We start from the raw sequence: 101339 nt of genomic DNA, 5'->3' as shown, positions 1-101339 counted from the left end.
AGGCCTCGCTCGGGCGCGGGAGGGCAGCTTGAGGATGGGCGGTGCTTGTGCTCGTGGTGCGAGGCCTCGCTCGGGCGCGGGAGGGCAGCTTGAGGATGGGCGGTGCTTGTGCTCGTGGTGCGAGGCCTCGCTCGGGCGCGGGAGGGCAGCGCCGCTGACCGCCCACATCCTCAGGTCTAGGACAAGCCATCCTCGGGCGCAGGAAGGTAGCGCTAGAGCGCGGGAGAGGTCGTCCTCGGACCGGCCAGAACACACCACCAGCCACACCCCCAAACACGAAGAGCCCGTTAAGGGCACGGAATTCATGTCGGTGCCCCGCGATACCGTGGACACATGTACGAAGGCAACGGTGCTGAGCGGCGATCCGGCGGGGCGTCCCCGACGGATCGGGCGGGGCTGCCCGGCGTCGGGAGGGGATCGACGGCGACCGTTGCCTGGGCCGCTACATACGGGGAGGCAGCGGCCGGGCCCGGGGTCGAGCAGGATTCCACGGTCGTGCCCGGAGCCGTGCGGGAGCCCACGGCGCTGATCGAGCACCTGGCGGAAGTACCTGCAGGCGCAGGTCTGGCGAGCCTGGTTGAGGGTCTGTTGGCCGGCATACTGGTACCCGCCAACCCCAACGGTGAGGCGGCCGGCTCCGCCGGGGAGAACGCAGCAAACGCAAGCGCGGTGGCTACTGCAAGCACCGCGGACGCTGCGAACATCACGGACGCTGCGAACACCACGGACGCTGCAAACACCACGGACGCTGCAAACACCGCGGATGCCGTGGGCATCGCCGAGCTGGCAGAAATACTGGGGACTCCCGACACCGGCGCACTGTTCAACACCATCACGAGCCCGGCCGACCGCGCCCTGGCGCAGGCCTCCGCACAGCAGGGCGTGGACTGGGGCGAGGGCACCGGCATCGACCGCCTGGCCGCGCTGGGCGGGCAAGTGCTCAGCGAACTGGTGGCGGCGTGCCACCGGCTGGTCTCCTGGGCGTCGTGGTGCGAAAGCGCGGCGGCTGCGTGCCTTGCCCGCACACCGGAAATGAACCGCGGCGCAGCTCCCTGGGGTCCGGACGGGCGACTCGAATGCCTGGTGACGGAGGAGGAGCGACGTTTCACCACCAGCGGGGAGATCGCCTGCCGACTCGGCACCACCCGCCAGAGCGCCTGTCAGATGTTGGATCGGGGCGAGGCTCTGCTACAACTCGAGTTCGCGGCCACCGAGACCCTGCACCGGGGCGGCCTGCTGGATGCGAGCAAAACCGCCCTGATTGTTCGGCGCCTGGAGGGTGCCGACGCGAGGGTGGCCAGGGCCGTACAGGAGCAGGTCCTGCCTCGCGCATCCCGCAGGACGACGTCGCAGCTGGCCAAGGACATCGACCGCGCCCTGGCCGCTTTAGACCCCGACGGCGCCGGCAGCCGCCGTAAGCGCAACCTGGCGCGCAGGCACGTTACGCGGCCCCGCCAGGCGGGCGAGGGCGTTCATGAAATGCGGCTCCTGCTGCCGAGCCTGGACGCGTTCCTATTGGATGCGACCCTGGACGCCATAGCCGCCTCCGCCCGGGCTGCCGGGGATGAGCGTTCCCCGGCGCAGCTACGGGCCGACGCCATCACCGGCATGACGCTGCGCACCCTGCAAGCCAGCCAGTACGCCGCCTGTCGGCCGTCTTTCACCGCACCTGCAAACGTCGACGACGCCGCCCCAGCAACTGTACCGACCAGCGTCGACGCCGGTGCCCCGCCGCCTGCACCGGCCAGCGCACAGCTGCTGCCCGACGGGGTCCCGTTGGAGGGGTTGCTGGCCGGGTTGAGCAGCCTGGTTGTGCCCTCGCTCCCCTGGTGGACGCCCTCCGGGGTAGAGGCGGTCTTCCCACCGCCGGGGATCACCATCAATGTCGACGTCGCCGTCCCCTTGGAGCACCTGCTCCCCGACGGCGCCGGCGCCATCGGGGATGACCCGCCAACCGGATACGGCCCGCCCATCGGGGATGACCCGCCAACCGGGTACGGCCCTCCCACCGCCGGCGATACGCCGGGGCGGCCCACGGACGCCGTAGTCGGGCGATCCTTCGCATCCGACGGGCGAAGTGTGCCCGAAACGCTCCCGGCCGACGGGAGCAGTGCGCCCGCCGCAGGTCACTCAGACTCACCTACGCGAGGCGGAAGCAGTGCGCCCACCACAGGTCACTCAGACTCACCTACGCGAGGCGGAAGCAGTGCGCCCACCACAGGTCACTCAGACTCACCTACGCGAGGCGGGAGCAGTGCGCACACCGCGGTTTTGGACGGTCAGCGCCCCCTCCCCTACACCGGGACAGCCGCAGGCGCGGCTCCTGCGGCCGAGGTCACCATTGGGGTCGGCACGGCGCCGGTGCCCGCCGCCACTGCCCGCGCCCTCGCAGCCGGCGGGGTCTGGCGCAGGCTGGTCACCGACCCGGTCTCGGGGACGGTAGTCGACGTGGGCCGCACCCACTACCGGCCCCCGGTCGCCCTGCGCGAACTCGTACAGGCCAGGGACGGCTCCTGCACTTTCCCGGGCTGCACCATCCCCGCCACCCGTTGCGACACGGACCACATTCAACCCTGGGCCGAGGGCGGGGCGACCAGCCTGAGTAATCTCACCAGCCTGTGCCAGGCCCACCACCGGCTCAAGCACACGCCCGGTTGGAGCCTCAGCCGCACCGACTCCGGTGATCTGACCTGGTGTACTCCCAGCGGTGCTCGCTACCAGCGCAGCCTGGACGGGAGCATCACCCTTCTGGCCCACAAGATCGGCCCTCGCCAACTGCTTGTCCCCGCCCAGAAGGTGCCCGCGCACCTCACGGAGGCCGTCGACGACGCCGTCCTGAGTCGTCTCCAGCACGGCCTTGAGCTCAGTGCTCGAGACGCCGCTCGTGCGGGCGGGCGCCCGCGAGTCACCAGCCGCGGTCCCCGCCCCGGCCAGCCCGTCGGCGCTTTCGAGACCACTCCCTACTCGGAGGCCCTGCACGACCTCGGCCTGGCCCCACTGCTAGACGAGATTCCGCCCTTCTGACATTCCGCCCTTTTGACCGCCTAGTCAGGCCCCGAGCTCCTCGGCAACCAGCGCCATCTCCTGGTCCGCACGACGCCGCAACTCCCGGTGTCGGGTCCAGGAGGCGAGGGAGGCCTCGGCGACCGCGTCGACCAGCAGCACCACACCCGTGGCCAGCAGGCCGCGGTGTGCCACCCCGGTGCGGTCGCGGCGGTGCACCGCCGTCCCGATCAGCGCCCCGCCGATGCCGGCCTCCAGGGCAACGCCGGCCCGCATGAGCCAGGGCCGCTCGGTGACGACGCGAATGTAGGTCTGCCAGAAGGCCGAACCGGGCGCCTCCGGGTCCTGCAGCATGAGCCCGACCGAACGCCCCACGGCGTTGGACAGGCCGCGCGGCTCGTGCACCACGGCGCCGGGCGCCTCCGCGGGCGCCAGCCGACCGGTCAGCACCGACGCCACCCAGTCGGGCAGGCCGAGCGCATCGATCAGGGCCACCAGGCCGTCGATACCGGGGGTGGAGAAGGCCTCCGCCACCGCCTCCGCATCCGCCCCGGGCACGGCCGCGGCCACGAGCGAGACGTCGGTGGAGTCGGTGAGCATTTCATCCACCAGGGCGCGCAGGGCCGGCCCCGGCTCGGCCACGCCGCCCCACACGTACTGCGAGGTCATGCCCCAGGAGAAGACGGCGTCGTCCTCACTCTCGCCGGTGGTGACGGCGCGTACCGCGATGTCACGGGCGTCCACGGTCAACACCAGGGCCGGCAGAGACTCCTTGTCCCAGCCGAAGGAACCCAGCTGGTTGCCCTCACCGGAGTACATGACGATGCGCCGGTCGAGCGCGGGCAAGGAGGTGACGGCCAGCGGACGCTCCAGCAGGGTGGCCTGCAACGGCACCATGTAGGCACTGAGCGGAGAGACGACCACGGTGCGGGAACCCTCCGGCGTCTCCGAGGCCACGGTCGGCAGGGCGACATCGACGGGCAGGGCGTTGAAGGAGGCCGGGCCGATGGTGACATCCCCGGAGAACTCGCGCGCAAGGGACTCAACCAGCTCGCTGATGCGAGTTCCGGCCATCACGCCGCCACGCGACGGCGGGGTGACGGCCACGCGCCCGTCGGCGTCGGCCAGCAGTGTGAGGGAGAGCAGGTGGGGGGTCGCCGGGTACCACTCGAGGCGGGCGACTACCCGCTCCGCCTCGAGGCGCGCGGCAACCGCGTCCGGCTGGGTTCCGGGCACGACGAGTACGCCCTCGGTGCGGTTCCAGCGCTGTGCGGGGTCTTGAGCCATGAAGGCCTCCTAGTCGGATGGTGACGACCGTTGTCCGGCCCGTCCACGCGACGGGCGGGGACACCACCATTGTGTCAGCATAGAGCCTCCCGGTCAGCCCGGGGAGCCCCGACCGGGGTCGCCGGGTTGCCTGGCCGGGGGAAGCCGGACCACCCGGCCGGGTCGTCAGGCGGCCGGAAAGCCTCGGCGGTTACTTGCCGGCCCCGGCCCGACGGCGCAGCCGGTCGACCTCGTACAGGGCGATGCCGGTGGCCACCGCGGCATTGAGCGACTCCACCGTCCCGGCGATCGGGATGGAGATCAGCAGGTCGCAGGTCTCGCGCACGAGCCGCGACAGTCCGCTGCCCTCCGCGCCGGTAACCACCACCAGCGGGGAGTCGGCCAGATTCAACTCCTCCACCGGCGTATCCGCCCGCCCGTCCAGGCCGACGACGAAGCAGCCCTCCCGCTTGAGCGCCTCGAGGGCGCGCACCAGGTTCGTCTCCCGGGCGACCGGCACCCGCGCGGCGGCGCCGGCGGACACCTTCCAGGCGGCGGCGTTCACGCCCGCGGAGCGGCGCTCGGGCACGATCACGCCGTCGACGCCGAAGGCCCCGGCCGAGCGCAGCACCGCCCCCAGGTTGTGGGGGTCGGTGACCTGGTCGAGCGCCACCAGCAAGGGGGTGTGCCCGGCGGCGCGGGCACGTTCCAGCAGGTCGCGGGCGAGCACGTACTCGTAGGCGGGCACCTCAATGGCGACCCCCTGGTGGGCGGCGCCCTCGGTGAGGGCCTCCAGGTCGAACTTGGTGGCCTCCACCACCGGCGCCCCGACCAGGGCGGCCCGCCGCACCACGGCGCCCAGGCGGTCATCGGATTGGGCGGAGGCCGCCATGAACACCCGGGTGATGGGCACGCGTGCGCGGGCCGCCTCCGCCACCGCGTTGCGGCCGCAGACGATCTCGTGGTCCCGCGGCACGTTGAAGCGCTGCCGGGCGGCCTCCAACTGCCCGGAGCGGGTCGGCTGAGCGGCGCGGGCCTCGGCCCGGGCCTTGGCGCGCGCCTTCGGGTGGCCGACGCGGTCCTCGGCCTTGGGGGTGGGTCCGCGCCCCTCCAGGCCGCGGCGGCGCACACCGCCGGAGCCCTTGAGCGGGCCCGTCTTCTTGCCCTGCTTGCGTATGGCGCCGTGGCGCCGATCATTTCCCGGCATCGCGGGCCTCCTGTTCTGCGGTTGGCGGCCGGTGGCCGCGGTGACGTTGGTGTTGCGCCGGGGTCGACGCGGCGGGTCAGGCCAGGTGCCAGCGGGCCCCGGTGGCACTGTCCTCGACGACGACGCCGGCCGCGGACAGCTCGTCGCGCAGCGTGTCCGCCCGCGCCCAGTCCTTGGCGGCGCGGGCCTGCGCCCGCTGCTCCAGCAGCCCGGTGACCAGCTGGTTCAGGGCACGCATGGCGGCGTCGTCCGTGCTGCCGCCCGCGCCGAGCACGCGATCGCGCCAGGGCTCGGCGAGCGGGTCGAGGCCGAGCACGTCCAACTGGGCGCGCAGGTCCAGGGCCGCCTGGGCGACGGCGTCGAGGTCGGGGTTGGGCGCGGCCAGGGCCGTGTTGAGAGCCTTGAGACTGGCGTGGACGACGGCCATGGCGCCGGCGAGGTTGAGGTCGTCGTCCATGGCTGCGGCGTACTGCGCGGGCAGGTCCCGGGCGCGCACGGCCGCGGCGGGGGCGTCGACCGGGTTCGGGCCGCCGTCAGCGGGCGCGGTGATCTCCAGGGCGCGCATGATCGCCCCGGACAGCCGCTCCCATAGGGAGGCGGCGTCGGCGAGAGTCTCCTCGGAGAACTCCACCGTGGAGCGGTGGTGGACGGTGCCCAGCGCCAGGCGCAGCACCGCCGGGTCGTAGCGGTTGAGCAGTTCGGAGACCACCAGCGAGTTGCCCAGGGACTTGCTCATCTTCTCGCCCTTGATGGTGACCCAGGCGTTGTGCACCCAGTGGCGGGCGAAGCCCCAGCCGGCCCCGTGGGACTGGGCCTGCTCATTCTCGTGGTGCGGGAAGCGCAGGTCGATGCCGCCGCCGTGGATGTCGAAGGACTCCCCCAGGTAGCGGCGGGACATGGCCGAGCACTCCAGGTGCCAGCCGGGCCGACCCCTGCCCCAGGGGGCGTCCCAGGCGGCGTCCGCGGGCTCGGTGGGCTTGGCGGCCTTCCACAGGGCGAAGTCGCGCGGGTCGCGCTTGTCCGCCTCCACCTCCGCGTCGATCTGGGAATCCTCCTCGGTGGTGGCCAGGTCGTCGACGCTCTGGTTGGTCAACGACCCGTAGTCGGGCAGGGAGCGCACATCGAAGTAGACATTGCCGGGCTGCCCGGTGTAGGCGTGTCCGGCGTCGAGCAGCCGCTGCACCAGGTCGATCATCTCGGGGATGTGGCCGGTGGCGCGCGGCTCGTAGGTGGGGGGCTGCACGCCGAGGGCCCGGTAGGCGGCGTCGAACTCGCGCTCGTGACGCTGCGCCCACGCCCACCAGGGCACGGGCGGGTCGGCGGCCGCGGACTTGGCGAGGATCTTGTCGTCGATATCCGTCACGTTGCGGATCAGCACGACGTTCTGCCCGCAGTGGGTCAACCAGCGGCGCAGCACGTCGAAGGCGATGGCGCTGCGCATGTGGCCGATGTGCGGGGAGCCCTGAACCGTGGCACCACACAGGTAGATCGCCACCGTACCGGGCGTGACGGTGGGCGCCAGGGGCACGACGCCCTGAGCGGCCGTGTCATACAGGCGCAGGTTCAGCGCGGGACGCGCTTCATTGGATGAGGTGCTCACGGCCGCAGCCTAGCGGGTGCGGCAAGTCCGGCTACACCTGCGGCACCGGCCAGACCAGGGCGGAGGCGACGGCCGCCAAACCCTCCTCACGCCCGAGGAAGCCAAGGTGGTCGGTGGTCGTGGCCGAGAAGGCCACCGGGGCGCCGACGGCGTCACTCAAGGCGGTTGTGGCCTCCTGCATGCGCCCGGCGACACGCGGGCGTGCGCCGACCAGTTGCACGGCGACGTTACCGATTTCGAAGCCGGCCGCGCGCACCCGCCCCGCGGCCTCGGCCAGTAGCGCGGCACCGGCGGCGTTCTCCCACTCCGGCGCATCCGTGCCGAAGTTACTGCCCAGGTCCCCCAGGCCGGCGGCGGACAGCAGGGCGTCGCAGCAGGCGTGGGCGACGACGTCGCCGTCGGAATGCCCCTCCAGTCCGACCTCGTCGGGCCAGTCCAGGCAGGCCAACCGCAGCGGGGTGTCGGAGTCGGTGGCGGCGAAGGCGTGCACGTCGGTGCCGATGCCGGTGCGGGGCGTCCACTGGGCGATCTGCGCGCGGTAGGCGGCGGCGTCGGCCTCGGTGAACGTGGCGGTGCCGGCCGAGTGGCGGGGCGTGCGTCGCGCAGGGGTATCACTGTCGGGTTGATCGGTCATGCCCCACAGTCTGCCGTATATCTACTCGTGACCCGTGTATCCGTTTGTTGCCCCGCGCGTCGCCGGGAGCACCGGCCGCCTTGACGCGGTGGCAGGATCCGGCCGGACAATGCGCCCCGTGGCTCCCGCACGCACGTCCAGCAACACTCCCCCGGCCGCACCGGCCGGGTCGACGTCGCTGTGCGCGCTGCACGAGGACGGCACCTGTCACTCCTGCCCGCACATGTCGACGCCGCTGCCCGTGCAGCTGGCCCGCAAGCAGGCCCGGACCGTCGCACTGCTGGCCGACGGCGCGAACCCCGTCCCGGCCGCGGCCTGGGAGCGGCCGGCGGCGAGCGCGCCGAAGCGCTTTCGCAACAAGGCCAAGATGGTGGTCTCGGGGACGGCGGCCAAGCCGCTGCTGGGCATTCTCGGGCCGGGCGGGCACGGTGTCGATCTGCGCACCTGTCCCCTGCACGTGCCCGAGATCGAGGCGGCGCTACCGGTACTCGCACGCGCGATCACGACGCTCGGGCTGACGCCCTACGACGTGTCCGCGCGGCGTGGCGAGCTCAAGCACCTGCTGGTGACGGCCTCCCCGGACGGGGACCTGATGGTGCGCTTCGTGTTGCGCAGCCGCCGACACGTCGACGACCTGCGCGCCGCCCTGCCCAGCCTGCGGCGGGCGCTGCCGACGCTGGCGGTGCTCAGCGCCAACATTCAGCCGGTGCACCAGGCGATTATCGAGGGGCCCGAGGAGATCCTGCTCACCGAGGACGACCGTCTGCTCATGCGGCTGCACCTGCCGGCGTGGGGCGTGGCGGAGGAGGACGCGACGGGTGCGGGTCCGACGGAGCTGCCGTTGTACCTGCCCACGCGTTCCTTCTTCCAAACCAACACCGGCATCGCGCAGGCGCTTTACGCCACGGCGCGGCGGTGGGCGGATGATGCGCTCACGGTTCCCGGTGCGGCGCCCACGGCTCCCGCCGCGACGCCCACCGCCCCGCGGGCCCCGCGGCGGGTGTGGGACCTGTTCTGCGGCGTCGGCGGCTTCGCCCTGGCCCTGGCCGGACCGGATCGGCGCGTGCTGGGAGTGGAGGTGTCGGCGGCGGCGATCGACGGCGCCCGGGCCGCCGCCCGACTCATGAGGCTGCCCGACGATCGGGTCCGGTTCGAGGCGGGCGACGCCTCCGTGCTCGACCCGGGAGCCGGGCCGGTGCCGGACCTGCTGGTGGTCAACCCGCCGCGGCGCGGCATCGGGGCGGAACTGGCCGAGCGCATCGAGGCCGCGGGGGTGGAGCGGGTGCTGTACTCCTCCTGCAACCCCGCGAGCCTGGCGAAGGACCTGGCGCGGATGCCCTCGCTGCGGCCGCGGCGGGCGCGCCTGTTCGACATGTTCCCCCACACCGACCACGCCGAGGTCCTCGTAGACCTCCGCCGACGTCGGTAGACGTTACGTGCCAAGACCGGTTGTTAGGGCGGGTCTGGGCACGACGGCCCATGGATCGGTGCCGCCTTGTCACGTAGCCTCGTGACATGGCGAGCAACGACGCTGCACCCGGTCCCTTTCCATCCGCCCCCTCAGCATCGACCACCCCCTCGGCCCCTGCACCCCCGGGCCGCACTGCGCCCGGCCGCGGGACTCGCGGCCTGTCCCGCCGCCGGGCGCTGGCGCTCCCGCCCGCCATCGCCGCGCTGGTGGCCCTGGGCGGGTGCGGAGTATTCGGAGGCTCCGCGCGGGCACAGGCCTACGACACCGACGCCGTCCACCGCGAGATCCCGCTGGAGGACGCTCCCGGCGCGCCGGATGCCGCGGCCGCCTGCGCCGCTCTGAGTGAGTCGCTGCTGCGCTTCCGCCTGGGAGAGGAGCCCGCGGCTAACGCCTTGACCTGCCCGGTCGGAACGGCCCTGACCATAGCCCTGCTGTACGCGGGCTCCGACGCCCCCGCCGACGGCGTGGACTCACTGCTCGGCGTATCGGCCGCCAAGGCCGCCGACGCCGATTCGGGCACCACCCGCGACCTGACCTGGTCGGCGCTGCAGAACGCCCTGCTGGCCTACGACCCCAGCGATGAGGAACTGAACGACTTCGACCCCGAGCAGATCCCGGAGGCCCCGCTGCTGCACATCGCCAACCGGGTGCTGCTGGTCGGCGATGACCCGGCAGTGGAGCAGTCCTACCTGGATGCCGCCCGCGAGTGGTATGCCGCCACCACCGAGCACGCGGACCGCGACGACGCCAAGGCCGCCCTGGACGCCTGGGCCGAGCGCCACACCGGCGGGCTGATCAAGTCCTCGGGCATTGAGATCACCAAGGACACGCGGCTGGTGCTGCAAAACGCCCTGCTGTTCGCCGCCCGGTGGAGCACTACCTTCGACGCGAACCACACTTACGACCAGGACTTCACCCTGGCCGACGGCTCCACGGTCACCGCCCGGCTCATGCACGAAGACTTCTTCCGGCCCTGCGTGCAGGGCGAGGGCTGGCAGGCCGTGCGCCTGCCCTACTGGGACGGGGACGACGACGCCCAACTCGTCATGGACGTGATCCTCCCCGACGCCGGCGTCGCTCCGACGGATCTGCCCGAAGGCGCCTGGGAGCAGGCCTCGGCGGCGCTGGACGCCGTCACGGAGGACCGGAGGAGCGAGGTCGTGCTGGCCCTGCCCACCTTCGACCTGAAACCCGGGCCCGTGGACCTGCTCGCCTTTCTGGACGCCCAGGGCACCACGCTGGACTCCCTGGAGCACATCGGCGAGGACCTGGTCGTCGACCAGGCGGTCCAGCAGGTCCGCCTCATGGTCAAGGAGGAGGGCACGGTGGCCGGGGCGCTCACGGAGCTATCCGGAGCCGGCGCGGCGGCGCCCCCGGAGGCGCCGGTGCAGTTCATCGTGGACCACCCCTTCGCACTGCGCATCGTCGACCAGTTGACCGGCCTGGTGCTGATCGAGGGCGTCATCATGGACCCGACCGCGGCCGCCGAGTAATTCCGGCCACGCCGCGGCCCCGCCTCCCGAAGGCCGGCCGAACGGTTACGCTCTTACTCGGCAGTCCCTCCCATGACCGTAAGGAGTACCCGTGAGCGTCGACGTCATCACCCAGTCCACCCCCGAGCTCGTCGAGGCGATGGAGCGCCTCATCCCCCAGCTCTCCCGCAGCGCCCCGGCTCTGACCGCCGCGCAGTGCGAGGCCCTGGTCGCCCAGCCGGGCGTGTACCTGTTCGCCTTCCGCCCCGACGCGCCGCTCGCCGACGGCACCACCCCCATCCTGGGCATGCTGACCCTGGCGACCTTCACCATCCCCACCGGACTGCGCGCCTGGGTGGAGGACGTCGTCGTCGACGGCGACGCCCGTGGCCACGGTGCCGGCCAGGCACTGGTCGAGGCCGCCGTCGAGTACGCCCAGTCGCTGGGCGCCCGCACCGTCGACCTCACCTCGCGCCCCTCCCGGGAGGCGGCCAACCGCCTGTACCGCCGGGCCGGCTTCAAGCTGCGCGAGACGAACGTTTACCGCTTCTCCGGCGAGTGATCCCGCGGCCGGTCCGGGGCGCGGCGTCGTGCATGCCCCGGCCCACGCTCAGGGCTCTGCCCACAGCAGCAGGTGCGGCGTGACGGCCTTCAGGTCCGGGACGACGACGAGCCCCGGGTCCGCCGGGAAGTGCTTGTGCCCGCCGATTTGGATCACCCGCAGGTCGTTGGAACGGGCGGAGGCCGCCCCGGTGGCGGAGTCCTCGACGACGACGCACTGGTCCTCGCTCAGTCCCAGCAGGCGCATTCCGGCGGCGTAGGGGGCCCGATCGGGCTTGCCCGGCAGGCCGTCGTCGCCGGTTATCAGGCCGGCGAAGACGTCGCCGAGCGCGTGCGCAACCGCCTCGACGATCGGGCGCGGGGACTGGGTGACGATCACCTGCGCCAGCCCGACCTCCAGCAGGGTCTGCGTGATCTCCCGCGCCCCCGGCACCAGCGGCGGGTTGGCCTTGACGGCGGCCTCGACGTCGGCGGCCATGCCGGTGAAGATCGCCTCGGCCGCCGGGTCGTCGGGGCCGGGGGCCGCCCCGGTGGCCGCGATGAGTTCGTGGGTGCGGCGGATGGAGGCGCCTTCCAGGGCGGTGACCTGTGCTGCGGTGACGGTGCCGCCGGCGGCCTCGCAGCGACGGCGGAAGGACTCATCCCAAAAGGGTTGGGAGTTGATGAGCGTGCCGTCCATGTCCCACAGGACGCCGCGTACATAGCGGCCGGAGTCACTCATCGCTTGCTCCCGGAGTTGCGCCCGCCGTTGCCCGACCGGCCGCGGCCCTTGTTGCCCTTGGCGCGTCGGCGTTCGGCCCGCTCCGCACGCCGAGCAAGCTTCTCCTTCTCGCCCTGCGCCCACTCGACGCGCCCGGTCAGCCAGTCGCGGGTTTCACGGGTGAGCATCTTGTTGTCCTCCAGCAGGCCGCCTGCGCGCAGCTCGGTGAAGTCCAGGTACTCGGAATTGCGGGTGCGCGCGTACTGTCGCTCGGCCTCGTGCAGGTCCGCGGCATCCCGTGCGACCTGCCGCTCGATCATCTGCCGCCCCAGCAGCAGGAAGATCGCCAGCACCAGGGCCACGATGCTGCCGTAGCCCTTCGTGGGCGCATACAGCAGGGCCGCCAGGACGGACAGCCCGACGGCGGGCCCCATCATGCCGTAGGTGTACCCCTCGGAGCGTCCGTCGTGGCCGCGGGCCCAGGCACGGAGCTTGGCGCGCCCGTCCGGGTCGCCACCATTGAACCAGTCGCGCACCCGCCCGCCGATGCTGCTCATCGTTCTGCCTCCTCAAGTAGCCCGTCGATCAGTTCGGCCATGGATCCCACCGACCGCTCGCAGGCGGCGACGACGTCGGGCGGGGACCAGGGCAGGCAGATGGCGTGGTCGGCGACGACGTGCATGGAGATGTCGTTCCAGGAGTCGCCCACGCTCCAGGTCTCGATCCGCTCCCCCGGCAGGGGACCGTCGGTGCCGGTGAGCACGTCCACCAGGTCACTCAATCCGGCGCCCTTGGTGGCCCCGGCGGGAATGACGTCGAGGAACTCCTGGTTGCGCACCACCTCGATCTGATCCGGCCAGCGGGCGGTGAGGTCGGTGGCGATGCGCTCGCGCACGTCGTCGTCGCGCACCCGCATGGGCACCCCGATGAAGCGGTGGCAGGGCATCTCCTCCAGGGTCATGGGCAGGAAGATCTCCAGGATTGGGGAGGTCTCGTGGTAGGTGTCGGACAGGATGTGGTCCGCCTCCATGGTGGTGGCGAAGACGGTGAGCCCGTCGATGCCCTGCAGAAAGTCGGCGATCTCGTGCGCGACGCCGTCGGGCAGGTAGCGGGCGGAGAGGACCCGGTAGTCGCCGTCGATCAGGACGGCGCCGGTGAAGGTGACGGCGTAGTCGAAACTCATGCCGGCGGCCGTGAGGGTGTTGCGCGTGGCGAAGACGGACTTGCCGGTGTCGACGACGAGCAAGTTGCCGGCGTCCCGCCAGCGCTGCATGGCTTCCAGGTCGGCGGAGCTGACGCGCCGGTCGAACAGGACCGTGCCGTCCAGGTCGGTGGCGATGAGTTGACGCACTGCTTCTCCTGCCAGGCCGAGTTATGTGCTGGGTAACAGATTACTGACTGGGCGCCGGGAGCACACCAGTGATGCGGGTGGAATTCGGTCGGAACGGGCGTCGAGGTCGGTCGAAGTCTCGCAACTTCGACCGACCTCGACGGTAACAACGACCGACCTCGGTGGTCGGGCTATAGGCCGAGCCAGCCGGTCCAGGCGCCGAGGATGCCGATGACGAACATGCCGAGAATGATCCACAGGGCGTTGATCTTCTTATTCAGCAGCCACATGCACAGGAAGGTCAGCCCCAGCGCGGCCACGCCCGGCAGCAGCTGGTCGAGAATATTCTGCAGGGTGGTCTCGGTGACGGTGCCGTCGTCCGCCTCCACCGAGGAGATCACCCCGGGGAAGTTGATCGTCGTCCATTTGGCCACCAGGGCACCCATGACGAACAGACCGGTGATGGCGGCGATCTGCGTGATGCGCTTGAGCTGGCCGCCGCCGACCTCACTGACCATGGCGGTGCCGCGCTCGTAGCCCCACTTCAGGCCGTACCAACGCACCAGGATGCGAATGACATTGATGCCCAGGAAGTAGATGAGCGGGCCGAGCCACGCACTGCTCGAGCCGGTCAGGGCCAGGGAGGCACCCAGAGCGCCAAGCACGGGCCGGATGGTCCCCCAGAAGATGGGGTCGCCGACGCCGGCGAGCGGGCCCATGAGGCCGACCTTGACGTTGGTGATGGTGTCATCACCGATTTCCTCGCCCTTGGCACGCTGCTCCTCCATGGCGGCGGTGACGCCGAAGACCACCGAGGAGATCCAGGGGTGGGTGTTGTAGAACTCCAGGTGGCGCTTGAGGGCGGCCGCCTGTTCGGTCTTGTTGGACGGGTAGAACCTCCGGATCGCCGGCATGAGGGTGATGCAGAAGCCCATGGCCTGCATGCGCTCGAAGTTGAAGGATCCGAGCAGGAATGTGGAGCGCCAGTACATGCTCCGCAGGTCGCGGTCGGTGAGCATGCGCCCGGTGTCGGGAGCGGCGTCGATTTCAGTGGACTCAGTGGACATGGTCGTGTTTCCTTCCCTGTTCCTTGCCGCGGTCAATCGAGCTCGTCATCGAGTTCGTCGTCCAAGTCGTCGTCCAGGCCGCCGGAGCCGCCGCCCACTGCTGCGGGGGCGGGACGCGGCAGCTGAACCGACTCGTGGAAGTCGGGGTTGAGCTGGACGTAGATGAAGGCCAGGCAGACGCCCATGATGCCCAGGGCGACCAGGGTGATACCGGTGTCCAGGGTGGTCATGGACTGCGCCACGATGAAGCCGATGAAGAAGAAGGGCATGAGTTTGCGCGCCCGCATCATGTTGATGACCATGGCGTAACCGACGACGACGATGAAGCCACCGGCGATCTGCAGGCCCTCGGTGACGACCTCGGGAATCAACCCCAGGGCGCGCGCCACGGAGTCACCGGAGGCGACCACCGCGACCGCGGCGGTGGGAATCGCCACGCGCAGGCCCTGCAGGGACAGCGCGATGAAGTGCATGATCTGAATGCCCCGCATATTGCCGTCCTCCGCGAAGCGGTCGGCCTGGTGGGCGAAGAACACGTTGATGGTACGTACGAAGATGGTCAGGGCCTGGCCGGCGACGGCCAGCGGGACGGCGACGGCGATCGCCTCATCGTGGGTCTGTCCGCCGGCGATGGCGATGACGGTGGAGATGGTGGATGCCAGTGCGGCGTCGGGGGCCATGGCGGCGCCGACGTTCATCCAGCCGAGGCTGAGCAGCTCGAGGCTGCCGCCAACCATGATGCCGGTGGTCGGATCGCCCATGGCGAGCCCGGTCAGGGTGCAGGCGATGATGGGTCGATAGAACATGCGTTCGTCCAGAACGGAGTCGCAACCGGCGAGGAAGGCCACGAGGGTCACGAGGATGATCTGGACAGCACCGATGTCATGCATGAGAGTGCTTCCTGGTGGGGACGGATAGGGGAGGGGGTCAGTTGATGAAGCCCTTGGACTTCAGCGTTTCCATCAGGCCGGTGCGCCCGGAGGAGGGGACCTGCTGGATGTATTGGCTGATGCCGCGGGAGTCGATCTCCTGGAAGTTCTTGACGTCCTCGTCGGAGACGTAGACGGCCTGCGACAGGGCCTTGGTGCCCTGCTTGAAGGTCATGCCGCCGACGTTGACCTCATCGGCCTGGATGCCCAGGTCGAGCAGGCGCACGATGTCTGCCGGGGTCTCGACGACGATGACGGCCTTGAGGTTCTCGTACTTGGGGTTCTTGTACACGCGGGCGGCCTTGGCGACGGTCAGCACATGGACCTTGACCTTGCCGCCGCCGGTCTGGAGCATGAGCGTCTTGCGCAGCTCGTCGTTGGCGGCGCCGTCGGAGACGGCGAGGATGGCCTCGGCGCCCAGGGAACCGGCCCAGTTGTTGGCGACCTGGCCGTGGACCAGGCGGGAATCGATGCGCAGGAGCTTGATGTCCATCAGAGCTCGTCTCCTTCGTCGTCGTCGGAATCGGTGGTGGTGGGTGGGGTGAAGATCTCGGAGAGGACCTTGACGCCGCCGGCGCCGGAGGTCTTGGCGACCTCGACCAGCTCGGTCAGGTCGCCGCCGGCCAGGCGGCGGCCGAGGACCTCGATGAGCATGGGCAGGTTCACCCCGGTGACGACGTCGGCGTCCTCACGGGCGGCGGCGAAGCGGGCGGCGGCGTTGTAGGGGCTGCCGCCGAGCAGATCCACGAGGATGAGGTACTGCCCCGAGGCGGAGGACTCGACGGCGTCGGCGTACTTCGCCAAGAGGTCGTCCGGTCCTTCGCCGGGGTCGAAGCTGATGGGGACGACGTCGTCCTGCGGGCCGGCGATCATGGCGGCGGAGTTGAGCAACCCCTCCGCCAAATGACCGTGGGCCGCGACGATCACTGCAACTGATGACTGCAACGGCGGGCTCCTGCCAGTTACGCACCGCGGAGGCGGTGACTATCGGTGAGTGGGGACATAGCGGCGACGCCGTGCCCCGATTGGCTGAAGCATATGCCAAATCGTTTGAACTGGCGCCGTTCTATGACGCGGCCCACAGTAGCACGCGGCTGGTCTCAGATCTCGGGAACGTTGCGCTCAATTTCAGCGAGCCATGGCCCGGCGTCGGCGTCGGAGGGCATGCGCCAGTCGCCGCGTGGGGACAGCGTGCCGCCGCCGACCACCTTGGGGCCGTTGGGCAGCGTCGAGCGCTTGAACTGACTGGAGAAGAAGCGCCGGAAGAAGACCAGTTCCCACTTGCGGATGTCGGCGAGCGTGTAGGCGACCTTCTCCTCCTCGGGCAGGCCGGCCGGCCACTGCCCCACGCTCGGGTCGGCCCAGGCCTTCTCCGCCAGGAAGGCGATACGGGAGGGGCGCTCGCCACGCCGCAGCACGTGCCACAGTGTGAAGTCCTGCAGCGCGTAGGGGCCGATCCGCGCCTGAGTGGACTGGATGGGTTCGCCGTCGTCGGCCGGAACCAGCTCGGGGCTGATCTCGGTGCTCAGCACGGCCAACAGCACCTCGCAGGCCTGCTCGGAGAAGAGCTTCTCGGCCACCACCCAGCGGATCAGGTGCTGAATCAGGGTCTTGGGTACGCCCGCATTGACGCCGTAGTGGGCCATCTGGTCGCCCACCCCGAAGGTGCACCAGCCCAGGGCCAGTTCGGACAGGTCGCCGGTGCCCAGCACGATGCCGCCGCGGGCGCCGGCGATGCGGAACAGGAAGTCGGTGCGCAGCCCGGCCTGCACGTTCTCGAAGGTGACGTCGTAGACCTCGCGGCCGCGCTCACCGCGCCCGTAGGGGTGGTCCATGGCGGTGAGCATCTGCTCGGCGACGGGCCGGATGTCCAGCTCCTCCACATGGCAGCCGAGCGCGGTGGCCAGGGCGAGGGCGTTGTGCTTGGTGGCGGCGGAGGTGGCGAAGCCGGGCATGGTGATGGCGTGGATGTCCGTGCGCGGGCGACCGAGGCGGTCCATGGCACGGGCGGCGACGATCAACGCGTGGGTGGAGTCCAGGCCACCGGAGACGCCGATGATGAGCTTGGGGTTGCCGATGGCGCGCAGCCGCTGCTCCAGGGCGGACACCTGAATGTTGTAGGCCTCGTAGCAGTCCTGGGCGAGGCGGTCGGGATCGTTGGGGACGAAGGGGAAGCGGGACACCTCCCGGCGCAGTCCGATGTCGGTGCGGGGCGCGGCCAGGGCGTCCCGCGGGATGCGTACGGTGCGGAAGACGTCGGGATTGGTGGGGGCGGCGCTGCCGCGGGCGAAGGTGCGGCGGTTGTCGTCGAAGGTGCCCTGGCGCAGGCGCTCGGCGCGCAGGCCCTCGAGGTCGACGTCGACGACGGTGGCGCGCGGGGAGTCGGGGAAGCGCTCGGTCTTGCCCAGCAGGGTGCCGTTCTCGTAGATGAAGGTCTGCCCGTCCCAGGCCAGGTCGGTGGAGGACTCGCCCTGCCCGGCGGCCGCATATACGTAGGCGGCCAGATCGCGGGCGCTGGAGGCGCGGGCCATCAGTCGGCGCTGCTCGGCGCGGCCGACGGTGACCGGGGAGCCGGAGAGGTTGACCAGCACGGTGGCGCCGGCCAGGGCCGCGATGGAGGACGGCGGGACCGGCACCCACATGTCCTCGCAGATCTCCACGTGGAAGACCAGCCCGGGCACGTCCTCGACGGCGAAGAGCAGGTCCGGCCCTAGCGGCACGCTCACGCCGTCGGCGTCGGGGCCGACGCCGGGCAGGGGGACGGTGGCGGGCAGGTCGCCGGCTCCGGCGGCGAAGTGCCGGGACTCGTAGAACTCGCGGTAGGTGGGCAGGTACGACTTGGGGGCGACGCCGCGCACCGCCCCGCCCTGGATGACGACGGCGCAGTTGAGCAGCCGGTCGCCCACGCGCAGGGGGGCGCCGACGACGAGTGCCGGCAGCAGGTCGGCGCTGGCGACGCGGATGGTTTCGAGTGCGGCCAGCACGTTGGCGGCCAGCAGGTCGTCCAGGAGCAGGTCGTCGACGGAGTAGCCGGTCAGAGTCAGCTCGGGGAAGGCGGCCAGTACCACGCCGTCGGCGGCCAGGGCGCGGGCCTGCTCCACAACGGCGGCGGCATTGGCGGCGGGGTCGCCCATGGACACCGGCAGGGTGACCGCGGCGACGCGCGCGAAGCCCTGGTCGTAGGCGGAGTGGAAGGCGATGTCGGTGCGCTCCGGGTTGCTCATGGGCCGATCCTGGCACAGCAAACCCGACAACGACTCTTGTCAAATCGTTTTCTTCACCGTAGTGTCTTCATGCGTCCCGGGAACACGCGGCCCCGGACGCCTTGACCCTTACCCCTGAATCGCATCGAAGGAGATGCACATGCACGTCGCTTCGCGATTACCACGCCTGCTCCGGCCCCTGGCCGTCACGGCGGCACTCGCCCTGGCCGCCGTCGGCGCTGCCGCGCCCCTGCCCGCAGCCCCGGCCGCCGCCGACCCCGCGGATACCACGGCCGCCGACCCCTGGCGGCCGCTGGCCCACTACTCGCCCCAGAACAACTGGATGAACGACCCCAACGGCCTGGTGTATGTGGACGGCGAGTACCACATGTTCTACCAGTACAACCCGGAGGGCAGCGAATGGGGCAACATGTCCTGGGGGCACGCGGTCTCCACCGACCTGGTGCACTGGGAGGAGCTCGGCGTCGCCATCCCCTACACCGCGGACTACGGAGTGTTCTCCGGCTCGGCCGTCTACGACGTCAACAACACCTCCGGCCTGGGCACCGCCGACGCCCCGCCCCTGGTGGCGGTGTGGACGCGCGCCGACAACCACAACGGCAACCAGTCCCAGTCCCTGGCCTACTCCACGGATAAGGGCCGCACCTGGACCACCTACAAGGGCGGCGACCCGGTGCTGGACATCGGCTCCACCGAGTTCCGCGACCCCAAGGTCTTCTGGGATGAGGCCGCCGGCCACTGGACCATGGTGGTGGCCCTTTCCGCCGAGCACCAGGTGGCCTTCTACTCCTCCGACAACCTGATCGACTGGACGCGGCAGTCCACCTTCGGCCCCATGGGTGACACGAGCGCCGTATGGGAGTGTCCCGACCTGTTCCCCATGGCGCTGGACGGCGACCCGAACAACGTCAAGTGGGTGCTGTCGCTGAGCGTGGCCGGCAGGGGCCGCTACTTCACCGGCGACTGGGACGGCACCACCTTCACCGCCGACGCGCTGCCCGTTTACACCGGCACCGAGGGCACCGTAGTGGAGGACTGGGAGTCCGGCGCCTACGGCGACTGGACCACCTCCGGCACCGCCTTCGGCGACGCCCCGGCCTCCGGTGACGTCACCGGTCACGAGGGCTCCTACTACGCGGACTCCTGGGGCACGGGGGACGCCGACACCGGCTCGCTCACCTCCGCCCCCTTCACCATTGAACAGGACTACCTGAACCTGCTCATCGGCGGCGGCAACCACCCCTATGACGCCGCCGCCACCGGCGACGACGGCGACGGCACCCTGCTGGCCGGCTTCGACGACGGCACCTGGGAGGGCTGGACCGTCACCGGGAACGCCTTCGGCGACGCTCCGCTGACGGGTGCCGCGCCCGGGCAGCAGGACCTGATCAACATGAGCAGCGCCGGCGTGCTGAACTCCTTCTATGACGCCGACACCGGTCAGGGCACCGACGCGTCCACCGGCACGGCCACCTCTCCGGAGTTCACCATCGACGCCGACTACCTGAACCTGCTCATCGGCGGCGGCAACCACCCGGAGGCGGATGGCGGCGGCGCCACCGTCGTCCAGCTGCTGGCCGACGGCAAGGTAGTGCGCACCGCCACCGGCCGCAACCTGGAGGAGCTCAACTGGCAGAGCTGGGACGTGAGCGACCTGCGCGGGACCACCGTCACGCTGCGCGTCGTCGACGAGAACACCTCCGGCTGGGGACACATCCTCCTCGACGAGGTGCGGTTGTCGGACCGCGCCGCCACCGCCATTCCCAACAACACCTCTGCCAACGTGGTGGTCGACGGCCAGGTGGTCGCCTCCGCGACCGGCCGCCAGTCGGGCGGCCTGGACTGGGCGAGCCTCGATCTGCGCCAGTGGCGGGGACGGGAGGCCCGGTTGGTGCTCGAGGACAACAACCAGACCTCCGAGTGGGGCCACTTCATGGTCGACACCATCGTCCAGTCTGCCACGGCCGGGTTCAGCCAGACGGAAGTGATGCCGTACCTGGACTACGGGCGCGACTACTACGCGGCCGTCACCTGGAACGGCGTGCCCAACGGCGAGCGGTACACGGTGGCCTGGATGTCCAACTGGGACTACGTGAACGCGGTACCCACCACCTCCTGGCGCACCGCCATGACCACGCCGCGCCGACTGGAGCTGCGCACGCTGAACGGCGAGCCGCGACTGACCGCCGCACCCGTGGCCGGGATCGAGTCGCTGTACACCGGTGACGCTGTGGTGCTGGACGGAACCGAGATCCCCGAGGGCACCAACACCCTCGATGATCCGGCCGCGGGCACGGCCCTCGACATCTCCCTCGCTCTGGATCCGGGCTCGGCCACCGACAGCGGGATCGTCGTGCATGCCGCCGACGGGCAGGGCACCGTCGTCGGCTATGACGCCGAGGCGGGTGAGGTCTACCTGGACCGCACCAACTCCGGTGCCACCGACTTCTCGGCGGCCTTCCCGAGCGTGGAGCGCGCGGAGGTCACTCCCGACGCGGATGGCCTGGTACGGCTGCGGGTACTGGTGGACGCCTCGTCGGTTGAGGTGTTCGCCGCCGACGGCGCAACAACCATCACCGATGCGGTCTACCCGGAGGAGACGGCGACGGGAGTGTCCCTGTTCGCCGACGGGGGTGCGGCCACGGCGGTGCAGCTGCGCATCAACCAGTTGTCGGACTACCGCAACCCCTCCATCACCCCGCTGCCCTCGCCGTCGGCGAGCCCCTCGGCGGAGCCCACAACCGCGCCCTCGTCTGCGCCCTCGACGGCCCCGTCGACCGGACCGTCGAGGCCGGCCGCGACGCCGACCGCCGCAGCGACTGCGCCCAGCGGATCTAACGGACCGCTGGCACACACCGGTGCCACCACGCCGCTTCTCCTGGTCGTGGCGGCGGCGCTGGTCGTCGCAGGGGTCACCCTGAGGGCTTCGCGGCTCCGCCACTGATTCGCGAATCTGGGGCATCCCGCGTAACCGCAACCCATCCGTTACCAGACTCCCGCGGAATTCTGGGCTTTCCTGGATGGATTAACCACGCGGGACGGCCTATGATTACCCATGTCGGAACGCTCGCGGCATCGAGGAGGTTCAGGGACTCTGATGACGTGCCGGTGCGTTTGGGGTTGACGCGTTTCAGGGACCGCGCCCCCAAAGTCCGACCGGGGCCCCGCGCCAATGGCGCGGGGCCTCTTTTTGCCCTGACGGGGGTTATCGGCGCGAACGTGGTGGGTTATCGGCGCGAATGTGGTGCTGTAGACCGGCGTGTCGCGGGGAGGCCTGGCCCTTGTGTGGGTGGTGGTGTCCCGGCGTCGGGGGCCGGGGTGGCTTTGCACGACCCTGGGCGACACTGCACGACCCTGGTGCACATTCCACGACCCCGGGGTGGTCGTGCAACACACACCAAGGTCGTGGAACGCGGCCCGAGGTCGTGCAAAACACGAGGCGGGTCAGTGGTTCGGACCCCGGATGCGTATGGCCGCGCCCTGTCCCGCGCTCGCTGCCACATCCTCAGACGGAAGGAGCCCCAATCGCCGCCGACCGGGTCCACCCGGCTGAACTTGCGGTTTATCGGCGCGAATGCGTGTGGTTCGGGCGCGTCGTGGGGGCCTTAGTTGGTTCGTCCGGCGCAGCCCTTACGGGTTCCGGTGGCCTTCCTCGGGTGTGGGAGTGGTGTCCCACCCTGCGGCGGCGTTTCCCGCGGGACCCACACACGTGGTGGCCTGCGCGTCGACGACTCGTCAGGTGTGGTGACAGTTCGCTAGGTGCGCCGACGCCGAACACACGCGTTCGCGTCAGGAACACGAGTTTTAGAGCTTTGCACGTGCCCCGCACCCGCAAACCTCCAAAACTCGTGTCTTTGCGGGAAACTCGTGTACGAGACGAGGCCCAGCCGTACAGCACCCCAGCCCCCGAGGCCCAACCCGCGCCACAGAAGAGCCGCCCCCGCCGCGGCAGAACTCGGAATAACTCAGCCGATCCGCCAGCGCCGCTTGAGGTCGTCCACGTACAGGCGCATCTCTTCGACCATCCCGGTGCCGACGTTCACCTCCGCCGCCGTGCCGGGCGTGGTCGCACACAGCCACTGGATCTGCAACCCATCACTGAGGGCCACCACCGAACGCGCGATCAGCCGCGAAGGCGCCTCGGGACGCACCGTCCCGGCGGCCTTGCCCCGCTCCAGGCTTGTCTCAATCTGCGCGATGGACTCTGCCAGGTGTTGGGCCAGCCAGGCATGCGCCGGATGGTCGGCAGCCAGAACCGCCGGCGTCGTCGCCGTGTAGATCGCCACCAGTTCGCGGTGGCGGGTGTTGTGCTCCACCAGGGTCGCGAAGGCGTCGAGCAGGCGCCAGGGGTCGTCCTTGAACTGCTCGTCCCCCAGCAGGCTCGCACGGTCCTCGCGGTCGCGGCGCTCGAGCACCTGTGCGAACAACGCCTCCTTGGAGGAGAAGTGGTGCAGTAGACCGGCCTTGGAGATCTCGGCGGCAGCAGCGATATCCGCGAGTGAGGTGCCCGCGTAGCCATGGGCGCCGAACAGGGCGACGGCCTCATTGAGGATGCGTTCGCGCTTGTCCTCGCTGCCGGCCGGCGGGCGGCCAGGGCCGCGCCAACGCCCACCCGAAGCGGTAGAAGTGGTCGCGAGCGAGGCGGCATGTGGGTGGGCCGGGGTAGAAGACATGCCCTCATTCTCGCACTGGTGCGCGTCGGCCCCGGGTGCCGTGTTGCAGCACCCGGGGCCGACGCTCCTGGATCCGGTCGGATCAGGCCACCGGCGTCGCCGCCGACGGCGCCCAGGCCTCCCCGCGGGCGGTCAGCGCCAGGCCGGCCAACACGCCCTCGGGGCTGACGTCGACGACGACTTCCTGGCCGTCGAGCACCTCCCCGGCCAGCAGCATCTTGGCCAGCCGGTCGCCGATCTCGCGCTGCACCAGCCGGCGCAGCGGCCGAGCGCCGAAGGAGGGGTCGTAACCCTCGTCGGCGAGCCACTCGCGAGCGGCGTCGGTCACCGTCAGCGTGAGTCGTCGACCCTGCAGCCGCTCGGCCATGCGGGCCAGTTGGATGTCGACGATCCGGCCGAGCTCCTCCTTGGTGAGCGCGTCGAAGATCAGCGTGTCGTCCAGCCGGTTGAGGAACTCCGGCTTGAAGGCGCCGCGCACCGCGGTCATCACCGACTCGCGCTTCTCATCCGGGGACAGCAGCGGGTCGATGAGGAACTGGCTGCCCAGGTTGGAGGTGAGCACGAGGATGGTGTTGCGGAAGTCTACGGTGCGGCCCTGGCCGTCGGTGAGGCGGCCGTCGTCGAGCACCTGCAGCAGGATGTCGAAGACCTCGGGGTGGGCCTTCTCCACCTCGTCCAGCAGCACCACCGAGTAGGGGCGGCGCCGCACGGCCTCGGTGAGCTGGCCGCCCTCCTCGTAGCCGACGTACCCCGGAGGGGCACCGACCAGTCGGGCCACCGAGTGCTTCTCGGAGTACTCGGACATGTCGATGCGCACGATGGCGCGCTCGTCGTCGAACAGGAAGTCCGCCAGGGCCTTGGCCAGCTCGGTCTTACCCACACCGGTGGGGCCAAGGAACAGGAAGGAGCCGGTGGGCCGGTCGGGGTCGGACACGCCCGCACGGGAACGGCGTACGGCGTCGGACACGGCGGTCACCGCGGCCTTCTGGCCGATCAGCCGCTTGCCGATGGCGTCCTCCATGTGCAGCAGTTTGGCCTGCTCGCCCTGCATGAGCTTGCCGACCGGGATGCCGGTCCAGGCGGAGATGACCTCGGCGATCTCGGTGGGGCCGACCTTCTCCGCAATCATCGGCTCCGGGGCGGCCCCCTCGCGCTCGACCCCGTCCGGGCCGACGACGGTGGTGTCGGTCGCCTCGGCGTCACGGATCTGCTTCTCCAGGGCGGGCATCTCGCCGTAGCGCAGGCGGCCGGCCTCCTCGAAGCGGCCCTCGCGCTCGGCCAGGTCCGCCTTGGTGCGCAGTTCGTCCAGCTGCGCGCGCAGCTCACCAACCTTGTTGTGGCCGGCCTTCTCGGCCTCCCAGCGGGCATTGAGCGCAGTCAGTTTCTCCGAGGCGTCGGCCAGTTCGGCGCGCAGCCGCTCCAGCCGGTCCACGGCGGCGGGGTCGGCGCGGTCGCTCCCCTCCTCCAGCGAGTCGGCCAGGTAGGACTCCTCCATGCGCATGCGGTCCACGCGGCGGCGCAGCTCGTCGATCTCCACCGGCGAGGAGTCCAGCTCCATGCGCAGACGGGAGGCGGCCTCGTCGATCAGGTCGATGGCCTTGTCGGGCAGCTGCCGGCCGGAGATATAGCGGTCGGACAGGGTGGCGGCGGCCACGAGCGCGCCGTCGGAAATGGTGACCTGGTGGTGGGCCTCGTACTTGGGGGCGATGCCGCGCAGGATAGCGACCGTGTCATCCACGGAGGGCTCCCCCACGTACACCTGCTGGAAGCGGCGCTCCAGGGCGGGGTCCTTCTCCACGTGCTCGCGGTACTCGTCCAGCGTGGTGGCGCCGACCAGGCGCAGCTCGCCGCGGGCCAGCATGGGCTTGAGCATGTTGCCGGCGTCCATGGCTCCCTCCGAGCCGGCGCCCGCACCGACGACGGTGTGCAGCTCGTCGATGAAGGTGATGATCTCGCCGTCGGAGTCCTTGATCTCCTTCAGCACGGCCTTCAGCCGCTCCTCGAATTCGCCGCGGTACTTGGCGCCCGCGACCATGCCGGACAGGTCCAGGGCCACGAGCCGCTTGCCGCGCAGGGAGTCGGGGACGTCGCCGGCGACGATGCGCTGGGCGAGCCCCTCGACGACGGCGGTCTTGCCGACGCCGGGCTCACCAATCAGCACGGGGTTGTTCTTCGTGCGGCGGGACAGTACCTGCACCACCCGGCGGATCTCGGCGTCGCGGCCGATCACCGGGTCGAGCTTGCCCTCGCGAGCCGCCTCCGTCAGGTCGGTGCCGTACTTCTCCAGGGACTTGTAGGTGCCCTCGGGGTTCGGGGAGGTGACGCGGGCGGTGCCGCGCACCTGCGGCAGGGCCTCGCGCAGCCTCGGGGCGGTGGCACCGGCGTCGCTCAGCAGCTTGGCGACGGGGTCGGCCGACGGGTTGCCGGCGGCAAGGCCGATGAGCAGGTGCTCGGTGGAGACGTACTCGTCTGCAAGCTGCTTGGCCTCGTTCCCGGCGGCCTCCAGCGCGGCCAGGAAGGCGCGCGAGGGCTGCGGCTGGGCGACGGAGGAGCCGGAGCTTGCCGGCAGCGACGTCAGGACGCGGCGGGTGGCCGCGCCCACGGCCTGGCGGGCCGCGGCGTCGGGGACGACGGCGGCGAGCAGGCCCGCGGCTACGCCGTCGGTCTGGGTCAGCAGTTCGGAGAGCAGGTGGGCGGTGTCGACCTGCGGGTTGCCCGCGGCGGCGGCCGCCTGCATGGCTCCGGAGATCGCCTCCTGCGAGCGGGTGGTGAAGTTAGTGTCCATATGGACCTCCTTGACGTGGGTGTCCGGACACAGGCGGTCCGGAGTTCTGCACGCCTCAACCGACGCAGCCTTGAGTCTATTCCACTCAACTTTGCGCAGGGATGCTCGTCGCATGAGTCCCGAATCACTACTTACGCAGGTGGGTAGTTCTCCCCGGGGGGGGAGCTCTACCCATTTCGTTATCTGCGACGCTTCCCTAGCGTGTTCAGCACGCACAGTCCGACGCAAAGAAAGATTGGAATCTCCCATGTCCCGCCTGTCCCGCCTGACCACCCTCGTAGCAACCAGCGTGACCGCCGTCGCCCTGACCGCGTCCATGTCCGCCTGCTCCTCCAACTCCGACGACGCCGCCGACCAGGGCTCCGACCAGCAGGTCACCACCACGGCCGACACGGACACCGGCTCCGACGACGCCGACGAAACCGAAGCAGCCGCCGAGCCGACCGTGCCCGACGGCTACACCCTCACCGAGGTGCCCGGCGCCGAGCTGTCCGTTCCGGTCCCCGACGGTTGGGAGGCGATCACCGGCGACGACCTGGCCGACAGCGAGCGGGTTGAGGCAGTCGCCTCGGCGCTCGGCTACACCACAGACCAGATCACGGCCATGATGGCGAGCATCGGGCTGTACGCCGCCGATACCAGCGGCACCTCGACACTCGCCGAGAACTACAACATTCAGGTGGTCGCAACATCTGTCATGCCCGGTGAGGCCGATTTCAACGACATGCTCACCGGTAGCGAGCAGCTGCCGGGCGTAAGCAGCCTCACTCCCGGCACCTTCAGCGAGCCGAAGACCGCGAGTGGCGAGGACGCCGCCATGCACACCTTCACGATGAACATGGATTACGCGACCGAGCCGATCGAAGGGGCCTATCTGGCGATCCCCACCCAGGACGGCCAGACCGCTCTCATCACGATGGGCACCGCCTCTGCCGAGCGGACCCAGGAGCTGGCCGACGTGATCCTCGGCTCCATCTGATCCGTAACACATTGACGACTAATTCGTTACCGTTGGGGTGGGAACGCAGCCGGCGTTCCCACCCCAACGGCTCGCCGCCGCTGGTCAAGGCAATACCCGCCGCAATCAACCGCGAAGGACTCCCATGACTCGCCTGTCCCGTAGAACCGCTCTGACCACCGCATTCGCCGGCGTGTTGGCGGCCTCGCTCGCCGCCTGCTCCGACTCCGAGGACACGCAGAACACCGGCGCCGCCAGCCAGGAGGCCGGCGAGACCACAGCCGCGGCGGAGACGGACGGCGGTTCGGACTCGACCGCCACCGTCCCCGACGGGTACACCGCCGTGGAGATCCCGGACACCACCGTCGCCTTCGCGGTTCCCTCCGACTGGAACGTGCTCACCAGCGACGACGCCGACGACGACGAGCGCATCAATGCCTTCATTCAGTCCACGGGTCTGGATGAAGACACCGTGCGGCTGAAGCTCGAGGCGTACAGCGTATTTGCCGCCAGCGGCGCGGACTCCGACGCAACCGAAGAGCTCGACGTCCAGACCGACAGCCGCACGACCGAGTTGCGCTCGGAGGAGGAGATCTCCGCGGACATGGAGGAATACGGTCTCACGCCCGATGACCTCAGCGTTAGCACCGCGACTACGGGCAGCGGCGCCGAGGCCAGGCTCATGTCCTACTCCCTGGAGGTGGTCGAGCCGCAGTACACGAGCATGGTCAACGCACTCAACCCCGATGGCTCCGGGATCATCGTTTTCACCGTCACCAGCACCGACTCCGCCGAGCGCGCCCAGGAACTGGTTGACGCGATCCTCGGCTCCATCTGACCCGAAGCGTATTGAAGCGTATTAAGGACCCCTATGACTCGCCTGTCCCGAAGAACCGCCCTGACCACCGCATTCACCGCCGTGCTGGCGGCCTCACTCGCCGCCTGCTCCGGCTCCGACAATGCGCAGAGCGCCAGCACGGCAACCACGCAGGAGACGCTACCGCCCAGCCCGGAGCCGAGCCCGACTCCCACCAGCGCGTACACCATGGTCGAGTTCCCCGATGGCAGCTACGCGATCATGATCCCGTCCAACTGGGCGTCCCTCACCAGCGACGACGCCGACGACGACGAGCTCGTGAACGCCTACGTCCAGGCCACGGGCCAGGATGCTGACACGGTGCGACAGAAACTCGCGACCTACCAGGTCATCTGCGCCGGCCCCGTGGACTCCGGCGAAACCGCGGAGATCACCGGCCAGGTCAACTATGACAGCGCCGAGTTGCCGATGGAGCCGGAGGTCATTCAGGAGCTGGAGGAAAGCGGCATCGAATACACCGACCTGCAAACCTCCACCATCGGGTCATACTTCGGGTTGCGCACCACCATGAGCTACACCGTCGACCAGGGTGGAACCCCGCAGTACGTTTCCAACGTCTACGTGCTCACTCCGGAGGAGAACGGCACGGTCACCGTGACGGCCTCCACTGATGTCTCCGCCGAGCGGGCGCAAGAACTGGTAGAGGACGCGGTCCCGCTGTTCTAGCCGTCGAGCACCGCCCACCACGCACTCGATAACCGAATCATCCGCCTATATCCGATCATGAAAAGGAATCACCCATGACCCGTTCCATCCGTCTACCCCGCCCGGCCACCCTGGCCACCACCGGACTGGCCGCTGTCGCCCTGACGCTGTCCATGTCCGCCTGCTCCTCCAACTCCGACGACGCCGCCGACTCCGCGAGCGCCGCCTCCGACCAGGCGGTCACCGCCACCGCGGATGCCAGCGCCCACACGACGGCCGACACCGATGACAACGCCGCCGTCCCGGACGGCTTCACCCTGGTTGAAGTGCCGGACTACGACATCTCCGTGGCCGTCCCCTCCGACTGGGACACCCTCACCTCCGCCGACACCTCCGACACGGAGCTGGTTGGACGCATCGCGCAGGCACTGGATGACTCCGAGGAGGAGGTCATCGCCGATCTGGAGGACACGCCGCTTACCAGCGTCGACACCGCCTCCGACTCCGACGTCGCGCCGTACCTCGTCCTGGGCCGGATCGATGGGGAGGGCGCCCTGCCGTCCGAGGACCAGATGCGGTCACTGGCGGAGGATGACGAAGACGCCGACATCACCGGCTATGAGGAGACGACCTCCGGCAGCGGCGCCGACGCCGCCATCCTCACCGTAACCGCCTCCGAGGACGGCACGCAGTACTACGTGTCCGCCCTCGCCGTGTCGGACGGTGACGATGCCTACTACGCGTCGGTGATCGTTGCCGATTCCGAGGAGCAGCTCAAGGAAATCTCCGACGCCATGCTCGCCTCCCTCTGACCCGCGCGTGTCATACTGCACGGATGGGACGCCGCTCGGCTTCCCGTTGGTCGACGAAAGGAAGCGCTTATGGGACTCGATGATCTGAAGAAGAAGGCCGAGGGCGTCGTCAGTTCTGACAAGGTCGAGGAGGTCTCCGACAAGGTCCTGGACAAGGCCGCGGAGGCCGCCAAGAAGGTCACCGGCGGGAAGTTCGACTCCCAGGTCGACTCCGCTCGCGACGCCGCCGACAAGGCCATCGGCGACAAGTGAAGTCCGCTTCGGCGGCAGTGCATCCCGGCCGGCCGTAGAGTCGGACGGGTGAACACGACGCCCGCCTCCCCTCCATCCGAACTCGAGCCCGTCCCCGACTGGCTTGACGAGATCGAGGGGGAGCGGGCGCTCGCATGGGTGGCGCGGCGCAACGCCGCCACCCGCGCCGCCTACGACAACACCCCTGGATTCGCGGAACTGCGCGCCGACATCCAGGCGATTCTCGACGCGCCCGACCGCATCCCTCGCGCCGGCCAGGCGGTCGGTGCCCTGTACAACTTCTGGACCGACGCCGCCCACCCGCGCGGCCTGTGGCGGCGCACCACCTGGGAGGCCTACCGCGCCGGCGCAACCGCTGGTTCTGAGCAGACCGACTGGGAGGAACTGCTCGACCTCGACGCGCTCGGAGCGGCGGAGGACACCGCCTGGGTGTGGCACGGCGCCGCAGTGCTGCGTACCGGCCCGCGCGCCGGTCGGCGCGCCCTGATCACCCTGTCCGCGGGCGGCGCGGACACCGACGTCACCCGCGAGTTCGACCTGGAATCGCGTCACTTCGTCCCCACCGACCCCGACGGCGGGGCCGGCTTCCATCGTGAGTCCTCCAAGGGCTTCCTGGCCTGGGCCGACGACGCCGGTGAGGCGGTGCTGCTGGCCGACGACTTCGGCCCCGGCTCCCTCTCCCCCGCCGGCTACCCGCGGCAGGTGCGCCGCCTGCGTCGTGGTCAGAGCCCGCAGGAGGGCGAGGTGCTGCTCACCGCCGCGGCCGACGACGACGGGGCCTGGGCCTACCGGGATCCCTGGGGGCGCACCTGGCTGCTGACCCACCCCGACTTCTACACCGAGGAGCTGTGGCTGCTGCCCGACGGTGCCCCAACCCTCCCCGCCGCCGACGCCGAACGCTGCCTGGCCGGCGCACAAGCAGTGGTGGCGCCGGGCACCCTGCATGTGGATGTCCCCGCCTCGGCCGCGGTCACCCCCGCCTGGGATCTGTTGCTGATCGAGCTGCGCGAGGACTGGGAGACCACCGCGGGCTGCATCTATCCGGCCGGTTCGCTCCTGGCCGCCCCCATCGACGCCTTCCTCGACGGCTCCCGGGAGCTGACGGTGCTGTTCACTCCTACGCCGACGACTTCGCTCAGCGGCTTCACCATCACCGCCCATCACCTGGTGCTGACGCTCCTGGACGACTGTGTGACCACCTTGGAGGTGCTCACTCCGGGCGGCCCGGACGGCACCGGCCCCTGGCGGCGCCACCGCCCCGACCTGGGTGCCCTCCTCGGCGCCACCACCGCCACCGGCGGGGAGCCCGCGGCGGCCCCGGAGGACCCGACACTGCTGCGCCCCGGACGGGCCCTGGTCGACGTGTCCGCGAGCGCCGTCGATCCACGGGAGGGCGACCGGCTGTGGCTGACCGTCTCCTCCTTCACCCGCCCCACCGTGCTCGCCGTCGGGGAGCTGGACGCGGCCGGGGAGCTCGGCGCCGTCGAGGTGCTGCGGGAGGCGCCCGCGCGCTTCGACGCGAGCGGCATCGTCGTCACCCAGCACGTGGCCGTCTCCGACGACGGCACCCGCGTGCCCTACTTCCAGATCGGCCGACCCGCGCGGGACGACGCGGGCGCATCCCGCCCGGCCCCGACCCTGCTGTACGGCTACGGCGGCTTCGAGATTCCGCTCGGGATCGGCTATCTGCCGGTCACCGGCCGGGCCTGGCTGGAGCGCGGCGGTACCTACGTGGTGGCGAACATTCGGGGCGGCGGCGAGTACGGCCCGGCCTGGCACCGGGCGGGGCTGAAGCGGCACCGGCACCGGGTCTACGAGGACTTCGCCGCCGTGGCCCGGGCCCTGGTGGAACGGGGCGTGACCACGCCGGCGCAGTTGGCCGTACGCGGCGGCTCTAACGGGGGACTGCTGGTGGGCGTCATGCTCACCCGCTACCCGCAGCTGGTGGGGGCGGTGGTGTGCGAGGTGCCGCTACTGGACATGCGCCGCTACCACCGCCTGCTGGCGGGCGCCTCCTGGGAGGCGGAGTACGGCAACCCGGACGATCCGGAGCAGTGGGAGTTCATCCGCGAGTTCTCCCCCTTCCACCTGCTGCAGCCGGGGCGCAGCTACCCGCCGGCGCTCCTGGTCACCTCCACGCGCGACGACCGGGTGCACCCGGCACACGCCCGCACCATGGCCTACCGCATGCTGGAACTGGGCCAGGATGTGACCTACTTCGAGAACAGCGAGGGTGGGCACGGCCGCGCCGCCACCAACGCACAGCGGGCCTACATGCAGGCCCTGGAGTACGAGTTCGCCTGGCGGAGGCTGGCCCGCTAGTCAGCGGCGGGCGCGGGCGAGGCCGATGACGGTGACGATCAGCCCGGAAAGCCCGACCGCGCCAGCACCCAGTATCAACGCCGCCGCCAGTGGCACACGGTCGAGGTTCATGGGTGGGCCCACCACCAGGCCGGCGGTGCCCGCGGGGCAGGTGACGGTGTAGGCGCCGCTGCGGGCGGGCGTGAAGGTGGCGTAGGGGACGCCCGCTTCGGGAGCATCCAGGTTGACCGCGGCGCCGTCGGGGTCGGTGACCGTACAGCCGGTGACCGCCGTCGCGGAGGTGGCGTACAGGCCTGCCGGGGTGCCGGATTCCAGGTAGACCACGCCGTCCTCACCGAGCGTCGCGCTCCGGGTCAGGGAGCCTCCCAGGGCGGTCAGCGCGCCGGTCAGCAGCAGCAATGGCGCAATCACCAGCATCAGAACCAGGCCTACGCCGAAGGTGCGCCACCGGTGCGCCGGGCGGCCGGTCCCGGTCGCGGAAGTGCCGACGCCCCAACGGGTGGGCACCGGCCCGCCCGCCTCGATGGGGCTCCGCCGATAGGGATCGTTCGCAGGGGCGGGGATCTGGCCCGCCGCGGCCCGACCGCCGCCGGTCCCGGCCGGCGGCTCCATGCCCTGCTCACGCAGGTAGGCGGCCAGTTCTTCCGGGCTCAGGCGCTTGCCGTAGCGGGGCTCGCCGTCGTCGGTCTCGTAGGCGGCCACCGGTCCTCCGTGGTGCGCTGACGCCGTCAGGCGGCCGGCGTGTCGGTCTTGGACGCACCGACCTTCGCCGCGATCTCAATGATGAGCCGCAGGATCAAGATGTTGGTCAGGACTCCGGGCGCCGTCTTCAGCAGGGTCAGTAGGAACTCGCCGAAGTCGAAGTAGGTGAAGTTGATGGCGCTGAGAATCCAGGCCGCCACGTACAGCACGAAGCCGACGATGAAGATCGTCTTGCCGTACTTGGAGGCGAAGTCGCGGGCGCCGTCGAACAGGTTGGTCATGAACGAGTCGGCCTTGGGCGCGGCGGGCTGCGCGTAGGAGCCGGCCTGGTAGGCGGCCTGCTGGTACTGGGCCTGGGCGGGCTGACCGGGCTGGGCCGCCTGGGCCTGCGGATACGAGGCCGGCTGCTGCGCCTGCGGGGGGTATTGCTGCGGGTTGTAGCTGCCGGAGGCCGAGCCTGCCGACGGCGGGATGTACGGCTGTCCGGGGTTGGGGGGCTGGGTCATTGCACGCATTCCTTCACTTCGTGTTGCAGTATCGTGGTCAGCCTACCGCGGGGAGCCGGGCCGACGCCGCGAGCGCGGTCTCACAGCTGGTCCGTCCAGCCGCGGCGCACCACGATGGCGGTGCCGGGCCGGGTCGAGCCGGCGGCCGCCCCGTTTGCGGCACTCTGGGTGTCCGTACGCGGCCGAGCCCGCCGACCGGGAGGCACCGGGACGACCTGCACCTCGCCGTCGGCGGCCGCGGCGAAGACCCGTTCGACGGCGGCCTGGCGGGCGCGCAGGGAGCGGTTCTCCTCCTCCAACCGCTCCACGCGCCGCTCCAGGTCGAGGATGCGGCGGATGCCCTCCAGGTTGATGCCCTCCTGGCTGAGCGCCTGCACGCGCCGCAGCCGCTGAACGTCGCGGTGCGAGTAGCGCCGCCCCCGCCCGGAGGCGCGGGCGGGGGTGACCAGACCGAGCCGGTCGTACTGCCGCAGAGTCTGCGGGTGCATGCCGGCCAGCTCCGCAGCCACGGAGATGACGTAGACGGCCCGCTCGTCGGCATCCTCGGCGAGGAAGTCGACGCCCTGTCCGGTCAGCCGCCGCGCACTCACCGGGCCGCCTCCTGGGCGAGGCCCGCGCGCGGATCCGCCTCCATCGCCGCGTCAAATGCCTCCAGGGCGGCCTTGGCCTCCTTGGACAGCTTCTTGGGCACGGCCACCTGCACGGTCACCAGCAGATCGCCGGTCCGCTTGGAGGTGACGATTCCCTTGCCGCGCAGGCGCAGCACGGTGCCGGAGGAGGTGCCGGGCTTGATGCGCACGCGGCTGGTCTTGCCGTCCAGCAGCGGCACCTGCACGGTGGCGCCCAGCGCCGCCTCCTTGAGGGTGACGGGCAGGTCCATGCGCAGGTTGGCGGTGTTGACCGGATCGATCGAGTACACCGGGTGCTTGGCCACCGAAATGGTCACCACCATGTCCCCGTTCTCGCCGCCGTTCGTACCCGGGCGCCCCTTGCCGCGCAGGCGGATCTTCTGCCCGTCGTGCACGCCGGCGGGAATGCGCACCGTGATGGTGCGCCCGTCGGCGGTGAGCTCGGCCAGGGTGCCGGAGACGGCATCGCGCAGGGACAGCGTGGCGTTGGTGAGCACGTCGGGCCCCTTGACCGGCTGCGGCTGGGAGGAGAACCCGCCGAAGCCGAAGGGACCGCGTCCGCGCCGTCCACCCCCGGCACCCGCCGCACCGCCGAACATGCGCAGCAGGTCGTCGATGTCCTCCTGGGAGGCGCCGCCGGAGGTGGAGTAGCGCACGTTGGGTCCGCCACCACCGAACATGGAGGAGAAGATGTCCTCGAAGCCGGCGCCGCCACCACCGGAGCCGGAGGTGAAGCGCGCGCCGCCACCGGCCATGGAGCGGATGGCGTCGTACTGCTGACGCTCCTTGGGGTCTGACAGCACGGAGTAGGCCTCGCCGATCTCCTTGAACTTCTCCGCCGCGGCGGCGTCACCCGGGTTGCGGTCGGGGTGGTACTTCTTGGCGAGCGCGCGGTAGGCCTTCTTAATGGCGGCGGAGTCGGCGTCCTTGGCGACGCCGAGAACCGCATAGAAGTCCTTGGTCATCCAGTCCTGACTGGCCATGGCTCACCGCCTCCTTTCTGTTCCTGTTGAACTGTCCATTTGAACCGCCTAGTACGCAGCCTTCGTACTCAGGCCGGGTTGGCGACCTGAACGCGAGCCGCCCGCACCACGCGCTCACCGAGCTTGTAGCCGGGCTGCAGTACCAGCGCCACGCTCGGCTCGGTGACCTCCGTGGACTCGGTGGCCATGAGCGCCTCGTGCAGCTTCGGGTCGAAGACCTCTCCGACCTCGCCGAAGCGCACCAGGCCGAACTTGTCGGCCAGGATCTGCTCCAGCTTGTGGGCGGTCGTCGCGAAGGTGCCGGTCAGGTCGCCGTGCTGGCGGGCCAGCTCGATCTCGTCCAGGACCGGAATGAGGGTCTCGACGACGCTCGCCTGCCCCGCCTCGCGGTGCCCGGCCGCGCTCTCGCGCGAACGGCGTACGAAGCCCTGGTACTCCTGCTGCAGGTTGTACAGGTCGGCGCGGGCACGGGCCAGGTCGTCGGCCGCCTGCGCGGCCTGGGCCCGGGCCTGCTCCAGCTCCGAGGGCGCCTCGACGTCGGTGCCCGCGTCCTCCGCTCCGTTGCCGCCCGCCGGGGCGGCGCCGCCCTGGGCCGCGGAGCCCAGGTCGACGCCGTCGAAGGCGGCCTCGATCTCGTCGGCCAGCGCGGGGTCGACCCCGCCGGCGCCGGGGTTGGCGCCGGCGGGCCGGTCCTGGCCGGCGTCCTGCCCCGGTTCGGGCTCGGAGCCCTCCTCCGGGCGCTTGTCCGGGTCGGTGCTCACTTGGTGTCCTCGTCGTCGACGATCTCGGCGTCCACGACGTCGTCGTCCTCGGCGGAGGACTGCGCCTGGGCGGAGGCGGCGTCACCGGCGGCCTGGGCGGCCTGCTCGGAGGCGTACAGGGCCTGACCGATCTTCTGGGAGACCTCGTTCAGCTTCTCCTGCGCGGCCTTGACGGGCTCGATGTCGGTGCCCTCGAGGGCCTTCTTGAGCTCGTCTACGGCGGCGGAGACCTCGGAGTTGACGTCCTGCGGCAGCTTGTCCTTGTTCTCCTTCAGCAGCTTCTCGATGGAGTAGGCCTGCTGCTCCGCCATGTTGCGGGTCTCGGCCTCCTCGCGGCGCTTCTTGTCCTCCTCAGCGTGGGCCTCGGCCTCCTTGACCATGCGGTCGATGTCCTCCTTGGGCAGGGCGGAGCCGCCGGAGATGGTCATCGACTGCTCCTTGCCGGTGCCGCGGTCCTTGGCGGAGACGTGCACGATGCCGTTGGCGTCGATGTCGAAGGAGACCTCGATCTGCGGGATGCCACGGGGGGCCGGGGCGATGCCGGTCAGCTCGAAGGTGCCCAGCGGCTTGTTGTCGCGGGCGAACTCGCGCTCGCCCTGGTAGACCTGGATGAGGACGGAGGGCTGGTTGTCCTCGGCGGTGGAGAAGACCTCGGAGCGCTGGGTCGGGATGGCCGTGTTGCGCTCGATCAGCTTGGTCATCACGCCGCCCTTGGTCTCGATGCCGAGGCTCAGGGGGGTAACGTCGATGAGCAGCACGTCCTTGCGGTCGCCCTGGATGACGCCGGCCTGCAGGGAGGCGCCGATGGCGACGACCTCGTCGGGGTTGACGCCCTTGTTGGGCTCCTTGCCGCCGGTCAGCTCGCGCACCACCTCGGTGACGGCGGGCATGCGGGTGGAGCCGCCGACCAGGACCACGTGGTCGATCTCGGACAGGGAGACGCCGGCGTCCTTGATGACGTTGTGGAACGGCACCTTGGTGCGCTCGAGCAGGTCCGCGGTCATCTCCTCGAAGTGGGAGCGGGTCAGGCGCTCATCGAGGTGGATGGGGCCGGCCTCGCTCATGGACAGGTACTGCAGGTTGATGTCGGTGCTCATCGCGCTGGAGAGCTCCTTCTTGGCCTGCTCGGAGGCGTCACGCAGACGCTGCATGGCGATCTTGTCCTTGGACAGGTCCACGCCGGACTTGTCCTTGACCTGCTTGACCAGCCAGTTGACGATGCGGGCGTCCCAGTCGTCGCCGCCCAGGCGGTTGTCGCCGTTGGTGGCGCGCACCTGGATGGTGGAGAAGCCGTCCTCGTCCTTGCCGACCTCCAGCAGGGAGACGTCGAAGGTGCCGCCGCCCAGGTCGAAGACCAGGATGAGTTCGTCCTCCTTGCCCTTGTCCAGGCCGTAGGCGAGGGCCGCGGCGGTGGGCTCGTTGACGATGCGGTCCACGGTCAGGCCCGCGATGGTGCCGGCCTCCTTGGTGGCCTGGCGCTCGGCGTCGTTGAAGTAGGCGGGGACGGTGATGACGGCGTTGGTGACGCTCTCACCCAGGTAGGCCTCGGCGTCGGCCTTCAGCTTGGCCAGGATGCGGGCGCTGATCTCCTGGGCGGTGTACTTCTTGCCGTCGATGTCGACGGTCCAGTCGGTGCCCATGTGACGCTTGACGGAGGAGATGGTGCGCTCGACGTTGGTGACCGCCTGGCGCTTGGCGACCTCGCCGACCAGCACCTCGCCGGACTTGGAGAAGGCGACGACGGACGGCGTGGTGCGCCCGCCCTCCGCGTTCGGGATGATGGTGGGCTCGCCGCCCTCGAGGACGGCGATGGCGGAGTTGGTGGTTCCGAGGTCGATGCCGACGGCACGTGCCATGGGTGCTCCTTGATGTCTCGTAGTGTTGAAGTTGAGTGGTATGCACTCAGGATCATGGTTGAGCGTGGCCTTGTCAACTCCACGCGCCGCGACCTTGAGTCTGATGGGCTCAACCCTGCATGGGGCGGTTCTATTCCAGAGCCCCCCTCCGTGACTCGGGTTACTCCGGGCACCTGAATACGACCCATACGCCGCCCGACCACCACCCGGACGTGGCCCGAGCACCCGCCGCGCCGCGATCGGTAGAGGTTACGTGCCCAGATCCGTAGATATGGCGCTTATGGGGCTCTTCCGGTTTGAGGGTGTGGCTGGTGGTGTGTTCTGGTCGGCGGTCGGCTGCTTGTTGTGACGGTAGGTGGGGTGGGGCATGCGCCGTAGGCACTTCCCGTGGAAAGCGAGGCGGACGGTTCGTATGTTTAGTTGACGGTTCGGCACTTGGCACTGACGCTTCGGCATGAACGGCGACGGTACGTACCTCTGGGTGCCGAACCGTCGCAAGACAGTACGAATCATCGGAGCAAAGGTACGAACCGTCAGGCCCCGCATCGGCCTGCGCACGCACCCCGAACACTGCCGGCCCAGGCATCAATGACAAGGCCCGACCCCTGCACCCCAGCCGACAGCGCCAACCCCCACCGACCACACCCACAAACGCGAAGAGCCGGTTAAGGGGCTGTCCAGCGAGGTGCCGGTGGGTCCCGCGCAGGGGCTCGACCACCCCGGCGCCATCTCGCTGGACAACGTACTGACCATTCCGACGGCGTCGCTCGGCCGCATTGTCGGCTACCTGGGCGAGGAGCAGGAGCACATGCGTGCCCGGGCGATGGTGCTCGCCTTCAACCTGGAGCTGCCACTGCCCGGTAATCGGTGAGCGGCTCCCCCAGCTAGATCCGACGCGCAGGCTCAACAGTGGGAAGACCGGAGGCGCCGGCGGTACGCCGACGGTCGGCACGAGGACCCTCCCGCGATCAGGGACGCACCCCCAGACCGAGCGGTACAAAACTCTGTCAAACGATTGCGTGACGTCGAGGTCCCAACGGGCTTAGGCTGACATATGTAGTGCAGCTCACTTTCCCTTCCATCTCGACGAGGAGATCCCTATGGCAGAGCCACCAACTTCAGAAACCTTCTCGATCAGGGGGCGCGCCACCCAGGAGGAGATCGACGCCTTCTTCGCACCGCCTACCAAACCGGTCAAGCCGTTCTTCATCGCGGCTTACGTCCTGGCCCAGCTCTTCTTCTTCATCGCCCTCATGGGGCCGGCGGTCGTGGCCATTCAGACCAAGGCCATGGCCATGTTCCCCCACGACTCGGCGGCGCAGGCCAACGCCGTATCCCAGATCGCCGGCCTGGGGGCACTGGGCGCGGTCTTCGCCAACGTCATCTTCGGGCAGGTGTCCGACCGCACCATGTGGCGCTGGGGACGGCGCCGCCCCTGGCTGGTGATTGGCATCTTCGGAATGGCCCTCGGCCTGACGATCATGGGCCTGACCAACACCGTACCGGCGGTCGCCGCCGGCTGGCTCATCGCCCAAATCGGAGCCAACGCCGCCCTGGCACCCTTCGTGGCAGTGCTATCCGACCAGGTACCCGAGTTACAGCGGGCTCGCGTCAGCTCCATGATCTCCATCGCCCAGAACCTGGCCCAGCTCATCGCCACCTGGTGGGCCGGCGCCATGGCGACCAGACTCCCGATGCTGTTTATCGGCCCGGCCATTCCGGCCATCCTGGTCATGACCTGGTTCGCCTTCGTCCTGCCGGACAAGCAGCTGACTATTAAGCCGCCGCGGCTCGATTTCATCGGCCTGCTCAAGACCTTCTGGGTCAACCCCGTCAAGCACCCCGACTACGCCCTGGCCTGGGCCGGGCGCTTCCTTATCACTTTCTGCGCCTTCTCCTTCACCACCTACCGCCTCATGTACCTGGTGCACCGGGTCAGCCTAACCGAGGCCGAAGCGCGGAACACGGTGACAATCTCCGTGTTCATCTACACCTGCTTCCTCATGGCCGCGAGCTTCGTCGGCGGGCAGCTCTCCGACCGGCTCCACCGTCGCAAGATCTTCGTGTTCCTGGCCTCCGCGCTATTCGGCGTCGGCACGCTCATGCTGGCGCACACCACCACAGTGTCCGGCTTCTACATGGTGGAGGCCGTCATGGGCCTGGCCTACGGCGTCTACGTCTCCGTCGACCTCGCCCTGGTGGTGGACGTCCTGCCCAACCCGGACAACGCCGGCAAGGACCTGGGCGTGTTCAACATCGCCAACGCCCTGCCCCAGTCGCTCGCCCCGTACATGGCGCCGCTCTTCCTGGGCATCGGCTCGCCGGAGAAGATGAACTACCCGGCACTGTGCTACTTCGCCGGCATCTGCGCCATCGTCGGCGGTGTGCTGGCCATCTTCATCAAGAAGGTGAAGTAGCCGGGCACAACCGACGCCGCATCCCCACCCACCTCGTCGGGACGGGCGGGCACACAGCTCCACCGCACGCGCCCCTGGTAATTTGGCGCCGCACCGCCGGCGGCCCGCGCGCCGCCCAGCGACATCAGCGTGAAGGAGCCCCGTGTCCGCCCGTCTCGGCACTTTCAACGACCGGCTTGCCGGCGTCGCCGACCGCCTGCGCCGCCGCTGGGAGCTCGGCTACGGCGCCTGGATCCTGGGCGCGCTGGCATTCGCCGCCTGGACCGTCCTGGTTCGCACCGGACTCACCGACCGCCTCGACGCCGCCCTGACGGTGCCCATGCTGCCACCGCGCTCGGGACGGGGGCAGGTGCTCGAGGCGATCTCCCTGCTCACCCACCCGGTGCTGATCTACACGGCCATCGCCGCGGCCGCCGTCGTCACCTACCAGCAGCGCATGCGGCGCCTGTCGACCGCCCTGACCACCTCCCTGCTCGGCCTGCCACTCCAGATCGCCATCGCCACCTGGATCGACCACGCACGCCCCTCCTCCGCCTTCGCCGACTCCCTGTCCTACCGCGGCTTCGCCTACCCCGCCGGGCACGCCGTCGCCATGACCGTGGCCGCCTGGGTGCTGGTCACGCTCACGCGGGCCCACCGCCGTCCCACCTCCCAGGTGCGCCTGTGGCGGCTGGCGGGCGTGGTCGCCGTCGCCGTCACCTGCGCGGGCCAGTGGGCCATGGGCCTGCAGTCCGTCTCCGATCTGATCGGCGGCGTGCTACTCGGCGCGACGGTGGCGACCTTCTCGCTCAGCGTGGGCGGAACCGAGGAGATCCTCGCGTCCTGGGCGCATATCGGCCTGCCGTCTACCACCGTGGACAAGCGCGCCGCCATCGTCTACAACCCCACCAAGTTCGACGACCTGTCTCTGCTGCGTCGGCGCGTGGAGTCCGAAGTGCTGGCGGCCGGCTGGCAGCCCACCCTCTGGTTGGAGACCGCCCCCGACGACGTCGGCCACGAGCAGACCCGCCGCGCCCTGGCCGCCGGCGTCGACCTGGTGCTGGCCGCCGGCGGGGACGGCACCGTGCGCGCCGTCTCCAGCGAACTGGCGGGAAGCGGCGTGCCCATGGCGTTGCTGCCCACCGGCACCGGCAACCTGCTGGCCCGCAACCTACAGGTGCCGCTCGACACCGACGCCGCCCTGCGCCTGGCCCTGTCCGGCCCCACCCGCGCCATCGACGTCGTGCGCTGCACCTGGGACGGCGGCACCGAACGCTTCGTGGTCATGGCCGGCCTCGGCCTGGATGCCCGCATCATGGCGGACACCAGCGAGGATCTGAAGAAGGTGATCCGCTCCGGCGCCTACGTGGTGGCCGCGGTGCAGAACGCGGTGCCGGACCCGTTCACGGTGCGGGTGGAGCTCGACGGCGACGAAGACAGCGGCACCGGCGCGGGCACTCCCGCCGCCTCCGCCGAGCACCGAGTGGTCATGGCACTGCTGGGCAACGTCGGCACCATCACCGGCGGCATGACGATCTTCCCCCACGCCGCCCCCGACGACGGCCGCGTGGACCTGCTTCTCACCGGCCCCAACCGGATCACCGACTGGGCCAAGGTCGGCGCCGGCCTGCTGATCGGCCAGGACGTCGACGGCCTCAGCCACCACCAGGCCCGTCGGCTGACCCTGACCACGCCCGAGCCGGTCCCCTTCGAGCTCGACGGCGACCCCGTGGGCCGCACCCGGAAGCTGGTCGCCGAGGCCGAGCCCGCCGCACTGCGCGTCGTCGTCCCGCCCGCCTCCACGTCACACCGCCAACGCGGAGGCACTCATCTAGACTGAGGCGGTCCGCCGTCGACCACAAGCAGGAGCCCCATGCGTTCACGCCTCACCGTCGCACTCGGCCGTACGGCCCGCACCCTGGCTCGCCTGCGCGGCGGCGGCTCCGGTGGCACCGCCTTCCCCGGCCTGGTCATGGAGCGCACGGACCCCGGCTTCCTCGCCCGCACCCTGGACCGGCTGCCGCACGGGGTGGTGCTCGTCTCCGGCACGAACGGCAAGACCACCACCACCAAGATGGTCGTCCAGCTGCTGCGCGACCAGGGCTTGAAGGTCTTCACCAACCGCACCGGCTCCAACTTCGTGCGCGGAGTGCTCGCCGCCCTACTCACCGAGGTCAACGCCGCCGGCCACCTGGACGCCGACGTCGCCGTGCTGGAGCTCGACGAGGCCCACGCCGTCCACTTCGTCCGCTCCGTCAGGCCGCGGGCGGCGCTCATGCTCAACGTCATGCGCGACCAGCTCGACCGCTTCGGCGAGATCGACTACACCGCCTCCCTGCTGCGCCAGGCCGCCCTGGCCACGCGCGACGTGGTGGTGGTCAACGCCGACGACCCGCGCCTGAACGGGGAGCGCTTCCTGGGGGGCCTGGCCTCCCGCACCGCCGCCTTCGGGGTCGGCCCCGCCCTGCGTTCGGTTTTCCTGTCCGACGACGATCTGCGTACCGAGCAGGCGGACGCGGGCGGCGCACCCGGGGCGCTCGCCGACGACGCCGTCGAGTCCACCGCCGGCGCCGACTCCCCCTGCCCGGCTCCGCGCGTGCGCCTGGTGGCGCTGGCCGGCAACGAGGCCACCATTGAGGTGGACGGCACCGAACACCGGGTCGCCTTCGCCATTCCGGGCATCCACAATGTGCTCAACGCCTGTGCCGCCCTGACCCTGGTGCTGGAGGTGCTTGGCGACCGGGCCGACCTGCCACGCCTGCTGGCGACCCTGTCCGAGATCCGCCCGGCCTTCGGCCGCGGTGAGGTCATCACCCTGGACGGTCGTCCGGTGCAGCTGTCCCTGGTGAAGAATCCGGCGGGCTTCCGCATGAGCCTCATGTCCGCGCCCACCGCCCAGGCCGACGCCACCAGTCGGACCGACACCGTGGATGCCGGCAGCGCGCCCAGCACCACTGCAGCACCCGCCGCGGGCCGGGGTCGGCCCGACGAGCTCATCATGATCGCCATCAACGACGAGTACGCCGACGGCCGTGACATGTCCTGGCTGTGGGACGTGGACTTCACCTCCCTCAAGCGGGCCGGGGTCGCCGTCGTCACCGGGGTGCGCGCCTGGGACATGGCGCTGCGGCTGCGCTACGACGAGGTACCCGTCGGCGTCGTCGAACCGGACCTGGAGGCCGGCCTGGACACCCTGCGCGCGCGTGCCGCCGCTGAAGACCGCCCCATGCGCGTGTACACCACCTACACCGCCATGTTGGCCCTGCGTGCTCGCCTCGGGCGGCTCACCGAGGTCGAGGAGGTCATGAAATGAGCACCGACCCCACCGTCTACAACCACACCGGCTCCGGCCCCGCCCGCGGCCGCATCCGCGTGCTGCAGCTGTATCCGCGGGACATGAACATCTACGGCGACTGGGGGAACCTGCTCACCCTGGCCCGCCGCGGCCAGTGGCACGGCTACGACGTCGAGCTGCACTCCTACAACCCCGGCGACGAGATGCCGCAGGAGGTGGACCTGGTGCTGGGCGGCGGCGGCCAGGACTCCGGGCAGGAGCGCATCAAGGACGACCTGGTCCAAATCGGCCCGCGCCTGCGGCAGTGGGCGGCCGACGGCGTGCCGATGCTGGTCATCTGCGGCCTGTACCAGTTGTTCGGGCACCGCTTCGTGACCGGCGAGCGCTCCGAGATTCCCGGAATCGGGCTGCTGGACGCCGAGACGGTGGCCGGATCGGGGCGGCTGATCGGCAACATCGTGCTGGACTCACCCGAATTCGGCCGGGTGGTCGGCTATGAGAACCACTCCGGACTGACCACGCTCGGCCCCGGCGCCGAGCCCCTGGGAACGGTGCGCTCCGGGGCCGGCAACAACGGCAAGGACGGTGCGGAGGGGGCCCGGTTCAAACACGTGATCGGCACCTACCTGCACGGCCCGATCCTGCCGAAGAACCCCGCGGTGGCCGACTGGCTGTTGCAGCGCGCGGTCGAGTTGCGCAGTGGGGCCTGGGATCCGCTACCGATCGACGACGCCGACGCCCGCCGCGCCAGCAACGTCGCCGCCTCCCGGCCGAGGTGACGCGCCGTGGCGACCCCCGAGTTCATCATCGAGCTACGCAGGAAGATCGGGCACGAGCAGTTGTGGCTGCCCGGCGTCAGCGTGGTAGTGGTGTCCCCGGACGGGCGGCTGCTGCTGGGACGACGCTCCGATAACGGCGCCTGGGCGGTGGTCTCCGGCATCCCTGAGCCCGGGGAACAGCCTGCCGCCGCGGCCCGACGCGAGTGCCTGGAGGAGACCGGCGTCGACGCGGAGATCCTCGGGGTGGCCGGGGTGAGCGCCGGGGAACCGCATGTGTTCCCCAACGGCGACCGCTGCGTGTTCATGGACATCACCTTCGCCGCCCGGGCAGATGCGGCCGCGGTGGCGCGGGCGCATGTGGCCGACGAGGAGTCGACGGCGGTGGACTGGTTCGCACCGGATGCGCTGCCGACCCCGCTGGTGGGCTCCACCCCGGGCCGCATCGACGCCGCCCTGGCGTGGCTCGCCGACCCGTCCGCAGGCGCGCGCTTCCAGTGACGGGCTCCTTGACGCGGCTCCGGTGACGGACGACGTCGCAGCGTCGCTGTTGCGAGCCTTTGTCCTCTACTACGAGCCTTTGCACCCTGGTGTGCGGCAAATTCCTGCACACCAGGGTGCAAAAGCTCGTAACAGACGGAGCCACGCCCTCCAGTCAGGTGCTCACACAGCCGTCACTCCGGTCAGACATCGATGGGGCGCAGGAGCTGGGGGTCGGGGAGTTGGCCGTTGATGATGTAGTCGCGGAAGACGGGCACGGCCTGCTGGCCGGTGAAGATCTCCTCGGGGTGCAGGTGGATGGTGTAGAGCTCGGGCGAGCCGTTGTCCCAGGACAGTGGCACCCACCGGTCCGGATCGGCGACGGGTTCACGCGCCAACACGTAATGAACATACGAGCCATCCGGGTCGGGTACGCGGGCCTCGATCGTCAACGCCCGATTCGACCCAGCCGCCTGAATATACCGCATCCGCTCAGGATCATCGTCGGGAAGGTCGTCGGGGACATCGATACCCTCTGGAATAGGTTGAACTCCTAAGGCGAAGATCGGTCCTCCGGTGAAAAAACTCGGATAAGTCAGGTCGTGTGCAACATCATCTGCGATTCTCTCGGGAGTCTGAGGCCGCGTAAAAACCTCAAGCCTCCCGGAGTGGTTATCAACGGTCCACGTAACAAAGTTACTCATACCCCGGGCCTCCTTGGGTTGTTTAGCGGTTGCGGGCTACTGCTTCGGTGCCCGTAGTGTCATTGTCTCGGTGATTTCGATGGTGCGTCCGTCCGGTAGCGTCACCCGGGCGGGGTTGTCCGGCGAGACCAGGCTGTCGAACGGCTTCTGCTGTACTCCCCGGCGTGCGCTGCCCGACTTGAGTCAGGCAAGACAGGGCGGCCCGCCCCAGGAGCGTGTCAGCGCCCGGGGCGGGCCCTGGAACCACAGTCGGTGGGGGTGGAGCGGGTGCTCAGGCGCTCCTGGGCCAGGTGTTCAGGATGGTGGGGTAGGTGTCGGGGCTGCCGTAGGTGAACACCGCACCGTTGGCGGTGGGGTAGGAGGCCGTGGCCAGGGCACCGGCCTGCGCCCAGTGGGGTGAGGTGGCCGGGAAGAACATCTTCCACCCCTGCACATAGTCATACGGCTCAGGCTCATCCCTGACCGGAAAGTCCTCACGAGAAAGGCACCCGATCTCCGGCTCCAGGATGTCCGCACCCATGGCGACCAGACGATCAGCCAGGGACTCATCACCGACGAGCAGATCAGCGAACTCACTACTATGGAACCTGAGGGTTACGTGACCCTTATCGGGTTGCCAGCCACCGATCGCAATGCTGATGGAGGCGCCGTCGGCCCGGTCCACATCCCCGGAGAACAAAGAGAACCTGACACCGGACAGGTCGGGTTTGATGTTGGCGTGCATAACGGCGAGGAACTCCTCCAGGGTCGTGATCTCCGGGTTCGCCGCAGCCTTCGCCTTAGACGTGTTGCTCTCGCGCCACGGGTCCAGGGTGGGGTGCAGGCCCCGCAACTGCTGGATCAGCTCCCAGGACCGCGCAGCCTCCTCCTCCATGCGATCCTCCTGCCCCGGACGGTCAGTCCTAAACGAAAGCTCCCACTTCACAGTCATGCCCAGCACCATACCGTCGGCGGTGAGGCCTTGAGCAGGGCGCTGGCCCGGTCAGATGTCGATTACGCGCAGTAGTTGGGGGTCGGGGAGACGGGCGTTGATGATGTAGTCGCGGAAGACGGGCACGGCCTGCTGGCCGGTGAAGATCTCCTCGGGGTGCAGGTGGATGGTGTAGAGCTCGGGCGAGCCGTTGTCCCAGGACAGTGGCACCCACCGGTCAGGGTCCGCGACGGGTTCGCGGGCCAGCACATAGTGGATGTAACCCCCGTCCGGGTCGGGTACGCGGGCCTCGATCGTCAACGCCCGATTCGACCCAGCCGCCTGCATGTAGTAACCCCGGGAGGGATCGTCATCAGGCACCTGACGGATGTCCTTTCCATCAGGTAACTCCCAAACACCCAAAGCGAAGCGGGGTCCCCCGGTAAGAAATGTCGGGTAAGTCAGATCATGCGCGATGTCGTCGGCGATCATCTCCGGAGTCTGACGAACCTTAAACTCTTCTTGTTTCCCGTAACGGGCGTCTACGTCCCATGTGGCGAAACGTCTCACGGTTACTTCCTATTGTCGTTGGGGTGGGTGATCAGTATTGTCTGGGTGCTTGAAGGAGTTCGACCTCGGTGATTTCGATGATGCGTCCGTCCGGCAGCGTCACCCGGGCGGGGTTGTCCGGCGAGACCATGCTGTCGAATGCTTCTTGTTGTCCTCCGTAGCGTGCGCTGCCGGGCTTGACCTCGACGGGAGCCGGACAGGGCAGGGTGGCCCGCCCCAGGGGCGCGTGTCAGCGCCCGGGGCGGGCTTTGGAACCACAGTCGGTGGGTGTGGAGCGGGTGCTCAGGCGCTCCTGGGCCAGGTGTCCAGGATCGTGGGGTAGGTGTCGGGGCTGCCGTAGGTGAACACCGCACCGTTGGCGGTGGGGTAGGAGGCCGTGGCCAGGGCACCGGCCTGCGCCCAGTGCGGCGAGGAGGCCGGGAAGAACAACTTCCACCCCTGCACATAGTCATACGGCTCAGGATGATCCTTAACCGGATGCCCCCGACGCCGAAGGGCGCCGATCTCCGGCTCCAGGATGTCCGCACCCATGGCGACCAGGCGATCAGCCAGGGACTCATCACCGACGAGCAGATCAGCGAACTCACTACTATGGAAATCAAGTTCCACGTGACCCTTATCGGGCTGCCAGCCACCAATCATTACCATGATGGAGGCGCCGTCAGCCCGGTCCACATCCCCAGAAAACAGCGCGAACATCACACCAGACAGGTCAGGTTCGATGTTGGCGTGCATGACAGCGAGGAACTCCTCCAAGGTCGTGATCTCCGGGTTCGCCGCAGCCTTCGCCTTAGACGTATCGCTCTCACGCCACGGGTCCAGGGTGGGGTGCAGGCCCCGCAGCTGCTGGATCAGCTCCCAGGACCGCGCAGCCTCCTCCTCCATGCGATCCTCCTGACCCGGACGATGCATCCTGAACGAAAGCTCCCACTTCACGGCCATCAGTAGGTGTCCCTTCCCCCGTGTTCCTTGTCTCGGCTAATAATATCAAAGCTGAGTGCGCCTGGCGTGGTTTAGAAGTTCGGTGGAGTGTGCACCAACTCAATCCCAGCAGGGAAATCCCCAGCGCTTTGCATGTCTTTGAGCAGGTCGAGCATTTCGGGTTCGGCCACATGCCAGCGTATAGGCGTACTGGCGCCAACCGCCCGCACCGCGTCAAGTTAATCATTTGCTGAATCAACCATCTCGGTAATGACGTTGTCGCCGAATGGGGTTTTGGTGAGGTTGTAGTAGAAGCCCTTGGCGTCGTGGAGGGCACCGTCGTAGAAACCGTCGAACTCCACGCCGTCGACGTAATAGGAGTCCTTCACGGTAACCCCGGTGACCTGCTCCTCATACGCCTGGGAACGAATAGAGAGATTGTTCTCCCCCTCACCCCAGACACCTCACCGCGGGCTGGCCTGCTCCAAACCGCTTTCGAAGACGGTTGCCTCTGTCTGGCGTCATTCTGCAAGGACCTGGGGGATAGCCTCATCCAAGTACCAGGTCCAAAACTCTCGACGCGCCTCCACATCAGTCTCCTCAATCGGCTGCCAATTCAAAGCACCCGCAGCTGCACTAGCGCAGCTATAACTCGGCTCAAGCGAGTCTGGCAGCAGCTCATCGTCGTCCGTTTCCGGATCCGCGGTATCGTAATCAGGGTTACGATAACAGGCAGATATCACTGTACGTGAAGCGGCGTCAGCCACAAAGGTGGCAGGCTGAACGATGGCATCAAATGACGAGACACTGTCAAGAACGTTGTCCAAAAAGGTTTCCGCGCGCCACTCCGCCTGCTCTGGGTCGGCTTGCTCGTTGACGAGTTCTTGTGCGAGCGTAAGCATCTCGCTAACCCCTGCGTCACCAGGGAACCCCCGGTCCCAGATGTGCTGGACTCGCTTGACGCACAGAATCGCCAACTCTACACGACGCCGATAAGTGGCGTCATCGTCGTCAGGGTCCTGCATTGCGGCCCAAATACGTCTGCGCACACCAAGCGGTAGGATTGCCTCGTCGCTTGAAGAAAGCGCGGTTCTACCAGCAGATATTTCCCGATTGAGGACAGTCGTGTCGATCATGTGAGTTCACCTTCCTTGAGTGAGGCATGTTATGCGCAAGGACGTATTACGGCACCTCTGTTTCGTTAAGGTTTGACGACGCTGCCATCCGGACGAAACAGCCAAGTGCCCCTCGGGTCCGTGACGCGCCATTCGCGCCCTTCGTATGCTGCAAGCTTTCGGAAGTATCCCATGCAGTCAGGGCAGATGTTTTTGGAGACGCCAATGTCCGGTTCCTTGGCGATGAGAGACTGTTGGCGCTCGGCGTGCGAAGCCTTGCACTGACCTAAAACGCCATGATCTCTGCCGCCCATGTCCACCGGCGGATGCCCGATTTCTCTTTGCTTGGCAAGCACTTCGTCGACATTCGGCTTATGGAATTCGGAAGGGCGATTGCCGCCCCATCCGCTTAATGTTTTGTTGTGGTCGGATGAAACAGCCTTTGTCCTGTTCCTTTCGGTCTTCGGCAGTTGGCGTTTTGCGTCTTGCGCTCTCCGGTAAGCAGCTTGGGACTTTGCGTTAGGGCTATTCCGCGATGGCCCGCTCTTGCTCTTACCGCCGATCACGGGCTTCGGGTCGACGGTTTTGGGCTGGGGTTTGGGCTGCGGGCTACGTGGCGACTGGCCGCCTTTACCGGCGCCCTTGCCGCTGCCGCCTTTACCACCGCCTCCGGCTCGGGGTGGGGTTCGGCCGGCCCGGGGCGTGCTGGGCGTGCGGGGAGTGTGCGGGACCGGGCCCATGTTCGCCATGGCGGGGTGGGGGCCCAGGCCCTTCAGCCCGTCGGACAGGTTGTCCATTAACGTGGTGGCGCGTTTGAACACGTCCCCCAGGCTGGAGGCGGACCTGACCACCGCGGTGACCTCACGCTCCAACCGGGTAGCCCACTTGAACACGTCCGACGCCAGGGAGGGGACCGCCCAGATAGCCGCCACCCCCGCAGTCAGGGCGGTGGCGGCCAGCTTGGTGGCAAGCTTCGCCAGCACATCAGCGATCGCATCACGCACCATCTCATGCACGACCTGCACGATCACCGACGCCACCGTCAACCCCTTGGAGATACCCCCAGCCAGGGAAGCCGCCAACGACAACCGGGCCGCGTTATCCGTCTGAAAAGACTTATACGCATTGACCGCTTCGGAGGACTGCCCGCCCAGGCGCACCTGGATCGAGTCGGTCAAATCCACGCTGCACGCATCCAGCTTGGTGGCGATGTTCGCCCACGTGTCCGCACCCGCAGTCACCTGACCCGGATCACCAGTGAGCTCATACAACCAGGTCTTGAGCGGATCCAGGTGCTCAATCGCCCACCCAATCGCACTGCCCAGCACCTCACCGATCGGATCAGCAACCAAAGCGACCGTGTCCGCGACCGTGCCGAAACCCGCCAGCGCATCATCCACCCACGAATCCGTCTTCAACGCATCAACAACGTCCTGGCCATCCTCAACCAGACGCAGACCCGACAACCCCGTCGACGAATCCTCCGCCTGCGCCACCAACGGATTACCACCACCGGCAGACGACCCGCCACCGGCGTAACCACCGGTACCGCCCCCGTACTCCCCAGCAGGCAAACCACCAGTACCCACACCGCTACCGTCACCGCCGCCGAAACCACCACCGCCACCGGCGCCGAAGCTGCTGCTACTACCAGCAGCCGCAGTGGCGGTCGCGGTCGCAGTGGTGCTGGCGGTGCTGGTGGTGATGGGCTGGCCGGTGGCCGGATCACCCATCAACTCAAAGTACTTATTCACAGGGACCCTCCAATAAAGCTACGAATTCAGGAACAGCAGCGACGCCCCAGTGCCGGGGCCGCCGGCTACCAGCCGCTCAGCGCCCGGGCCCCGGCAGCAGCATCGGCGTCGGTCTCATCCAACTCCTGCGCCACAGTGCGCAGATCCATGCCCGCCTCCTCCACACTCTCACCCGTACCAGCAACCGCACCATTGACCGCCGTAGACAACAACGCATAAGCCGGCACAAACAAGGGCGAACACATCACCCCAAACGCATCACCCGCCAGCGCCACACCCGCGGCATCCAACGCCACGTCCACACCGTCAGCCACCCCCAGGGCATCACCACCACCCGAACGCAGCACACCGGTATCAACCTCAACACCAACACTCACAGCCATCAACTCCCATCACAAACACACTCCTCCAGAAACATTCAGCCAACCCCAGCCAAGTCCAGCCCCAGCGCACCAGGGGCGTCACCGGCCCTGCTCACGCTCCCACGGCATACGAATAACATTCGGCCCCACCAGCCCCGACCCACCACCAGAGCCACCATCGGACGCGCCCCCGGCAGGCCGGGAGGCGCCCCCACCGGCACCACCGCCGGTGGTGTCCTGCTGGTAGGACTCCAGCACCCGGCGGCCCAGAGCCGAGTCCGCCCCCAGGGTCTCATCCACCACCAACCGCACCTGCTCGGTCGCCCGCCGGCGCGCATCCGCCAAAGCCGCCATCACCGCCTCCGACAGGCCCCGCAAAGACAAGCCCTCACTAGCGGGCAGGAACGTGATCCCCACCAGCCGGCCCGCAACATCAACCTCCACACGCACCTCACGCCCCCGCGAAACACCCCGAGCCCGGATACCCTCAGCCCGCTCCTGCATCCGCGCAGCCGCCCGCGCATCCCGCCGAGACCGCTCCACATCCGCACGAATCCGCGCCAAACGCGCCTCCAGGGAAACATCCTCCACACCTGTCACGATAACAACCCCATAACACCCACGCCAGGTCCATACCCGTGACGCTCGCCACATTTCACCGCGAGACCACCAAAGCAGCCACCACAACGAAATCCCCGGCGCTACCTACAGGCACACATCCAGGCATGGCCCCGGTCACAGGATTTCCGCTGCTGTTTACCACAGCCTATCTTTGACTCGGCAGGCGGGCGCCAGCGCCCGCTCGACACCGCGACCCGCCCGGTCAGCACGGCCGATCGGCACCTACTGACCCGCACCGTGAGCGTCACCAAGACCAAGGAGCCAGACATGGCCGCACCGACCACGGCCAGCACAACATCATCTGGGCCCGCAGCCTCGATCGTCTCCCTGCCCACCCTGCCTCGTGGCACGCGCGCCCGCATCACCGCCGTCTCCGCCGATCGCGGCGAGGCCCTCGCCCGGCGGCTGGCCGACCTCGGCTTCGAGCCCGGCCGCGAGGTCGCAGTGGGCCGCCGCGCCCCCCTGGGCGACCCGACCGTCTACCACGTCGCCGACTATGAGCTCAGCCTGCGCCGGCGCGACGCCGCGCTGGTGTCCGTGGAGGTCCTGGCGCCCGCCTCCGCGCCCGCTTCTCCATCGGAGCCCGCCTCACAAGCACCCGCCGCACCGGAGACCGCCGTATGAGCACCGCCGTCGAAACCACAACGGCCCCGGGCCAGACAGGTACGCCCATCGACATGCCCTCCTGCCACGAACCCTCCTGCCACGGTTCCGCGTCCTCCGCCCCGGTCGACGCCGCCGCCCGCATCGCCCTGGCGGGCGCCCCCAACGCGGGCAAGACCTCCATCTACAACACGCTCACCGGCCTGCGCGCCAAGACCGGCAACTATCCGGGCGTCACGGTCTCCCGCTCCCTGGGTGCCTTGGAGCTCTCCGCCGCCGAGACCGGCTCCGACCCGCTCACCCTCGCCCTGGAGGACCTGCCGGGCGCCTACTCGCTGGAGCCCATCAGCCCCGACGAGCGGGTCGTGCACGACGTCCTGACCGGCCACTGCCACGACGTCGCCCCGCCCGACGCGCTGCTGGTCGTCGTCGACGCCACCACCCTGTCCCGCTCCCTGGGCTTCGTCGCGCAGGCCCTCGCCCTGGGCCTGCCCACCGCGCTCGCAGTCACCATGACCGACGAGCTGACTCGCCGCGGCGGCCGGCTCGACGTCGAGGCCCTGGGCGCGGCGCTCGGCGTGCCCGCGGTGCGGGTGATCGGCAACCGCACCACCGGCATCCCGCAGCTGCGCCGCACCCTCTCCGCCTGGCGCGACTGGTCGCGCGCCCCCATCGCGCCACCGACCAGCGGCCCGGAGCGCACCTCCTGGGTGACCTCGATCCTCGCCGCCGCCGACTACACCGCCCCCGTGCCCGACTCGCGCACCGCCGCCGTCGACCGAGTACTGCTGCACCCGCTGTGGGGCACGCTGGTGTTCTTCGCGGTCATGTTCACCTTCTTCCAGGCGATCTTCACCTGGGCCGCCCCCTTCCAGGACGCCATCGAGGCCGGCTTCGGACTCCTGGGCGACGCCGTCCACACCTGGCTGGACGGCCCCGCGCCGCTGCTGGCGGGGCTGCTGGCCGACGGCGTGATCGGCGGCGTCGGCGGGGTGCTGGTGTTCCTGCCGCAGATCGCCATCATGTTCCTGCTGATCGCCCTGATGGAGGGCGTGGGGTACATGTCGCGCGCCGCCTTCCTCATGGACCGGGTGATGAGCCGGGCGGGGTTGGAGGGGCGCGCCTTCGTGGCACTGCTGTCGTCGCTGGCGTGCGCCATCCCCGGCATCATGGCCACCCGCACGCTGCCCAGCGCCAAGGACCGTCTGGCCACCATGCTGGCGGCGCCGCTGATGACCTGCTCGGCGCGCCTGCCCGTCTACATCATCATGATCTCCCTGCTGGTCGACCCCGGCCAGCGCATCGGCCCGTTCGGGGCGGCGGGCACGATCATGTTCGGCCTGTACCTGGCCGGGGCGGTCGCGGCCATGCTGGCCGCACGGGTGGTCAAGCGCCTGACCGACCGGGACGGCGTGCTGCTGCCCTTCTACATGGAGATGCCGCCCTACCGGCTGCCGCGCGCCCGCACGGTGGCCCTAATGGTGTGGGACGCATGCAAGGGCTTCCTGAAGAAGGCGGGCACCATCATCCTGGCGGCCACCATCCTGGTGTGGGTGGGGCTGAACGTGCCCGCCCGCTCGGAGGCGGAGTTCACCGCCCACTGCGACACCAGCGCCGAGTGCGCGCCGATCGCCGCCGCCGTGGCCGACCCCGCCTCCTCCACGGTCCTGGACGACGACGGCGCGGTCGTAAACGACCCCGAGGAGCTGCAGGCGCTGCTGGACGCCCAACGCACCAGCTACACCATGGACTCCTCACTGGCGGCATCCATTGGCAAGGCGATCCAGCCGGTGTTCGAGCCGCTGGGCTTCGACTGGCGCATCAATGTGGCGGTCATGTCCTCCCTGGTGGCCCGGGAGACGGCGGTCGCCACGCTCGGGCAGATCGCGGCCGCCGGGGACCCGGAGGAGCCGGGTGCGCAGCTGGCGGCCATGACCTACACCGAGGACACGCTGGTCGCCCACGCCGGCGAGCCCCTGTTCAACCCGGCGACGGTCGCGGCACTGCTGGCCTTCTTCGTCTTCGCCATGCAGTGCATGGCCACCGCCGGGGCGATACGCCGCGAGACCGGCACCTGGAAGTGGTCGGCGATCGCCTACGGCTACCTGTTCGTGCTCGCGTGGGTGGCAGGCGCCATCGCCCACGCCGTGGTGGCCGCCCTCATTTGACCCGGAACCGGCGCCACCGGCCCCGCCCCCCTCGCCGAGATCGGTAGAAGCTACGTACTGAGATCGGTTCAGCCCGCGCGGCCAGGCCGCACATCCGCCGCACCGAAACTGCCCGGACTCGTCCTTTGCCCCTTGTACTCAAGACGGTAGCCTGGGCGCAGGAGAGGAGCCTCGAGATGGTTGTCAAGACTGTTCCGATTGTTGATGTTGAGCAGTCGCTCGCGTTGATCGAGAAGGGCCAGCAGCTCGCTGGTCACTTCCCGGATGAGGAGGACATGGGGCGCGCGCGCCGGATCCTGACGGGCGAGCTGTCGCCGGAGGCGGCGCGCGCAGAAGTTCGGGATGCGTTGGCGCAACTTGGCGCGAACGAGTGTGCTACCGGCCGTGGCTGAGGACGACCGCTACACGATCCCTGGAAGCGGAGGAGTACTCCGCAACAAGCTTGGGTTGATCACGCAGGCCGGTGTCGATCGGGCGATGAACATCAGTGCCTCGGCGGAGTGGGCGATTTTGCAGCTCGAGCCGATCCCTGATCGGCTCGACCTTGATTATCTTCGCTCGATTCATCGGCGTTTCATGAGCCCGGTACTGGATTGGGCGGGCGAACTGCGGAAGGTAGGAGACGAGGTTGGGGCGGGCGGTACGCCGTTCCAGTACGCACCATCGGAATTCTACAAGCCGTATCTTGATGCGTTGTTCGATCGGCTTGTGGAAGAAGACTATCTGGTAGGTCTTCCAGAGAAGGAGTTTGCTGACAGGCTCGCGGATCGCTGGGGGACGCTGACATTCTGTCATCCGTTCCGCGACGGCAACACCCGCTCACAGAGTGCCTACATCGACCGACTCGCGACACGTGTGGGTCACCCTATCGATTGGCAGCACGTGAACGTGTCTGAACTGCGCGAGGCGCGTCTGTCTGCGGCGTTCCGCGTTGGTGGTGAGCAGGTACTGTCGAACTACCTACAAATGCGACTCTTGCCGCCATCACGCAGCGCCACCCTGCGCTTTGCACCGGAGTAAGCCGTACGCGGGGAGACCAGGGTGCAGCGATCCGGCACGGCAGGATCGTCCAGCCGCACGCCAACCCACCGAAAGGAGCCGCCATGAGCGTCGTCCCCACGCATCCCGTGGCGACCCCAGACCCGGCCGTGCTGCGTTGGGTGATCCCCGACGGACTGCTGGACTTCTCCGGGACCGTGGCCCGCGCCCCGCGCCTGCTGCAGACCCTGCTCGACGACGGCACCCTGGCCGGCATTGAGGTGGTGCCCGGGGCGGTACTCACGCTGCTGGGCAAGGGCCGCAGTTGGCGGGACGACGGCGCCCGGGTGCGCACCGCCCTGGTGGACGCGCTCGGCGCACCCGGGGCGTGGAAGCCGGCGGCGGGCGCCGTCGGGGTGGGGCCGGACGAGGCGCTGGAGGCGGCGGCCCGGGAGATCGCCGTCGGGCCGGTGGGGGCGATCGCCGCGGCCCACGGCGGCTCCTTCACCGTGCGGGCGGTGGCCGACGGCGTCGTCGAGGTGGCGCTGGAGGGCGCCTGCCGGGACTGCCCGGCGGCCGTGATCACAATGCATGCGCGCTTCGAGCACCTACTGCGCCGCCGCTGCCCGTGGCTGGCCGAGGTGCGCGAGGCGCCGAGGTCCGCGAGCTAGCGGGCTCACCCCGCCAAACCCCGCCAACATGCTCTGAATGGACGGGAAAGGCGTGCGCGAGGCGCCCGTTTAATCGTCGCCCTGGCTGCGGGGCGTGCGGGCCGCGGCCACCAGCAGGCCGAGGGCCACCAGCACGGACGCCGCGATGGGCATGGCCCACCACCAGCCGAAGGAGCCGGTCACCAGGGGATTGTTCATTATCAGCGTCGGTTGCGCCCCGAAGCGGCCGAGCAGGGCCGCCACCGCGGTGCACGCCACCACGCTCAGGCTCAGTGGCACCGCCAGGGCGCACTGCCCGCGCCTGCCGACGCCGTGGTCCCGCGCCTGCAGGCGCACGGGCCGCAGCCGCCCCAGGAAGGTGATCGCTGCCAGCCCCTGGCCGATCACCGCTACCAGGCTTGCCGCAATCGGCAGGGCGAGGGCCTGCCGCATCAGTTGGCGCTGCTCCGGCGAGTCCGGCTCGATTACAAAGGCGTAGCCGGCGCGGGTGATGACGTCGCTGCGGAAGGCGTCACGCTCATCGTCGGGCAGGGAGCCGAATTCCGGCAGGTAGATCGTGCGCACGTTCGATGGCTCCAGCCCCAGCGCCTCCACCTGCGGGTCGTCGGCGGCGAGCACCACGTCGGGCAGCCACTGGCTGTCCAGCAGATTCGACGGGGACAGCCCCGTCACCTCGGCGGTCTCCTCCACCTGGTCCGTGGCCAGAGTGAAGAAGACGCGCGTTGCCCGGTCCTCGGCACCGCCGTCCAGCAACTCTGTTGCCGCTGTGCCGGCCAGTGCGGAGGCGGGCCCATCCTCAGGCGCGAGCGCAATGAGCCCCAGGGCGGTGAAGCACATGGCGTCGGTGCAGTCCGACTTTCCCGCCGGAGCCACCCGCGGCCGCCGCTGGTCCTCACGCAACTCGGTGAATACCAGCGCCGACTCCATGGCCTGCGGGTAGGTGGTGGTAAGCACGGCGACGTCCTGCGCGGTCAGTCTCTCCACCGTCAGCGTCTGATCCTCTCGCCCATCGGTCCCGTTAGCGAAGTGGAGGCTCGCACTGTAGAAGGCGGCGAAGCCGGTGAACATCATGGTGGCCATGAGCACGCGCAGTGCCACCGTGAGGCAGTGGCGCACGGTCGCGCCCGCCGTCGGCGTGCGCCGTAGCCACGGCAGGCTGAGCAGCAGCACCGGGGCGGCCAGCGCCCCCACGATCACACCCAGGATGTGACCGGTCAGCACGCGGTGGGGCTCGGCGACGCGCAGGTAGACGAGCACCACCGCCGCGATCACGCCCACCGCGCCCAGCGCCACCCCGTAAGCGGGGCGTAGGTGCCAGGCCGCGCCCCGGGTGTCGGCCGACCAGCGGCGCAGCCGGCCCGGCAGTGCCCCCACCGCGGCGGCGAGCAGCAGCCAGGCCAGGATCAGGCCCCCGCTCTGCAACAGTGCCGGGCGGTAGCCGTCCCAGTACTGCCCCAGCGCGGAACCGATCGCTGCGTGCCCGAGGCCGAGGGCCACCTGGGCGGCGATGATCCCGAGAAAACTGCCCACAAGCAGCGTCAGCGGCATGCCAGCGCCGGCCAGCACCGCTGCGCGACGTGGCGTCGCCCCCGCGGCCCGCAGCGCCTCGGCGACGCGACCGGCATGGGGCCGATCCGCGGCCAGAGCTGCGCCGCAGGCGGTGCCGGCGCTCAGCAGCAGCAGCGCCAGCAGCACCGGAAACCCGGCCAGTTGCCGGGAGTTGACCTCCTGCACGGCAGACCGAACGGCATAGTCGGCCCCAGCTACCGTTACCGCACCGCTACCACACTGCTTACCCACCCCGATCTGTTCGCACGGGTCGGCGTCACTGAGCCAGGAGGAGATCGCCGCGCCGGCATCCAGGACCTCGCCGGATACCGCGACGGCCGTGGGCTCATCCGGCGCGGCGGGATTGCGGGTAATGCCGGTAACCGTGTACTCGGCTGTGCCTTCGGGAAGATCCTCCGAAGTCAATTCCAGGCGGTCGCCCACGCTCAGGCCCGTGCGCCGTGCGACCTCTGCGGAAATGGAGGCCTCGCCGTCGGCGCGCGGATAGGCGCCCTGCGCGAGCACGCCGGTGCGGGAGGGCCCACTCAGCACGGACACCTGCGCATCGGAGACGGCCTGCGGCCCGCTCAGGGCTGCGCTGGCGCGTAGCACGGCCACCGCCTGGCCTTCGTCCGCCAGCGCGCGCATGCGCTCGGACAGCTCGTCGCTGTCGCCGCTGACCTGGTAGCGGTAGCCGCCGAACTCGGCGCGCGCCCCGGCCTCCACGGTGGCCAGGAACGTGGCCCTGCCGCTCAGCAGCAGGGAGCCGAACAGCGCCAGGATGCCGGATAGCAGCAGCGCCACAGTGAATAGTCCCGGGCGCGCACGCACCGAGCGGGTAATGACCCGCAACTGCAGGCGGCTCACCGCTGGGCCCCGCCCGTCATGGCACCCGCCGTGGACGGCTCGGCCACGAGGTCATGGTCGTGAATGCGCAGCACCACGTCGGCGTATCCGGCCACCACCGGATCGTGCGTGGCCACCAGCACCAGCAGGCCGTCGTCGTGAGCCAGTTCGGCGAAGCGCCGGGCGATCTCCCGGGTGGCCTGCTCGTCGACCGCGCCGGTCGGCTCGTCGGCGAGCAGGACCTGCGGGGCGGTGGCCAGCGCGCGGGCGATGGCCACGCGCTGCTGCTCGCCACCCGAGAGGCTGCTCACCGCCGCATCGGCCTGCCCGGCGAGCCCGAGCCTGCCCAGCAGTGCGGCGGCGTCGGGGAAGGTACCGACGCCGCCACCCGCGGAGGCGAACTCCTGGGCCAGTTTCACGTTCTCGACCGCGCTCAGATACGGGACCAGCCGATAGTCCTGGTAGACCTGGGACACGCGCCGGGCACCGCCGGTGCCCGCCAGCTCGATCGTTCCGGTATCCGGTTCGAGCTCGCCGGTAATCAGGCGGAACAGGGTGGTCTTACCCGAACCAGAGGGCCCCATCACCGCGTACAGCCGCCCGGCCGCGAGCCGACAGGCAACGTCCCGGTAGATGACGCGCTCGCGTGTGCCGCCGTAGGCGAAGCCCACGCGATCGAATACGAGTTCCAGGGGCATGCGTCCTCCCGTCCTTGGGCCGGCTTCCCGCCCTTGGCCGACTCCTTCGCACGATAGCGCCCCCGCCCTCTGCTACGAGCTTTTGCACCCTGGTGTGTGGGAAATTGCCGCACACCAGGGTGCAAAAGCTCGTGATGGACGGGGAAGGCGTGCGCGAGGCGCCGAGGTCCGCAAGCTAGCGGGCTCACCCCGCCCGCGCGCTCATCGGCACCGGCATGCGTTCAGGCGGGTCGTCCCGAACGCGCGGGCGCGCTCAGCAGTGCCTTCACATCCTCGGGGTAGGGGAAGGAGCCGGGCTGGTAGGCGCACAGGGGCTCCTCCGCGTGCAGGTCCCCGGTGCTGTTGAAGGCCCGCGCCCGCGAGCCGCCGCACACACGGTTGTACTCGCACTCCCCGCACTTGCCCTTGAGCCGAAAGGCGTCCCGCACCCCGGTGAACACCTCGCTGTTGCGGTAGATCTCCGTCAGGGAGGCCTCGCGCACGTTGCCGGCGCTCTTCTCCAGGAAGCCGGAGGGGGTGACATCGCCGACGTGGGAGATGAACATGAAGCCGTTGCCACTGGAGACGGTGATCGGGGGCCGACGCCGCCGCTCGCCGTGGTCCAGGCCCAGCTCCACGATCCGCTCCCGCAGGCTGCGATACAGCGGCCCCAGGTGCATGGCGGTGATCATGTCCTCACCCTCGATGCCCCGCTGCGCCAGCGCGTAGCGCTGCAGGGAGACGCGCCGGAAGTGGTGCCCCTCGGTGGTCTTGGCGGGCACCGCCTCGCCCATGTCGTAGAAGATGTTGAGCACGTCCTCGATCTCGGCGGCGTCCAGGCTGCCCAGGTCCACCCCACGGCCCGTGGGCACCAGCAGGAACCCGGACCAGGTCATCGCCCCGTACTCGCGCACGAGCGCGGCGATGTCCGGCAGCTCGTGGACGTTGTGGCGGGCGACGACGGAGTTGATCTGCACCTTCATGCCCAGTTCGCGGGCCGCCTGCCAGCCGGCGACGGTGCGGTCGAAGGTGCGCTCCACGCCACGGAAGGCGTCGTGGGTGGCGGCGGTGGCGCCGTCGAGCGACAGGGAGATGACCCCGGCGCCCGCGTCCTGGATGCGGGCCAGGGACTGCTTGTTCAGCTTGTCCGTGCCGGAGGGGGACACGGCCATGTGCAGGCCCATGTCACTGCCGTAGGCGACCAGCTCGGCCAGGTCGGGGCGTTCGAAGCAGTCCCCGCCGGTGATGATGAAGATGACCGCCGGCTTGCCGAAGGAGGCGGCCTCATCCATGAGGGCCTTGGCCTCGGCGGTGGTCAGCTCGCGGGGGTCGCGCAGGGGCCGGGAGACGGCCCGGCAGTGGCGGCAGGCCAACTGGCAGGCGCGGGTGGACTCCCAGGTCACCAGCATGGGGCGCTGCGCCGGGTCGTGGTGCGGCATGCGCACCGGCCGGGCGGTGCGGGGGCGCGTGGCGGTGCTCATGCGCGGGGCTGGCGTTCGGCCCACTCGTGGGGGCTGACGCGGCAGCCGGTGTAGAAGGGGGTGTCCACGCGCACGTGCAGGCGGGCCTCCGTGTAGCGCTGGTGGTGGATGACGCCCTCCAGGCGGTCCAGTGAGTCGGCCTCGAAGCCGAGCACCCACTCGTAGTCGCTCATGCCGAAGGCGGCCAGCGTGGAGCCCTTGACGTCCGGGTACTTGGAGAAGCCGTTGCGGCCGTGGGCGGCCATGATCCGCGAGCGCTCCTCGGGCGCCAGCAGGTACCAGTCGTAGCTGCGCACGAACGGGTAGACCATGCACCAGTCGCGCGGCGCCACACCGCCGAAGCAGGCGGGGATGTGCTTGCGGTTGAACTCGGCGGGCGTGTGCAGTCCCATGCAGGACCACACCGGCTCCAGGTAGCGGCCCAGGGCGCTGGCGCGCAGCCGGTGGTTGGCGTCCTGCAGCTTCTCCGGGTCGTCGTCGAGCCACCAGACCATCAGGTCGGCGTCGGAGCGGAAGCCGGACACGTCGTACCAGCCGCGCGTGGTCACCTCGGAGACGTCCACGAAGTGGGTGGACTCCCCCACCAGGCGACGGCGCGTGTCCTCCAGCGGCGGCAGCGGCGCCGCCAACCGGTAGACGGCGAACAGGGCGTAGTGATTGTTGTTGTTGACGGCGTCGAAGTCGACCTCGGCGGCGTCGCGCGGGTCGTGGAAGGGGCGGCGCTCCTCATCCTCGAAACGGTGCAGGCGCGGGGCGCCCTGACCGGAGTCGACTTCGGGGTGAGAGTTCTCGTGGTCGCTCATGGTGTCTCCTTCGTCGATTACTGGTGGGTGGTGGCGTGGGGGTGTTCTCCGCCCGGGTGCCCGGCGGGCCGGCAGCAGGTGGGAGGGCAGACGGTGTGGAAGGGACCGGTGCCGGTGGTGGACTCGGGGCGCACGTCCTCGCCCCGGGCGACGGCGGCCCGCTCGGCGAGCACGTCGGCCAGGGAGGCCACGAACTCAGGGTGCGTGCCGGCCGTGGCCGCGCGCGCGTAGGGCAGGCCCAGGTGTGCGGCGGTATCGCGGGCCTCGGTGTCCAGGTCGAAGACGACCTCCATGTGGTCGGCCACGAAGCCAATGGGGGCGACGACGACGCCCGCCGGCACCGCCACAGCCCGCCCGTCGGTCAGGCGCCCGGTGGCCAGTGCCTCAAGGTGATCGTTGACGTCGGGCTCCAGCCAGCGGGCCTGCGGCGGGCCGGAGCGGGAGCAGTAGACCAGGTCCGCCTGCGGGCGCCTGCCCAGGCGGGCGGCGACGGCGTCCAGCAGCACCGCGGCCAGGCGCTCGTGCTGGGCGACGTAGGAGATCTCGGTGGACAGGTCCGCGGCAACGCCGGGCTCCGGGAGGGAAGGGTGGGGGAGCCCCCCTCGGCTACCATCCGCGCCGCTCGTTCCTCGCGGCGCTCCCGCCAGCCCCGCCACGCCTTCGGAGACCTCCCCGGTCCCCCAGGACTCGCGGGAGGGGCCGGAGAGCTCTCCTCGGCTACCATCCGCGCCGCTCGTTCCTCGCGGCGCTCCCGCCAGCCCCGCCACGCCTTCGGAGAACTCTCCGGCCCCGCCAGTGGCACTGCCCGATCCAGCCTCTCCCGAGTCGGCACGCTCCTCGGCGCTTGGGGCCGACAGCTCCTCCATCGAGGTGGGGATGGAGTGGGTGACCAGCACCAGCCGGATGCCGTCGGCGCTCACGCCGTCGGCCACCAACTGGTTGAAGGCGGTGACGATGGCGTCGGTGTTGGCGGCCAGCATGCCCGACGTGTTGTAGAAGGGGCGGGTCTTGTCCACCACCAACTCCACCGGCGCGCCCCCGGCGCCACCCACGCGGGCGGCGGCGTCCGTCTCCCGACCGCGCCCGGTGGAACCGTCCTCACCGGCAGCCAGGAGGGCGAGCGCGCCGGCGACGTCCTCCCGGTACTGGCGGCAGCCGGAGTAGGAGGCGTAGGCGGCGGTGGTGAGGGCCAGGATGCGGCGGGCACCGCCGTCGGCGAGCTCGCGCAGGGCCTCGGAGACGAAGGGGTGCCAGTTGCGGTTGCCGATCGCCACGGGCACCCGGCTCCCGCGGGCGGCCAGCTCGGCGCGCAACGCATCCAGGAGTTCGGCGTTGCGGGCGTTGATCGGGGAGACGCCGTCCCAGCGGCCGTAGTGGCCGGAGACCTCGCGCAGCCGGGAGTCGGGCACGCCCCGGCCGGCGGCGGCGTTGCGCATGAAGGGCAGTACGTCGTCGGGGCCCTCGGGGCCGCCGTAGGACAGCAGCAGGACGGCGTCGTAGGGGGCGAGCGGGTCGACGGCGGTGGGGCTCATCGAGCCTCTCCCGGGGTCGCGGCTTCACGCAGGTCCGCGGCGATTTCTACACCCAGCAGCAGGTCGAGGGCGTCGAGGTAGTCCTGGCCGCGGCCGGCCTCGGCGGCGGCGCGGGCGGCGACCGTGGGATGGTGCAGCATGCGGGCGGCCAGGTGGTGCAGGGCGCGGGCGGCGTCACCGGCGTCCACACGGCCGTCGACCACGCGCAGGCGGGCGACCTCCTCCTCCACCAGTTCCGCGACGTGACTGCGCAGGGAGCACACGACCGGGTCCATGCGCCGGCCGCACAGCATGCGTTCGAACAGGGCGGTCTCCTCGTCGACGATGCGGCGGGCGGCGTCGACCTGCCGCGCCTCGGCCGCGGGCACGGCGCGCTGCACGCTGGGCAGGTCGATCAGCTTCACGCCGGGCAGGGAGCCGACCGCCACCTCCACGTCGCGGGTCAGCGCCAGGTCGAGCACCACCAGGGGGCGCCGACCGGTCGCCTCGACGGCAGCGGCGTCGGAGACCCGCCCGCGCCCGGCGACGGCGGGGGCCACGAGCTGCCGGGTGAGCACGGGCGCCCCCAGGCCCCGGCAGGTGATGACCAGGTCGGCCGCCTCCAGCGCGCCGGGGAGCTCGGCGTCGGTCACGGCCCACAGGCCCCGGCCTACGGCGAAGGCCTGCGCCCGGTCGGAGCGGGAGTAGACGGCGATGTCGGTGACACAGCGGCGACGCAGGGCGGTGACAGTGGCGCCCGCATAGGCGCCGGTGCCGACGATCAGGACCCGCACGCCCGGCAGCGGCGGCAGGTGGCGCGCCGCCAGGTCGATACCGACGGCGACGACGGAGCGGCCGTTGCCGGCCAGGCCGGTCTCGTGGGCGACGCGGCGGGAGGTCGTGGAGGCGTGCTCGACGGCGCGGGTGAGGTCCGTCGACAGGGTGTCCTCCTCGGCGGCGACCCGCATGGCGCGGCGCAGCTGCCCGGCGATCTCACGCTCACCCACCACCATGGACTCCAGTCCGGCGGCGGTCGCGAACAGCTGGGAGACGGCGTCCGTGCCGCACCAGGCGGTCAGGTCGACGGTGTCGGCGCGCAGATCCGCGCGCCGGGCCAGGCCGTCCGTCACCTGTCGGCGCAGGCCGTCCGCGGCGACGGCCTCGGGCGCGTCGAGCAGGAGGGCGAGCCGGTTACAGGTGCCCAGGACGATGACGCCGCGCAGCGCGGGGACGGCGCCCATCAGGTCGGGGCCGAGGTGCGCGGCGGTGGCGCCCAGGCGGGCGACCGCGTCGAGGCCCTGGGTGCGGTGGTCGGCGGAGAGGAGATGAATCGTCACAGCGGGTGGTAGTTAAGCATTGGATGCCGTTCGGGGCACAATTATCACCGGCGCGGCCGCCCCCTATTCCGACGGGCCGTCAGAAAACCTTTCCGACGACCCGTCCGATACGGGAGAAACCGCGCCATTCCAGCCGAGAATAGTGATTGCGGGAATGTTCGACCGACCGGCCGAGCCATTTTGTTAGGGGTTGCTTAGCAACGCCACGTCGCGTCATTTCCGCGAGGACGAGGACCATTTCGTGACAATTTCCGTGCGGAATTCCGCCGGGGCGCGCGGCGGCGATGAGCACCGGCCGGCCCTGCTGGAGGCGCTGGCCGGCCGGCGGCCGACGCGCACACCCGTGTGGTTCATGCGGCAGGCGGGGCGCTCGCTGCCGGAGTATCGGGTGCTGCGCGCCCAGGCGGGGGCGTCCATGCTGGACGCGTGCCTGCGGCCCGAGCTGGCGGCGCTGGCCACCGTGCAGCCGGTGCGGCGTCACGGGGTGGACGCCGCCGTCCTCTTCTCCGACATCATGGTGCCGCTGCGGCTGGCGGGCGTGGAGGTGCGCATCGAGCCCGGGGTCGGCCCCTTGCTGGACACCCCGGTGCGCGACGCCGCCCAGGTGCGCCGCCTGGTGTCCCGCCGCTACGGGGAGGCCGAACGGGCGGGAACCGGCGCCGACGGCGTGGCGCTCGACGGCGCCGCCGGGGTGGCGGCCGTGGAGGCGGCCGCTCGCGGCGTCGTAGCCGAACTGGGCATTCCAGAGCGGCCGGCCGACTCCGCGCCGGGCGCACTGTCCCCCCGGGCCCGGGCGGGCCTGGCCGAATCGCGGGGCGGGGCCGGCTGGACGCCGCTGCTCGGCTTCGGCGGGGCGCCGTTCACCCTGGTCGCCTACCTGGCCGAGGGGCGCCCGTCGCGCGACCACCTGGCCGCCCGCACGCTCATGCACGCCGACCCGGACGCCTGGGACCGGCTCATGACCTGGGCCGCGCACCTGACCGGCGCATTCATGGCCACGCAGGTGCGCGCGGGCGCGGCCGCCGTGCAGCTGTTCGACTCCTGGGCCGGCGTCCTGCCCGCCGCCGACTACCGGGAAAAGGTCGCCCCCTACTCGGCACTCGCCCTGGACGTTGCCCGCGAGGCGGTCTCCCCCACCACCGGGCGGGTGGCCCCCGCAATCCACTTCGCCACCCGCGCCGGCCACCTCCTGCCCGAACTGCACCGCACCGGGGCCGACGCCGTCGGCGTGGACCAGTGCGCCGACCTGGCTCAGGCCGGCCGACAGGTCGGGGACCGCCCGGTGCAGGGCAACCTGGACCCGGCGCTGCTGGGGGCCCCGTGGCAGGTGCTGGCGCGGGGCGTGGACGCCTGCCTGGAGGCGGGCCGGGCCGCGCCCGGCCACGTGTTCAACCTCGGCCACGGGGTGCCGCCGCACACGGACCCGGACGTGCTCACCCGGGTGGTGGCGCGCGTGCACGGCTCGCAGAGTTGGGAACGCACCGCATTGGCGGGATGGGATGGTCAGGCATGAGCTATTCGCAGCAGACACCGGTCACATACGACGCCCTGGTGGTCGGCGGCGGCATCGGCGGGCTGGCGGCCGCCTGGGAGCTGACGCGCGCCGGGCTGCGGCCGCTGCTGATCGAGGCGCGCGGTTACACCGGCGGGCTCGTGGCCGGCGGCGCCATCGGCGGGGTGCGCATGGACCTGGGGGCGGAGGGCTTCGTCATCCGCGGCGACGCGATCACACAAATGGTCGACGCGCTCGGACTGGAGGTAGTCGGGCCCTCAGGCGGCGGGGCACGCCTGTTCCTGCCGCCCCTGGACGGCGCCGACGCCGGCCCCGGCGCCGAGCCGGACCCGGCGCGCGGCTGGCGCCTGCATCGCTTCCTGCGCGACGCCTACCTGGGCATTCCCGCCGATCCACTGGCCGACGACGTCGTCGCCGTCATCGGAGCCGACGGGGCCGCCCGGGCGGCCCGCGACGCCGAGCTCGCTGGATCGGTGGGCACTTCCCCGCAGGACCCGGCCGACCTGGCCGCATTCGTGCGCACCCGCATGGGCGAGGCGGTGTTGGACCGGCTGGTGCGGCCGATCGTGGCCGGCATTCACACCGCCGACCCGGCCGACCTGGCCGCCGACACGGTGGCGCCCGGCCTGCGTCAGGCCACCGCTCGGCTGGGCTCGCTGCAGGCCGCCGTCGCCGAGATGCTGGAGCGGCGGCGAGCCCGGCGGCGCGGCGGTGGCGCCGCGGACGTGACGGTCGCGGGCGGCCTGTTCCGCCTGACCGACGCCCTGCGGGCGTCGATCGAGGCGGCAGGCGGGCGGGCACTCACCCGCACCGGCGCCCAGTGGCTGCGCCCGGCCGACGACGGCTGGGAGGTGGGGATCGCCCCGACCACCCGGGGGGCGACGCCGTCGGCCGAGCCGGTGGCCGCCGGGCCGGAGCAGGTGGTGCGCACACGGCGGGTGATGCTGGCCTGCTCGGCGACTGCGGCGCTGCGGCTGCTGGCGGGTGCGCCGGGCGTGGACACCGCGTTGGAGGTGCCGGTCGGCTCGCCGATCGCGCGCTTCACCCTGGTGGCTCGCGCCCCGGAGCTGAGGGGCGCGCCGGTCGGCTCCGGCCTGCTGGTGGCCCCGGCCGCGCCCGGGCAGGTGCCGGTGCGGGCGAAGGCGCTGTCGCACCTGTCGGTCAAGTGGCCGTGGATCGGGGAGGAGCTGCGGCGCCTGCACGGCGGGGCGGCCCCCGAGCAGGACGAGGTACATGCGCTGCGGCTGTCCTACGGGCGGCCGGGTGAGCCGCGCCCGCAGGTGGAACTGGACGATGTTCTCAACGACGTCGCCGTGCTGACCGGGGTGCGCATCCCCCGGGCCGACGTGATCGACTCGATGCTGGTGCGCTGGGACGGGACGCTGCCGCCGGTGACGCCCGCCTACCGCGAGCGCACCCGGCGCCTGCTGGCCGAGGTCGCCCCGCTGGAGGGCTTGGCGGTCACCGGGGCGTGGGTGGCCGGGACCGGTATCGCCGCCGTCGTCGCCCACGCCCGGGAGCAGGCGGCCGCGCTCGCGGGAGCGGACAGTACGAGCCGCGTCGTCACACCGGAGGGGCGCGTATGAACGCCGGCACCACGATCGGGGCGGGCGGACCGGCGGCGCGGACGGTGCGCCTGGGCACCCGCGGCTCGGCGCTGGCAGTCGCCCAGTCCACCCAGGTGGCGCGGGCACTGGCCGCGGCCTCCCGGCGGATCGGCGCCGACCTGGAGGTGGAGCTGGTCCAAATCCGCACCCGCGGTGACGTGGACGCCACCCCGCTGACGCGGCTCGGCGGCGTAGGCGTGTTTGCGGCGGCGCTGCGCGAGGCGCTGCTGGCGGGTGCCTGCGACCTGGCGGTGCACTCCTGCAAGGACCTGCCCACCGCCGCGGTGCCGGGCCTGCGCATCGCGGCGGTGCCGGCCCGCGAGGACCCGCGTGACGCCCTGTGCACGGCGGACGGGCGCACCCTCGCGGACTTGCCCCGTGGGGCGCGAGTCGGCACCGGCTCGCCGCGGCGCGGCGCACAGTTGTTGGCCGTGCGCCCCGACCTGGAGGTTGTGCCCGTGCGCGGGAACGTGCCCACGCGGCTGTCGCGGGTGGTTGGAGCGGTGGTGGGTGCGGACGGCCCACTAGGCGCGGTGCGCGAACCCGACCTGGACGCCGTGGTGCTGGCGCTGGCGGGTCTGCGCCGCCTGGGTCTGGACGGCTACGCGACCCAGCCGCTCGCGCTGCCCCAGACCGAAATTGCGGGAACGGGCGTCGTTGACCCGGCCGACCCGGCGCCCATCATGGTGCCGGCACCCGCGCAGGGCGCGCTGGCCCTGGAGACGCGGGACGAAGCCGGGGCCGGAGCAGACCCGAGCGGCGTCGCAGCCGGCGTGGAACCCCTTGTGGGCGGAGCCGGCCGCGACCCGGGCCTGGCCGCGGCGCTGGCCGCCGCCCTGGCCGAGTTGGACGATCCGGTCACCCATGCGGCGGTGGCCGCCGAGCGGGCCCTCATGCGGCGCCTGGAGGCGGGCTGCGCCGCACCGGTGGGGGCCGTAGCCGTGCCCGCGCCGCGCGCCGACGGCAGCAGCGGGCTGCGACTGGACGCCGTCGTCGCCGCGGCGGATGGGACGCGACTGCTGCGGGAGTCGGCAGTCGGAGACCAGGCGGAGCCCGCCGGGCTCGGGGAGGCGGTGGCCGAGGCACTGCTGTCGGCGGGCGCCGCACAGCTGGTCGACCTGCACGCGAGCCTGCCCGACCGCGGCCGCCGGGAGGCGCCATGAGCCCGAAGACCGCCGCGCCGGGCTCCGCAACCACCCCTCTGGCCGGGCGGCGCATCCTGTTGCCGCGCGCCAAGCCCGGCGACGCCATCGCCGCCGAACTGGTGGCTGCGGGCGCGCGGGTGCTGTGCGTGGGAGTCACCCGCGCCGTCGCCGGGCCGGCCGAGCCCCGCATGCGCGCCGTCGCACAGCTGGCGGCCGGCCGCTACGCCTGGGTGGTGCTGACCTCGGCGCGCACCCTGGACTTCTTCGCCCTGGGCTCCTTGAGCGGCCGTGAAAAGACCCCTGCCCGCGCGAAGGCCGACGACGCGGCCCTGTCCCCCGGTGACACCGGGCGGCCGGGCGACGCGCCCATGCACACCGGACTCGCCGTCGTCGGGGCGGGCACGGCCCAAGCCGTGCGGGAGCAACTGGGTCGCGAGCCCGACCTCATCGCCGCGGGCAGTGGTGCCGCCCTGCTGGAGCTGCCCCAGTTGAGCCGGGGCCCCGGCCGCGCGGCGGGCGCATCCGGTCGCCGCCTGCTGCTGCCGGGTTCGGCGCTGTCCTCACCCGTATTGCGGGAAGGCCTGGCCGCGGCCGGCTGGCAGGTCGATGCCGTGCCCGCCTACACCATGGAGCCGGTCCCCGCCGCCGACCTGCCGGAGGGGTTCGCCGCCGAGTGGGCGGGCGGCGGTTTTGACGCGGTGGTGCTGGTGGCCGGCTCCTCCACACGGGCTCTGGTCGGCCTGGCCGGGCCGCCTCCGCCCGCCACGCGCGTGGTCGCCATCGGCGCCCCGACCGCCGCGGCCGCGCGCGCTGCCGGACTGCGCGTGGACGCGGTGGCGGCCCGCCCGACCCCGGAGGCGATCCGCGACGCCTTAGCCACGACGCTGCCGGATCCACCACACTGAAATCACATCCTCCACCACTCGCCCGCATGCCTGAGGAGGCTGCTGCAATGACCCAGACAACATCCGCCTTGCCCCTGCCCGACCCGCGCAACCCCGCCACCTCCCCGGCCGCCGACCTGCTCACCTCGCGGGGCGTGCCCGCACCCGCCATCCCGACCGTCCGCCCCCGGCGCCTGCGGCGCACGCCGGCCCTGCGCGGGCTGGTGGCCGAGACCCGCATCGACCCCGCCCAGCTGATCCTGCCGGCCTTCGTACGCGAGGACATCGGTGAGCCCACCCCGATCGGTGCCATGCCCGGCGTCGTCCAGCACACGCTGGACTCGATCCGGCGGGAGGCCGCCGCCTGCGCCGAGGCGGGCGTGGGCGCCATCGACCTGTTCGGGGTGCCCGCCACGCGCGACGCGACCGGCTCACAGGCGTGGGCCGAGGACGGCATCCTCAACCGGGCGGTGGCCGCGGTGCGCGCGGAGGTCGGGGACGCGCTGGTGGTGTGCGCCGACACCTGCCTGGACGAGTTCAGCTCCCACGGCCACTGCGGTCTGGTGCGGCACGACGGGGACCCCCGCGCCGGTGAGATCGACAACGACTCCACGCTCGCCCTCTACCAGGCGATGGCCGTCTCCCAGGCGGAGGCCGGGGCGCACATGGTCTCCCCCTCCGGCATGATGGACGGGCAGGTGGCGGCGATCCGCGCCGCCCTGGACGCCACCGGGCATGACGACGTCACCATCCTGGCCTACTCGGCCAAGTACGCCTCCGCCTACTTCGGGCCGTTCCGGGAGGCGGTCGGCTCCACCCTCAAGGGTGATCGGCGCACCTACCAGCAGGATCCCGCCAACCGCCGCGAGGGGCTGCGGGAGGTGCTGCTGGATGTGGAGCAGGGCGCCGACGTGGTGATGGTCAAGCCGGCCGGCCCCTACCTGGACGTGCTGGCGGACGTGGCCGCGGCCAGCCCGGTGCCGGTGGCCGCCTACCAGGTCAGCGGCGAGTACGCGATGGTGGAGGCGGCCGCCGCCAACGGCTGGATCGACCGCGAGCGCGTCATCATGGAGTCGCTGCTGGGGATCGTGCGCGCCGGCGCGGACTGCGTGCTGACCTACTGGGCGCGCGAGGTGGCCGAGCGACTGCACGCGCAGCGGTGAAAGTGTCCATCGGTGCCCACTTTGACGATTCGGCCGCGGGCGCACCCCCGGCAGCGAGCACGTTTTCCCCGGAATTAAGCCATTATTGCCGCGATCCATTGCGGATCACTGGCTCAAAGTGGTCACCGATGGACAGTTTCATCATCTTGGCGGAGCCAAATAAGGCCGTAGGCTGCCGCCAGGCAACCGACCTAGACCGCAACCAGCTCAGGAGCCCATATGCCGTCAGCCACCAATGCCGACCTGTTCGCCGCCGCCCACGCCGTTATCCCCGGCGGCGTGGACTCCCCGGTGCGCGCCTTCGGCTCGGTGGGCGGCACGCCCGCCTTCATCACCAGCGCCCACGGCGCGCGCGTTACTGACGCCGAGGGGCGCGAGTACGTGGACCTGGTCGGATCCTGGGGGCCGGCGCTGCTCGGCCACGCCCATTCGGAGGTGGTGGCGGCGGTGCAGGCGGCTGCCGCCCGGGGACTGTCCTTCGGGGCGCCCACCGCCGCGGAGACCGAGTTGGCCGAGGCGGTGCGGCGCCGGGTGCCGCCGGTGGAGCGGCTGCGGCTGGTGTCCACCGGCACCGAGGCGACCATGACCGCGGTGCGGTTGGCGCGCGGCGCCACGGGCCGCGACCTGGTGGTGAAGTTCGCCGGCTGCTACCACGGTCACAGCGACGGCCTGCTGTCGGCGGCCGGCTCGGGCGTGGCCACGGGCGGGCTTCCGGGTTCTGCCGGAGTGCCGGAGGCGGTGGCCGCGCAAACGCTGGTCCTGCCGTACAACGACGTGGACGCCCTGGAGGCGTGCTTCGCCGCCCGCGGGGAGGAGATCGCCGCGGTCATCACCGAGCCGGCGCCGGCGAATATGGGCGTGGTTCCGCCCGCGCCCGGCTTCAACGTGGCCATCCGCCGGGTGACGGCGGAGCACGGCGCCCTGATGATCGCCGACGAGGTGCTCTCCGGCTTTCGGGTGGGTCCGGCGGGATTCTGGGGCCTGGAGGCGGTCGACGGCTGGGAGGCGGAGGTGGTCGATCCGGGTGCTCGCACGCAGCCCTCACCCTCCTGGCCCGGCGGCCCGGACGGGAACGACGCCAACTGGCGCGAGCGGGCGGCCTGGGTGCCAGACCTGTTCACCTTCGGGAAGGTGATCGGGGGCGGCATACCGCTGGCGGCCGTGGGCGGCCGCGCCGACGTGATGGAGTTGCTGGCGCCGCTCGGTCCCGTCTATCAGGCGGGCACCCTGTCCGGGAATCCGCTGGCGACGGCCGCCGGCCTGGCCACACTCGCCCTGGCCGATGATGGCGTGTACTCCACGGTCGCGCACCGCGCCCGCGAGATCGGGGCGATCGTCGGCGCCGCCCTGGAGGATGAGGGGGTGCCGCACCGGGTGCAGTACTCCGGCTCGCTGTTTTCGATCATGTTCGGCCCCGCGGCCGCCGCGGAGGGCGTACGCGACTATGACGCCGCCCGCGCCCAGGAGACGTGGCGCTTCGCCCCGTTCTTCCACGCCTTCCTCGACGCCGGGGTGGCGCTGCCGCCGAGCGTGTTCGAGGCCTGGTTCGTTTCGGCCGCGCACGGCGACGCCGAGGTCGAGCGCATCGCGGCGGCGGCACCGGCGGCCGCCCGGGCGGCGGCCTCCGCGCGCCCCAACTAAAGCCAGTTGGACCGCTATTCCCCCGGTGGACCCCTATTCCCCCGGTGGACCGCGGTAGCCGCCGGCTACAGGGGTCCAACCGCGTGTGGGCGGTCCAACCGCGCCTAAGGGGTCCACCGAGCTGCCAAAACCGGGGTGGCACCGGGGTGCTCCCGGATACCGGAAGCCGGCCGGACCCGGCAGGCTGGCAGCATGACACAGCAGCGTCCGACCAACCCCTACGACCGCAAGCGGTCCTTCTCTCGGCGCACCGAGTCGTGGCGCTCACGGCTGCCGCGGCGGTCCTACCGGCGCATGGTGGCGGGCGTGTGCGGCGGACTGGCCGAGTACTGGGGCGTGAGCCCCACGCTGGTGCGGCTGGCAACGCTGGCCCTGGCGGTGCTGCCGGGCCCGATGTGGGTCGTCTACGTAACCGCCTGGGTGCTCATGCCCGGCCCCTACGAGTGCTGAGCCCCGCTCCCGCCCCGGCCGGCGAGCGCGGCCTCGTAGGCGGCGACGTCAACGTCGGCGAAGGCGCAGATGACGATCCGCAGCTCGGATTCGGGGTGCGCACGCAGCCAGTCCTCCAGGGTGTCCAGCACGAGCGGCGCGGCCTCGTCCTTGGGGTAGCCGAAGACGCCGGTGGACACCGAGCACAGGCCCACGGAGTCCAGGCCGGCGTCGTCCACGGCGTCCAACACGCTCCGGTAGCAGGAGGCCAGCAGGGCGCGGTCGGCGTCGGTGGGGTGGCCGCCGTCGACGATCGGGCCGACGGTGTGAACCACGTGCGCGGCGGGCAGGTGGTAGCCGGCGGTGAGCAGCGCGCGGCCGGTCTCCTCCGGGCGACCGTCGCGGGCGTCCATGTAGGCGGCGCATTCGGCGCGCAGGCCGGGGCCGGCGACGGCGTGGATCACGTTGTCGATGCAGGTGTGCCCGGGGACGAAGCAGCCCAGCAGCTGCGCGTTGGCGGCGTTGACGATCGCGCCGGCGCGCAGGGTCGTCAGGTCGCCGCGCCACAGGGCGACGTGCTCGCCGAGCCTGCCGGTCACCCCGTGAGTGGCGGCCAGGATGGGCAGGCTCAGGGCGTCGGGGGCACCGGCGTCGTGCACGCGCTGGGCGGCCTCGGCGGCGAGCATCTCGTCCAGGTCCTCCCGGACGTCGTCGTCGGGGATCTCGCGGGGCGGGCGGATGGTGAGCAGCCCGTCCAGCAGCCGCCGCAGCTCCACGGGCGGGAGTTCGGCGAGGGCGGCGGGCGGCGGGAATGCGGCGACGTCGCCGGCCTGGACGGCCTCGGTGGCGAAGTGCCGGGTGAGGCGTTGCAGGCGGGCGACGTCGGCGGTGGGGGCGTGCGGCATGCGCTCAGGTTAGGCGCGGCGCCGCGCGATTGGCGGTGGCTCGCGCCGCAGCCCGAATCAGTTGGCGGAGTAGTTCTGAGCGGACAGGAACCAGCTCTGCTGCTCCAGGCGCTGGGTGTAGTCCTCCAGGATGCCGGAGGAGGAGGGGTCGGCCTCGTCGACGGCGTCGTGGATGTCACGCAGGGTGGTGACCACGGCGTTGATGGCGGACACGATGTAGTCCACGGCGTCGGCGGTGATGACGGCTCCCTCGGGCGCCTCCGGGACGGTGGTCTGCGAGGCGACGGTGCCGGGGCGGCCGTCGGGGAAGGCATTGATGGCGCGCATGCGCTCGGCGAGCTCGTCGGAGCCCTCGCGGGCGATGTCGACAACCTCGTCCAGGTTCAGGTGCAGGTCGCGGAAGTTGGGACCGACCAGGTTCCAGTGGACCTGCTTGCCGACGAGGCTGAGCGCGGTGATGTCCACCAGGGCGCGCTGCAGGTCGGCCGCGAGGGACTCGGAGGCGGTGAAGGCGGGGATGACGGCTGGGTTCTTGACTTGGTGCTTGCTCATGGCTTGAAGTTTACAATCACGATAGTTCGAACGGTAGGGCTTATCGCTCGTGAGGAAACCTGAGCGGATCCGCAATGCCCAGAGCGTTGAAAAACCGCCCGACGACGCGGCTCGAGGCGACGTCGTCGGGCGGTTGTACAGCGGCATTCCAGGCGGTTTCAATCCGCCGGAGGCAGCGCGCACCCAGGCGGCTGCCCGGGGCTTCGTGCGGCGCCGGTCAGGCCTCGGCAGGGGCGGCGGCCTCCTCCTCGGCGATCTTGCGCTTGATCTCGTCCATGTCCAGTTCGCGGACCTGGGTGATCAGCGAGTCGAGCGCGGCCGCGGGCAGGGCGCCGGGCTCGCGGTAGACGAGCACGTCGTCGCGGAAGACCATCAGCGTGGGGATCGAGGAGATGCCCAGGGCGCCGGCGAGATCACGTTCGGCGTCGGTGTCGACCTTGGCGAAGGTGATGTCCGGGTTGTTCTCCGCGGCCTTCTCGAATACCGGCGCGAAGCGGCGGCACGGGCCGCACCAGGAGGCCCAGAAGTCGACGAGGGTGATGCCCTCGCCACGTACGGTCTGGTTGAACTCTGCGCCGGTGATGTCTTTGGGGGCCATGAGGCTTCCTTCCGAGTTCTTAGGTGGCTGGTGGTGTTGTCCGCCGAGCACGCGGTCGTGCGATCGTGCGGCTGTGCGGACGACTGCGGTCCAGCCGTCCCCCGGCGGCGCGTCCCGCACCGCCGGTGCCTGGGACAACCGTCCTAGCCGATGAGGTATTCCGCCGGCGTGGCCATCCCACCCGAGTGCGCTCCCTCACCGAGGTCGGCGGAAGTTACGCGGCTCTTGCGGTTTGTGGGTGTGGTGGTTGGGGTCGGGGTTGCGGAGTGGTGGTTGTTGTCGATGGGTACCGGGTCTGCCGAATATGACCCCGCCGTCCCGAGGCCCTCCGCATTCGGGAGGGTTTGGGGTTGATGAGGTCGTTTTCGCCGGGCCGAAGGTGTTGTCGGGCGGGCGGTGTTGGCTTGCGGGGAGGATTCGTTGGAATCGTTGGGATCATGCGGGTATTGGACCGGGTCGGTGGCCGTTGGCGGCGCCTGCCGGTGATTCTCAGTGCTTCTGGTGCCGCGCCCGGGCGCGCGTGCGCCGCTGCGCAGGCGCGGATCTGGCGTGTTCGCCTGTGCACTCCGGGTGACGGTTCGGCACTTCGCATGACGGTTCGTCACTTGGCACCCACGCTTCGGCACTTCCGACGACGGTACGTACCTCTGGGTGCCGAACCGTCACGAGAGGGTACGAATCGTCGATCATAACGTACGAACCGTAGCGCCAGTGTACGAACCGTCGCGCCAGATCCACCGCGGACATCAAGGCGCCATCACCTCGGAATGTCACAAGTGCCGGTCTCGGCGTGTCACGTGTGCCGGTCTCGGCACGCCACCCCACCCGGCCGGCGAACCACCACATCCCCAAACCGGAAGAGCCCGTTACGTGCCGAAGTCGGTAGAAGTATCCGCCGAGGTCGGCGGAAGTGGCGGGCGCGCCCGGTCACACGTCCAGTCGCGCCCGCCGCCTGCCTGCGTGGTAGGCACACTCAGTTGAGATCCTCCCCGTTGCTCGCTATCACCCGCCGGTACCACGCGTAGGAGTCCTTGGGAATGCGCCGCCCGGTTCCTCGGCCGTGGTCGTCCAGGTCGACGTAGATGAACCCGTATCGCTTGGACATCTCCGAGGACGAGCAGGAGACGATGTCGATCGGACCCCAGGCGAAGTAGCCGCGCAGATCCACCCCGTCCGCGATCGCCTCCCGCATGGCCTCCAGGTGCCGGCGCAGGTAGTCGATGCGGTAGGGATCGTGCACGGTGCCATCGGCCTCCAGCACGTCCCTGGAGCCGAGCCCGTTCTCGGTGATCATGATCGGTTTCTGGTAGCGGTCCCAATAGTCATTCAGCGCCACCCGGAGCCCGGTCGGGTTGATCGCCCAACCCCATTCGGAGGCCTGCAGATGCGGGTTGGCGAAGCCGTCCGTGTCCCCACCCGCCCAGGCCTCGGCGTCAATGATCCGGGTGTAGTAGTAGGAGAAGCTCATGAAGTCCGCTACACCGTCGCGCAGGGCCTGGGCGTCCCCCGGGCCGAATTCGACGAAGATGCCCAGATCGCGCAACCGCCGCTTGGCATAGCCGGGGTATTCGCCGCGCAGGGCCACGTCGGAGAAGAAGTACTCCATCTGGTTCTGCTGCAGCGCGGCCAGCACGTCCTCGGGCTTGCAGGTCGCCGGGTCGGCGTTTCCGTGGCACAGCATGACGCCGAACTCGAAGTCCGGGTCGATTGCGTGCCCGAGCGAGGTGACCTTGGCGGCCGCCACCATTTCATTGTGGACGGCCTGGTATTTGGCCTGCTCCAGGTTGTCCACCTTGTCCGCGGCAACGCCCAGGTGGTTGAAGGACTCGTGGGTGATCAGGTTGATCTGGTTGACGACGATCCAATAGCGCACCTTCCCGGCCAGACGTCGCATCACCGCCTCGCAGTAACGCACGAAGAAGTCGATGGTCTCCCGGCTGTACCATCCGGTGTAGGACAGGGTCAGGTTCACCGGCATCTCGTAGTGAGACAGGGTGATGACCGGTTCCATACCCTGGGCGCGGATCTCGTCGATGAGTCGCTCGTAGAAGGCCAGCCCCTCCTCGTTGGGTTCGACGTCGTCCCCGTTGGGGAAGATTCGGGCCCAGTTGATTGAGGTGCGGAAGGCGTTCATGCCCGTGCCGGCCAGCAGTTGCAGGTCGTCGGCGTAGGTGTGATAGAAGTCGATGCCGTCGCGCTTGGGATAGCGGCCTGCGGTATCGCGCATGTGGAAACGCACCTGGTCGGTCGTCATCTCCTTGTTGGAGCGTTTCTCGGGCGGCAGGTCACCCCGGTAGAGGTTGATGTCGGCCAGGCACCAGCCCTTGCCGTCCTCCTGCCAGGCGCCCTCCGCCTGGTTCGCGGCGATGGCGCCACCCCAGAGGAAGTCCTTGGGGAAGCCGGCGGGTACACCGAGCGCATCGGTATTGCTGCCAGTCATTTCATTCGCTCCTTGTCTGCGGCACAGTCTTCAATGCAGTCTCCAACGCGCGGATGCGTTCGTCCTGTGAGCGGAATACGGGAAGAAGTCTGCGCACCAGCCGCAATTCGCTATAGGCGGTCATGAGGGTGTCTTGCGCATGGGAGAACAGAGCGGCATAGGCGAGCTGCTCACCGTCGGCCTCCTGTTGAATAAGCGTGGTGTGGACCTGGTGGGCCTGGCGGATGCACCCGTCGGCGGCGTCCAGAAGCGCGGTGGCCTCGGTGAAGTCCGAGCGTTCCATGGCCTCCACGGCCCGGTAGGTTTCTCGGCGCGCATCGCCGGAGTGGATGAGTATGTGCATGGAGGCGTCGATGATGCTCTGATCCATGGCTCAGTCTCCTTCGGGCCGGGGTTTGCTGCTCGTAACGGTCAGTCTCCTGGTACCCCGCCGCACGCCGGTGTGCGCCGTTTCCGCGGCGGCGGTGGCAGGTAAAGGTTCCTCGGCCTTGGTGACGCGGGTTGCCTGCGCCTTAGGGGCTGGCCGGGATACGCGGGACGACGACGGCGTGGGCGCCTCGTCTCTCCTGGCGCCGGCCTGCGCCGCGCCGGCCTCCTTCAATAGGGACTGGTGCTCGTAAGCCTTGAAGAACGGGTACCAGATGACCGCGGAGACGGCGAAGACGGCGAGCATGAGAATCATGGCGGTCAGGGACCGAGTCGTGATCCAGGTCGCCAACGGGTAGGGGGTGTACCAGAGCTCGAACTGGTTCATCGGGATCGGCGCGAAGTGGATCGTTTTGGTGAACAGCCAGATGATGATCGGCGGGATCACGCCTTGCAGCCACATGGGGATCATGAGCACCGGATTCCAGGCGATCGCCCCGAATACCACCGGCTCATTGATGTTGGCAATCATCGGTGGAATGCAGGCCCTTCCCAGAGCCTTCAACCGGGTCGACTTGGAACGGGCCATCATGATTACGAGCGCCATCGTATTGCCGATTCCGCCGAACCAGAGGTAGGTGGAGAACAGCATCGTGGAGGTGACCAGATTCTGCGCGGTACCGGCCATATTCGCCTGAATGGCGGCCAGGAGCACCGGGGTGGTGACGGGGGTGAGCACCCATGTGGAGATGCCCATGGAGTACAGGAAGCAGTAGATGAAGCACATCAGTGGGAAGCCCCACGGCGATTCAATGACGCCCGCGAGCGGGCGGAACACCGCCAGCACCGCGTTGTAGACGTCCAGCCCCAGCAGGTCCACGCACACCCATCCGAGCGTGACCACCAGTGCAACCGGGATCATCGCGTCGAACCAGGCCCGCACGAACTCGGGGATGACGGAGTCGTCCTTGAACAGGCTGAACCGGCCGAACAGGGACATGATGGCGCCGGTTACCACGCCCGCCAGAATGGCGATGAACATGCCGCCCGCTCCCAGGGCCGAGTGGCCGAATCCCGGTTCCCCGTCCTGCACCACCTGCGGGGTGATGATGATGAGGAACAGTATGGTGCCGCAGCCCCCGGCAATTAGCCGCTGCTTGCGGAAGTTGCGCTTCTCCATCAGGTTGAAGGGGATGAGGAAGCTCACCAGGAGGGACAGCATGCCCATGGTCCAGCCGTACGGCGTCCAGAAGCTGGGCAGTGACGGGAAGTAGTCGTTGAGGATCGCGAGCATGGCGAACACGGAGCCGACGAGGATGAACGGCAGCACCTGCATGATCGCGTCCTTGATGGACACGATCCAGACGTTGTTGTTCACCTTGGCCATGCGCGGGGAGAAACTGGTCTCCAGCCAGTGGATGAGGGCGTCCATCAGGCGTCCTCATTGAGCACGTCGACCAGATGCTGAATCGCTGCCTCACCGTCGAGCGAGGAGTAGTACTCCGGACGCATGAGGATCGCCGTGACGTCGGCGTCCCCGACGAATGAGTCGATGTCGTCGAACACGTAGGACAGGTGGGGTCCGATCATGACGACGTCGGTTTCGTTGATGAAGTTCTCGATCTCGCTCTCGGAGCGGGCGGTCACCTTGATGTTGTAGCCGTGCGCCGCGACTGCCTTGCGCATGTTCGCCGCCATGAACCCGCTGCTGGCGCCGGTGCCGCAAACGAGGAGAACCCGGATGTCGTCTGCCATTGTTCCTCCATTGGACCTAGAAGCATGACGTGATCAAGTCTGCGCAGCTTGGCACCCGCGCTCCACCAGGAAATCTTCCGGGGGCCGGAAAACCATTGAGAAGCCGCCTCCGCCCGCATCACCGCCCGTGCCGATCGGGCCTGACCACGACCGTCAGCCGATCACCAGTTCTCGCAGTGCCTCCATTAGGCGGCTGTAGCTTGTCCCGGCGCCAATGAGTGCGTCGACTCCCACGGGGTCGGACAGAATGCGCACCAACTCGTCGAGCACATCCCGGAAGACGGCGCGGTCCCGGGGACTGACGGCCATCATGATGACGAGGTTGACCTCATGGGAGCCCCACGGGATCGGCCGGGTGCACGTCAGCACGGCCAGGGCGGTGCGGGCGGCGTCCATGTACAACGAGTGCGGCATGGCGAACCGCCCCCCGAACGCCGTCGAGGCGCGCCGCTCACGATCGAGCACATCCGCGAGGTGCTGGTCGTCGACGGCGGCCTGGCGGACCAGCAGCGAGTGGCAGGTGCGCAGGGCCTCGTCACGGTTGAGCCGGGTCTCGGTATGCACGAACAGGCGCTCGTCGGTGAAGGCGACCAGCGCGGACCAGACCTGGTGCCGCTGGGCCCGCTGCCGCTCCTCCAGGACCGCCTGCCGCACGGCGTCGACCTCACTCCGGGTGCACAGCGGGCTGATGCGGACCACCGGAACGGAGGGGTCGACGTCGAGGTCAACCGCGGTGACGACGACGTCGCTGGGCCTGCGGGAGACCTCCGGGTCTATCTCGGTGACGAGGCGCTCGACGACGGCCAGCCCGTGCAGTCCTTCATTCAGCCTGCGCACCGCGTCGTCGGCCACGGACCCGAATCGGGGCACCACGAGTGTGATCGTCACCTGCTGCTCGGCGTCCATGAGCTGCTGGAGGCGGGAGCCGAGGTGCAGGGCAAGAAAGTCCGTTTCGGCGCAGGGAATCTCGACGTCGAGCGCGGTTTCCACGGCGTGAGAGAAGTAGACGGACAGTTCATGCACCAGCGGGTGCCCCAGTTGGAAGTCGGCGCCGAACGGACGGTCGATGCGCTGGCCGGCGCGCAATCGCGCCAGCATGTCCTGCACGTGGATGGCCAGCCCGACCAGTGATTCGTCGCCGTCGTACAGCCGCAGCAGGAAGTGGTCGTCGAGCCGCAGCACGCAGTCACGGACGACGTCGAGGACCGCCGGATCCAGACCCTCGCCGTCGGCGTTTCGGTGAGTGGAGACCGCGAGGAAGGAGGCGACGAAGTCGGTCTCCGAATCCGGCAGCGAACGCTCGGACCACCGGCTCACCCAGTCGGTGACCGCGCGGGCAATGGTCAAGACGTCGGCGTCGTATGCTGCGCGTCCGGAGTAGTCGATGGGGTATCCCTCGAGAGCGATGTACAGGTGCGTGCACAGATTGAGCAGGACGTACTCGTTCAAGACGACGCCGTTGTCTGCGAGCACGGAGCGGACGCCGCGGGTGAGTTCACGCCGCCGCGCCAGATGCGTGCGGTGCCGGTCCGATTCCAACTCGTCATCGACCGGAGAGAGCAGTATTTGGCGGATGAGTCGTCGACGCCGCTGTTCCGGTCCGTCTATGCGAATGTATGATCCGTGCCGCCTCAGCGTCAGTTCATGGTCCCGCAGGAGTAGGCGGACGCGACCAAGGTCCGCCTCCAACGTCGATGGACTCACGCAGAGCCGATCGGCCAGTTCAAACACCTCACACTCCTCGGAGGCCGTGAGGAGAATACGGGCCAGCTCGTTCAGGCGGCCACGCTGGTCGAGACTTCGGTGTGTGGTTCGGCCGGCGGCATGCTCGCGCCTTATCCGGTACACGCGGCGATCCAACTGGTAGCCGGACGGCGTGGACCGGATGAGGTCATCGTCTTGGCCCTCGTTCAGCTCCTTGACGTAGGAGCGGATCGAGCGGTCGGTGACTTGCAGCATGGCCGCCAGCGCTCGGGCCGACACCGGGCGGCTGGCGGCATGGAGTTCACGCAAAAGTCGTTCGAGCCTGTCCGCCTTGGCGACCACGTCCACATCATCCTCTCGCAACGGTGCGGCAGTGCGGGTACGCAATTGGGTGGCGACGCCGCATGCGGGTATCCCCGAGGGGTGCCGCACTCTTGCGCGTCGTGCCCCAAGTATGTGCCCGGCAGGCGGATCAGCGCCGTAGACCGCCAGCGCCTCGCCCTTCTCGGCGACGTCGGAAACACGAAGGCGCCTCCCCGGAGCCGCCCAGGCCGGCTACCTAGCGTCGCATCGACGAACGCTAGTTCCGACAATGCCAGGAGGCACGATGTCCACCACTACCTACCGCCCCTACGAGCCCCGGGACGCCGAGGGGGTCATGGCGATTGTCCTCGACGCCTTCAACATCCGCCGTTATGCGCCGCGCCCGTACCTCGAGCGCTCCGCCGCGGAGGTGTTCCTGTCCGAATGCCTGCTCGCCTCCACCTACGCGCAGGTCGCCGTCGCCACCGACCACGCTCAGGGCGACGGCGACGAGGCGTCCGGCACCGAGCGGGTCATGGGCGTGATCATGGGCCGTGTCGAGGATGAGCCCCCGCTTCCGGCCCAACCGCTCGTTCACGCCCACAGGCTCGCCGGGATGGCCTGGTTGGCGACGGCGGGAATGCCGCAGTGGGACACACTCACGCAGGCATTCGGTTTCGACTACCGCCGCGCCGAACTGCGGCAGGACGTACTGATGGGCGGATGCGCCGCCCTCACCGACGAGATCACTCTGCTCGCGGTGCATCCCGCCTGTCGGGGCCGCGGGATCGGCACCCGGCTGTACGACGGTTTCATGGAGCACCTGCGCGCCCACGGTCGTAAGGACTTCTTCCTGTACACGGACTCGCTTTGCGGCTACGAGTTCTGCGAGCGGCAGGCCCTGACGCGCGCCGCAACCCGGGAGCTGCGGCTGGACGTGCCCGGGCTGCCGGAGAACGTTGAGGTGTACCTGTACGCCGGCGAGGTGCCGGAAGCCGAACCAGCTTCCGCGTGAGTGGCAGGAGGCCGCCCGACAATGGACGCCGCAGCCACTTCAACCGACCTCAACACGTAAGATCAACCGACCTCGGCACGTAAGATCTACCGACCTCGGCGCAGTTCCACGGCGACGAGTTCGGCGAGCTGGACGGCGTTGAGGGCGGCGCCCTTGCGCAGGTTGTCACCCACCGCGAACAGCGCGATGCCGTGGCCGTCGTCCCAGGCGCCGTCGGCGCGCACCCGACCCACGAAGGTGCCATCGCGGCCGGCGGACTTCAGCGGGCTGGGCACGTCGTCGTAGGTGACGCCGGGGGCCGCGCGCAGCAGCTCGATGGCACGCTCGGGGGCGAGGGGGCGCTCGAACTCGGCGCTCACGCTCACGCCGTGCCCGGCGAACACCGGGATGCGCACGCAGGTGCCGGATACGCGCAGGTCCGGGATCCCCAGGATCTTGCGGGACTCGTTGCGCAGCTTCTGCTCCTCGTCGGTCTCCCCGGAGCCGTCGCCGGCGTCGTTCCCGGCCCAGGCGACGGCGTTGAAGGCGATGGTGTCCACGTACACGTTCGGCTCGGGGAAGCTGACGGCCCGCCCATCCAGGGCGAGGCCCTCGATGTCCTGCCCCTGCTCGACGGCGGCGCGCACCTGCCCGGCCAGCTCCGCCACCCCGGCGCGCCCGGAGCCGGACACGGCCTGATAGGTGGAGGCGACCAGGCGCCGGAGCCCGGCCTCCTCGTGCAGCACCTTCAGGGCCGGCATGATGGCCATGGTGGTGCAGTTGGGGTTGGCGATGATGCCCTTGGGGCGGTCGGCCAGCGCCTCCGGGTTGACCTCGGCGACCACCAGCGGCACGTCGGGGTCTCGGCGCCAGGCGGAGGAGTTGTCCACCACGACGGCGCCGGCGGCGGCGAAGCGGGGCGCATACTCGCGCGAGGCCGTCGCGCCGGCGGAGAAGATGGCCACGTCGATGCCGGTCAGGTCCGCGGTGGACACGTCCTCCACCTCGATGCGGGCGCCCCGGAACTCCAGCATGCTCCCGGCGGAACGGGCGGAGGAGAACAGGCGCAGGCTGCGGGCGGGGAAGTCGCGCTGGGCGAGCATGGTGAGCATGACCCGGCCGACCTGCCCGGTGGCGCCGACGACGGCGACGGCGATGCCGTCCTCCGGGCCTACATACTGGCCCGCGGGACCCACGTACTCACCCGCACCCGCTTGAGCGGCCTGGCGGTTCTGGTTGCTGGGGTTACTCATCGTCCGGTACCTCCGTAGACGACCGCCTCGGCGGCCTCGGCGTCGAGGCCGAATGCGGAGTGGACGGCGCGCACGGCCTCGTCGAGTACGGCGTCGTCCACCACCACCGAGATGCGGATCTCGGAGGTGGAAATCATGTCGATGTTGATCCCGGCATCGCTCAGGGCGCCGAAGAGCTTGGCGGACACGCCCGGGTGGGAGCGCATGCCGGCGCCGACCAGGGAGAGCTTGCCGATGTTGGGGTTGAAGTGCAGGGATTTGAAGCCGAGTTCGTCCTGGGCGGCCTCCAGAGCGGCACGGGCCGCCGCAGAGTCCCCGTCGGGGCAGGTGAAGGAGATGTTGGTCAGGCCGGTGCCCTCCGCGGACACGTCCTGCACGATCATGTCGATGTTGGTGTCGGCGCGGGCCACGATCTCGAAGATGCGGGCGGCGGCGCCGGGGATGTCGGGCACGCCGACCAGGGTGATCTTGTCCTGGCTGCGGTCGTGGGCGATACCGGAAATGACGGGGGCTTCCACGTGATCCTCCTGGGCGGACGGGTGCGGGCGGGCCTGGGCGCGGGCGTTGACGGCCTTGGTGTGGGCGGCGCCGACGGAGGCGCCGTCGGGCGGCAGGGCACCATCGGGTGCGACGACGCGCCCAGTGACGGCGTCAACGGCGGGTGCCCGAGTGGGTCGACCGGGCACCGAGGCGGCAGGAGCCGAAGCGGGCGGTGCCGAGGCATCGGCGGGGACACCGGAGGCGAGCGCGGGCGTGGGGGCGGAGGGGGCGTCGTCGTCGGCCCCGGGCAGGAGGGGCGGGATGAAGGCGCCCTCGCGGCGGCCGTCGTAGATCCAGGTGCCGGTCTTGTCGGAGAAGGAGGAGCGCACGTGCAGGGGCACGCCGAAGCGGCGGGCGTACTCCACCGCGCGCAGGTGCAGGATCTTGGCGCCGTTGGCGGCCATCTCCAGGGTCTCCTCGCTGGAGAGCGCCTCGATGCGGCGGGCGGTGGGGACGATGCGCGGGTCGGCGGTGAACAGGCCGTCGACGTCGGTGTAGATCTCGCAGACGTCCGCGTTCAGGGCGGCTGCGAGGGCGACGGCGGTGGTGTCGGAGCCGCCGCGCCCCAGGGTGGTGACGTCCTCCACCTCGTTAATGCCCTGGAAGCCGGCGACGACGGCGACCGCCCCCATCTGAATGGCGCGGGCGATGCGCTCGGGAAGGACGCCGACGATGCTGGCGCGCCCGTACTTGGAGTCGGTGAGCACGCCGGCCTGGGCGCCGGTGTAGGCGCGCGCGGGCACGCCCAACTCGCCGATGGCCATGGCCAGCAGCGCCATGGAGATGCGTTCGCCGGCGGACAGGAGGATGTCCATCTCGCGGGCGGGCGGCTTGGCGGAGATGGCGTCGGCCATGTCCAGCAGGTCGTCGGTGGTGTCACCCATGGCGGAGACGACCACCACCACGGTGTTGCCCGCCTTGCGGGTGGCGACGACGCGCTTGGCGACGCGGCGGATCGCCTCGACGTCGCTGACGGATGAGCCTCCGTATTTCTGCACTACCAGTGCCATGTGGGGGTTCCTGCCGTTGTGCTGCCGGTTGGTCGTTGCCGACACCGATTCGGCGGGCGCCCGCGCGGGGCGTCCCGGCGTCCTCGGCGTGGCGTCTGGCCCAAGCATACGGCCCGGGTGTTACGGCGGCTCACAGGGATCGATAGGTGGGCAGGGGCTGCAAGCAGCGGGCAGGCGACTCCGACCGGAGCCGGGAACCGACCCCGGAGAGGCGCCGCATCGATCCTGGCCAGGGTTCCATCACGGGGAGGACACGCCTAAGGTCGCTATGTGGCGAGCGTCATGGTTTCGTCATTTCCTGTTGGTTCCTGAAAGGGCTGGTTCATGGCTGACGACGGCGTCCGGCGGGACCGCTCCGCACCCACGGTGGGCGGGGACGTCCCGACGCCTCCTCCGCCCCGCCTCCGCCAGGGGCTTCGCCGGAGCCGGCGCGGGGTCGGCATGCGGCTGTGCCGCAGAGTGCGTACGGGGTGATGCCGGCTGCGGACAACGACTCGAGCCGACCGGCATCGGCGGCCGGCTCGGCGCCTGACCGGGTGTCGGGGTATGGGATGACGCCGTCGGCGGCCGGTCCTGGTGTGCCCGCCGGGCCCGTGCAGGGCTATGGGTCCGTGGCGCCGTCGGCACCCACATACGGAACGTACGGGAGTGTGCCCGGCACTGGGGCGTGGAGCGCACCTGGTTCTGGGGCGTTAGTTGCTGCGCCCGCGCCTGCACCTGCGTCAGCGCCTGTGCCGGCGCCACCCCCGCTTGGGAGCGGGAGCGCGCCCGGTCCCGGGGCGCGTGCTGCGGCGGGCGGGGGTCGCGTCTTGTCGGTGCTGGATGTGCCGGCGGAGTGGTGGGAGCGGGCGCTTGAGGGCTGGTGGGGCTGGTGGGCGCACCATGCGGGTTTCGCACGCGCGGTGGTGCGGGCTCAGCGAGTGGTCTCCACCGTTGCGCTGGTGCTGGGTGTGATCGCGCTGGCGGTGGTGCCGCGCCTGGCGCTGGGTCTGGTGCCCACGCTGTTCATGACCGGCTGCCTGCTGATCATAGGGCTGGTCTCACGCACCCGCACCATGGGGCTGCGCCCGCTGTTGCTGCTGATGGGCATCAGCGTGCCCTGGTCGGGCCTGGTGGCAGCGGCCACCCGCGCGATCGGTGAGGCGATCGGCTTGTCTACCACCGATGACGGCGCCCGCATCGCACTGGCAGCGTTTGTGGAGGAACCGGGCAAGCTGCTGCCGCTGCTGGCCCTGGCGCTATTGGCACCGGGCCGGATCAGACGACTGGCCGCAGTGGACTGGGCGCTGCTGGGATTCGCGGCCGGGGCGGGCTTCATCATCGCCGAGGACGGCGCCCGCCGCCTGGTGCCCCCGGGCATAATCGCCCAGCTGCTAGGAGAGGACCGCATTCCAGTACTCGCTGAACCCGTGGACGGCAGGCAGGTTCCTGATACATGGGGGCAGTTGGGCCGAGAACCTGCTGGAGCTGGACACCCCGGTGGAGGTGATGACCACCGGGCACCAGATCCCCACCATGGGGGCGGCCATGGGCATCGCCCTGGCCCTTGCCCTATGGCGCACCCGCCGCCCCTGGTTGCGCGCCGCAGCCTGGCTGCCGCCCGTGGCGACGCTGACACGACGGCGATTGTGGATCATGCCTGCTACAACGCCGCCGTCGGCTGGACCGACTGGGCCGACCAGGACACCGCCATCCCCACCTGGATACGCCTGACCTGGCAAGCCCTCGGTCAGGGCCACACCCAAATCCACATCTCCGTCGCCCTGTTCATCACCTGCATGCTGGCCGACGCCCACCGTCGCCACCGCGCCGGCGTGGTCGGCGACGTCGCCATCGAGGCCCCCAAGACGCCCGGTCTAGCCATGGTTGGTGCTCCCGCCCTGCGGGTGCCGGTGCAGGCCCTGGTGTGGCTGGCCGCCTATGCCTGGTCCGACCTGGTCATCGTCTGGACGGCCTACGGGGACCGGTCTCTGCCCCGCCGGTGGCGCATGGCCGAGGGCCGGGCCATGGGCGAGCAGGTGCGCGGGGTGCGCCAGGACACCATGACCGTCACCACCCCCGACACCGAGTCGGCCGCCCGCAACACCTTCCGCATCATCTCCCTCGCCGTAGGCGCCGTAATGCTGACGGCCTGCCTGTGGTACGGAACCCGGCTCGTCCAGGACATCGGCACCTGGCTCCAGCAGCCCGACTGGCCCTACTTCTTCGCCGGCCTGCTGGACGGGCTGGCCAAGTGGTGGGACTCCCTGGGCCTACTCGGGCAGATCCTGGTGACCGCCCTCGCAGTACTCCTGCTCGCGTGGGCGGGCCTGTCCGTGACCGCGGCGCTCGGCGCCGTGGGCGTGGGCACCTGGGCCCTCGCCCACGGCCGGGGCATCGCCACCTTCCTCCAGGACCCTGCCGCCGCAACCCGCTCCTACGCCACCAACGTCACTTGGGAGCAGCTCCTGCTGGACGGCGTGGACTTCGCCCTAACCTTCATACCCGGCTCCGCCCTCGGGCTCGGCACCCGCGCCGCCGCACGCACCACCGCCGAAAGCCTCGCACTCACCCGCGCCGCACGCCGGGAGATCACCGGCCTGACCGAGGTCAACAACCTCTTCGCCCAACGGGACGCCGCCAAGGCCGCCCGCCAGGCCGCCGAAAAACGCCTCAAAGACGCCATACCACCCGGCTACGACATGAGCGCCTTCAGCACCAAAAAACGAGACGACGCTCACACGGTTGGAGGGCGCCGGCTACAGCGACGCCCAAATCAAGACGCTTCGTCATGCCGCCGAGCAAGCTACGAAGGCGCGTTCTACGGAGCGGCGTATTGCCGAGTACATCGGCGAACGGGGCGAGGAGCAGGCACTTGCGCGCCGCGGGTACGACATCCCGGACTCCTTCCACTCCACCGGTCCCGGCACGCCCGGTCCCGGCAGGAACCGTCTGGACGGCATGGGGGTGAAGCCCGACAGCAGCGAGATCGTCTTCCCCGAGTACAAGGGCGGCACGGCGACGGTGTCCACCAAACAGGTCCAGACACAGTTCGAGGGCATGACCGCGCAGGCCACCCCGCCATATGTGCGTGACCGCATGCTCACCGATCCCCGCGTGGCCCAGTACTTCCACGACCACCCCAAGTCTGGCAGTCCGTCAAGGACGGACGCACAAGGCTCCTGATCGAGGTGTACTCAACCCCCGCGGTCGGCTACGCCGAGGTCAGCGGCACTACGCCCTTCACTCTCACGCCCCAGGCCATTCAGGCCAGGGAGGAGGCCATGGCCGCGCTATAGAATCGATACCAACAAGCCCGAACACGCAGCACCCAAACCAGCCAGCAAGGACACCGACATGACCGAGATCAAAATACTTCCTGTCGAGCGCGCCATCGAGTGGATTCGTGCCTGGGCCGAGCTCGACTGGCCCATCACCTGGGAGACCGCCTGCGCCGTACGCGACAAACTCGGCTGGACACCCAACCCCGAAGACCCCGAACTATTCACCACCGAACTGACCGTCAACCAAGACGGAGGGTACCTGATACGATTGGACGGCCGATGCAGCGAGGTGTCGATACCCCTTTGTTCCCGTAACCCGCGGGCCAAGCGAAACACTCCTTGGACGACTTCCCTGTGGCGGACATACGATGCCATCGCCGACGCACTCACGCAGCTGTACGGACCCGGCGAACAAACCGGTAACCGAACCGACGTCCTCCAGACCGACTGGATACTCAACAACCAAGTCACCGTATGCCTCGTCGCCTCGAACAAGTCCATGAGCGTCGGGCTGGACTCGCCCGAAATCACCGAGATTGATCAATGGGAGTCGTAGTACATTGAGAAATACGGTGAGGACTATGTCGACGACTGAACCCGACACCTCACTCGGAGGCGCCACCGCCGGCGTCGACCCGAAGCACCACGCGGACGCGCCGCCGTCACACGGCATGCGCATCCTTCCGGTCGAGCGCGCCATGGATTCGTGCCTGGGCCGTTCAATCCACGCCACAAGACTTGCATTGTCACAAACGGTGACAAACGAGCCCGAGTCGCCGGCTCACGACTCACGAAACGTTGGAATCATGCGGTTGCAAAAACCAATCCGGGCACCGAGTCCGGCGTTTGTCACCATTTCGGACACCGCTGGCCCCCGAACGTCCTGCTCTCAGCCCTCCTCGTCGACCCGAGCGCCCGATGGCGCGCCCTACTACATCTGCCGGTGAGCCTGACATCCTGCCGCGCTCCATCTCGCGGTCCACGGCACAGCCGGAGAGACCTCCCGACCCGTGATGACAGGCAGGTCGTCAAGGTCATCGGCCTGCGTCACGGTCACCGGATCGTCGTTGGCGCGGTCGAGCCCGAAGTAGCGGATGTCCGCGTCCTCATCCTCGTCGAGCATCTGGAGCTCGCGCAGGAGGAAGAGGCTGTGCGTGGCGAGGAAGACCTGGACACCGCGGCGGGCGAGCCCGGCGATGAGCGGGGCGAGAAGCCGGATGGAAGCGGGGTTGAGATTCGCCTCGGGCTCATCCCAGAACAGGTACCCCTGATCTTTAAGAACCCCGTTGGCGAGGAGCACCTGGATCATGCCGAGCTTGCGGTGCCCCTCGGAGACCAGCGGCGCGTCAAGTTGAGCACCTGAATCACCCTCGGCGTCGGGACGAAGAACGAAGCGTTCGTCCCTCACCTCGAAGCGTCCGCCGACGATGTCGCCGATGACGTCCTCAATCTCCGTGTCAGAGCGGTCCTTGAGTCGGGGGCGGTAAAGGAGCGTCGCCAGGTCGTTCCAGGTCTCATCAAAGGGGAGCTCGTAGGTGGCGAAGAGCGAGCGCAGACCGTGAGCGACCGAGAGGATCTCATGTGCGGGAATGAAGACGGAAAAGGCCTGAGCACGAATCCGCCGAGCGGCGCCGGGAACCGGCCCGCAACCTTCCCGGTCGCCCGGCGATTCAATTGTTACATTAGCGCCCATGAGTATTGAGGCGAGCGAGGTCACACGCTTCTTCGGGTCGGCGCCGGCCGTGCAGCGGCTGAGCCTGTCCGCGCCCGCCGGCGCCATCACCGGCCTGGTGGGCCCCAACGGGGCGGGCAAGACCACCCTGCTGCTCATGCTGGCGGCACTGCTGCGCCCTGATACGGGCACGATCAAGGTGGCGGGCCTAGACCCGGTCACCCAGCCGCGTCAGGTGCACCAGGCGGTGGGTTGGATGCCGGATGCCTTCGGCACCTGGGACTCGCTGACCTGCACGGAGATCCTGCTGACCTTCGCCGCCGCCCAGGGACTCGACGACGTGACCGCCCGCGAGCGCGCCGCCGACATGCTCGCCCTCGTGCATCTGGAAGACATGGCACGCACCCCGGCGCGCGTGCTGTCGCGTGGGCAGAAGCAGCGCCTGGGCCTGGCGCGAGCGCTCGTTCATTCCCCGCAGGTGCTGCTGCTCGACGAGCCCGCGGCCGGCATGGACCCCCGCTCACGCGCCGATCTGCGCGGCATTCTGCGGAACCTGGCCGACCAGGGGGCGACGGTGCTGATCTCCAGCCACGTGCTCGGCGAGCTGGAGGAGATGGTCGACGGCGTCATCTTCATGTCCCGTGGGCGCGCAGTTGTGCCGCCTGGCACCAACTCCGCCGACGCCGTCGCGACGGCCTCTAACCAGGATGCAGGAGCTTCTGGTGCGGAGTCCGGGACCGGGACTGCGGCGTCGGCCGGCGGCGCGGTGCCGGTGCGTCCGACGCCGCTGCGCACGACCTGGCGGATGCGGGCCCTGGACTCCGGGCGCCTGGCCGCGTGGGCGCGCGCGGGGACGCCGCCGGGCGCCGTCGTCGACCCCGACGGTTCAGTGCATTTGGAGGTGGCCGACGACGCCGCGGCGGCACGCATTCTGCGGCAGGCAGTTGAGGACGGGGTCGAGGTGGTGTCCTTCGCTCCGGTGACCGGTGCGCTGGAGGCGGCGTATCTCGCAATGGAGGAGGAGCGCGCATGAGCCGACAGGGCATACGCACCGTGATGGTGCTGGAGTTGCGGCAGCGAGTGCGGTCGACCCGCTGGTGGGTAATGCTGCTGGTGTGGGCGCTGGTGCTCGTGGTGCTGTTCGTGGGTATGACGGGGCTGGCCGTCTCCGCGGGCGCGGAGCGCGAGGAGTTCGCACCGGTCCTGTATGACATGGTGCTGTGCTTCGTGCTTGGGATCGGGTTGATCGTGGCACCCACGCTGTCGGCCACCTCCATCAACGGGGACCGCGCCGACGCGACCCTGGCGCTGTTACAGGCCACGGCGCTGCGCAGCCGGGAGATCGCCGTCGGGAAGCTGTTGGCGGCGTGGCTGGCGGCCATGGCCTTCCTGGCGGTGGCGCTGCCATTCCTGCTGATACTGGCGGCGGTGGGCGGGGCGAACCTGCCGACGCTGCTGGGGCATCTCCTGCTGCTGGTGGTGACGCTGGGGTCGGTTTGCGGCATCGGCCTGGGCTTCTCCGCGTTGACGGCGCGCACCTCGGCATCCGCCGTGCTGACTTACCTGGTGGTGGCGGCACTGACGGTCGGCACCCCCATGGCCACCGTGCTTGTTGCTCCCATGGTGCAGGAGCAGCAGGAATCAATCACCTACAGCATCGACTATGACGCCTCCACGGATGACCAACTGGTGTGCCGCGAAGACCCCTACAGGTATCACAACACGGTCACTCACACCGAGCGGATCTGGTGGCTGCTCATCCCCAATCCCTTTGTGGCACTGGGAGATGTTTCGACCCGCGCGCCGCTGAGCCACTACAACTCTGATAACTTCCTGGAGGGGCTCGGCCGAGCAATCGACACGATGCGCGACCCGCAGTCCTCAGAACCAACGGTCCATAACCCCTGCGCCGAGCAGGCCGATGACAGCGACGACGACGTCTACGAGAGCTCGCGGGACGAGTCCGGCGCCGGACACGTGGCATTCTGGCCCGCTAGCGCGGCGCTGCTGTTGTTGCTCGGCGCGGGCGGGGCCTGGGTTGCGGCCCGCCGCCTGCGGGTCCCGGCGGGTCCGCTCCCCCGCGGCATCCGCCTGGCGTGAGTCACACGCAAGGACGTGGCGGCCGCGCATTTCGGCCGGATGTCCCTCGCCGTGAGTACCGGTATGTTGCGCGACATGGACGCGAGAACGATCTGGCATACGCCGTCGCTCCCGTTCGTTGTTGATACGGGGGCGGCGGCCGTCGTGATCGGGCTGTTCTGGGCCCCGGCACCGGGCGCCCCCGACCGTCCGGCGTCTTGGCCGCTCGGCGTTCTGCTCGCAGCGCTTGTCGCCGCGGCGATGCTGCTGCGCTGGCGCCTGCCCCTCGCCGCGCCGGCAGCCGCATTCATCACCACCGCGGTCGGCTGGCACCTGGGACTGGCCACCGATCCGATGCTCGCCGCGGCGTGGTGCCTGTACCCGCTGGCGGTCAGGTACGGCTCCCGGACGCGCGCCTTCCGCCTCGCGGCCGTCATCGTGCTGATTCTGTTGGCGGCTCTCTTCGGCACCCCGGCCGCGGATTCAATGACACAACGCATCGTGGCCTCCGGCCTTGCCGTCGGCGTCTCTTGGCTGCTCGGCTGCGCGGAGTCCCGCAGGCTCGCTTCCGCGGGCGAGGCGGCCCGACAACGCGCCCAGGCGCTGCGCGCCCAACAACAAGTGGCGATCGCCCGGGAGGTTCACGACGTCGTCGGGCATGCGCTCAGCGTCATTCGGGCGGAGGCCGACGTCGCCCGCAGCACCTCCACAACACAGGACGAGCTGCGAGTGAGCCTGACGGACATTGAGGAGCGCGCACGCGCCGCCCTGGAGGAGGTCCAGCAGCTGGTGCGCACCCTGCGTGCCGATGACCCGGCCCGCTCCACTGCACCGTCACTCCAGGAGTTGGTGACGGCGGCGCGGGTGAGCGGCCTCGACGTCACCTCCGAGCTCGACCTGCCGACGCTTGCGCCGGAGCTCGAGGAGGTCGTCTCCCGTGTGGTACAGGAGGCGCTCAGCAACGTCGTGCGGCACTCCGGAGCATCGGCCTGCACGGTCGCCGTCGGGATCGACGGCGGAGCCCTCGCCGTCCGCGTCGACGACGACGGCACCGGCATATCCGCCCGCCAGGCTCCCGGCTCCGGCTTGGCGGGCATGCGTGAGCGGGTTGATTCGGTCGGCGGCGCCCTGACCGTGTCTCCCCTGGCCCACGGCGGCACACGGGTGCTGGCGCGGATACCGTTGCGGGAGGCGCCATGAACACCTCCATTACCGTGTTTCTCGCCGACGACGATGCCGACTTCCGCCGCGTCTATCGGCGCCTGTTCGACGCCGCCGAAGGATTTCGCGTCGTGGGCGAGGCGGAAACCGTCCCGGAGACGATCCGGAAGATCACCACGCTGCGCCCGGACGTGTCGCTCATAGATGTGCAGATGCCCGGTGGAAACGGGATCGACGTGCTGCGCGGCACAGGCGAGTCGGACACGCGAGTCATCATGCTGACGGCCTTTGACCTGGACGAGTACGTGGCCGACGCTCTCAAGCAGGGCGCGGCGGGCTTCCTGCTGAAGAACGCCTCCTCCTCCGAGGTTCTCAGCGCGGTGCGGGCCGTGCATGCCGGGCACGCGTCCCTGGCCCCGGAGGTGACCGCACGGTTGATGGGACAGTTCGAGCGGCGGCCGTCCCACTCGCATCATCCATTCGCCGATGTACGCCTGAGCGGGCGGGAGCTCCAGGTGATCCGCCTGGTGGCCCAGGGACGTTCCAATCGGCAGATCGCGGAGGAGCTCTTCCTGGCCCTGCCCACCGTGCGCACCTACCTGAGTCGGCTGTTTACGAAGCTGGACGTCAGCGACCGCACGCAGCTGGCCGTGCTCGCCTACCAGGCGGGGCTGCTGTACGAGTCACGCTGACCCACCTGCTTTCGCGCCCGCCCGAGGGTGGACCGGCGCCGGCAAATGTCGACATCCGTACGACGCGGCACCCAGCCCTTCGGTGGAACGGTTGCACCGGCGGCATGAAGTCGCCGCAATCGCCCGGAAGGGGTTTCACCGCATGATTGAGATCGTCAACGTGACCAAGAAGTACGGGGGCAAGACCGCAGTCGCTCGGGTCGGCTTCACCGCGAAGCCCGGCCGGGTGACCGGCTTTCTCGGACCGAATGGGGCCGGCAAGTCCACAACGCTGCGCATCCTGCTCGGCCTGGACCGCCCCACCTCCGGCACCGCGCTTATAGACGGGCGCCCGTACACGGCCCTGAAACAGCCACTGCGCACGGTCGGTGCGATGCTCGACGGCGCCTCCGCCGTCCCTGAACGCCGCGGCATCGACCACCTGCGCTGGATCGCCCAGTCCAACCGGATACCCGCCCGCCGCGTGGGTGAGGTACTTGAACAGGTCGGGCTGGCCGACGCCGCTACAACGCGAGTACGCAAGTACTCGCTCGGCATGCGCCAACGCCTGGGACTGGCCGCCGCTCTCCTGGGCGAGCCGCGCTTCCTGGTGCTGGACGAGCCGGTGAACGGCCTCGACCCCGAGGGCATTCGTACCATCCGCGCCTTCCTGCGCCGTTACGCCGACGCCGGAAACACCGTGCTGCTGTCCAGTCATCTCATGGGGGAAACCGCTCAAACGGTCGATGACATTGTCATCATCAACCGGGGACGGATCATCGCCGACGGCACCCTGGATGAGATCACCGCGGGCCACACCTCACTTGAGGACGCCTTCTTCGCCCTCACCGACGCTGACCCCGGACAAGGCCGGTGAACCGCATGCTCAGCATCGTCCGCTCGGAACTCACCAAGGCCCTCACCTTGCCCAGCGTCTGGATCATGACGCTGCTCCTAACCGCGGTTCTCCTCCTGTTCCAGTTCCAGTCCTTCACCTTCAACCACGAACTGGTCGCGAACCTACGCGGCGACGGAACCAGCGAGGTGGACGGTCTCTTGGTCGTCGTCGACGCGTCTGTCTTCACCGATTACGTCGCCTACATCTTCAACCCCGCCATCCTGACGCCTCTGCTCGGCGCGGTGATCGCCGGCGCCGAGTTCCGTACCGGCCAGTTCGGCATGAGCGTGCTCGCTGTCCCTGACCGCGGACGCCTGCTGGCAGGAAAGCTCATTGCAGTGGCGCTCCAGGTATTGACCCTCGGCGTGATTTGGATCGGTGCGGCCAAGGCGTTGCTCCACCTGGCGGTCCGTGACTCCGATGCACTTGCGGGCGGCGTGTGGTCGCCGAGCCTGCCCCTGGCCGACGCCCGCATCCTTCTGTTCATGGTTGCCGCCACTGTGTTCATCTACGCCCTCACCCTGATAGCGCGTAAGACGCTCGTCGGCGTCATTGTCACGGTGCTGCTGATCATGGTGACCATGACGCAGGTACTCGCGTTTGTCTCCCCCGCCGTCGACGCGCTGATGCCCTTCAGCGCGGCACGGAACCTGGTGCTGGCCGACAGCGACGTCGCCGTCCCACTGACCGGCAGCCCTGCCCGGGGTGCGGCCGTGCTGCTCGGTTGGGCGGTGACCGCCTGCGTCGCCGCTGTGGCGGGCGTACTCAGGAGGGACGCCAAATGAACGCGACTAGACCGCTCCCCATCCGCCTTCGCGACATCGTTGCCGGTGAGGTCACCAAACTGGTGACCTCCCCATACACGCTCATCATGGTTATGGTCGCCACCTGCGCGAACCTGGCGTTGGCCGTCGTCGCCGCCTCCGGCGTCGGTTTCTACACCCAGCCCGACCAAACCGAACCGGTGTCCGTCTCCTCCTTCGGCATGGTGATGTTCGCCCCCGTTTACGCCTTCCTTGCGCTTCCCGTTTACGCCGCTGCGAGCGAGTATCGAGGCGAACAGATCCGCATGACGCTCCTGGCGGTACCGAATCGACGAGCCCTAATGGCGGGCAAGACCGCCGGCATGCTGGCCGTCGTCGCCGTCGCCACGGCCATTGCGGTCATACCCGCCAGACTCATCATCGACATCCCCGCCGACTTGGGCGTCAGCGGGGCCCTGCTGGACATCGCCCGCTGGGCCGCGGTCTACCTGCTGATGTCGGCGATCGCCTTCGGTCTGGCCGGGCTACTGCGCTCCGCGATCGCGACCCTCGGAATCCTGATCGCCGTGCCCGTCGTGGTCGGCACCGGCATCCTGCAGTGGCCCCAGGTCCTGCGGCTCCTCCCCGACCAGGCCGCCCTCAGCCTGCTGGGAACCCCCGGCTACGACGTCACCGCGCTGCCGCCCGCAGTCGCCGCGGCCACGCTGGTCATCTGGGCGGGTCTGTGCCTCACGGCCTATGCCCTCGCCCTCTGGCGGCGAGACACCTAGTGCCCGCGCGCCGTCATCCGGCCTCGGCGCCGGGAACAGGCGGTTCACTCCGAGATGTCGTCCTGGCGCACCTCTCGCTCACCGAGGTCCTCGGAGAGCGTGACTCGCACGGCCGACAGCACCGCGATCGCCGGGCAATCGCCGTCCGCCATCTCCGGCAGCACCCCGGTGCTGAGATTAATGGTGACGTCTTGCGGGGTCTCCCGCAGCTCCACGGATACGCCCTCACATGTGGGCGAGCCGCCGACAAAGCTCACCTCCACCGTCGTCGGGTCGATCAGCCTCCACGAGTCCCACTGGATTCGCGACGGCGAAACCAGGTCGTCGCGGGGTGTGAGCAGCTCCCCCTCAGCGCTGGCATCGCTGGAGGGCGCCGGCGTCGCGACGGAGTCCACGGCGGCGCCGCGGGACGCATCGGACCCCACTGAGGGCGTTCCCGAGCCGCCGGACGACGTCGAAGCCGAGCACCCGATCAGAACCGGGATGCCAGTGGCGGCGGCACCGACGATCAGCGTCGCTCTGAGGGCGTTACGTCGTCCGATGGCAGGCATGATTCTCTCCCCTCCCGCGCCCAGGGCCTCTTCGACCTTGAGCCGACAATGGTCATGTTCAGGGTACCGGGCGCTTCGCGATTGCGGATGAGGTAGCCAGGGGAGCTGCGGCCGAATCCGCGCCTCGGCTCAGGCCTGCCGTCGCTCAGCTCTCCTCGTCGATCCGGCGGCGTCCCTCGAAGGCGCGCCCGAGGGTGACCTCGTCCGCGTACTCCAGGTCGCTGCCGACGGGCAGGCCGGAGGCGAGCCGCGAGACGGGCACGTCCATGGTGCGCAGCATGCGTGTCAGGTAGGCGGCGGTCGCCTCGCCGACCACGTCCGGGTCGGTGGCGAGGATGACCTCCTCCACGGAGCCGTCCCCCACCCGGGCGAACAGCTCGCGGATGCGCAGGTCGTCCGGGCCGACCCCGTTGATCGGGTCGATGGCACCGCCGAGCACGTGGTAGAGGCCCCGGTATTCGCGGGTGCGCTCGATGGCGACCACGTCCTTGGGCTCCTCCACCACGCAGATGACCCGCCGGTCGCGGCGCGGGTCACGGCAGATGGCGCACTGCTCCTCCTCGGCGACGTTTCCGCAGGTGACGCAGAAGTGCACGCGGGACTTGACGGCCCGCAGTGCCTCCACCAGCCGCTCGACGCTCTCGGCGTCCGCGGACAGGATGTGGAAGGCGAGCCGCTGGGCGGATTTGGGGCCGATGCCGGGCAGTTCGCCGAACTGGTCGACGAGGTCCTGAAGTGCGCCTTCGTAGGCTGCGGGCAAGGTCAGTGTCCTTCCTGGGTCACGGTGACTTCCTCCAGGACGGTGGCGCCCAGGAGACGTTTGACGACTTCCAGCCCGACGACGCCGGCCTCCTCGGCGTCCTCGTCGTCCTCGCTGGGCAGGTCGTCCTCAAGGGCGGGGTGCGCGGGAGTCGAAGCTCCGCCGTTGTGGTTGCGGGCCCCGCCGCGGGCGGCCGCTCTGGCGGCGGCCTGGGCGGCGGACAGCCGCGATGGCCCGGGCTGTGGACCGAGGTCCTCCGGACCATCGGGGTCGCCGGGCTCCTCGGGCAGGGGCACACCATCGGAGAAGGTCTGAGCCGGGGCGTCCCAGGCGACTGGTGCCAGCCGGTGCGGCCGCGCCGGGTCCGGGTCTACGGCACCCACGGGGTCCGGCGCGGACGGCGTGCTGGGGCTCGAGTCCGGCTCGGGCGAGCCGGGCGACTCCGGCACGGGGGGCACCTCCGGCAGCGGACGCAGCCGGTGGACGGTGGCGAGCGGGGCGGCATCGGGGTCTGCCTCATCCGCGGGTGCGGGCGCCGGGTCCGGGCCGGGCATGGCGGCGGGGACGGCGGCCGCCGCCGAGCCGGCGGAGGCAGGCCCTTCGGGCGTGGACGCGGGGTCCGCGCTGGATACGGCGACGCCGCTGGGTGCGGACACGTCCGCCGCGGCGGGGGCGGGGTCGGCTACCGCCGGGCCGGCCGAACCGGCCGGGCTCGCGCTGCCGGCGGCGCTCGGATCGGCATCCGTGGAGGTGGACAGCTCGCCGTCCACGGGGCCGGCCAGCGGCTGGGCGTGCGGGCTCTCCGGGCCCGCGTCGGCGGGGGCCGCGCCAACAGTGCCATCGGGTTCGTCACCGGCGGGCGTCGGCCGCGCATCGACCGCCGCCGGCGAGACGGGCGATTCGGGACTGGTGGAGGTGATGGGTGCCGGACTTGCGGCGCTTTCGGCGGCGACAGCCGCCTGTTCCCGGGTGGCGTGGCGGGCACCGGGGACGGCGACCTCGCCCCAGCCGTCGTCGCCGACGGGGGCCGACGCAGGAGCGGAGGCCTGTGAAGCGTCGGCATGGTGCGGCGCTCCGGCAGGAGGACGCATGCCGCCGTTGCCGGGTCCCGCCCCGGAGCTGGCGCCGGGGCCTGCGCCGGGGGCGTGTGCCGGTGTGCCCGCGTCGCCGGGGTTGGCGCCCGGGCCGGGTCGCGCACCGAAGCCGCCGTTACCGGTTGGCCTTCCTGGACGACCGCCGCCCGGGCCACCCGGACCGCCGGAACCTCCGCGCGGCCCGCCGGGCCCGCCCTGGGGGCCGGCGAGCACGGCGTGCACCTCAAGGTCGAGGCCGAGCGCCTGGCGGATCGCCTGGGCGAGCACCGGGCCGTGCCCGCCGTTCTCGAAGGCGTTGGCCAGGCCCTGCCCGGTGAAGATCACCTGGAAGACGCCGTCATTGATGCCACCGGGCTGAGAGTTGGGGCCGACCAGCGCCCAGGTGGCCCGCCGCGAGCGTTTGGCCGCATCGAGCACCTCCTCCCAGCGAGCGCGAATCATCTCGGCGTCGGCGGCACTGCCGGACGCCGGAGCGGGGCCGGGCTGGCCCGAGGAGTCCGCCGGGGCCGACGGCGATTCAGGCGGTACGGCGGGACCGGGTTGTGTGGGCGAGTCCGGGCCTCGCTCCGGCACCCCGGGCCGAACGCCGCGCCCGGACATGGAGGCAGGCTCGGCGGCCGGAGCCGCGGCGCGGTTGGCGGTCGGCTCCTGGGAGGCGTTGGGGGCTGCCGGGGTTGGGGCATCCGGCTCCGGCGCTGCCGGGCGCGGCCGGGCCGCTGCCGCCTGCACGGGCCGCGGCGCCGTCGGGGCGGGCACGCCGGCGTTGGCGCGCGCCGGCCGGCCGGTCGGCGGTGCGGGCTGCGACGTCGACGCCACGGGGGCCGCGGGCAGCAGCAGGCGCGCCATGAGCAGCTCCAGCTGCAGCCGGGGAGAGGTGGCCCCGACCATCTGGTCCAGGGCCTGGGCGGTGGCGTCCGCCGCCCGGGACAGGCCGGCCGCGCCAATGGTGCGGGCCTGGCCCTCCATGCGGGAGAGTTCGTCGGCGGGCAGGGAGCCGAGTGCGGGCCCGGCCTCGTTGCCCGCGAGCGCGATCACCAGTAGGTCCCGCAGCCGCTGCAGCAGGTCCTCGACGAAGCGCCGGGGGTCGTGCCCGGAGGTGACCACGCGGTCCACCACCCGGAACACGCCGGCGCCGTCGGCTGCGGCGACCGCGTCCACGCAGGAGTCCAGCAGGGTGGTGTCCGTGTAACCGAGCAGCGCGACGGCGCGCTGGTAGTCGACCTCGCCGTCGACGGCGCCGCCGATCAGCTGGTCCATGACCGACAGGGTGTCGCGCACACTGCCTCCGCCCGCGCGCACCACCAGCGGGAACACGCCCGGGCCGACGTCGATGCGCTCCGCCTGGCACAGGCGCCCCAGGTAGCCCTCCAGGATGTCCGGCGGGACGAGGCGGAAGGGGTAGTGGTGGGTGCGGGAGCGGATGGTGCCGATGACCTTGTCCGGCTCGGTGGTGGCGAAGATGAACTTCACGTGCTCGGGCGGCTCCTCGACCAGTTTCAGCAGGGCGTTGAAGCCCTGCGGGGTGACCATGTGGGCCTCGTCGAGGATGAAGATCTTGTAGCGGTCCCGGGCGGGGGCGAAGGAGGCGCGCTCACGCAGGTCGCGGGCGTCGTCGACGCCGTTGTGGCTGGCGGCGTCGATCTCGACGACGTCGAGCGAGCCCGGCCCGCCGGTGGCCAGGTCCCGGCAGGAGGGGCACTGCCCGCAGGGGGTGTCGGTGGGGAACTGCTCGCAGTTCAGGCAGCGGGCCAGGATGCGGGCGGAGGTGGTCTTGCCGCAGCCGCGCGGGCCGGAGAACAGGTAGGCGTGGGTGACGCGGTCGGCCCGCAAGGCCGCCATGAGCGGAGCGGTCACATGCTCCTGCCCGATGACGTCCTGGAAGGTGTCGGGCCGGTAGCGGCGGTAGAGGGCGGTGGTCACAGTCCGACTCTAAACGGCATGGCCGACACGATGCGACGCCTGACGCATTGCCAATCGCATAACCGCCGGGCGAGAGGGAGAAGGTGCTCCCGCCCGGCGGTTACGCGGGGAGGGGTGATTACTCGGTGCCGAGCTGCGCGGCGAGTTCGTTGCAGAAGGCGGCGAGATCCTCTTTGGAGATGAAGGAGGCCTCTGCCGAGACGACGACCGTTCCGTCGGTGACCTGCAAGTAGCAGGCGAGGCTGGTTCCACCGGGCAGGGTGGTGCCGCACAAGCCGGTGCCCGCGGGAACCGTCTCGTTCAGGCGTTCAACCGACATCTCGTAGTTCATGCCCTCCCTGAATTCGACTCCTATGGCTTTTAAGAGGCTGTCCTCCTCATTGAGCTTGTACCAATCCGCGTCCCCATCCTTTCCGGTGTTGGTGTATTCGCCCAACTTCTCGGGCAGGTCCCGGCCGGACATGGCGGAGATCATCACACCCTCGGGCGCCGGGGTCGCCGTGGTTGCGGAGTCGGCATTGGAGTCGTTCGCAGCATCGGTTTCGGTGTCCTCGGCGCCGGATTCATCGGCGTCCTCGGTCTCGGTTGCCGTCGCGTCCGCATCCTCGGTGGCCGCGACGGTCTCGACGGCTACAGGCTCACTCGCTGCCGTCGACGCGTCAGCACCGGCGTCATCAGAGGAGCCGCAGGCGGTCAGCGTCAACGCGAGGCTTCCGGCGAGCAGCAAAGAGGCGATAGCAGGGACATTGCGGTCGGAGTTCTTTCTCGTAGCCATACCGTTACCATATCGCTGCCGCCCGTCCCCGTCGATGGGTAGCGCGCCCCGAGGCATCCCGGCCATGCGTATGGCGTGGCAAGTGCGCGCCGCCCCGGCCGACGCGGGCACACCGCCGCGAGTCACGGCCTCGACGACAGGAGTTATCGGCGTGAACGTGTTGCTAAAGATCGGGATTTTGGTTGCTGTGGTGCGGGAAAGTCGGGGTGATTATGGCCTGGGAGGTTAACCCGGGGCGGTGGTTGACTTTCGGGGGTAGATGTGCGGGCCGTGAGAACACGGTCCCCACGAGCAAGGCTCTGCCCGATCTGTCAGACCCCTATGAAGAAGCCCGGCCGCACCGCCGCAGGCACCCAACGGTGGAAGTGCACCGCCCCGGTTGGACCGCCCACGCCCCGTTGGACCGC

The 101339-nt window shown here is 70.0% G+C and carries 90 protein-coding genes; 40 read left to right on the top strand and 50 right to left on the bottom strand.

Going from position 1 to position 101339, the window contains the following annotated elements; all coding sequences use genetic code 11:
- Positions 1-333 precede the first annotated feature (333 nt).
- Positions 334-3024, top strand: coding sequence for a DUF222 domain-containing protein (locus ACGLYG10_RS16285; protein WP_083566034.1), 2691 nt, complete (start codon positions 334-336; stop codon positions 3022-3024).
- A gap of 24 nt (positions 3025-3048) precedes the next feature.
- Here ACGLYG10_RS16285 and ACGLYG10_RS15425 read toward each other — a convergent pair whose 3' ends face one another.
- The 4 genes from ACGLYG10_RS15425 to ispF all read right to left on the bottom strand — a co-directional run bounded on the left by ACGLYG10_RS15425 (position 3049) and on the right by ispF (position 7710).
- Complete coding sequence (locus ACGLYG10_RS15425; protein WP_073333975.1) at positions 3049-4290, bottom strand: hypothetical protein; 1242 nt, start codon at positions 4288-4290, stop codon at positions 3049-3051.
- A 190-nt stretch (positions 4291-4480) separates the two neighbouring features.
- On the bottom strand, positions 4481-5476 hold the full coding sequence (gene rlmB, locus ACGLYG10_RS15420; protein WP_073333973.1) for a 23S rRNA (guanosine(2251)-2'-O)-methyltransferase RlmB: 996 nt from the start codon (positions 5474-5476) through the stop codon (positions 4481-4483).
- Positions 5477-5552: 76 nt separating this feature from the next.
- A complete protein-coding gene (gene cysS / locus ACGLYG10_RS15415; protein WP_073333970.1) occupies positions 5553-7076 on the bottom strand; it encodes a cysteine--tRNA ligase in 1524 nt (507 codons plus the stop codon).
- Positions 7077-7107: 31 nt separating this feature from the next.
- A complete protein-coding gene (gene ispF / locus ACGLYG10_RS15410; RefSeq protein ID WP_083566032.1) occupies positions 7108-7710 on the bottom strand; it encodes a 2-C-methyl-D-erythritol 2,4-cyclodiphosphate synthase in 603 nt (200 codons plus the stop codon).
- A gap of 223 nt (positions 7711-7933) precedes the next feature.
- Here ispF and ACGLYG10_RS15405 point away from each other — a divergent pair, with 223 nt between their 5' ends.
- From ACGLYG10_RS15405 to ACGLYG10_RS15395, 3 genes are all read left to right on the top strand, one after another.
- Positions 7934-9139 carry a methyltransferase domain-containing protein gene (locus ACGLYG10_RS15405; protein WP_244542717.1) on the top strand — a complete coding sequence of 402 codons (1206 nt, stop codon included), beginning with the start codon at positions 7934-7936 and terminating at the stop codon, positions 9137-9139.
- An 86-nt stretch (positions 9140-9225) separates the two neighbouring features.
- Complete coding sequence (locus ACGLYG10_RS15400) at positions 9226-10674, top strand: serpin family protein (RefSeq protein WP_083566030.1); 1449 nt, start codon at positions 9226-9228, stop codon at positions 10672-10674.
- 139 nt (positions 10675-10813) lie between these two features.
- Positions 10814-11215 carry a GNAT family N-acetyltransferase gene (locus tag ACGLYG10_RS15395; protein WP_395994451.1) on the top strand — a complete coding sequence of 134 codons (402 nt, stop codon included), beginning with the start codon at positions 10814-10816 and terminating at the stop codon, positions 11213-11215.
- Between the two features lie 48 nt (positions 11216-11263).
- Here ACGLYG10_RS15395 and ACGLYG10_RS15390 read toward each other — a convergent pair whose 3' ends face one another.
- From ACGLYG10_RS15390 to ACGLYG10_RS15355, 8 genes are all read right to left on the bottom strand, one after another.
- Positions 11264-11935 carry an HAD family hydrolase gene (locus ACGLYG10_RS15390; RefSeq protein WP_073333963.1) on the bottom strand — a complete coding sequence of 224 codons (672 nt, stop codon included), beginning with the start codon at positions 11933-11935 and terminating at the stop codon, positions 11264-11266.
- The gene (locus tag ACGLYG10_RS15385) at positions 11932-12471 is read right to left on the bottom strand and encodes a hypothetical protein (RefSeq protein ID WP_073333960.1); all 540 of its coding nucleotides are present in this window, start codon (positions 12469-12471) and stop codon (positions 11932-11934) included. The genes ACGLYG10_RS15390 and ACGLYG10_RS15385 overlap by 4 nt, the downstream gene beginning before the upstream one ends.
- Positions 12468-13265: an HAD hydrolase family protein gene (locus ACGLYG10_RS15380; RefSeq protein WP_073333958.1), complete on the bottom strand. Its 798-nt coding sequence runs from the start codon at positions 13263-13265 to the stop codon at positions 12468-12470. The genes ACGLYG10_RS15385 and ACGLYG10_RS15380 overlap by 4 nt, the downstream gene beginning before the upstream one ends.
- A gap of 170 nt (positions 13266-13435) precedes the next feature.
- Positions 13436-14311, bottom strand: a complete 876-nt coding sequence (locus tag ACGLYG10_RS15375) for a PTS system mannose/fructose/sorbose family transporter subunit IID (RefSeq protein WP_073333956.1) — start codon at positions 14309-14311, stop codon at positions 13436-13438.
- 32 nt (positions 14312-14343) lie between these two features.
- Positions 14344-15201 carry a PTS mannose/fructose/sorbose transporter subunit IIC gene (locus ACGLYG10_RS15370; RefSeq protein WP_073333953.1) on the bottom strand — a complete coding sequence of 286 codons (858 nt, stop codon included), beginning with the start codon at positions 15199-15201 and terminating at the stop codon, positions 14344-14346.
- A 37-nt stretch (positions 15202-15238) separates the two neighbouring features.
- Entirely contained in the window at positions 15239-15733 is a 495-nt protein-coding gene (locus ACGLYG10_RS15365; RefSeq protein ID WP_073333951.1) for a PTS sugar transporter subunit IIB, read from the bottom strand.
- Positions 15733-16185: a PTS sugar transporter subunit IIA gene (locus ACGLYG10_RS15360; protein ID WP_073333948.1), complete on the bottom strand. Its 453-nt coding sequence runs from the start codon at positions 16183-16185 to the stop codon at positions 15733-15735. The genes ACGLYG10_RS15365 and ACGLYG10_RS15360 overlap by 1 nt, the downstream gene beginning before the upstream one ends.
- 155 nt (positions 16186-16340) lie before the next feature.
- On the bottom strand, positions 16341-18464 hold the full coding sequence (locus ACGLYG10_RS15355) for an NAD(+) synthase (protein WP_139241028.1): 2124 nt from the start codon (positions 18462-18464) through the stop codon (positions 16341-16343).
- 139 nt (positions 18465-18603) lie between these two features.
- Between ACGLYG10_RS15355 and ACGLYG10_RS15350 the strand changes: the two genes are divergently transcribed.
- Positions 18604-21408 (top strand): GH32 C-terminal domain-containing protein, encoded by a 2805-nt coding sequence (locus ACGLYG10_RS15350; protein ID WP_073333947.1) that lies wholly within the window; start codon positions 18604-18606, stop codon positions 21406-21408.
- Between the two features lie 1021 nt (positions 21409-22429).
- Here ACGLYG10_RS15350 and ACGLYG10_RS15345 read toward each other — a convergent pair.
- Both ACGLYG10_RS15345 and clpB read right to left on the bottom strand, forming a co-directional pair.
- Positions 22430-23137, bottom strand: a complete 708-nt coding sequence (locus ACGLYG10_RS15345; RefSeq protein ID WP_073333944.1) for a TetR/AcrR family transcriptional regulator — start codon at positions 23135-23137, stop codon at positions 22430-22432.
- 82 nt (positions 23138-23219) lie between these two features.
- Positions 23220-25922, bottom strand: coding sequence for an ATP-dependent chaperone ClpB (gene clpB / locus ACGLYG10_RS15340; RefSeq protein ID WP_073333942.1), 2703 nt, complete (start codon positions 25920-25922; stop codon positions 23220-23222).
- Between the two features lie 247 nt (positions 25923-26169).
- Here clpB and ACGLYG10_RS15335 point away from each other — a divergent pair, with 247 nt between their 5' ends.
- The 6 genes from ACGLYG10_RS15335 to ACGLYG10_RS15310 all read left to right on the top strand — a co-directional run bounded on the left by ACGLYG10_RS15335 (position 26170) and on the right by ACGLYG10_RS15310 (position 31788).
- On the top strand, positions 26170-26901 hold the full coding sequence (locus ACGLYG10_RS15335) for a hypothetical protein (RefSeq protein ID WP_073333939.1): 732 nt from the start codon (positions 26170-26172) through the stop codon (positions 26899-26901).
- A gap of 124 nt (positions 26902-27025) precedes the next feature.
- A complete protein-coding gene (locus ACGLYG10_RS15330) occupies positions 27026-27718 on the top strand; it encodes a hypothetical protein (RefSeq protein WP_073333936.1) in 693 nt (230 codons plus the stop codon).
- 33 nt (positions 27719-27751) lie between these two features.
- Positions 27752-28423, top strand: a complete 672-nt coding sequence (locus ACGLYG10_RS15325; protein ID WP_073333934.1) for a hypothetical protein — start codon at positions 27752-27754, stop codon at positions 28421-28423.
- 74 nt (positions 28424-28497) lie between these two features.
- Positions 28498-29214, top strand: coding sequence for a hypothetical protein (locus ACGLYG10_RS15320; protein ID WP_073333931.1), 717 nt, complete (start codon positions 28498-28500; stop codon positions 29212-29214).
- Positions 29215-29283: 69 nt separating this feature from the next.
- On the top strand, positions 29284-29466 hold the full coding sequence (locus ACGLYG10_RS15315) for an Rv0909 family putative TA system antitoxin (RefSeq protein ID WP_073333928.1): 183 nt from the start codon (positions 29284-29286) through the stop codon (positions 29464-29466).
- 48 nt (positions 29467-29514) lie between these two features.
- Positions 29515-31788: a prolyl oligopeptidase family serine peptidase gene (locus ACGLYG10_RS15310; RefSeq protein ID WP_073333926.1), complete on the top strand. Its 2274-nt coding sequence runs from the start codon at positions 29515-29517 to the stop codon at positions 31786-31788.
- Here ACGLYG10_RS15310 and ACGLYG10_RS15305 read toward each other — a convergent pair whose 3' ends face one another.
- The 6 genes from ACGLYG10_RS15305 to dnaK form a co-directional block, all read right to left on the bottom strand.
- The gene (locus tag ACGLYG10_RS15305; protein ID WP_073333923.1) at positions 31789-32490 is read right to left on the bottom strand and encodes a hypothetical protein; all 702 of its coding nucleotides are present in this window, start codon (positions 32488-32490) and stop codon (positions 31789-31791) included.
- Positions 32491-32516: 26 nt separating this feature from the next.
- The gene (locus ACGLYG10_RS15300; protein WP_073333920.1) at positions 32517-32996 is read right to left on the bottom strand and encodes a hypothetical protein; all 480 of its coding nucleotides are present in this window, start codon (positions 32994-32996) and stop codon (positions 32517-32519) included.
- 80 nt (positions 32997-33076) lie between these two features.
- Positions 33077-33586, bottom strand: coding sequence for a heat shock protein transcriptional repressor HspR (locus ACGLYG10_RS15295; protein ID WP_073333918.1), 510 nt, complete (start codon positions 33584-33586; stop codon positions 33077-33079).
- Entirely contained in the window at positions 33583-34608 is a 1026-nt protein-coding gene (locus ACGLYG10_RS15290) for a DnaJ C-terminal domain-containing protein (protein ID WP_073333915.1), read from the bottom strand. Before ACGLYG10_RS15290 ends, ACGLYG10_RS15295 begins: the two co-directional genes overlap by 4 nt.
- Positions 34609-34676: 68 nt before the next feature.
- Positions 34677-35252 (bottom strand): nucleotide exchange factor GrpE, encoded by a 576-nt coding sequence (gene grpE, locus ACGLYG10_RS15285; protein ID WP_073334003.1) that lies wholly within the window; start codon positions 35250-35252, stop codon positions 34677-34679.
- Between the two features lie 113 nt (positions 35253-35365).
- A complete protein-coding gene (gene dnaK / locus ACGLYG10_RS15280) occupies positions 35366-37225 on the bottom strand; it encodes a molecular chaperone DnaK (RefSeq protein ID WP_073333913.1) in 1860 nt (619 codons plus the stop codon).
- A 691-nt stretch (positions 37226-37916) separates the two neighbouring features.
- On the opposite strand from dnaK, the gene ACGLYG10_RS15275 reads away from it, so the two are divergent.
- The 6 genes from ACGLYG10_RS15275 (at position 37917) to ACGLYG10_RS15250 (ending at position 44193) form a co-directional block, all read left to right on the top strand.
- Positions 37917-38096 (top strand): hypothetical protein, encoded by a 180-nt coding sequence (locus ACGLYG10_RS15275; RefSeq protein ID WP_211483034.1) that lies wholly within the window; start codon positions 37917-37919, stop codon positions 38094-38096.
- A 229-nt stretch (positions 38097-38325) separates the two neighbouring features.
- Positions 38326-39642: an MFS transporter gene (locus ACGLYG10_RS15270; RefSeq protein WP_083566026.1), complete on the top strand. Its 1317-nt coding sequence runs from the start codon at positions 38326-38328 to the stop codon at positions 39640-39642.
- A gap of 142 nt (positions 39643-39784) precedes the next feature.
- A complete protein-coding gene (locus ACGLYG10_RS15265; protein ID WP_244542713.1) occupies positions 39785-41461 on the top strand; it encodes a bifunctional phosphatase PAP2/diacylglycerol kinase family protein in 1677 nt (558 codons plus the stop codon).
- 33 nt (positions 41462-41494) lie between these two features.
- Positions 41495-42934, top strand: a complete 1440-nt coding sequence (locus tag ACGLYG10_RS15260; protein WP_073333908.1) for a Mur ligase family protein — start codon at positions 41495-41497, stop codon at positions 42932-42934.
- Positions 42931-43695, top strand: coding sequence for a type 1 glutamine amidotransferase (locus tag ACGLYG10_RS15255; RefSeq protein WP_073333906.1), 765 nt, complete (start codon positions 42931-42933; stop codon positions 43693-43695). Before ACGLYG10_RS15260 ends, ACGLYG10_RS15255 begins: the two co-directional genes overlap by 4 nt.
- Positions 43696-43701: 6 nt before the next feature.
- Positions 43702-44193 (top strand): NUDIX domain-containing protein, encoded by a 492-nt coding sequence (locus ACGLYG10_RS15250; protein ID WP_073333904.1) that lies wholly within the window; start codon positions 43702-43704, stop codon positions 44191-44193.
- A 182-nt stretch (positions 44194-44375) separates the two neighbouring features.
- On the opposite strand, the gene ACGLYG10_RS16760 is transcribed toward ACGLYG10_RS15250, so the two are convergent.
- The 9 genes from ACGLYG10_RS16760 to ACGLYG10_RS16880 form a co-directional block, all read right to left on the bottom strand.
- Positions 44376-44660 carry an NTP pyrophosphohydrolase gene (locus tag ACGLYG10_RS16760; RefSeq protein ID WP_244542712.1) on the bottom strand — a complete coding sequence of 95 codons (285 nt, stop codon included), beginning with the start codon at positions 44658-44660 and terminating at the stop codon, positions 44376-44378.
- 487 nt (positions 44661-45147) lie between these two features.
- Complete coding sequence (locus tag ACGLYG10_RS15240; RefSeq protein WP_139241027.1) at positions 45148-45807, bottom strand: hypothetical protein; 660 nt, start codon at positions 45805-45807, stop codon at positions 45148-45150.
- Positions 45808-45858: 51 nt separating this feature from the next.
- On the bottom strand, positions 45859-46278 hold the full coding sequence (locus ACGLYG10_RS15235; protein ID WP_244542711.1) for an NTP pyrophosphohydrolase: 420 nt from the start codon (positions 46276-46278) through the stop codon (positions 45859-45861).
- 360 nt (positions 46279-46638) lie between these two features.
- Positions 46639-47241: a hypothetical protein gene (locus ACGLYG10_RS15230; RefSeq protein ID WP_139241026.1), complete on the bottom strand. Its 603-nt coding sequence runs from the start codon at positions 47239-47241 to the stop codon at positions 46639-46641.
- Positions 47242-47516: 275 nt separating this feature from the next.
- On the bottom strand, positions 47517-47666 hold the full coding sequence (locus tag ACGLYG10_RS16280) for a hypothetical protein (protein ID WP_170866542.1): 150 nt from the start codon (positions 47664-47666) through the stop codon (positions 47517-47519).
- A gap of 132 nt (positions 47667-47798) precedes the next feature.
- Positions 47799-48413: an Imm5 family immunity protein gene (locus ACGLYG10_RS15225; RefSeq protein ID WP_073333893.1), complete on the bottom strand. Its 615-nt coding sequence runs from the start codon at positions 48411-48413 to the stop codon at positions 47799-47801.
- A 65-nt stretch (positions 48414-48478) separates the two neighbouring features.
- A complete protein-coding gene (locus ACGLYG10_RS15220) occupies positions 48479-50146 on the bottom strand; it encodes a hypothetical protein (protein WP_139241025.1) in 1668 nt (555 codons plus the stop codon).
- A 65-nt stretch (positions 50147-50211) separates the two neighbouring features.
- A complete protein-coding gene (locus ACGLYG10_RS15215; protein WP_170866541.1) occupies positions 50212-50523 on the bottom strand; it encodes a type VII secretion target in 312 nt (103 codons plus the stop codon).
- Positions 50524-50607: 84 nt separating this feature from the next.
- Entirely contained in the window at positions 50608-51099 is a 492-nt protein-coding gene (locus ACGLYG10_RS16880) for a YbaB/EbfC family nucleoid-associated protein (RefSeq protein WP_170866540.1), read from the bottom strand.
- Positions 51100-51396: 297 nt separating this feature from the next.
- Here ACGLYG10_RS16880 and ACGLYG10_RS15205 point away from each other — a divergent pair, with 297 nt between their 5' ends.
- The 5 genes from ACGLYG10_RS15205 to ACGLYG10_RS15185 all read left to right on the top strand — a co-directional run bounded on the left by ACGLYG10_RS15205 (position 51397) and on the right by ACGLYG10_RS15185 (position 55549).
- The gene (locus tag ACGLYG10_RS15205) at positions 51397-51753 is read left to right on the top strand and encodes a FeoA family protein (RefSeq protein ID WP_073333883.1); all 357 of its coding nucleotides are present in this window, start codon (positions 51397-51399) and stop codon (positions 51751-51753) included.
- Positions 51750-53900, top strand: coding sequence for a ferrous iron transporter B (feoB, locus tag ACGLYG10_RS15200; RefSeq protein ID WP_073333880.1), 2151 nt, complete (start codon positions 51750-51752; stop codon positions 53898-53900). Before ACGLYG10_RS15205 ends, feoB begins: the two co-directional genes overlap by 4 nt.
- A gap of 176 nt (positions 53901-54076) precedes the next feature.
- Positions 54077-54292 (top strand): hypothetical protein, encoded by a 216-nt coding sequence (locus ACGLYG10_RS15195; RefSeq protein WP_073333878.1) that lies wholly within the window; start codon positions 54077-54079, stop codon positions 54290-54292.
- Complete coding sequence (locus ACGLYG10_RS15190) at positions 54285-54920, top strand: Fic/DOC family protein (RefSeq protein WP_083566020.1); 636 nt, start codon at positions 54285-54287, stop codon at positions 54918-54920. Before ACGLYG10_RS15195 ends, ACGLYG10_RS15190 begins: the two co-directional genes overlap by 8 nt.
- Before the next feature lie 83 nt (positions 54921-55003).
- Entirely contained in the window at positions 55004-55549 is a 546-nt protein-coding gene (locus ACGLYG10_RS15185) for a NifU family protein (RefSeq protein WP_073333873.1), read from the top strand.
- A 69-nt stretch (positions 55550-55618) separates the two neighbouring features.
- Here ACGLYG10_RS15185 and ACGLYG10_RS15180 read toward each other — a convergent pair whose 3' ends face one another.
- The 6 genes from ACGLYG10_RS15180 to ACGLYG10_RS15150 all read right to left on the bottom strand — a co-directional run bounded on the left by ACGLYG10_RS15180 (position 55619) and on the right by ACGLYG10_RS15150 (position 63752).
- Complete coding sequence (locus ACGLYG10_RS15180) at positions 55619-57964, bottom strand: hypothetical protein (RefSeq protein WP_073333870.1); 2346 nt, start codon at positions 57962-57964, stop codon at positions 55619-55621.
- Positions 57961-58641, bottom strand: coding sequence for an ATP-binding cassette domain-containing protein (locus tag ACGLYG10_RS15175; protein WP_073333868.1), 681 nt, complete (start codon positions 58639-58641; stop codon positions 57961-57963). The genes ACGLYG10_RS15180 and ACGLYG10_RS15175 overlap by 4 nt, the downstream gene beginning before the upstream one ends.
- 221 nt (positions 58642-58862) lie before the next feature.
- On the bottom strand, positions 58863-60101 hold the full coding sequence (locus ACGLYG10_RS15170; RefSeq protein ID WP_244542710.1) for a TIGR04053 family radical SAM/SPASM domain-containing protein: 1239 nt from the start codon (positions 60099-60101) through the stop codon (positions 58863-58865).
- Entirely contained in the window at positions 60098-60904 is an 807-nt protein-coding gene (gene hemQ, locus ACGLYG10_RS15165; RefSeq protein WP_073333865.1) for a hydrogen peroxide-dependent heme synthase, read from the bottom strand. Before hemQ ends, ACGLYG10_RS15170 begins: the two co-directional genes overlap by 4 nt.
- 17 nt (positions 60905-60921) lie before the next feature.
- Complete coding sequence (locus ACGLYG10_RS16745) at positions 60922-62436, bottom strand: ferrochelatase (protein ID WP_244542709.1); 1515 nt, start codon at positions 62434-62436, stop codon at positions 60922-60924.
- Positions 62433-63752: a glutamyl-tRNA reductase gene (locus tag ACGLYG10_RS15150; RefSeq protein ID WP_073333863.1), complete on the bottom strand. Its 1320-nt coding sequence runs from the start codon at positions 63750-63752 to the stop codon at positions 62433-62435. Before ACGLYG10_RS15150 ends, ACGLYG10_RS16745 begins: the two co-directional genes overlap by 4 nt.
- Positions 63753-63993: 241 nt before the next feature.
- Here ACGLYG10_RS15150 and ACGLYG10_RS15145 point away from each other — a divergent pair, with 241 nt between their 5' ends.
- The 7 genes from ACGLYG10_RS15145 to ACGLYG10_RS15115 all read left to right on the top strand — a co-directional run bounded on the left by ACGLYG10_RS15145 (position 63994) and on the right by ACGLYG10_RS15115 (position 72155).
- Complete coding sequence (locus ACGLYG10_RS15145; RefSeq protein ID WP_244542708.1) at positions 63994-65265, top strand: uroporphyrinogen decarboxylase; 1272 nt, start codon at positions 63994-63996, stop codon at positions 65263-65265.
- Positions 65262-66851: a protoporphyrinogen/coproporphyrinogen oxidase gene (locus ACGLYG10_RS15140; RefSeq protein ID WP_073333861.1), complete on the top strand. Its 1590-nt coding sequence runs from the start codon at positions 65262-65264 to the stop codon at positions 66849-66851. Before ACGLYG10_RS15145 ends, ACGLYG10_RS15140 begins: the two co-directional genes overlap by 4 nt.
- The gene (hemC, locus tag ACGLYG10_RS15135) at positions 66848-68035 is read left to right on the top strand and encodes a hydroxymethylbilane synthase (protein WP_073333858.1); all 1188 of its coding nucleotides are present in this window, start codon (positions 66848-66850) and stop codon (positions 68033-68035) included. Before ACGLYG10_RS15140 ends, hemC begins: the two co-directional genes overlap by 4 nt.
- On the top strand, positions 68032-68922 hold the full coding sequence (locus ACGLYG10_RS15130; RefSeq protein ID WP_073333855.1) for a uroporphyrinogen-III synthase: 891 nt from the start codon (positions 68032-68034) through the stop codon (positions 68920-68922). Before hemC ends, ACGLYG10_RS15130 begins: the two co-directional genes overlap by 4 nt.
- A gap of 47 nt (positions 68923-68969) precedes the next feature.
- A complete protein-coding gene (gene hemB, locus ACGLYG10_RS15125; RefSeq protein ID WP_073333853.1) occupies positions 68970-70064 on the top strand; it encodes a porphobilinogen synthase in 1095 nt (364 codons plus the stop codon).
- 219 nt (positions 70065-70283) lie between these two features.
- On the top strand, positions 70284-71705 hold the full coding sequence (locus ACGLYG10_RS15120; protein ID WP_073333850.1) for a glutamate-1-semialdehyde 2,1-aminomutase: 1422 nt from the start codon (positions 70284-70286) through the stop codon (positions 71703-71705).
- 192 nt (positions 71706-71897) lie between these two features.
- Positions 71898-72155, top strand: a complete 258-nt coding sequence (locus tag ACGLYG10_RS15115; protein ID WP_073333848.1) for a PspC domain-containing protein — start codon at positions 71898-71900, stop codon at positions 72153-72155.
- Here ACGLYG10_RS15115 and ACGLYG10_RS15110 read toward each other — a convergent pair.
- The 8 genes from ACGLYG10_RS15110 to ACGLYG10_RS15075 all read right to left on the bottom strand — a co-directional run bounded on the left by ACGLYG10_RS15110 (position 72143) and on the right by ACGLYG10_RS15075 (position 80796).
- Entirely contained in the window at positions 72143-73039 is an 897-nt protein-coding gene (locus tag ACGLYG10_RS15110) for a macro domain-containing protein (RefSeq protein ID WP_073333845.1), read from the bottom strand. The two genes, ACGLYG10_RS15115 and ACGLYG10_RS15110, sit on opposite strands and share 13 nt — an antisense overlap.
- 57 nt (positions 73040-73096) lie before the next feature.
- Positions 73097-73591 carry a Dps family protein gene (locus ACGLYG10_RS15105; protein ID WP_073333842.1) on the bottom strand — a complete coding sequence of 165 codons (495 nt, stop codon included), beginning with the start codon at positions 73589-73591 and terminating at the stop codon, positions 73097-73099.
- Positions 73592-73808: 217 nt separating this feature from the next.
- Positions 73809-74189: a thioredoxin gene (gene trxA / locus ACGLYG10_RS15100; RefSeq protein WP_073333840.1), complete on the bottom strand. Its 381-nt coding sequence runs from the start codon at positions 74187-74189 to the stop codon at positions 73809-73811.
- A gap of 973 nt (positions 74190-75162) precedes the next feature.
- Positions 75163-76629, bottom strand: a complete 1467-nt coding sequence (locus ACGLYG10_RS15095) for a glycoside hydrolase family 1 protein (RefSeq protein WP_073333837.1) — start codon at positions 76627-76629, stop codon at positions 75163-75165.
- A gap of 1 nt (position 76630) precedes the next feature.
- Positions 76631-76999, bottom strand: coding sequence for a PTS sugar transporter subunit IIA (locus ACGLYG10_RS15090; RefSeq protein WP_073333835.1), 369 nt, complete (start codon positions 76997-76999; stop codon positions 76631-76633).
- A 3-nt stretch (positions 77000-77002) separates the two neighbouring features.
- The gene (locus ACGLYG10_RS15085; protein ID WP_073333832.1) at positions 77003-78427 is read right to left on the bottom strand and encodes a PTS sugar transporter subunit IIC; all 1425 of its coding nucleotides are present in this window, start codon (positions 78425-78427) and stop codon (positions 77003-77005) included.
- Entirely contained in the window at positions 78427-78750 is a 324-nt protein-coding gene (locus tag ACGLYG10_RS15080; RefSeq protein ID WP_073333829.1) for a PTS sugar transporter subunit IIB, read from the bottom strand. Before ACGLYG10_RS15080 ends, ACGLYG10_RS15085 begins: the two co-directional genes overlap by 1 nt.
- A gap of 153 nt (positions 78751-78903) precedes the next feature.
- Positions 78904-80796, bottom strand: a complete 1893-nt coding sequence (locus tag ACGLYG10_RS15075; protein WP_139241024.1) for a BglG family transcription antiterminator — start codon at positions 80794-80796, stop codon at positions 78904-78906.
- Positions 80797-81061: 265 nt separating this feature from the next.
- On the opposite strand from ACGLYG10_RS15075, the gene ACGLYG10_RS15070 reads away from it, so the two are divergent.
- A complete protein-coding gene (locus ACGLYG10_RS15070) occupies positions 81062-81772 on the top strand; it encodes a GNAT family N-acetyltransferase (RefSeq protein ID WP_073333824.1) in 711 nt (236 codons plus the stop codon).
- Between the two features lie 86 nt (positions 81773-81858).
- Here ACGLYG10_RS15070 and ACGLYG10_RS15065 read toward each other — a convergent pair whose 3' ends face one another.
- Both ACGLYG10_RS15065 and ACGLYG10_RS15060 read right to left on the bottom strand, forming a co-directional pair.
- Positions 81859-83004, bottom strand: coding sequence for an aspartate-semialdehyde dehydrogenase (locus ACGLYG10_RS15065; protein WP_083566014.1), 1146 nt, complete (start codon positions 83002-83004; stop codon positions 81859-81861).
- On the bottom strand, positions 83001-84554 hold the full coding sequence (locus ACGLYG10_RS15060; RefSeq protein ID WP_073333822.1) for an aspartate kinase: 1554 nt from the start codon (positions 84552-84554) through the stop codon (positions 83001-83003). Before ACGLYG10_RS15060 ends, ACGLYG10_RS15065 begins: the two co-directional genes overlap by 4 nt.
- An 815-nt stretch (positions 84555-85369) precedes the next feature.
- On the opposite strand from ACGLYG10_RS15060, the gene ACGLYG10_RS15055 reads away from it, so the two are divergent.
- Entirely contained in the window at positions 85370-87628 is a 2259-nt protein-coding gene (locus ACGLYG10_RS15055; protein WP_139241023.1) for a protease PrsW, read from the top strand.
- Positions 87629-87890: 262 nt separating this feature from the next.
- On the top strand, positions 87891-88373 hold the full coding sequence (locus ACGLYG10_RS15050; RefSeq protein ID WP_073333819.1) for a DUF6301 family protein: 483 nt from the start codon (positions 87891-87893) through the stop codon (positions 88371-88373).
- A gap of 375 nt (positions 88374-88748) precedes the next feature.
- Here the strand turns inward: ACGLYG10_RS15050 and ACGLYG10_RS15045 are convergent, their stop codons facing one another.
- Entirely contained in the window at positions 88749-89510 is a 762-nt protein-coding gene (locus ACGLYG10_RS15045) for an AAA family ATPase (protein ID WP_073333816.1), read from the bottom strand.
- On the opposite strand from ACGLYG10_RS15045, the gene ACGLYG10_RS15040 reads away from it, so the two are divergent.
- From ACGLYG10_RS15040 to ACGLYG10_RS15010, 7 genes are all read left to right on the top strand, one after another.
- Positions 89509-90522: an ABC transporter ATP-binding protein gene (locus tag ACGLYG10_RS15040; protein WP_073333814.1), complete on the top strand. Its 1014-nt coding sequence runs from the start codon at positions 89509-89511 to the stop codon at positions 90520-90522. The two genes, ACGLYG10_RS15045 and ACGLYG10_RS15040, sit on opposite strands and share 2 nt — an antisense overlap.
- Positions 90519-91589 carry an ABC transporter permease gene (locus ACGLYG10_RS15035; RefSeq protein ID WP_073333811.1) on the top strand — a complete coding sequence of 357 codons (1071 nt, stop codon included), beginning with the start codon at positions 90519-90521 and terminating at the stop codon, positions 91587-91589. The genes ACGLYG10_RS15040 and ACGLYG10_RS15035 overlap by 4 nt, the downstream gene beginning before the upstream one ends.
- 75 nt (positions 91590-91664) lie before the next feature.
- Complete coding sequence (locus ACGLYG10_RS15030) at positions 91665-92768, top strand: sensor histidine kinase (RefSeq protein WP_083566039.1); 1104 nt, start codon at positions 91665-91667, stop codon at positions 92766-92768.
- The gene (locus tag ACGLYG10_RS15025) at positions 92765-93421 is read left to right on the top strand and encodes a response regulator (protein WP_073333808.1); all 657 of its coding nucleotides are present in this window, start codon (positions 92765-92767) and stop codon (positions 93419-93421) included. The genes ACGLYG10_RS15030 and ACGLYG10_RS15025 overlap by 4 nt, the downstream gene beginning before the upstream one ends.
- A 142-nt stretch (positions 93422-93563) precedes the next feature.
- Positions 93564-94277 (top strand): ABC transporter ATP-binding protein, encoded by a 714-nt coding sequence (locus ACGLYG10_RS15020; RefSeq protein WP_073333806.1) that lies wholly within the window; start codon positions 93564-93566, stop codon positions 94275-94277.
- A 5-nt stretch (positions 94278-94282) separates the two neighbouring features.
- Positions 94283-95083 (top strand): ABC transporter permease, encoded by an 801-nt coding sequence (locus ACGLYG10_RS15015; RefSeq protein WP_073333983.1) that lies wholly within the window; start codon positions 94283-94285, stop codon positions 95081-95083.
- A complete protein-coding gene (locus tag ACGLYG10_RS15010; RefSeq protein WP_073333803.1) occupies positions 95080-95832 on the top strand; it encodes an ABC transporter in 753 nt (250 codons plus the stop codon). Before ACGLYG10_RS15015 ends, ACGLYG10_RS15010 begins: the two co-directional genes overlap by 4 nt.
- Before the next feature lie 44 nt (positions 95833-95876).
- Here ACGLYG10_RS15010 and ACGLYG10_RS15005 read toward each other — a convergent pair whose 3' ends face one another.
- The 4 genes from ACGLYG10_RS15005 to ACGLYG10_RS16445 all read right to left on the bottom strand — a co-directional run bounded on the left by ACGLYG10_RS15005 (position 95877) and on the right by ACGLYG10_RS16445 (position 100932).
- Positions 95877-96383: a hypothetical protein gene (locus ACGLYG10_RS15005; protein ID WP_139241022.1), complete on the bottom strand. Its 507-nt coding sequence runs from the start codon at positions 96381-96383 to the stop codon at positions 95877-95879.
- A gap of 145 nt (positions 96384-96528) precedes the next feature.
- A complete protein-coding gene (gene recR / locus ACGLYG10_RS15000) occupies positions 96529-97143 on the bottom strand; it encodes a recombination mediator RecR (protein ID WP_073333801.1) in 615 nt (204 codons plus the stop codon).
- Between the two features lie 2 nt (positions 97144-97145).
- Positions 97146-100157, bottom strand: coding sequence for a DNA polymerase III subunit gamma and tau (locus ACGLYG10_RS14995; RefSeq protein WP_073333798.1), 3012 nt, complete (start codon positions 100155-100157; stop codon positions 97146-97148).
- A gap of 118 nt (positions 100158-100275) precedes the next feature.
- Positions 100276-100932: a hypothetical protein gene (locus ACGLYG10_RS16445; RefSeq protein WP_181574892.1), complete on the bottom strand. Its 657-nt coding sequence runs from the start codon at positions 100930-100932 to the stop codon at positions 100276-100278.
- Between the two features lie 270 nt (positions 100933-101202).
- On the opposite strand from ACGLYG10_RS16445, the gene ACGLYG10_RS17015 reads away from it, so the two are divergent.
- The coding region (locus tag ACGLYG10_RS17015) for a transposase-like zinc-binding domain-containing protein (protein ID WP_432416224.1) at positions 101203-101339 on the top strand (137 nt) is incomplete at its 3' end.

The sequence above is a fragment of the Actinomyces glycerinitolerans genome, assembly GCF_900098745.1.
GTDB classification, from domain to species: Bacteria; Actinomycetota; Actinomycetes; order Actinomycetales; family Actinomycetaceae; genus Actinomyces; species Actinomyces glycerinitolerans.
The sequence above is the reverse complement of the archived record's forward strand: the minus strand, read 5'-3'. Positions and strand labels throughout refer to the sequence as shown.

Excerpts from the sequence above, each read along its gene's own strand:
- ACGLYG10_RS16285 (WP_083566034.1), top strand. The coding sequence starts at position 334 with ATGTACGAAGGCAACGGTGCTGAGCGGCGATCCGGCGGGGCGTCCCCG.
- ACGLYG10_RS15425 (WP_073333975.1), bottom strand. The coding sequence starts at position 4,290 with ATGGCTCAAGACCCCGCACAGCGCTGGAACCGCACCGAGGGCGTACTC.
- rlmB (WP_073333973.1), bottom strand. The coding sequence starts at position 5,476 with ATGCCGGGAAATGATCGGCGCCACGGCGCCATACGCAAGCAGGGCAAG.
- ispF (WP_083566032.1), bottom strand. The coding sequence starts at position 7,710 with ATGACCGATCAACCCGACAGTGATACCCCTGCGCGACGCACGCCCCGC.
- ACGLYG10_RS15405 (WP_244542717.1), top strand. The coding sequence starts at position 7,934 with ATGTCGACGCCGCTGCCCGTGCAGCTGGCCCGCAAGCAGGCCCGGACC.
- ACGLYG10_RS15400 (WP_083566030.1), top strand. The coding sequence starts at position 9,226 with ATGGCGAGCAACGACGCTGCACCCGGTCCCTTTCCATCCGCCCCCTCA.
- ACGLYG10_RS15395 (WP_395994451.1), top strand. The coding sequence starts at position 10,814 with ATGGAGCGCCTCATCCCCCAGCTCTCCCGCAGCGCCCCGGCTCTGACC.
- ACGLYG10_RS15390 (WP_073333963.1), bottom strand. The coding sequence starts at position 11,935 with ATGAGTGACTCCGGCCGCTATGTACGCGGCGTCCTGTGGGACATGGAC.
- ACGLYG10_RS15385 (WP_073333960.1), bottom strand. The coding sequence starts at position 12,471 with ATGAGCAGCATCGGCGGGCGGGTGCGCGACTGGTTCAATGGTGGCGAC.
- ACGLYG10_RS15375 (WP_073333956.1), bottom strand. The coding sequence starts at position 14,311 with ATGTCCACTGAGTCCACTGAAATCGACGCCGCTCCCGACACCGGGCGC.
- ACGLYG10_RS15370 (WP_073333953.1), bottom strand. The coding sequence starts at position 15,201 with ATGCATGACATCGGTGCTGTCCAGATCATCCTCGTGACCCTCGTGGCC.
- ACGLYG10_RS15365 (WP_073333951.1), bottom strand. The coding sequence starts at position 15,733 with ATGGACATCAAGCTCCTGCGCATCGATTCCCGCCTGGTCCACGGCCAG.
- ACGLYG10_RS15355 (WP_139241028.1), bottom strand. The coding sequence starts at position 18,464 with ATGAGCAACCCGGAGCGCACCGACATCGCCTTCCACTCCGCCTACGAC.
- ACGLYG10_RS15350 (WP_073333947.1), top strand. The coding sequence starts at position 18,604 with ATGCACGTCGCTTCGCGATTACCACGCCTGCTCCGGCCCCTGGCCGTC.
- ACGLYG10_RS15345 (WP_073333944.1), bottom strand. The coding sequence starts at position 23,137 with ATGTCTTCTACCCCGGCCCACCCACATGCCGCCTCGCTCGCGACCACT.
- clpB (WP_073333942.1), bottom strand. The coding sequence starts at position 25,922 with ATGGACACTAACTTCACCACCCGCTCGCAGGAGGCGATCTCCGGAGCC.
- ACGLYG10_RS15335 (WP_073333939.1), top strand. The coding sequence starts at position 26,170 with ATGTCCCGCCTGTCCCGCCTGACCACCCTCGTAGCAACCAGCGTGACC.
- ACGLYG10_RS15330 (WP_073333936.1), top strand. The coding sequence starts at position 27,026 with ATGACTCGCCTGTCCCGTAGAACCGCTCTGACCACCGCATTCGCCGGC.
- ACGLYG10_RS15325 (WP_073333934.1), top strand. The coding sequence starts at position 27,752 with ATGACTCGCCTGTCCCGAAGAACCGCCCTGACCACCGCATTCACCGCC.
- ACGLYG10_RS15320 (WP_073333931.1), top strand. The coding sequence starts at position 28,498 with ATGACCCGTTCCATCCGTCTACCCCGCCCGGCCACCCTGGCCACCACC.
- ACGLYG10_RS15315 (WP_073333928.1), top strand. The coding sequence starts at position 29,284 with ATGGGACTCGATGATCTGAAGAAGAAGGCCGAGGGCGTCGTCAGTTCT.
- ACGLYG10_RS15300 (WP_073333920.1), bottom strand. The coding sequence starts at position 32,996 with ATGACCCAGCCCCCCAACCCCGGACAGCCGTACATCCCGCCGTCGGCA.
- ACGLYG10_RS15290 (WP_073333915.1), bottom strand. The coding sequence starts at position 34,608 with ATGGCCAGTCAGGACTGGATGACCAAGGACTTCTATGCGGTTCTCGGC.
- dnaK (WP_073333913.1), bottom strand. The coding sequence starts at position 37,225 with ATGGCACGTGCCGTCGGCATCGACCTCGGAACCACCAACTCCGCCATC.
- ACGLYG10_RS15270 (WP_083566026.1), top strand. The coding sequence starts at position 38,326 with ATGGCAGAGCCACCAACTTCAGAAACCTTCTCGATCAGGGGGCGCGCC.
- ACGLYG10_RS15260 (WP_073333908.1), top strand. The coding sequence starts at position 41,495 with ATGCGTTCACGCCTCACCGTCGCACTCGGCCGTACGGCCCGCACCCTG.
- ACGLYG10_RS15255 (WP_073333906.1), top strand. The coding sequence starts at position 42,931 with ATGAGCACCGACCCCACCGTCTACAACCACACCGGCTCCGGCCCCGCC.
- ACGLYG10_RS16760 (WP_244542712.1), bottom strand. The coding sequence starts at position 44,660 with ATGCGGTATATTCAGGCGGCTGGGTCGAATCGGGCGTTGACGATCGAG.
- ACGLYG10_RS15240 (WP_139241027.1), bottom strand. The coding sequence starts at position 45,807 with ATGACTGTGAAGTGGGAGCTTTCGTTTAGGACTGACCGTCCGGGGCAG.
- ACGLYG10_RS15235 (WP_244542711.1), bottom strand. The coding sequence starts at position 46,278 with ATGATCGCCGACGACATCGCGCATGATCTGACTTACCCGACATTTCTT.
- ACGLYG10_RS15230 (WP_139241026.1), bottom strand. The coding sequence starts at position 47,241 with ATGGAGGAGGAGGCTGCGCGGTCCTGGGAGCTGATCCAGCAGCTGCGG.
- ACGLYG10_RS15225 (WP_073333893.1), bottom strand. The coding sequence starts at position 48,413 with ATGATCGACACGACTGTCCTCAATCGGGAAATATCTGCTGGTAGAACC.
- ACGLYG10_RS15205 (WP_073333883.1), top strand. The coding sequence starts at position 51,397 with ATGGCCGCACCGACCACGGCCAGCACAACATCATCTGGGCCCGCAGCC.
- feoB (WP_073333880.1), top strand. The coding sequence starts at position 51,750 with ATGAGCACCGCCGTCGAAACCACAACGGCCCCGGGCCAGACAGGTACG.
- ACGLYG10_RS15195 (WP_073333878.1), top strand. The coding sequence starts at position 54,077 with ATGGTTGTCAAGACTGTTCCGATTGTTGATGTTGAGCAGTCGCTCGCG.
- ACGLYG10_RS15185 (WP_073333873.1), top strand. The coding sequence starts at position 55,004 with ATGAGCGTCGTCCCCACGCATCCCGTGGCGACCCCAGACCCGGCCGTG.
- ACGLYG10_RS15175 (WP_073333868.1), bottom strand. The coding sequence starts at position 58,641 with ATGCCCCTGGAACTCGTATTCGATCGCGTGGGCTTCGCCTACGGCGGC.
- ACGLYG10_RS15170 (WP_244542710.1), bottom strand. The coding sequence starts at position 60,101 with ATGAGCACCGCCACGCGCCCCCGCACCGCCCGGCCGGTGCGCATGCCG.
- hemQ (WP_073333865.1), bottom strand. The coding sequence starts at position 60,904 with ATGAGCGACCACGAGAACTCTCACCCCGAAGTCGACTCCGGTCAGGGC.
- ACGLYG10_RS16745 (WP_244542709.1), bottom strand. The coding sequence starts at position 62,436 with ATGAGCCCCACCGCCGTCGACCCGCTCGCCCCCTACGACGCCGTCCTG.
- ACGLYG10_RS15140 (WP_073333861.1), top strand. The coding sequence starts at position 65,262 with ATGAGCTATTCGCAGCAGACACCGGTCACATACGACGCCCTGGTGGTC.
- hemC (WP_073333858.1), top strand. The coding sequence starts at position 66,848 with ATGAACGCCGGCACCACGATCGGGGCGGGCGGACCGGCGGCGCGGACG.
- ACGLYG10_RS15130 (WP_073333855.1), top strand. The coding sequence starts at position 68,032 with ATGAGCCCGAAGACCGCCGCGCCGGGCTCCGCAACCACCCCTCTGGCC.
- hemB (WP_073333853.1), top strand. The coding sequence starts at position 68,970 with ATGACCCAGACAACATCCGCCTTGCCCCTGCCCGACCCGCGCAACCCC.
- ACGLYG10_RS15120 (WP_073333850.1), top strand. The coding sequence starts at position 70,284 with ATGCCGTCAGCCACCAATGCCGACCTGTTCGCCGCCGCCCACGCCGTT.
- ACGLYG10_RS15115 (WP_073333848.1), top strand. The coding sequence starts at position 71,898 with ATGACACAGCAGCGTCCGACCAACCCCTACGACCGCAAGCGGTCCTTC.
- ACGLYG10_RS15110 (WP_073333845.1), bottom strand. The coding sequence starts at position 73,039 with ATGCCGCACGCCCCCACCGCCGACGTCGCCCGCCTGCAACGCCTCACC.
- ACGLYG10_RS15105 (WP_073333842.1), bottom strand. The coding sequence starts at position 73,591 with ATGAGCAAGCACCAAGTCAAGAACCCAGCCGTCATCCCCGCCTTCACC.
- trxA (WP_073333840.1), bottom strand. The coding sequence starts at position 74,189 with ATGGCCCCCAAAGACATCACCGGCGCAGAGTTCAACCAGACCGTACGT.
- ACGLYG10_RS15095 (WP_073333837.1), bottom strand. The coding sequence starts at position 76,629 with ATGACTGGCAGCAATACCGATGCGCTCGGTGTACCCGCCGGCTTCCCC.
- ACGLYG10_RS15090 (WP_073333835.1), bottom strand. The coding sequence starts at position 76,999 with ATGGATCAGAGCATCATCGACGCCTCCATGCACATACTCATCCACTCC.
- ACGLYG10_RS15085 (WP_073333832.1), bottom strand. The coding sequence starts at position 78,427 with ATGGACGCCCTCATCCACTGGCTGGAGACCAGTTTCTCCCCGCGCATG.
- ACGLYG10_RS15080 (WP_073333829.1), bottom strand. The coding sequence starts at position 78,750 with ATGGCAGACGACATCCGGGTTCTCCTCGTTTGCGGCACCGGCGCCAGC.
- ACGLYG10_RS15070 (WP_073333824.1), top strand. The coding sequence starts at position 81,062 with ATGTCCACCACTACCTACCGCCCCTACGAGCCCCGGGACGCCGAGGGG.
- ACGLYG10_RS15065 (WP_083566014.1), bottom strand. The coding sequence starts at position 83,004 with ATGAGTAACCCCAGCAACCAGAACCGCCAGGCCGCTCAAGCGGGTGCG.
- ACGLYG10_RS15060 (WP_073333822.1), bottom strand. The coding sequence starts at position 84,554 with ATGGCACTGGTAGTGCAGAAATACGGAGGCTCATCCGTCAGCGACGTC.
- ACGLYG10_RS15050 (WP_073333819.1), top strand. The coding sequence starts at position 87,891 with ATGACCGAGATCAAAATACTTCCTGTCGAGCGCGCCATCGAGTGGATT.
- ACGLYG10_RS15040 (WP_073333814.1), top strand. The coding sequence starts at position 89,509 with ATGAGTATTGAGGCGAGCGAGGTCACACGCTTCTTCGGGTCGGCGCCG.
- ACGLYG10_RS15045 (WP_073333816.1), bottom strand. The coding sequence starts at position 89,510 with ATGGGCGCTAATGTAACAATTGAATCGCCGGGCGACCGGGAAGGTTGC.
- ACGLYG10_RS15035 (WP_073333811.1), top strand. The coding sequence starts at position 90,519 with ATGAGCCGACAGGGCATACGCACCGTGATGGTGCTGGAGTTGCGGCAG.
- ACGLYG10_RS15030 (WP_083566039.1), top strand. The coding sequence starts at position 91,665 with ATGGACGCGAGAACGATCTGGCATACGCCGTCGCTCCCGTTCGTTGTT.
- ACGLYG10_RS15025 (WP_073333808.1), top strand. The coding sequence starts at position 92,765 with ATGAACACCTCCATTACCGTGTTTCTCGCCGACGACGATGCCGACTTC.
- ACGLYG10_RS15020 (WP_073333806.1), top strand. The coding sequence starts at position 93,564 with ATGATTGAGATCGTCAACGTGACCAAGAAGTACGGGGGCAAGACCGCA.
- ACGLYG10_RS15015 (WP_073333983.1), top strand. The coding sequence starts at position 94,283 with ATGCTCAGCATCGTCCGCTCGGAACTCACCAAGGCCCTCACCTTGCCC.
- ACGLYG10_RS15010 (WP_073333803.1), top strand. The coding sequence starts at position 95,080 with ATGAACGCGACTAGACCGCTCCCCATCCGCCTTCGCGACATCGTTGCC.
- ACGLYG10_RS15005 (WP_139241022.1), bottom strand. The coding sequence starts at position 96,383 with ATGCCTGCCATCGGACGACGTAACGCCCTCAGAGCGACGCTGATCGTC.
- ACGLYG10_RS16445 (WP_181574892.1), bottom strand. The coding sequence starts at position 100,932 with ATGGCTACGAGAAAGAACTCCGACCGCAATGTCCCTGCTATCGCCTCT.